General features: G+C 34.1%; 98 protein-coding genes and 6 tRNA genes. 34 read left to right on the top strand and 70 right to left on the bottom strand.

Annotated elements, in window-relative coordinates; genetic code table 11:
• Nucleotides 1-208: 208 nt before the first annotated feature.
• Nucleotides 209-298 (top strand) — tRNA-Ser (locus B11cv2_RS03150).
• A 269-nt stretch (nucleotides 299-567) separates the two neighbouring features.
• Here the strand turns inward: B11cv2_RS03150 and B11cv2_RS03145 are convergent.
• Nucleotides 568-828: a hypothetical protein gene (locus B11cv2_RS03145; protein WP_100693275.1), complete on the bottom strand. Its 261-nt coding sequence runs from the start codon at nucleotides 826-828 to the stop codon at nucleotides 568-570.
• A gap of 432 nt (nucleotides 829-1,260) precedes the next feature.
• Nucleotides 1,261-1,336, bottom strand: a tRNA-Lys gene (locus B11cv2_RS03140).
• 432 nt (nucleotides 1,337-1,768) lie between these two features.
• On the opposite strand from B11cv2_RS03140, the gene rimO reads away from it, so the two are divergent.
• A complete protein-coding gene (gene rimO / locus B11cv2_RS03135; protein WP_100693274.1) occupies nucleotides 1,769-3,082 on the top strand; it encodes a 30S ribosomal protein S12 methylthiotransferase RimO in 1,314 nt (437 codons plus the stop codon).
• 41 nt (nucleotides 3,083-3,123) lie between these two features.
• Here the strand turns inward: rimO and ttcA are convergent, their stop codons facing one another.
• The 4 genes from ttcA to B11cv2_RS03115 form a co-directional block, all read right to left on the bottom strand.
• Nucleotides 3,124-3,972 carry a tRNA 2-thiocytidine(32) synthetase TtcA gene (gene ttcA / locus B11cv2_RS03130; protein WP_100693273.1) on the bottom strand — a complete coding sequence of 283 codons (849 nt, stop codon included), beginning with the start codon at nucleotides 3,970-3,972 and terminating at the stop codon, nucleotides 3,124-3,126.
• A 300-nt stretch (nucleotides 3,973-4,272) separates the two neighbouring features.
• Nucleotides 4,273-4,890, bottom strand: a complete 618-nt coding sequence (gene rpsD, locus B11cv2_RS03125) for a 30S ribosomal protein S4 (RefSeq protein WP_100693272.1) — start codon at nucleotides 4,888-4,890, stop codon at nucleotides 4,273-4,275.
• Nucleotides 4,891-5,053: 163 nt separating this feature from the next.
• Nucleotides 5,054-5,866, bottom strand: a complete 813-nt coding sequence (murI, locus tag B11cv2_RS03120) for a glutamate racemase (protein WP_100693271.1) — start codon at nucleotides 5,864-5,866, stop codon at nucleotides 5,054-5,056.
• Nucleotides 5,867-5,873: 7 nt separating this feature from the next.
• Nucleotides 5,874-6,695 (bottom strand): RNA methyltransferase, encoded by an 822-nt coding sequence (locus B11cv2_RS03115; RefSeq protein WP_100693270.1) that lies wholly within the window; start codon nucleotides 6,693-6,695, stop codon nucleotides 5,874-5,876.
• Between the two features lie 287 nt (nucleotides 6,696-6,982).
• Between B11cv2_RS03115 and sfsA the strand changes: the two genes are divergently transcribed.
• The 3 genes from sfsA to radC are packed head-to-tail and all read left to right on the top strand — an operon-like array spanning nucleotide 6,983 to nucleotide 9,331.
• Entirely contained in the window at nucleotides 6,983-7,696 is a 714-nt protein-coding gene (gene sfsA, locus B11cv2_RS03110; protein WP_078673755.1) for a DNA/RNA nuclease SfsA, read from the top strand.
• Entirely contained in the window at nucleotides 7,689-8,519 is an 831-nt protein-coding gene (gene map / locus B11cv2_RS03105) for a type I methionyl aminopeptidase (protein WP_100693269.1), read from the top strand. The genes sfsA and map overlap by 8 nt, the downstream gene beginning before the upstream one ends.
• Nucleotides 8,520-8,536: 17 nt before the next feature.
• Entirely contained in the window at nucleotides 8,537-9,331 is a 795-nt protein-coding gene (radC, locus tag B11cv2_RS03100) for a DNA repair protein RadC (RefSeq protein WP_100693268.1), read from the top strand.
• A gap of 42 nt (nucleotides 9,332-9,373) precedes the next feature.
• Here the strand turns inward: radC and B11cv2_RS03095 are convergent, their stop codons facing one another.
• The gene (locus tag B11cv2_RS03095) at nucleotides 9,374-9,586 is read right to left on the bottom strand and encodes a DUF3126 family protein (RefSeq protein WP_100693267.1); all 213 of its coding nucleotides are present in this window, start codon (nucleotides 9,584-9,586) and stop codon (nucleotides 9,374-9,376) included.
• A 756-nt stretch (nucleotides 9,587-10,342) separates the two neighbouring features.
• Here B11cv2_RS03095 and tyrS point away from each other — a divergent pair.
• Nucleotides 10,343-11,596 carry a tyrosine--tRNA ligase gene (gene tyrS / locus B11cv2_RS03090; RefSeq protein WP_100693266.1) on the top strand — a complete coding sequence of 418 codons (1,254 nt, stop codon included), beginning with the start codon at nucleotides 10,343-10,345 and terminating at the stop codon, nucleotides 11,594-11,596.
• Nucleotides 11,597-11,820: 224 nt separating this feature from the next.
• Complete coding sequence (locus B11cv2_RS03085; RefSeq protein ID WP_100693265.1) at nucleotides 11,821-12,300, top strand: peroxiredoxin; 480 nt, start codon at nucleotides 11,821-11,823, stop codon at nucleotides 12,298-12,300.
• 14 nt (nucleotides 12,301-12,314) lie between these two features.
• Here the strand turns inward: B11cv2_RS03085 and prfB are convergent.
• From prfB to B11cv2_RS03070, 3 genes are all read right to left on the bottom strand, one after another.
• A protein-coding gene (gene prfB / locus B11cv2_RS03080; protein ID WP_100693264.1) for a peptide chain release factor 2 occupies nucleotides 12,315-13,443 on the bottom strand; the annotation gives its coding sequence in 2 pieces (ribosomal slippage) (nucleotides 12,315-13,373 and nucleotides 13,375-13,443; 1,128 coding nt in all).
• A gap of 151 nt (nucleotides 13,444-13,594) precedes the next feature.
• The gene (locus B11cv2_RS03075) at nucleotides 13,595-16,060 is read right to left on the bottom strand and encodes a penicillin-binding protein 1A (RefSeq protein WP_100693263.1); all 2,466 of its coding nucleotides are present in this window, start codon (nucleotides 16,058-16,060) and stop codon (nucleotides 13,595-13,597) included.
• Nucleotides 16,061-16,216: 156 nt separating this feature from the next.
• A complete protein-coding gene (locus B11cv2_RS03070; RefSeq protein ID WP_100693262.1) occupies nucleotides 16,217-17,446 on the bottom strand; it encodes an N-acetylmuramoyl-L-alanine amidase in 1,230 nt (409 codons plus the stop codon).
• A gap of 493 nt (nucleotides 17,447-17,939) precedes the next feature.
• Here B11cv2_RS03070 and B11cv2_RS03065 point away from each other — a divergent pair, with 493 nt between their 5' ends.
• Entirely contained in the window at nucleotides 17,940-20,522 is a 2,583-nt protein-coding gene (locus tag B11cv2_RS03065; protein ID WP_100693261.1) for a ribonuclease E/G, read from the top strand.
• Between the two features lie 87 nt (nucleotides 20,523-20,609).
• Here B11cv2_RS03065 and B11cv2_RS03060 read toward each other — a convergent pair whose 3' ends face one another.
• Nucleotides 20,610-21,227: an invasion associated locus B family protein gene (locus B11cv2_RS03060; RefSeq protein WP_100693260.1), complete on the bottom strand. Its 618-nt coding sequence runs from the start codon at nucleotides 21,225-21,227 to the stop codon at nucleotides 20,610-20,612.
• A gap of 408 nt (nucleotides 21,228-21,635) precedes the next feature.
• On the opposite strand from B11cv2_RS03060, the gene B11cv2_RS03055 reads away from it, so the two are divergent.
• A complete protein-coding gene (locus tag B11cv2_RS03055) occupies nucleotides 21,636-23,357 on the top strand; it encodes an extracellular solute-binding protein (protein WP_100693944.1) in 1,722 nt (573 codons plus the stop codon).
• Between the two features lie 855 nt (nucleotides 23,358-24,212).
• Here B11cv2_RS03055 and mfd read toward each other — a convergent pair.
• The 22 genes from mfd to B11cv2_RS02945 all read right to left on the bottom strand — a co-directional run bounded on the left by mfd (nucleotide 24,213) and on the right by B11cv2_RS02945 (nucleotide 49,219).
• A complete protein-coding gene (mfd, locus tag B11cv2_RS03050) occupies nucleotides 24,213-27,713 on the bottom strand; it encodes a transcription-repair coupling factor (protein ID WP_100693259.1) in 3,501 nt (1,166 codons plus the stop codon).
• 5 nt (nucleotides 27,714-27,718) lie between these two features.
• Nucleotides 27,719-28,009, bottom strand: coding sequence for a succinate dehydrogenase assembly factor 2 (locus B11cv2_RS03045; RefSeq protein ID WP_100693258.1), 291 nt, complete (start codon nucleotides 28,007-28,009; stop codon nucleotides 27,719-27,721).
• A gap of 73 nt (nucleotides 28,010-28,082) precedes the next feature.
• The gene (locus tag B11cv2_RS03040; protein ID WP_100693257.1) at nucleotides 28,083-28,763 is read right to left on the bottom strand and encodes an ABC transporter ATP-binding protein; all 681 of its coding nucleotides are present in this window, start codon (nucleotides 28,761-28,763) and stop codon (nucleotides 28,083-28,085) included.
• A complete protein-coding gene (locus B11cv2_RS03035) occupies nucleotides 28,763-30,031 on the bottom strand; it encodes a lipoprotein-releasing ABC transporter permease subunit (RefSeq protein ID WP_100693256.1) in 1,269 nt (422 codons plus the stop codon). The genes B11cv2_RS03040 and B11cv2_RS03035 overlap by 1 nt, the downstream gene beginning before the upstream one ends.
• Nucleotides 30,032-30,042: 11 nt before the next feature.
• Nucleotides 30,043-31,368 carry a proline--tRNA ligase gene (gene proS, locus B11cv2_RS03030; RefSeq protein ID WP_100693255.1) on the bottom strand — a complete coding sequence of 442 codons (1,326 nt, stop codon included), beginning with the start codon at nucleotides 31,366-31,368 and terminating at the stop codon, nucleotides 30,043-30,045.
• Between the two features lie 227 nt (nucleotides 31,369-31,595).
• Nucleotides 31,596-33,272 (bottom strand): ribonuclease J, encoded by a 1,677-nt coding sequence (locus tag B11cv2_RS03025; protein WP_100693254.1) that lies wholly within the window; start codon nucleotides 33,270-33,272, stop codon nucleotides 31,596-31,598.
• A 52-nt stretch (nucleotides 33,273-33,324) separates the two neighbouring features.
• Nucleotides 33,325-34,134, bottom strand: coding sequence for a biotin--[acetyl-CoA-carboxylase] ligase (locus B11cv2_RS03020; RefSeq protein ID WP_100693253.1), 810 nt, complete (start codon nucleotides 34,132-34,134; stop codon nucleotides 33,325-33,327).
• Nucleotides 34,134-35,588, bottom strand: a complete 1,455-nt coding sequence (gene nuoN, locus B11cv2_RS03015) for an NADH-quinone oxidoreductase subunit NuoN (RefSeq protein WP_100693252.1) — start codon at nucleotides 35,586-35,588, stop codon at nucleotides 34,134-34,136. Before nuoN ends, B11cv2_RS03020 begins: the two co-directional genes overlap by 1 nt.
• A 17-nt stretch (nucleotides 35,589-35,605) precedes the next feature.
• On the bottom strand, nucleotides 35,606-37,075 hold the full coding sequence (locus B11cv2_RS03010) for an NADH-quinone oxidoreductase subunit M (protein ID WP_100693251.1): 1,470 nt from the start codon (nucleotides 37,073-37,075) through the stop codon (nucleotides 35,606-35,608).
• Entirely contained in the window at nucleotides 37,075-39,039 is a 1,965-nt protein-coding gene (nuoL, locus tag B11cv2_RS03005; protein ID WP_100693250.1) for an NADH-quinone oxidoreductase subunit L, read from the bottom strand. Before nuoL ends, B11cv2_RS03010 begins: the two co-directional genes overlap by 1 nt.
• A gap of 6 nt (nucleotides 39,040-39,045) precedes the next feature.
• Complete coding sequence (gene nuoK / locus B11cv2_RS03000; RefSeq protein WP_100693249.1) at nucleotides 39,046-39,354, bottom strand: NADH-quinone oxidoreductase subunit NuoK; 309 nt, start codon at nucleotides 39,352-39,354, stop codon at nucleotides 39,046-39,048.
• A gap of 13 nt (nucleotides 39,355-39,367) precedes the next feature.
• A complete protein-coding gene (locus B11cv2_RS02995) occupies nucleotides 39,368-39,988 on the bottom strand; it encodes an NADH-quinone oxidoreductase subunit J (RefSeq protein ID WP_100693248.1) in 621 nt (206 codons plus the stop codon).
• 98 nt (nucleotides 39,989-40,086) lie between these two features.
• Nucleotides 40,087-40,578, bottom strand: a complete 492-nt coding sequence (gene nuoI, locus B11cv2_RS02990) for an NADH-quinone oxidoreductase subunit NuoI (RefSeq protein ID WP_078673740.1) — start codon at nucleotides 40,576-40,578, stop codon at nucleotides 40,087-40,089.
• Nucleotides 40,579-40,591: 13 nt separating this feature from the next.
• Nucleotides 40,592-41,638 carry an NADH-quinone oxidoreductase subunit NuoH gene (gene nuoH / locus B11cv2_RS02985; protein WP_100693247.1) on the bottom strand — a complete coding sequence of 349 codons (1,047 nt, stop codon included), beginning with the start codon at nucleotides 41,636-41,638 and terminating at the stop codon, nucleotides 40,592-40,594.
• Between the two features lie 24 nt (nucleotides 41,639-41,662).
• Nucleotides 41,663-43,732 (bottom strand): NADH-quinone oxidoreductase subunit NuoG, encoded by a 2,070-nt coding sequence (gene nuoG, locus B11cv2_RS02980; protein ID WP_100693246.1) that lies wholly within the window; start codon nucleotides 43,730-43,732, stop codon nucleotides 41,663-41,665.
• Between the two features lie 66 nt (nucleotides 43,733-43,798).
• A complete protein-coding gene (gene nuoF / locus B11cv2_RS02975) occupies nucleotides 43,799-45,106 on the bottom strand; it encodes an NADH-quinone oxidoreductase subunit NuoF (RefSeq protein ID WP_100693245.1) in 1,308 nt (435 codons plus the stop codon).
• A 119-nt stretch (nucleotides 45,107-45,225) separates the two neighbouring features.
• Nucleotides 45,226-45,897, bottom strand: coding sequence for an NADH-quinone oxidoreductase subunit NuoE (nuoE, locus tag B11cv2_RS02970; protein WP_100693244.1), 672 nt, complete (start codon nucleotides 45,895-45,897; stop codon nucleotides 45,226-45,228).
• Nucleotides 45,897-47,087 (bottom strand): NADH-quinone oxidoreductase subunit D, encoded by a 1,191-nt coding sequence (locus B11cv2_RS02965; RefSeq protein WP_100693243.1) that lies wholly within the window; start codon nucleotides 47,085-47,087, stop codon nucleotides 45,897-45,899. Before B11cv2_RS02965 ends, nuoE begins: the two co-directional genes overlap by 1 nt.
• A 202-nt stretch (nucleotides 47,088-47,289) precedes the next feature.
• A complete protein-coding gene (locus B11cv2_RS02960) occupies nucleotides 47,290-47,898 on the bottom strand; it encodes an NADH-quinone oxidoreductase subunit C (protein ID WP_100693242.1) in 609 nt (202 codons plus the stop codon).
• Between the two features lie 12 nt (nucleotides 47,899-47,910).
• The gene (locus tag B11cv2_RS02955) at nucleotides 47,911-48,492 is read right to left on the bottom strand and encodes an NADH-quinone oxidoreductase subunit B family protein (protein ID WP_100693241.1); all 582 of its coding nucleotides are present in this window, start codon (nucleotides 48,490-48,492) and stop codon (nucleotides 47,911-47,913) included.
• Nucleotides 48,483-48,848, bottom strand: a complete 366-nt coding sequence (locus tag B11cv2_RS02950) for an NADH-quinone oxidoreductase subunit A (protein WP_100693240.1) — start codon at nucleotides 48,846-48,848, stop codon at nucleotides 48,483-48,485. The genes B11cv2_RS02955 and B11cv2_RS02950 overlap by 10 nt, the downstream gene beginning before the upstream one ends.
• 294 nt (nucleotides 48,849-49,142) lie before the next feature.
• Nucleotides 49,143-49,219, bottom strand: a tRNA-Asp gene (locus B11cv2_RS02945).
• A 214-nt stretch (nucleotides 49,220-49,433) separates the two neighbouring features.
• Here B11cv2_RS02945 and B11cv2_RS02940 point away from each other — a divergent pair.
• Nucleotides 49,434-49,509, top strand: a tRNA-Val gene (locus B11cv2_RS02940).
• 947 nt (nucleotides 49,510-50,456) lie between these two features.
• On the opposite strand, the gene B11cv2_RS02935 is transcribed toward B11cv2_RS02940, so the two are convergent.
• From B11cv2_RS02935 to B11cv2_RS02910, 6 genes are all read right to left on the bottom strand, one after another.
• A complete protein-coding gene (locus B11cv2_RS02935; RefSeq protein WP_100693239.1) occupies nucleotides 50,457-50,858 on the bottom strand; it encodes an SUF system Fe-S cluster assembly protein in 402 nt (133 codons plus the stop codon).
• Nucleotides 50,851-52,095 (bottom strand): cysteine desulfurase, encoded by a 1,245-nt coding sequence (locus B11cv2_RS02930; RefSeq protein ID WP_100693238.1) that lies wholly within the window; start codon nucleotides 52,093-52,095, stop codon nucleotides 50,851-50,853. The genes B11cv2_RS02935 and B11cv2_RS02930 overlap by 8 nt, the downstream gene beginning before the upstream one ends.
• 9 nt (nucleotides 52,096-52,104) lie before the next feature.
• Nucleotides 52,105-53,373, bottom strand: a complete 1,269-nt coding sequence (gene sufD, locus B11cv2_RS02925) for a Fe-S cluster assembly protein SufD (protein WP_100693237.1) — start codon at nucleotides 53,371-53,373, stop codon at nucleotides 52,105-52,107.
• Nucleotides 53,374-53,384: 11 nt separating this feature from the next.
• Entirely contained in the window at nucleotides 53,385-54,140 is a 756-nt protein-coding gene (gene sufC / locus B11cv2_RS02920; RefSeq protein ID WP_035005870.1) for a Fe-S cluster assembly ATPase SufC, read from the bottom strand.
• 40 nt (nucleotides 54,141-54,180) lie between these two features.
• Nucleotides 54,181-55,692, bottom strand: a complete 1,512-nt coding sequence (sufB, locus tag B11cv2_RS02915; RefSeq protein ID WP_100693236.1) for a Fe-S cluster assembly protein SufB — start codon at nucleotides 55,690-55,692, stop codon at nucleotides 54,181-54,183.
• Between the two features lie 159 nt (nucleotides 55,693-55,851).
• Nucleotides 55,852-57,000, bottom strand: a complete 1,149-nt coding sequence (locus B11cv2_RS02910) for a cysteine desulfurase family protein (protein WP_100693235.1) — start codon at nucleotides 56,998-57,000, stop codon at nucleotides 55,852-55,854.
• A 181-nt stretch (nucleotides 57,001-57,181) separates the two neighbouring features.
• On the opposite strand from B11cv2_RS02910, the gene B11cv2_RS02905 reads away from it, so the two are divergent.
• Nucleotides 57,182-57,868, top strand: coding sequence for an alpha/beta hydrolase (locus B11cv2_RS02905; protein ID WP_100693234.1), 687 nt, complete (start codon nucleotides 57,182-57,184; stop codon nucleotides 57,866-57,868).
• Between the two features lie 42 nt (nucleotides 57,869-57,910).
• Here the strand turns inward: B11cv2_RS02905 and B11cv2_RS02900 are convergent, their stop codons facing one another.
• From B11cv2_RS02900 to B11cv2_RS02890, 3 genes are all read right to left on the bottom strand, one after another.
• The gene (locus tag B11cv2_RS02900) at nucleotides 57,911-58,684 is read right to left on the bottom strand and encodes an alpha/beta fold hydrolase (protein WP_100693233.1); all 774 of its coding nucleotides are present in this window, start codon (nucleotides 58,682-58,684) and stop codon (nucleotides 57,911-57,913) included.
• Entirely contained in the window at nucleotides 58,681-59,199 is a 519-nt protein-coding gene (locus tag B11cv2_RS02895) for a DUF192 domain-containing protein (protein ID WP_245406993.1), read from the bottom strand. The genes B11cv2_RS02900 and B11cv2_RS02895 overlap by 4 nt, the downstream gene beginning before the upstream one ends.
• Nucleotides 59,200-59,294: 95 nt before the next feature.
• The gene (locus tag B11cv2_RS02890; protein WP_100693232.1) at nucleotides 59,295-59,870 is read right to left on the bottom strand and encodes a cold-shock protein; all 576 of its coding nucleotides are present in this window, start codon (nucleotides 59,868-59,870) and stop codon (nucleotides 59,295-59,297) included.
• A 335-nt stretch (nucleotides 59,871-60,205) separates the two neighbouring features.
• Between B11cv2_RS02890 and B11cv2_RS02885 the strand changes: the two genes are divergently transcribed.
• The 5 genes from B11cv2_RS02885 to B11cv2_RS02865 all read left to right on the top strand — a co-directional run bounded on the left by B11cv2_RS02885 (nucleotide 60,206) and on the right by B11cv2_RS02865 (nucleotide 65,067).
• Entirely contained in the window at nucleotides 60,206-61,375 is a 1,170-nt protein-coding gene (locus B11cv2_RS02885; RefSeq protein ID WP_100693231.1) for an ABC transporter substrate-binding protein, read from the top strand.
• An 81-nt stretch (nucleotides 61,376-61,456) separates the two neighbouring features.
• Nucleotides 61,457-62,533, top strand: coding sequence for a branched-chain amino acid ABC transporter permease (locus B11cv2_RS02880; RefSeq protein ID WP_100693230.1), 1,077 nt, complete (start codon nucleotides 61,457-61,459; stop codon nucleotides 62,531-62,533).
• Complete coding sequence (locus tag B11cv2_RS02875) at nucleotides 62,533-63,615, top strand: branched-chain amino acid ABC transporter permease (protein ID WP_100693229.1); 1,083 nt, start codon at nucleotides 62,533-62,535, stop codon at nucleotides 63,613-63,615. The genes B11cv2_RS02880 and B11cv2_RS02875 overlap by 1 nt, the downstream gene beginning before the upstream one ends.
• Nucleotides 63,587-64,360, top strand: a complete 774-nt coding sequence (locus B11cv2_RS02870) for an ABC transporter ATP-binding protein (protein WP_100693228.1) — start codon at nucleotides 63,587-63,589, stop codon at nucleotides 64,358-64,360. Before B11cv2_RS02875 ends, B11cv2_RS02870 begins: the two co-directional genes overlap by 29 nt.
• Nucleotides 64,357-65,067: an ABC transporter ATP-binding protein gene (locus B11cv2_RS02865; protein ID WP_100693227.1), complete on the top strand. Its 711-nt coding sequence runs from the start codon at nucleotides 64,357-64,359 to the stop codon at nucleotides 65,065-65,067. Before B11cv2_RS02870 ends, B11cv2_RS02865 begins: the two co-directional genes overlap by 4 nt.
• A 170-nt stretch (nucleotides 65,068-65,237) precedes the next feature.
• Here B11cv2_RS02865 and gatA read toward each other — a convergent pair whose 3' ends face one another.
• Nucleotides 65,238-66,722 carry an Asp-tRNA(Asn)/Glu-tRNA(Gln) amidotransferase subunit GatA gene (gatA, locus tag B11cv2_RS02860; RefSeq protein WP_100693226.1) on the bottom strand — a complete coding sequence of 495 codons (1,485 nt, stop codon included), beginning with the start codon at nucleotides 66,720-66,722 and terminating at the stop codon, nucleotides 65,238-65,240.
• A 30-nt stretch (nucleotides 66,723-66,752) separates the two neighbouring features.
• A complete protein-coding gene (gene gatC, locus B11cv2_RS02855; protein ID WP_100693225.1) occupies nucleotides 66,753-67,040 on the bottom strand; it encodes an Asp-tRNA(Asn)/Glu-tRNA(Gln) amidotransferase subunit GatC in 288 nt (95 codons plus the stop codon).
• Between the two features lie 154 nt (nucleotides 67,041-67,194).
• Between gatC and ruvX the strand changes: the two genes are divergently transcribed.
• Nucleotides 67,195-67,686, top strand: a complete 492-nt coding sequence (gene ruvX, locus B11cv2_RS02850; RefSeq protein WP_100693224.1) for a Holliday junction resolvase RuvX — start codon at nucleotides 67,195-67,197, stop codon at nucleotides 67,684-67,686.
• Here the strand turns inward: ruvX and B11cv2_RS02845 are convergent.
• On the bottom strand, nucleotides 67,660-69,288 hold the full coding sequence (locus tag B11cv2_RS02845) for an acyl-CoA dehydrogenase family protein (RefSeq protein ID WP_100693223.1): 1,629 nt from the start codon (nucleotides 69,286-69,288) through the stop codon (nucleotides 67,660-67,662). The two genes, ruvX and B11cv2_RS02845, sit on opposite strands and share 27 nt — an antisense overlap.
• 126 nt (nucleotides 69,289-69,414) lie before the next feature.
• Here B11cv2_RS02845 and B11cv2_RS02840 point away from each other — a divergent pair, with 126 nt between their 5' ends.
• The 4 genes from B11cv2_RS02840 to dprA are packed head-to-tail and all read left to right on the top strand — an operon-like array spanning nucleotide 69,415 to nucleotide 73,475.
• On the top strand, nucleotides 69,415-70,380 hold the full coding sequence (locus tag B11cv2_RS02840; protein ID WP_100693222.1) for an aspartate carbamoyltransferase catalytic subunit: 966 nt from the start codon (nucleotides 69,415-69,417) through the stop codon (nucleotides 70,378-70,380).
• Nucleotides 70,377-71,681: a dihydroorotase gene (locus tag B11cv2_RS02835; protein WP_100693221.1), complete on the top strand. Its 1,305-nt coding sequence runs from the start codon at nucleotides 70,377-70,379 to the stop codon at nucleotides 71,679-71,681. The genes B11cv2_RS02840 and B11cv2_RS02835 overlap by 4 nt, the downstream gene beginning before the upstream one ends.
• A gap of 8 nt (nucleotides 71,682-71,689) precedes the next feature.
• Nucleotides 71,690-72,316, top strand: a complete 627-nt coding sequence (gene plsY, locus B11cv2_RS02830) for a glycerol-3-phosphate 1-O-acyltransferase PlsY (protein ID WP_100693220.1) — start codon at nucleotides 71,690-71,692, stop codon at nucleotides 72,314-72,316.
• A complete protein-coding gene (dprA, locus tag B11cv2_RS02825; protein WP_371410322.1) occupies nucleotides 72,294-73,475 on the top strand; it encodes a DNA-processing protein DprA in 1,182 nt (393 codons plus the stop codon). Before plsY ends, dprA begins: the two co-directional genes overlap by 23 nt.
• On the opposite strand, the gene B11cv2_RS02820 is transcribed toward dprA, so the two are convergent.
• The gene (locus tag B11cv2_RS02820; protein ID WP_035005898.1) at nucleotides 73,435-73,641 is read right to left on the bottom strand and encodes a hypothetical protein; all 207 of its coding nucleotides are present in this window, start codon (nucleotides 73,639-73,641) and stop codon (nucleotides 73,435-73,437) included. The two genes, dprA and B11cv2_RS02820, sit on opposite strands and share 41 nt — an antisense overlap.
• A gap of 246 nt (nucleotides 73,642-73,887) precedes the next feature.
• On the opposite strand from B11cv2_RS02820, the gene topA reads away from it, so the two are divergent.
• The 6 genes from topA to B11cv2_RS02790 all read left to right on the top strand — a co-directional run bounded on the left by topA (nucleotide 73,888) and on the right by B11cv2_RS02790 (nucleotide 82,974).
• Complete coding sequence (topA, locus tag B11cv2_RS02815) at nucleotides 73,888-76,479, top strand: type I DNA topoisomerase (protein WP_100693219.1); 2,592 nt, start codon at nucleotides 73,888-73,890, stop codon at nucleotides 76,477-76,479.
• Between the two features lie 3 nt (nucleotides 76,480-76,482).
• Entirely contained in the window at nucleotides 76,483-78,771 is a 2,289-nt protein-coding gene (gene rnr, locus B11cv2_RS02810; protein ID WP_100693218.1) for a ribonuclease R, read from the top strand.
• A 547-nt stretch (nucleotides 78,772-79,318) separates the two neighbouring features.
• On the top strand, nucleotides 79,319-80,491 hold the full coding sequence (locus B11cv2_RS02805; protein ID WP_100693217.1) for an MFS transporter: 1,173 nt from the start codon (nucleotides 79,319-79,321) through the stop codon (nucleotides 80,489-80,491).
• Between the two features lie 102 nt (nucleotides 80,492-80,593).
• Nucleotides 80,594-80,761, top strand: a complete 168-nt coding sequence (gene rpmG / locus B11cv2_RS02800; protein ID WP_035005904.1) for a 50S ribosomal protein L33 — start codon at nucleotides 80,594-80,596, stop codon at nucleotides 80,759-80,761.
• 962 nt (nucleotides 80,762-81,723) lie between these two features.
• Nucleotides 81,724-82,290, top strand: coding sequence for a thermonuclease family protein (locus tag B11cv2_RS02795; protein ID WP_100693941.1), 567 nt, complete (start codon nucleotides 81,724-81,726; stop codon nucleotides 82,288-82,290).
• 48 nt (nucleotides 82,291-82,338) lie between these two features.
• Complete coding sequence (locus B11cv2_RS02790) at nucleotides 82,339-82,974, top strand: uracil-DNA glycosylase family protein (protein ID WP_100693216.1); 636 nt, start codon at nucleotides 82,339-82,341, stop codon at nucleotides 82,972-82,974.
• Nucleotides 82,975-83,639: 665 nt separating this feature from the next.
• On the opposite strand, the gene cobT is transcribed toward B11cv2_RS02790, so the two are convergent.
• The 8 genes from cobT to B11cv2_RS02750 all read right to left on the bottom strand — a co-directional run bounded on the left by cobT (nucleotide 83,640) and on the right by B11cv2_RS02750 (nucleotide 92,286).
• Complete coding sequence (cobT, locus tag B11cv2_RS02785; RefSeq protein WP_100693215.1) at nucleotides 83,640-84,629, bottom strand: nicotinate-nucleotide--dimethylbenzimidazole phosphoribosyltransferase; 990 nt, start codon at nucleotides 84,627-84,629, stop codon at nucleotides 83,640-83,642.
• A 358-nt stretch (nucleotides 84,630-84,987) separates the two neighbouring features.
• Complete coding sequence (dusA, locus tag B11cv2_RS02780) at nucleotides 84,988-85,968, bottom strand: tRNA dihydrouridine(20/20a) synthase DusA (protein ID WP_100693940.1); 981 nt, start codon at nucleotides 85,966-85,968, stop codon at nucleotides 84,988-84,990.
• A gap of 755 nt (nucleotides 85,969-86,723) precedes the next feature.
• Nucleotides 86,724-87,074 carry a hypothetical protein gene (locus tag B11cv2_RS02775; RefSeq protein ID WP_100693214.1) on the bottom strand — a complete coding sequence of 117 codons (351 nt, stop codon included), beginning with the start codon at nucleotides 87,072-87,074 and terminating at the stop codon, nucleotides 86,724-86,726.
• Between the two features lie 81 nt (nucleotides 87,075-87,155).
• A complete protein-coding gene (locus B11cv2_RS02770) occupies nucleotides 87,156-87,875 on the bottom strand; it encodes an enterotoxin A family protein (RefSeq protein ID WP_100693213.1) in 720 nt (239 codons plus the stop codon).
• A gap of 1,243 nt (nucleotides 87,876-89,118) precedes the next feature.
• Nucleotides 89,119-89,191, bottom strand: a tRNA-Thr gene (locus tag B11cv2_RS02765).
• A 151-nt stretch (nucleotides 89,192-89,342) separates the two neighbouring features.
• A complete protein-coding gene (gene accC / locus B11cv2_RS02760; protein ID WP_100693212.1) occupies nucleotides 89,343-90,701 on the bottom strand; it encodes an acetyl-CoA carboxylase biotin carboxylase subunit in 1,359 nt (452 codons plus the stop codon).
• 14 nt (nucleotides 90,702-90,715) lie between these two features.
• Nucleotides 90,716-91,198: an acetyl-CoA carboxylase biotin carboxyl carrier protein gene (accB, locus tag B11cv2_RS02755; protein WP_100693211.1), complete on the bottom strand. Its 483-nt coding sequence runs from the start codon at nucleotides 91,196-91,198 to the stop codon at nucleotides 90,716-90,718.
• A gap of 218 nt (nucleotides 91,199-91,416) precedes the next feature.
• Nucleotides 91,417-92,286, bottom strand: coding sequence for a DsbA family protein (locus B11cv2_RS02750; protein WP_100693210.1), 870 nt, complete (start codon nucleotides 92,284-92,286; stop codon nucleotides 91,417-91,419).
• Nucleotides 92,287-92,548: 262 nt separating this feature from the next.
• Between B11cv2_RS02750 and glpD the strand changes: the two genes are divergently transcribed.
• Together glpD and B11cv2_RS02740 are read left to right on the top strand one after the other, a co-directional pair.
• Entirely contained in the window at nucleotides 92,549-94,072 is a 1,524-nt protein-coding gene (gene glpD, locus B11cv2_RS02745; protein ID WP_100693209.1) for a glycerol-3-phosphate dehydrogenase, read from the top strand.
• A gap of 972 nt (nucleotides 94,073-95,044) precedes the next feature.
• Nucleotides 95,045-95,827 (top strand): N-acetylmuramoyl-L-alanine amidase, encoded by a 783-nt coding sequence (locus B11cv2_RS02740; RefSeq protein WP_100693208.1) that lies wholly within the window; start codon nucleotides 95,045-95,047, stop codon nucleotides 95,825-95,827.
• 640 nt (nucleotides 95,828-96,467) lie between these two features.
• Here the strand turns inward: B11cv2_RS02740 and B11cv2_RS02735 are convergent.
• The 4 genes from B11cv2_RS02735 to folE form a co-directional block, all read right to left on the bottom strand.
• Entirely contained in the window at nucleotides 96,468-96,959 is a 492-nt protein-coding gene (locus B11cv2_RS02735; RefSeq protein ID WP_100693207.1) for a hypothetical protein, read from the bottom strand.
• Nucleotides 96,960-97,099: 140 nt separating this feature from the next.
• Complete coding sequence (locus B11cv2_RS02730) at nucleotides 97,100-98,281, bottom strand: alpha/beta hydrolase (RefSeq protein ID WP_100693206.1); 1,182 nt, start codon at nucleotides 98,279-98,281, stop codon at nucleotides 97,100-97,102.
• Between the two features lie 196 nt (nucleotides 98,282-98,477).
• Nucleotides 98,478-98,562: transfer RNA gene (locus B11cv2_RS02725), tRNA-Leu, on the bottom strand.
• A 143-nt stretch (nucleotides 98,563-98,705) separates the two neighbouring features.
• Complete coding sequence (folE, locus tag B11cv2_RS02720) at nucleotides 98,706-99,320, bottom strand: GTP cyclohydrolase I FolE (protein WP_100693205.1); 615 nt, start codon at nucleotides 99,318-99,320, stop codon at nucleotides 98,706-98,708.
• Between the two features lie 113 nt (nucleotides 99,321-99,433).
• Here folE and B11cv2_RS02715 point away from each other — a divergent pair, with 113 nt between their 5' ends.
• The 3 genes from B11cv2_RS02715 to thrS all read left to right on the top strand — a co-directional run bounded on the left by B11cv2_RS02715 (nucleotide 99,434) and on the right by thrS (nucleotide 102,306).
• Nucleotides 99,434-99,871 carry an iron-sulfur cluster assembly scaffold protein gene (locus tag B11cv2_RS02715; protein ID WP_100693204.1) on the top strand — a complete coding sequence of 146 codons (438 nt, stop codon included), beginning with the start codon at nucleotides 99,434-99,436 and terminating at the stop codon, nucleotides 99,869-99,871.
• Nucleotides 99,864-100,208 (top strand): membrane protein insertion efficiency factor YidD, encoded by a 345-nt coding sequence (gene yidD, locus B11cv2_RS02710; RefSeq protein ID WP_100693203.1) that lies wholly within the window; start codon nucleotides 99,864-99,866, stop codon nucleotides 100,206-100,208. Before B11cv2_RS02715 ends, yidD begins: the two co-directional genes overlap by 8 nt.
• A 133-nt stretch (nucleotides 100,209-100,341) precedes the next feature.
• Nucleotides 100,342-102,306: a threonine--tRNA ligase gene (thrS, locus tag B11cv2_RS02705; protein ID WP_100693202.1), complete on the top strand. Its 1,965-nt coding sequence runs from the start codon at nucleotides 100,342-100,344 to the stop codon at nucleotides 102,304-102,306.
• Nucleotides 102,307-102,353: 47 nt separating this feature from the next.
• Here the strand turns inward: thrS and B11cv2_RS02700 are convergent, their stop codons facing one another.
• From B11cv2_RS02700 to B11cv2_RS02680, 5 genes are all read right to left on the bottom strand, one after another.
• Nucleotides 102,354-102,857 carry a MerR family transcriptional regulator gene (locus B11cv2_RS02700; protein WP_100693201.1) on the bottom strand — a complete coding sequence of 168 codons (504 nt, stop codon included), beginning with the start codon at nucleotides 102,855-102,857 and terminating at the stop codon, nucleotides 102,354-102,356.
• Nucleotides 102,858-103,046: 189 nt separating this feature from the next.
• Nucleotides 103,047-103,358, bottom strand: a complete 312-nt coding sequence (locus tag B11cv2_RS02695) for an integration host factor subunit alpha (RefSeq protein ID WP_100693200.1) — start codon at nucleotides 103,356-103,358, stop codon at nucleotides 103,047-103,049.
• A 74-nt stretch (nucleotides 103,359-103,432) separates the two neighbouring features.
• A complete protein-coding gene (locus B11cv2_RS02690; RefSeq protein WP_100693199.1) occupies nucleotides 103,433-104,404 on the bottom strand; it encodes a beta-ketoacyl-ACP synthase III in 972 nt (323 codons plus the stop codon).
• 37 nt (nucleotides 104,405-104,441) lie between these two features.
• Complete coding sequence (gene plsX / locus B11cv2_RS02685; protein ID WP_100693198.1) at nucleotides 104,442-105,512, bottom strand: phosphate acyltransferase PlsX; 1,071 nt, start codon at nucleotides 105,510-105,512, stop codon at nucleotides 104,442-104,444.
• Between the two features lie 136 nt (nucleotides 105,513-105,648).
• Nucleotides 105,649-106,206 carry a DUF177 domain-containing protein gene (locus B11cv2_RS02680; protein ID WP_100693197.1) on the bottom strand — a complete coding sequence of 186 codons (558 nt, stop codon included), beginning with the start codon at nucleotides 106,204-106,206 and terminating at the stop codon, nucleotides 105,649-105,651.
• Between the two features lie 228 nt (nucleotides 106,207-106,434).
• Between B11cv2_RS02680 and B11cv2_RS02675 the strand changes: the two genes are divergently transcribed.
• Entirely contained in the window at nucleotides 106,435-106,950 is a 516-nt protein-coding gene (locus tag B11cv2_RS02675) for an outer membrane protein assembly factor BamE (protein WP_100693939.1), read from the top strand.
• Nucleotides 106,951-107,000: 50 nt separating this feature from the next.
• On the opposite strand, the gene nusB is transcribed toward B11cv2_RS02675, so the two are convergent.
• The 6 genes from nusB to glyA form a co-directional block, all read right to left on the bottom strand.
• Nucleotides 107,001-107,471: a transcription antitermination factor NusB gene (nusB, locus tag B11cv2_RS02670; RefSeq protein ID WP_100693196.1), complete on the bottom strand. Its 471-nt coding sequence runs from the start codon at nucleotides 107,469-107,471 to the stop codon at nucleotides 107,001-107,003.
• 2 nt (nucleotides 107,472-107,473) lie between these two features.
• A complete protein-coding gene (locus B11cv2_RS02665; RefSeq protein WP_100693195.1) occupies nucleotides 107,474-107,932 on the bottom strand; it encodes a 6,7-dimethyl-8-ribityllumazine synthase in 459 nt (152 codons plus the stop codon).
• A 72-nt stretch (nucleotides 107,933-108,004) separates the two neighbouring features.
• Complete coding sequence (locus B11cv2_RS02660) at nucleotides 108,005-108,622, bottom strand: riboflavin synthase (RefSeq protein ID WP_100693194.1); 618 nt, start codon at nucleotides 108,620-108,622, stop codon at nucleotides 108,005-108,007.
• Complete coding sequence (gene ribD / locus B11cv2_RS02655) at nucleotides 108,604-109,728, bottom strand: bifunctional diaminohydroxyphosphoribosylaminopyrimidine deaminase/5-amino-6-(5-phosphoribosylamino)uracil reductase RibD (RefSeq protein WP_100693193.1); 1,125 nt, start codon at nucleotides 109,726-109,728, stop codon at nucleotides 108,604-108,606. Before ribD ends, B11cv2_RS02660 begins: the two co-directional genes overlap by 19 nt.
• Nucleotides 109,721-110,203: a transcriptional regulator NrdR gene (gene nrdR / locus B11cv2_RS02650; RefSeq protein WP_100693192.1), complete on the bottom strand. Its 483-nt coding sequence runs from the start codon at nucleotides 110,201-110,203 to the stop codon at nucleotides 109,721-109,723. Before nrdR ends, ribD begins: the two co-directional genes overlap by 8 nt.
• Nucleotides 110,204-110,215: 12 nt before the next feature.
• Nucleotides 110,216-111,529: a serine hydroxymethyltransferase gene (gene glyA / locus B11cv2_RS02645; protein ID WP_100693191.1), complete on the bottom strand. Its 1,314-nt coding sequence runs from the start codon at nucleotides 111,527-111,529 to the stop codon at nucleotides 110,216-110,218.
• A 322-nt stretch (nucleotides 111,530-111,851) separates the two neighbouring features.
• Here glyA and argC point away from each other — a divergent pair, with 322 nt between their 5' ends.
• Nucleotides 111,852-112,784, top strand: a complete 933-nt coding sequence (gene argC, locus B11cv2_RS02640) for an N-acetyl-gamma-glutamyl-phosphate reductase (protein WP_100693190.1) — start codon at nucleotides 111,852-111,854, stop codon at nucleotides 112,782-112,784.
• A gap of 18 nt (nucleotides 112,785-112,802) precedes the next feature.
• On the opposite strand, the gene B11cv2_RS02635 is transcribed toward argC, so the two are convergent.
• Nucleotides 112,803-113,879: a COX15/CtaA family protein gene (locus tag B11cv2_RS02635; protein WP_100693189.1), complete on the bottom strand. Its 1,077-nt coding sequence runs from the start codon at nucleotides 113,877-113,879 to the stop codon at nucleotides 112,803-112,805.
• Nucleotides 113,880-115,343 lie beyond the last annotated feature (1,464 nt).

Here is a 115,343-nt window from a genome sequence, read left to right as displayed (position 1 = left end):
AACAACTCTCCCCCCCTTTCCTATTTTCTAATATCCAAATTTATAATCAAGATTCAAAAGTATTATTATATTGATGATGCTTATTCATTTTGATAAAAATATTTAAAACAATTTAATTAAAATGTTTAGAAATAAATTTAGGTCATTGACCTTTTAAAAGAACCTTGTAAAAAGTATATTACTCTTTGAACAAGGTTGTATTTACTTTGGAGGGGTGGTCGAGTGGTTTAAGGCACCGGTCTTGAAAACCGGCGTGCAGGGAACTGTACCGTGGGTTCGAATCCCACCCCCTCCGCCATAGCGCTTTTATCATGCTATAACTTATTGATTTTACATGTGTTTTTTAAAGTGCGGGATACCAAAATAAGGATTAGGAAATAGAATCTCATATTCTCTTCCAAAATCTATTACGAATCAATCCCGTTTTTTCAGTGTAACCTAAAGTTCCTTAAGTATACAAAACGTATAGGCGTGAAAATCAATACTGCCATCTTTTCTTATCATATGCTGTTGCCGCGGTTTATTGATTATTTCACGTGGTGCGTCATTATCTGTTTTTTTCTTTTTTTAATTAACTTTAATCCAGAAAAGTGCTTCAATTAATGTTTCAGCCGAGGCATTGCCTTCAAAATGTATTCTGGAAAGTAAATCAGGCAAAAAACGCCGTACCGTTTTGAATTTAAAATCAAGCTCATTAAAGTAAACATTATTAGCAGGTCGAACAAGTGATGTCACATAATTTACAGCATGTTTCAGTACATATTCGGGAATGATATTGAAGATATTATCACGAATATCAGTATCAGGGAACTTGTCGTCAAGGATCATCTGACATGCTTTTACCAATATTTCTTCTGTAAGATCCAGATCTTTAAGTATTCATTGGCGGTTCTGTTTATTTACCTGAATCGTTTCATTGAACAGATCTCAGAGTGTGTTTCAAGTAATTTAAGTATATCACTCTACGCCGTCACCTCCATACAGCAGAAGAATGCAACAAGCGTAGCCAGTTTTCTTTTTTCTGGTAAACGCTGAAGTGTTGTTGTTTTGGCCGTTGAGGCATAACGTGCCAAAGCAGCAATACGGGTATCGAGACATAACATCCCTTCCCTCTATACCAAAATAGTGGATAAAAAGCACCTAGCAATAGAATCAATAAAAAACTTCAAAAAGGTTCAGAATGGAACAGAAAAAACATAATAAAATCAATGGAACTAAAAATCCCTAACTTTTAGATAACCTGTTGATTTTATTTAAATATGGTGAGCGCGCAGGGATTCGAACCCTGGACCTACTGATTAAAAGTCAGTTGCTCTACCAGCTGAGCTACGCGCTCCCCAAACAAGTTAACCCTGTTTACGGAAATTGGACCGAACATACGATTGACTCTTCATTTGGTCAATACTTTATTAAAAAAATATTATTTTCTAATTTTATTTATTTCTTATAAGTTTTTTTCATTCTCTTTTTTAATTTAGAAGATAAATTATAATATTATATTAATTGCTAGGAAAATAGCTTAAATATGTATTAAGCATCATATCAAAAATATTCTAGAGATAAATTTCATTGTAATTAAACAATAAGGAAAACATTTATCACTAACGGGAAAAAGATTATAAATTTATATTATAAAATTATCATAAAAAAGTTTTAAATAACTTTATAAAAAATTCTAAAGTCTTTAAATATTTAATTTCTTTTTTGGCTAAAATACAGAAATAATGAATCAAATGAGATCTTCATTAGAGAATTTGCAGGAGTTATTATGGTAGCGCCTCGTATTAGTTTTGTTTCTCTCGGTTGTCCAAAAGCACTTGTAGATTCTGAGCGCATTATTACACGTCTTCGTTCTGAAGGTTACGAAATCTCAAATAAACATAAAGGAGCTGATTTAGTTATTGTTAATACCTGTGGTTTTATTGATTCTGCTCGAAAGGAATCATTAGCCAATATTGATGAAGCTATCAAAAATAATGGAAAAGTTATTGTAACGGGATGCCTTGGTGCTGAGCCTAATATTATTCTTCAAGCACATCCTAATGTATTAGCTATTACTGGACCACAAGATTATGAAAGTGTTATACGAGCGGTTCATACAGTAATACCTCCAGTTCATGATCCTTTTTTAGATTTAGTACCTCCGCAAGGTATTCGTTTAACACCTCGCCATTACGCTTATTTAAAAATTTCTGAAGGATGTTCTAATCGGTGTAGCTTTTGTATTATCCCTACTCTGCGTGGTAATCTCATCTCACGTCCTATAAGCGATGTTCTTCGCGAGGCAGAAAAACTTGTACTAGCAGGTGTAAAAGAGCTTTTGGTGATTTCTCAAGATACTGGCGCATACGGGATTGATCTTAAATACGCTGCAAGTGTTTGGCAAAATCGCGTTATAAAAACAAAATTTTTAGATCTTTGTCGAGAATTAGGGGAAATGGGGATTTGGGTGAGAATGCACTATGTATATCCTTATCCTCATATTGATGAAGCTATCGAGCTCATGGCTGCAGGAAAAATTCTTCCTTATCTAGATATTCCTTTTCAGCATGCATCACCAAATGTTTTACGTAATATGAAACGTCCTGCTCATGTCGAAAAAATAAGTCGTAGAATTGAAAGATGGCGAGAAATTTGTCCAGATTTAACGTTACGTTCAACATTTATTGTTGGCTTTCCAGGAGAAACTAATGAAGATTTTAATATGCTTCTTGAATGGTTAGAAGAAGCAAAAATTGAACGTGCTGGCTGTTTCAAATATGAAGCAGTAAAAGGTGCTGTAGCAAATAATCTTGGATTAGAAAATATTGCAGAAGAAGTGAAAGAAAAGCGTTGGCATCGTTTTATGACAAAACAACAAAAAATTTCCGCACATCTTTTAAAGAAAAAAATTGGAAAAAGACTTCAAGTTCTGATCGATGAAACACAAGGTAAAATCGCTAAAGGCCGTAGTAAATATGATTCTCCAGAAATAGATGGCATTGTGCATATATCATCTCGAAAACCACTGCGTATAGGTGAATTTGTTACTGTTAAAATCGAGCAATCAGATTCTTATGATCTTTATGGCAACGTAATTTAAAAATATTAACAATTTAAACTTATTTTATTAGTAGCTTATAATTATAATAAATTTTTAAAAGAAAAAAGTTTTTTATCAAGCAAATGACTAGGACGAACATTGGTCAAGGCGCGAATCATGGTGTCTTTACGCCCAGGCATTTTTCTTTCAATATCATTGAGCATTTTTTTCATCGCATTGCGCTGTAAACCATCTTGACTCCCGCAAAGACTACAAGGAATGATAGGGAATTGCATCGCTTGGGAAAATTTCTCCATATCTTCTTCAGCAGCATAGATAAGAGGACGTAAAACAAAAAGATCTCTCTCGTCATTTATAAGTTTTCCAGGCATAGCTGCTAATCGTCCGCCATGGAATAAATTCATAAGAAATGTCTCTAAAACATCATCACGATGATGCCCAAGCACCAAAGCAGAACATCCCTCTTCACGCGCAATACGATATAAATGTCCACGTCGTAACCGAGAACAAAGTGAACAATATGTTTGTGTTTGTGCTAATTTATCTGTAACAATTGAGTAAGTATCTTGATACTCAATGCGAAATGGAATCTGATAATAATTTAAAAAATCAGGAAGAATATGCTTTGGAAAATTTGGCTGACCTTGATCAAGATTACAAGCTAAAATGTCAACAGGTAGAAGACCTCGCCATTTTAGATCAAGTAAAAGTGCTAGTAAACCATAAGAATCTTTTCCACCTGATAATGCAATAAGCCATTTTTTTCCTGAAGAAAGCATAGCAAAATCATCTAACGCCTGCCGTATATGGCGCAAAAGCCGTTTACGTAATTTATTAAATTGTACAGTTGAAGGTGCAACTCGGAACATCGGATGACAATCATCAATTTTTTCTTCCGAAGAATCGCTTGTATCCATATTTTTTTTCATTACACAAAATTTGATTAAGGTTTAATTTATAATATCATAACTCTGTATGTATAATGGCCTAATCCTCCAATGATAAATCATAACGCAGTAGTGGACATAACATAGTCTAAGTCTATGTTAATCAATTTGTACGTTTGAATTATACAAATAAAAAACACTAAAGCGCGTTGCTATAGAAAATAAGAATAAATCACACTTAGCTTATAGTATTGAAAACATTGCTGCTGCTAATAAATAAAAAATAGCATAACAGTTTTTAATATATAGCGAAAATTAAAACAATGATCTCTGTATTAAAGCCTAACGAGAGTAAAACTCAACAACTAAATTGGGTTCCATATGAACAGCATACGGAACATCTGCAAAAGCAGGTATACGGGTAAAGGTTGCTTTCATCTTGTTATGATCTACATCAATATATTCAGGTACATCACGCTCAGCTAATTGTACAGATTCCAAAACTAAGACAAGTTGTTTTGATTTTTCACGGACCTCAATCACATCACCTGGTTTACAACGGTACGATTGAATATTTGTACGACGACCATTTACATTAACATGACCATGATTGATAAATTGACGAGACGCAAAAATGGTAGGCACAAACTTTGCACGATAAACAATAGCATCCAAACGTGACTCTAGAAGACCTATAAGATTTTCACCAGTGTCACCACGGCGACGAGCGGCCTCTTCATAAGTTTTACGAAATTGCTTTTCTGAAATATCACCGTAAAATCCTTTTAGTTTTTGCTTAGCGCGCAACTGAACTCCATAATCAGAAAGTTTTCCTTTACGGCGTTGACCATGTTGCCCAGGACCATATTCACGACGATTCACTGGAGATTTTGGACGCCCCCAGATATTTTCTCCCATACGGCGGTCAATTTTATGTTTTGTTGTTTCGCGCTTACTCATCGCATTTCCTTTAAATAAAAAATTAAATCTTAAGGAAACGCACCCTCCTCTGTTTTCAAAAAAGAAAACTGACAGAATAATTCATGCATTAATTGCAAAATCATCCACGGGACACGTCAACTAGTGATTGTTCTCAGAAAAAACACTTCGATTTCTACTTATCTTACAATTTAAAGTCAACTCCCTTCATTACTTTTAAGTGAAATTTTTGCAATAAATTCTCAGTTGCAGGACTTATATTTTGTGATGTAAACAAAGCGAAATCTGTATGTTTCTTCATATTCTTATTTTGGATATTGATTGGTAATAATGATCTTATATGTTTAGCTATAGCTTTAGCTGGATCGATCCAATCAACGGGCCATAAAGCTTGTTCACGAAATAAGTTAATCAGAAAAGGGTAATGCGTGCAGGCCAATACAACAGTATCAGTTAATTTACCATTTTTTTCAATAAAACATGGCAAAATTTCATGGTGTAATTCTTCATGATTGATAGGATAACCATGTAAATAACTTTCAGCAAATCCTGCCAGCTTTTCACTTCCGACAAGCTGTACATGGCATTGACCAGCAAAAGAATTGATTAATTCATGTGTATATGCACATCTAACTGTGCTAGGAGTTGCTAATACTGAAATAACACCAGATTTTGTTTGTTCAGCTGCTAATTTAATTGCAGGGACAGTTCCTACAAAACGAATATTTGGAAATGCTCGTCGTAAATCTTTTATCATTAATGTAGAAGCTGTATTACACGCAATCACACATAAAGCAGGATTATAAAGTTCTAAAAGATATGTAAAAATCTTTAAAATACGGCGTTTTAAAATCTCTTCTTCCCAAATTCCATAGGGAAATCCTTCATTATCAGCAATATAGATAAATTGGTATTCGGAGACAAAAAGGCGTACTTCTCTTAATATCGTCAGTCCACCAATACCACTATCAAAAAAAAGAAGAGATTGTTCACTCATTAGGTATTCACATTTGTTTTAATTTTTTGCGGTCACGCCCTTCGGGGGCTCCACTCCCTCGTGGAAATTTAGGAGAAAAATGATCCAGTGAAGATATAACACCTCGTAGGAGCTGAATTTCAGATTCACTAAAATTTGCGCGTGTAAAAACAGAGCGTATATTGGTAACCATTACTTCTTTACGTTCTTGAGGTCTAAAATATCCACGAACATCCAGAGCATCTTCCAACTGTGACAAAAAACCATGAAGTGTTGCTTTATCAGCTGGTTTGAGCTCTACTGCACGAAAAGCTGTATCATTCGAATCTTCCAAACCTGATTTCATCCATTCGTAAGCTATTAATAAAACAGCTTGAGCTATATTAAGTGATGCGAAAGCAGGATTAACTGGAAAAGTAATAATCTCGTCAGCAAGGCTAATTTCATTATTTTCCAATCCCCACCTTTCTCTTCCAAATAAAATACCTGTTTTATGACCAATATTCTCATAACAACGCAAAATATTTGCAGCTTCCACGGCGCTTTTAACAGTTTTAAAACCACATCTTTCACGTGCTGTTGTAGCGTAAACATAATTTAAATCTGCAATTGCATCGCATAATGTATCAAATATTAGTGTATCATTAATGATATGATCTGCTTTGCTGGCTGTCGCCCTAGCTTTTTCATTTGGAAATATTTCTCGTGGTTTAACAAGTCGAAGCTTCGATAAACCAAAATTAGCCATTGCTCTCGCTACCATACCAATATTTTCTGATAATTGTGGCTCAACTAAAACAATAATTGGGCCATTCATTACATTTTGACCTTTTCTATTTGTTCCGGCCATTCACTTCACCAGTCTTCATAAATTATGCCTTCATTATTTTTTAATAAATATTTCATGAAATAACCTTATTGAAGGCAACCATAATTAATTTATTTTTGCAAATGATGCTATTCTATTGATTGAATAATCAATAGAAATAATGAATTTTTAAAGAAAAATAACTAAAATATTTATAATAATAATACCTTATTACAAAGACGTTATTTAAACACTAAGATAACATTAGTATAATTCTTCAATTATTATCTGAGTTGAATTAAAAGATCATACACTTTAATAAAGGCTGTATGCTCTTTGTTTCTAAACTTCATCCTGCAAAACTCATTTGTCGTTATAAACGCTTCCTTGCTGATGTCAAAAAAAGTGATCAACACATCTTTACGGTTTCTGTTCCTAATACTGGTTCGATGCTTGGATTAACAACTTCTGATTCTAATGTTTGGCTTTCATATAGTGATACCCCAAAACGGAAATACCCATATCGATTAGAAATTGTGGAGGCAGATAATACCTTAGTTGGTATTAATGCAACTTTAGCAAATAAACTTGCTCTGGAAGCAATTCAAAATGGGTTATTGCCTGAATTTAGTGATTATAAAACAATTTTAAGCGAACAATGCTATGGGCAATCACGTATTGATTTTCTCTTACGTAATAATGATTTGTCTGAATGTTATTTAGAAGTAAAAAATGTCCATTTCATACGACAAAAAGGTTTAGCAGAATTTCCCGATACCATAACGAAACGTGGTGCACGTCATCTTGAAGAACTTATAAAAATTGTGCAACAAGGAAAACGAGCTGCTATGCTCTATGTAATTCAACGAGAAGATTGTTCAGCTTTTACAGTTTGTCATGACCTTGATCCCATTTATGGATGTAAATTTGATTTAGCACTAAAATCAGGGGTAGAATTTTATGCTATAAAATGTCACGTAAGTGTTGAGGGTATTTTTCCGATTCATCAAGTAAAGATAGAAAATAGAAAAAAAAATGGTTAGTTATGTTGAATATAATAAAGCTCCCTTAAGATTTAATGGACAAATCCGTATTTTTGATGATTACGCTTTTTCTCAAATGCGTAAAGTTGGTCGTATTGCCGCAGAATGTCTGGATGCTCTCACTGATATTATTAAGCCTGGTATTACAACACGAGAAATTGATAACTTTGTTTTTGTTTTTGGGGCTGAGCAAGGTGTTTTACCCGCTGATTTGAATTATCACGGATATGGGCATGCATGTTGTACATCCATTAATCATGTTGTTTGTCATGGCATACCAAATGAAAAACCCTTGCAAGAAGGTGATATTGTCAATGTTGACGTCACATTTATTCTTAATGGTTGGCACGGAGATTCGAGTCGTATGTATCCCGTTGGACAAATCAAGCGTGCTGCAGAACGCTTAATACAAGTAACGCATGAAAGCCTTATGAGAGGAATAGCTATAGTAAAACCTGGAGCAACTACAGGTGATATTGGTGCTACTATTCAACATTATGCAGAATCTGAACGATGCTCCGTTGTAAGAGATTTTTGTGGACATGGAATTGGCCAACTTTTTCATGATGCACCAAATATTTTACATTATGGAAAACTAGGTGAAGGCGTAGAGCTTAAACAAGGCATGATCTTTACTATTGAACCTATGATTAATCTTGGCAAACCAGAAATTAAAATTTTATCCGATGGTTGGACTGCGGTTACCCGCGACCGTTCTCTGACAGCACAATACGAACATACAATTGGCGTAACAAGTGAGGGATGTGAAATATTCACTGAGTCTCCTAAAAATATTTTTTATACTTTAAATTCAAATAATTAAATAAATATAGAAATATCATGGCAAAAAAGACCGATAAAAATGTAAGCGCCAAAAACAGTCTCTTTGAAATAACATCAAGTGTTCCATCTCATCCAGTATCACAAACGAATAATAAAAAAATTAAGAAAAATTCAAAGATAAATAAACATTATCAAGGACATCGTGAGCGTCTTCGTAAACGCTATTTAAAGACGAAGGGTAACGCAATTGAAGATTATGAATATCTTGAACTATTGCTTTCTCGCACTATCCTTCGAGCTGATATAAAACCAATAGCTAAAAATTTACTAGCGAGTTTTGGTTCATTAGCTGATGTATTAAAAGCTGATATTCATCGTCTTCAAGAAATTGAAGGATGTGGTCCGGCTACTGCTATTGATCTAAAAATTATTTCAGATGTAGCGGGACGCTTAGCTCGTGCACAATTATATAAACGTGATATTTTTTCTTCATGGGATAAAGTATTAGCTTATTGCAAAGCTGTGATGGCTCATGAAACGCGTGAACAATTCCGTGTGTTATTTCTTGATAAAAGGAACGGTTTGATTTCTGATGAAGTACAACAAACTGGAACTATTGATCATACTCCTGTTTATCCTCGTGAAGTAATTTCTCGAGCTTTGGAATTATCGGCATCAGGATTGATCTTAATTCATAACCATCCTTCAGGTAATGCTTCACCTTCTAAAGCAGATATATCAATGACATATAGATTAAAAGATGCTGCAAATGCATTAGAAATTACTATTCATGATCACATTATTATCGCCCGTAATAATTATACAAGTTTTAAAGAGTTGAAGCTTATATAAAAACTCACTTAGAAATTAATTTCATTTAATTACAATTATGTATTAATTATCTAAGTCGATACTTAATATAGCCATGGAAAAATTGTAAGATACTTCACCCTCTTCTTCATCGCGATAAATAACACCTAAAAATTCATCTCCAATATAAACTTCGCAAGAATCATTTTTTTTAAGCCGAGCTTTTATTTGTAAGGATGAATTTTGAAATTTGGTTTTAAAATAACTATCAAGTTTTTTGATTTCATCAACATTCACTGCACTCTCCTCTATTTTGAGATGATCAACTTAATGCATTATTGTATCAATAATGCTGCTCTTATTACTATTTGTAAAGATAGAAGATTTAGTCTAAATCCTCAATCAAGTAATCCATATATAAGAAAGATTACTTTTTATAAACTTCATTAAATGATCTTTACACAAAATTTGTAATGCTAAAACTTATTTGATAAGCACGTAGCAGAAAGGCTTTTCGCTCCTATATAAATAAATAAAAACCAAGCGCTTATTACATCTTTCAGAGCTATTATGACAGATTACATATTTTATAAACATATCACGTATTGTTATTCATTTTTTATAAAATCTTACGAAAAATTTTTGTTGAGATTTTTACTCATTTCAATATAAAAAAATATAATTTATTCAATAAATTAGTATTATTGATATCCTAAAGTTAAAATTATAAATTCATTTTAAGTCCAGTATCATAAATTTTAGTTATTATAACTATTTGTAAATCTCATAATTGTGATTATTGTAATTTTTTTATAAAAGCTCGTATATTGCCTTTTATTAAAAGCGAGCAATTACATTGTGCATTAAAATATAAGACTTTGATAAGGATTCAAAAGAATAAAAATATCATTTATATATTTTCTCCTTTTATCAGTCTGTTATTACACATTCGCTGAAATTTTCCATTTCTTGTGGATTGTGTATTATTTGATAATAAAAATTGTATTAAGTGCATAATATATAGGTAGTGTATAGTCATAGGAAATGAGATCCATGTATGCTTTTAAATCTGAATTTTTGCGTATTATAAGCGAACGGGGATTCATCCATCAAATTTCAGATGAAAAAGGCTTAGATGACCTTTTTTTAAAGGAAACTGTAACCGCTTATATTGGGTTTGATCCTACAGCTTCGAGCTTACATGCTGGAAGTCTTCTTCAAATCATGATGCTTCATTGGTTGCAAAAAACCGGTCATCGCCCTATTGTATTGATGGGTGGTGGAACAGGTCTAATTGGTGATCCTTCCTTTAAAGATGAGGCTCGGCGTCTTTTAACACACAATGATATTTCTGAAAATATCATGAGCATTAAAAAAATATTTACGAGCTACTTAACATTCGGTGATAAAAAAACTGATGCATGTATTGTGAATAATGCTGAATGGCTATGTAATTTGAGCTATCTAGAGTTTTTGCGTAGTGTAGGGAAATATTTTTCAGTTAATCGCATGTTATCATTTGATTCTGTGCGACTGAGGCTCGAACGGGAACACTCTTTATCATTTCTTGAGTTCAATTATATGATTTTGCAAGCTTATGATTTTGTAGAGCTTAATAAACGTTACGACTTACGGGTACAAATGGGTGGTTCTGATCAATGGGGTAATATTGTAAATGGTATTGAATTAGGACATCGCTTGGGAACACCGCAGTTATACGCACTAACTTCACCATTGCTTACAACTTCTTCTGGTGCGAAAATGGGTAAGTCACTCAATGGTGCTATATGGCTCAATGCAGATATGCTTTCTCCTTATCAATTTTGGCAATATTGGCGTAATACAGAAGATCTTGATGTTACACGATTTTTAAAGCTTTATACTACATTGCCGCTGACCGAAATTGCCAAACTTTCTGCATTAAAAAGTACTGAAATTAACGAAGCAAAAAAGATTCTTGCAACGGAAATTACAGCAATGCTACATGGTCGTACTCTCGCAAATGAAGCCTTAGAAACCGCACGTAAAACCTTTGAAGAAAAAACATTTGGAGAAAATCTTCCAAGTATTAAAATCAATGCTACAGAATTAAAAGTAGGAATTGGATTGCTTACTCTTTTAGTGCAAGCAGGACTTGCTAAATCAAATAGTGAAGCACGCCGATATGTTCAAGGCGGCGGTATACGTGTAAATGATCAAATTATTGAAAATGAAACACACCTTATTGTTGAAAAAGATGTCAATGTAGATGAAGTAATTAAGTTGTCTTTTGGTAAGAAAAAACATGTTTTAATTAAGCCAATATAATTATTTATAACTATTTTAGTTATATGAGATAATTTTCTAGATTGATAAATAAAAAAACTTATATTTTAAAATGAATATCTCTAATTCATTTTTGATTATATTAGTAAACCAATATTATGATAGAGAAAATTTTTTTGAGCGATTTATCCTATATTTAAATAATCATTTTTGCTATACATTCATATTGTATAAAATGATTTTATCTAACAAATAGGGATAATGTAATGACAAAATCAATGAAAGGCAATATTGCTCCTAATTTTAATTTGCCGCGTGATGGTGGAGGTCAATTATGCCTTTCCGATTTTAAAGGAAAATCAGTTGTTTTATATTTTTATCCAAAAGATGATACGAGTGGATGCACAAATGAAGCAATTGATTTTACACGATTGAAAGAGCAATTTGATGACATCGGAGTCACAATTATTGGTATATCTCCAGATAACATTGCTAGACATGATAAATTCAAAGCAAAGCATAAACTTGATATTATCCTTGTTTCAGATGAAGAAAAAACTACACTTGATGCTTATGGCGTTTGGGTTGAAAAAAGCATGTATGGACGTAAATACATGGGTGTTGAACGGAGTACTTTTCTCATTAATTCAGCTGGAAAAATCGCTGAAGAATGGCGTAAAGTTTGTGTATCTGGACATGCTGAAAATGTTTTAGCTGCTGCACGTGCTCTGCGTGCTGTACAATAATGCCACATAATTAATTAATTAATATCTTTCAGTTCTTGTTTTTTTCCATGAACACGTTGAGCAAGCGCTGCTTCTATGAATGTATCTAGATCACCATTGAGTACAGTTTGTGGATCAGTATTTTCAACTCCTGTACGTAAATCTTTAACAAGCTGATAGGGTTGAAGAACATAAGATCTAATTTGATGTCCCCAGCCAATTTCTGTTTTAGACGCCTCAACCGCGTTAGTTGCTTCCTCTCGTTTTTTTAATTCTTCTTCATAAAGGCGTGCACGTAACATCGACCATGCTGTTGCTTTATTTTTATGTTGAGAACGCTCCGTTTGACACTGAACAACAATATCAGTTTTTATATGCGTAATACGTACTGCAGAATCTGTTGTATTGACATGTTGCCCTCCAGCTCCTGATGCACGATACGTGTCAATACGAACATCTGCTTCTGATAAATCAATTTCAATATTTTCATCAACAACCGGATAAACCCAAATACTTGCAAAGGAAGTATGTCGTCTTGCATTTGAATCATATGGCGAAATACGAACTAAACGATGAACACCTGATTCAGTTTTTAGTAGACCATAAGCATTATGTCCTTTTACAAGAATAGTAGCTGATTTTATACCTGCTTCTTCACCATCATGAGTTTCTAATACTTCAACTTTCATTTTATGTTGTTCAGCCCAACGAGTGTACATACGCAAAAGCATAGAAGCCCAATCTTGGCTTTCTGTTCCCCCTGCTCCAGCATGAATTTCTAAATAAGTATCGTTTGAATCTGCTTCTCCTGAAAGAAGCGTTGCAATTTGTTTCTTGTCTATTTCGCTTTTAAGTTGACGTATTGTATTTTCAGCTTCAGTAATAATTTCCACGTCATTTTCTTCTTCACCCATTGCTATCAGCTCAATACATTCTTCAAGCGTTTGTGTAAATAACTGAGTGCTATTCATCGAATCTTCAAGATTTTGACGTTCACGCATCATATCTTGTGCTTTTCGTGCATCATTCCAAAGCAATGGATCTTCTGCTTTCTGATTGAGATACTCAAGGCGTTTTAATGACTGATCCCAGTTAAAGATGCCTCCTTAGCAAACTAATTGCCTGCTGAATTTCATTGACTAATGTTTCTATTTCTATGCGCATAATTTAATACCTTAGCCATTATTTTAAATAATAATTTTTTTAGAATTTTTATTCTAATAATTTTACAAAGTTATTTATTACATCTCAATTATAAATAACACGGCAAATATTATTTATATTTATTTGCCCTATCAAAAAAATTTCTTTTCAATCAATATAATCCACCGCTACCATCTTGAAGAGCTTTATTAACTTGTGGAGAAGTAGTGACTGCTGGAACTCCTTCTTGAAAAAAGTCTGTTCCACCAATCACTTGATATATATCAGCAGGACCAGTTCCCGGTTTAAATGCTTCTATAATAACATCATTATCCCCTGCTTGAGCAAACATGCCTGTTTTGCGATTAATTGGTATTAAAATCATATCTTCTGGTACTTTAAATGGTACATCTGGTTTACCTTGCAAAGCAGCTTGTATAAATTCACTAAAAATTGGTACTCCTAATGAACTTCCTGTTCCGTTATATCCCAATGAGGCCGGCTGATCATATCCCATGAAAACACCAACAACAAGGTCAGGTGTAAATCCTATGAACCATATATCTTTAGAATTATTGGTTGTACCGGTTTTACCAGCGATATGCCGATTAAGATAACGTAAACGTGCAGCTGTACCACGTTGCACAGCTCCCTCCATCATTGATGTAATTTGATAAGCCGTCATAGAGTCAAGAACTTGATCTCGTTCATCGATTAATGTTGGTTCGCTTTGATTATCCCACGATTGAACATTACAATTTTCACATAGACGATTATCATGACGGTAAATAGTTCTGCCGTAACGATCTTGAATTCGATCTATAAGAGAAGGTTTAATAGAACGTCCACCATTAGCAATAATTGAATAAGCTGTTACCATCCGTAAAAGTGTTGTTTCTCCAGCTCCTAAAGCCATGGGAAGATAAGGTTGCATTTTATCTGTAAGACCAAAACGTTCTGCATATTCAGCAACAAGAGACATGCCCATATCATTGGCAAGCCGGACAGTCATAAGATTACGAGAGTGCTCAATTCCATAACGTAGTGTAGAAGGTCCTGCAAATGTACCACCATAATTTTTAGGTCGCCAAATTTGTCCATTAGTTTGACGTATTTCAACGGGGCCGTCTAAAATAACTGATGCTGGTGTATATCCATTATCAAGTGCTGCAGAATAAACAAAGGGTTTAAAAGCAGAACCCGTTTGGCGATAAGCTTGCGTTGCACGATTAAATTGAGATTCAGAAAAGGAAAATCCTCCTACCATTGCAAGAACGCGTCCTGTATGAGGTTCCATAGCAACAATAGCTCCTTCAATTTTGGGAATTTGTTGTAAACGATAAGTATCATTCTTATTTGATACTCTTTCAACAAAAATAACATCTCCAACTTGCAAAATATTCGATAAATTCTGAACAGTTTTCCGATGACCATTTTTGTCAATAACATTCAAAGCCCATTTTGATTCAGATTCGGATAGTTTAGCAATTTCTTTTTTTTGTGATAGTAAACCTGAATGTTGACGCTGTGGTTGTAAACCAATCTTTATTGTATTCATCTCAGTAGAAAGAACAACTGCTAAACGCCATTCAGGTACATCACTTAATCTAGGAATATCTCTGAGCATAATATCCCAATCATCTTTGATATTGATATGTTTATAAGGTCCACGCCATCCTTGCGAATGATCAAATCTAATTAAACCATTTCTCAAAGAACGTTGCGCAATAAGCTGAAAATTTGGATCAAGTGTTGCACGAACTGAAAGCCCACCCTCATAAAGTGTTGTGGCTCCATAAAGATTCATTAAATGACGGCGTATCTCTTCAGTAAAATAATCAGCAGCAAAAACATAGCTATCACGACCACGCATTACTGCTTTTAAAGGCATTTCTTTAGCTTTCTTACCCCGCTCTGATGTTATATATCCATTTGCAACCATTCGATCTATAACCCAGTTTCTCCGATCAACTGCGCGTTGTATATGTTTGAATGGATCATAATTTGCTGGACCTTTAGGAAGAGCAGCCAAATAAGCACATTCTTCTAAAGTAAGCTCATTCACAGGTTTATTGAAATAGGTCAATGAAGCTGCGGCAACACCATAAGTACCCCGACCAAGATAAATTTCATTGAGATAAAGTTCAAGAATATGGTCTTTTGAATAAGTTTTCTCGATACGCATTGCTAAGATGGCTTCTTTTAATTTACGCTCAAGTGTTGCATCTGAACTTAAAAAGAAGTTTTTAGCAACCTGCTGCGTAATAGTTGAAGCTCCTTCTGGACGTTGGCCAGAACCAATATTCATAATGTTTTTGATTAAAGCTCTAGAGAGCCCTGCAGGATCTAAACCAAAATGATGATAAAAATTTTTATCTTCAGCTGAAATAAAAGCTTCTTTAAGAATTTTTGGTATTGATTTGATAGGTAAATAAAGGCGATGTTTGGTAGCAAATTCGGCCATAAGATGACCATTTGCAGCGTGAACACGACTCATCACAGGTGGCTCATATAATGAAAGAACTTCATAATCAGGAAGCCCTTTAGCTTGATTAGGAGCTATTATTACCCACATCATAACTCCACAAAGCCCAATAACTTTAGAAAAACTCAAAAAATATCTAAAAAAAATTATCATTGAAATGGGTATCACTCTCTTTAGAATTTATTAGACAGGATATATTTTATTTATCACTAATGAAATGTAATTTTCACTAATAGTGAGACAAATGTAAGACTATTATTTATTTTTCATATAAGATAATAATGTTGTTTACTCTATCTCTCCATATATTTAAAGAGACTGTATAGTTTTCTGTCGATCTGCCGCAAATTGGCGAATGGAATTTGCAATAGCAATGACCATTTTTTCTCTCCATTGAGAATCATTTAATAATTTTTCATCCTCTTTATTAGATAAGTAACCTATTTCTATTAAAATAGAAGGAATATCTGAAGCTTTTAAAACTAAAAAATCAGCATATCGATGAGGATTATTTATCAAATTGATTTTACTTTTTGATAAGTTTAAAATAACACGATCAGCAAAATCAATCGAGAACATTTGAGTTTCACGTCGAGTAAGATCAACTAAAATATCTGTAACTTCAGGTATTTCTTCTGCTATTAATCCATCAAGAAAATCTACTTTGTTTTCATGATCAGCTAAAGATTTTGCAATCGCGTCAGAAGCTTTATCAGAAAGAGTATATACTGTAGCACCACGAAGAGAACGAATATTAATACTATCTGCATGAATGGATATAAAAAGATCCGCATTAAAATCTTGTGTTTTTTTGACTCTTTCGCTTAATCTTAAAAATTCGTCAGAATCACGTGTTAAGATAACATGAATATTAGAGTCTTTTTCTAATTCATCTCGTAATGCACGAGCAAAAATAAGTGTTATATTTTTTTCTAAAACTCCAGTAATACCTTGTGCACCACTATCAACGCCACCATGACCAGGATCAAGAACAACGCGAAAATGATTTTCTGGATTTATTCGTGTTTTTATACCATGATGAATTTTTTGTTGATTTTTCAGTGCTTCGTTAAAATCTTTTTGTGAACTTTGAGTAATATCAATTAATATTTGCCATAAGCCATTATTTAATTTTTCCACCCTACTATTTTTTATAGAAAAAGTAGTTTTACTCGTAAGAATAATACGTGAAGTCTGCGTATCAGAAAAATCATAATGTACATCTAATAGCATGTCTGATAAAGTATTTTTTCTGCTTGGAGATTTATTTTGCATTGAAAAATCAACTATAGGTAAATTAATCACCAAACGTGTGGGCTTGTTTAAAATCTCTAAATGAAAATTTGGTTCAGCATTAAAAACTGCGATAATACGTGTAGATGAGTTAACATTAACGGTTTGCAAATTAATAAATTTTAATGCATTAGCAGCTTTAATATGAGGCTGAAACATTAAAAAAAATAGTAAATAGTATGCAAAATGCAAAAAAACATTTCCATAACCAATTTTCGGCTTTTTATTAAAAAATTGTCTAATCATAAGTGAAATGCTTTTTTGTATTCGCTATTAATTTTAAAGTATATATTTATATTTTCCAATTTAAGCGTTGAATCTTTTAGCCGCAAACGTCAAAAAAATCAAACTTAAGACAGTTATTATATTGTATTATATTATTTAGAATTTACATTATTACTTGCCAAAAGCATAATATCAACATAAAAGAATATATTAAGATTCTTAGGTAATGTAACCATCTAGTATTAGTAAAATTATTGATAATTCATATTAAGTTGTCTTTAAAAGGTTTATCACGTAATATGCGTTTGCGCTTTTTATAAGTAAAAAGTCTTTATTCCTCAATACAGTAGGATTACGTAATTTAGGATTCATTGGTTTGGTTATCCGAACTGTTCTCGAAATTGTTTTGCCGGAGACTTAAAAATATGAGTCATATAAAACAGACAAGAGTAATAACAGTATTATACTGTTTTTTTTAATAAAGTTACACATGTCGCCTTCAGGATTTTAACTTATGTCAAACAAAATGCTTATCGATGCCTCTCATCCAGAGGAAACACGTGTTGTTGTCGTTCATGGTAATAAAATTGAAGAACTTGACTTTGAGTCAGAACATAAAAAACAACTTAAAGGGAATATTTATTTAGCGCGTATTACGCGTATAGAACCATCACTTCAAGCTGCTTTTATTGAGTATGGTGGTAATCGCCATGGTTTTTTAACCTTCGCAGAAATTCATCCTGACTATTACCAAATTCCTATTGCTGATCGTCTTGCTCTTCTTGAAGAGGAGAAAGCCGCTATTAACGAAAATTATGAAGATGCTCCCATTGAGGAAACAACTTCAAATAAAAAATCCTTTAAAAAAAATAAAAGTAATGATGTTATAGCAACGAATATTGAAAATGATGTCATAGCTGATGATGTTGAAGAAATACTTGACTTTTCTAATAATGATATAGAAATGGTTGGAGCAGAAGATGTACTTGAAGAATTACCTGCCTATCCGCGAAAACAGGGGCGTAAATATAAAATTCAAGAAGTCATTAAACGTCGTCAAATTTTATTAGTTCAAGTAATCAAAGAGGAGCGTGGTAATAAAGGCGCAGCACTCACGACTTATTTGTCTCTAGCGGGTCGCTATTCTGTTTTAATGCCTAATACAGCTCGAGGTGGCGGTATTTCACGAAAGATTACCAATATACAAGATCGCAAACGTCTTAAAGATATTGTAAAAGAACTAGACGTTCCAAAAGGTATGGGAGTTATTTTACGAACAGCTGGAGCAAATAGAACAAAAGCTGAAATTAAGCGTGATTATGAATACCTCATGCGTCTATGGGATACTATTCGCACCTTAACACTTAAATCAACTGCCCCGTGTTTAATTCACGAAGAAAGTAACCTTATAAAGCGTTCTATTCGTGATCTTTATAATAAAAATATTAATGAAATTCTTGTTTCAGGAGATCAAGGATATCGTGAAGCTAAAGATTTTATGCGCATGCTTATACCAAGTCATGCGAAAGTTGTTCAACCTTATCGTAATCCTACTCCTATTTTTACGCATAATGATATCGAAATTCAGCTTGATAAAATGTTGCACCCGCAGGTTAGTTTAAAATCTGGAGGTTATTTGGTCATTAACCAAACAGAAGCACTTGTCGCTATTGATGTAAATTCTGGTCGTTCTACTAAAGAGCATTCTGTTGAAAAAACAGCATTACAAACTAATCTTGAAGCTGCAGAAGAGGTAGCGCGCCAATTGCGGTTGCGTGATCTTGCAGGTTTAATTGTAATTGATTTTATTGATATGCTAGAAAATCGTAATATTAAGCTTGTTGAAAAAAAGTTAAAAGATTGTTTAAAACACGATCGCGCTCGTATTCAGGTTGGCCATATCTCACATTTCGGTCTTATGGAAATGAGTCGTCAACGGATTCGTGTATCCGTTCTAGAAAGCACTACACAACCTTGCCCGCATTGTGCTGGAACTGGAAATATACGCTCTGAATCATCGATCGCTTTACATGTGATGCGTTCGATTGAAGAATATCTTCTCCACAATTCGCAATATAATATTATTGTACGCACCCCCGTAGCAATAGCACTCTATGTACTAAATCATAAACGCCATATTCTTGTTAATTTAGAAACACGTTTTGGGCTCAGTATTAACATTGAAGCCGATGATAGTGTTGGAACACAACATTTCACTATCTCTAAAGGCTCAATAGCAAAAGAGGCCTCCCTTTCTTCAACAGTTATTGAAGATAATGATACAAAAGAAACTGAAAATTCTATCTTAATAAAAAGCAAAACCGTTGACAATAACAAACGACGTCAGCGTAAAAACCAACAGATGGAATCTGATAATGGTAGTATTTTTCCTGCTGATCATAAAAATGATACTCCCAATGTTGAAGATACTCGTCGCCGTGGGCGTCGTCGGGGACGTCGCGGAGGTCGGTCTAATCAGAGTAATAACTCTCCGTTTCGTGTCTCTTATGCAGAGCCTGTTGGAGATTTTGCTAAGAATGCTTTAGCAGAAATTAAAGAAGAACAACGCCAGTATTATAATATTCCAGCTACTGAGACTGTTAGATTTAATAAAGATAGCCATTATAAAAAAGATGTAAGCAGCATACAGAAAAATGAAACTAGAGAAGACCGTACTGCTATTAAATCTAAAAAGCGTAATGTAAAATCTTCAGAGGTTTTACAAAACAAACAAGTTCTTACAAATGACAAAAACATAACAACACCAAAATCAGAACTTGTTGAGGAAAAATTAGTTACTAGGTCTAATCAAAAAACTAAAATAAAAGAAATAAATGAAATCGCCAATGAAGTGATCTCTACAAATACAAAAAAGTTAACACTGAAAATACGAAAAAAAATAGCAACTAAGAGATCTGTGCAAACAACTGAAATGACAGAACAAAAACCTGTAATTGAAAAAATTGTTGAACATATTTCTTCTTCAGTTGCGACAGCATCCACTGAACCTGTTGTGACATCATCAGAAGTTGAAACTAATAAAAAAACTGAGCGTGTAGGTTGGTGGAAACGTAAAGGTTTTTTCTCAAAAAAATAATTAATAAAAAACCGCTATAAAATATTTTATAGCGGTTTAAAGAAGTAAATATTAAAAGAATCCGAAAACCTTTTTGAAATTTCTTCTTTAGTTTGCTGTTTGTTTTGCTTTTTCTTGTTCAGCTCTCATACGATCTTCAATCTCTTTTTGCTTTGATTGAATAGCTTTCTGCAATTTTACTTGTTCTTCTTGGAAAGCTTTTTCATCCATACCAGGACCTTTATATGCTGCAGTAAACCCCTTAAGAGAAAATTCTACAGGATTAGCTGCTCCACGCACATTAACAGTAGTTATAACCATTTTTGAACCAGATTTCATAGCAGAAATAAGCTTATCATCTAAAGCATCGTTGGCAATACAGCTCGTTGAATTACAAACAATATAAGGAATTTTTTTAGAGAAATCATTTCCAATTTGAATATGAACACCTTCTGGTAACAAACGCCCCGTAGGTATTTGAAGGCCTATGCGTCGTTCATTTTGTTTGCCTTTTATTTCGACTAAATTAATAGCTGTCAAAGGTTGACCAGTATCTGCTACAACTGTGTTCATCGTATTACAAATATCAACATCATGCTGTTTATTGCAAACTTTATACCATCCCTGAGATAAGCTCTGTGCATTTGCTGGAGTATGGATGGTAAGAAAAAAAGCAACAGCTCCAGCTAATACTGAAACAGAAAAGTAAATATTTTTATGCGACATGATTAAGTTAATCCTTTCAATACGCTTTCAGAACAATTTCTAAATATAATAACTCCCAGATAGGACATTAAATATAATTTTCAATAAATTATAATTAAATTATAGAATGGTATTTCTTTATTTTTCTTACTTTAGCATGAAGAAAAAAGTAAAATATATAATAAGTAAATCTCATTGAATAACTAATTAACCTTTTATATACTATATATAGCATATTTTTTATTTTATTGGCTTTTTTTTCACAGTAATACACAAAATATCCTAATCTTTGAAATATATTAAAGAATCATCGCTAAATTATAATGAAAATAAAATTCTATGTCGTGCTATAGCGCTCATTATCTTAATTTTCTTCTTGTTTTTGTAATTTTCTTTTGTTGTCATAATGCTATAGCACACGGTATTGCTATGCATGGATCACCAAAATTATCCGGTAATTTTGGTTATTTTCCTTACGCTAATCCTAACGCAAATAAAAAAGGAAAAATTACCTATGGAGCTGTTGGAACGTTTAATGGATTAAATCCATTCGTCATCCGTAGTTTTCGTACAACTGCACAAGGTCTCGTGGCTAATGAACAATTTTCTGGTCTTGTCTATGAAACAATGATGGTACGTTCTCGTGATGAGGCCTTTACGCTATACAGTCTTCTTGCAGAAAAGGTTGAATTAAATGATGAACGTACTGAAATTACTTTCTTTCTTAATCCAAAAGCTCGTTTTTCAGATGGAAAATCTATAACAGTTGAAGATGTTTTATTCACAGTAAAACTGCTTAAAAATAAAGGAAGACCACCTTTTGATCGATATATGAAACGCATAGAATCTATAGAAAAAATTGGTTCTCATGGTATTAAAATGCGTTTTCCAAACTCTAAAGATCGTGAATTTCCACTTCTTTTGGCAAGTGTAATGCCAATATTGCCAAAACACGCTATTAACGTCGATGATTTTGAAAAAAACGGTTTAGTTAAAATTCTCGGAAGTGGTCCTTATATTATTGAGCATGTTGATCCAGGTGAACGAATTACTTACAAACGCAACCCCGACTATTGGGGCAATGATCTTCCTGTTAATAAAGGACTAAATAATTTTGATACCATTCAAATAGAGTATTTCCGCAATGATACTGCACACTTTGAAGCTTTTAAAAAAGGCCTCATTGATATTTTCATTGAAACCAATCCGAATCGATGGCGGCTTTCTTACAATTTTCCAGCTGTTCGCGAAGGGCGAGTTATAAAAGAAAATTTTTCGAAAGGTACACCTGCCGATCTTATTGGTTTTGTCTTTAATACACGCCGTTCTATTTTTAAAGATAGAAAAGTGCGACAAGCACTTTCAATGCTTTTTGATTTTGAATGGATTAATAATCACCTTTTTAATAATATCTATGCCAGAACAGAAGGTTATTGGGATGGGTCTGTTCTTTCGTCTATTGGAAAAACAGCAAGTGAAAAAGAAAAAGAACTTTTAGCACCTTACCCTGATGCTGTTCTTCCTAAAGTCATGAATGGACATTGGCATATTCCTAAAACAGATGGGTCAGGCATGGAGCGTCAATCTGCTCAAAAAGCTTGGACACTTCTACAAGAGGCAGGTTTTACTAGAAAAAACAATAAAGCTATCACTCCTGATGGTTTGCTTTTTAAATTTGAGATTATGACTCAAACATTTGAAGAAGAGAAAGTCGCTCTCGCATTTCAGAGTACTTTATCACGACTTGGTATTGATGTTGAGATAAAAACTGTTGACGATAGTCAATATCAAAATCGCTTAGGAACATTTGATTATGATATGATTATTGGTAAATTAAAAAATTCTCTGTCGCCAAGCAATGAACAAATAAATCGGTGGGCTTCTATTTCTCGAAATTTGAAAGGAAGTTTTAATTTTGCAGGAACTGCTGATCCTGCTATAGATGCTATGATAACAGCAATACTTGATGCGCGCTCAGATACTGAATTTATTGCAGCTGTGCGTGCTTTAGATAGAGTTTTGATTTCTGGCAGTTATTATATACCGCTTTATCATTTACCTGAACAATGGGTAGCAAAATGGTCATATCTTAAACATCCTTCTTATACATCGTTATATGGTTATCGCCTTCAAGCTTGGTGGCGTGAATGAAAAATACAAATGAACATGGCCTATAAAAATTATTATAAATCTTATTTATTGAAAAAAATTTTTAATATAAAAGCATATGTGATTCATAATGCTTTTTCTCTTATTTAAAAGCATTACATTGTATATCTCTTTGTAAACTTTATAATCTGAAGGAATTTCTTTAGATGTTCAAAATATCAAGCTTCATCACTTATAGTAAATTTTTTTATAATACTAAGTTTTTTCTTTAAAATCAGAGAAATGAGAAGCTTCATAGGTAAGGCTAAATGTATTTTTAATGCTGGACTTGTATCAATTGTATCTTTTGCCCAATCGTCTTTCCAAAAAAAATTACATATACAGATGCTACAACATTTTCTAAAATAACACCCTCTTGTGTTTTCATATTAAAGGCAACCTGATACATATACAAATAAGAAAAGGCCTCAAATATCTTTTCTGACTGAAGCTTGGTTACAATATTTTAGTGCTTTTTTAATCATCAAGAATATGTTCAAAGGGAATTTTTAGTTTTTTTCACGAATTACATTCGTAAAAACATCTTTTTCTTTTTAAAGGAAGTTTCTTTTCTTATGAATGATTTTTTATCGCTCTATGCTATAAGATATTTAAATTTCTCATCAAGGCTTAAATCAGAAAGAGGCTGTAAATAGCTTCAGAATAAGCAGAATTTTCTCCAACTTATTACATTGAGTAATAAAAAAGCTATATTTATAATTTTTGACTATAATCATATTATAGTTATTTTTTTTCAAACTATTTAAGGAAAAATTACAATATTATACCTATTTGAATAAATATATTATAGCATAACATGTAAATTAAAATAAATATAAAAAACTTTTTTAATTTAAACTAAGCAGCGCACTCCGTTGCCATTTCTGCAAGTTGTGTCATAATATTTGCTACACCAACAAGTCTTTCATTGACTTTAGTCCAATCACGAATCAAAATAATGCTTTGATCTGGTCGAATTTTTGCCATTGATCCTTGTTTCTCAACCCACTGAACAAGAGCAATACTATTTTCAAAGTAATTATTGCGAAATTGTATAACAATCCCCTTTGGTCCAGCATCTATTTTTTCTACATGTGCTTTTCGACATAATATTTTAATGTAAAAAACTTTAAGTAGGTGTTGAACCTCAAGTGGCAAAGGACCAAAGCGATCAATTAATTCAGCTCCAAACTCATCAATTTGTTCTATATTATCAAGTTCTGTTAAACGACGATAAAGCCCCATACGCAATGATAAATCAGGTACAAAACTTTCTGGTATGATCACTGCTGTACCAAGAGAAATTTGAGGTGACCACTGATTATCTCTATCATGTTGGCCATCTTTTAATTCAGCAACGGCTTCTTCAAGCATTTTTTGGTAGAGTTCAAACCCAACTTCTTTGATGTGTCCTGATTGTTCTTCACCTAATAAATTACCTGAACCTCGAATATCCATATCGTGACTAGCCAGTTGAAAACCTGCACCTAATGTATCAAGGGATTGCAAAACTTTAAGACGACGATCTGCTGCAGGAAGTAAAACTTTACCAGAAGGGAAAGTAAAAAGTGCATAAGCACGTTGTTTTGAACGCCCTACTCTACCACGCAACTGATAGAGTGCAGAAAGACCAAACATTTCAGCACGATGTACAATTAATGTATTGGCTGTTGGAATATCGAGACCTGATTCAATGATAGTGGTTGAAAGTAATACATCATATTGGCCATCATAAAACGCATTCATAATATCATCAAGTTGTCCAGCTGGCATTTGTCCATGTGCTATAACAAATTTAATTTCAGGCACATGCGTTTTGAGATATTCTTCTACATAAGAAAGATCAGAAATACGCGGGCACACATAAAAACTCTGTCCACCTCGATAATATTCACGTAATAATGTTTCGCGTATAACCATCAAATCAAAAGGTGAAATAAAAGTACGTACAGCCATTCTATCGATAGGTGGAGTTGTAATTAACGAAAGTTCACGTAGCCCCGATAAAGCAAGACTTAATGTTCTTGGTATAGGAGTTGCTGAAAGTGTAAGAACATGAATATCACTTTTTAATTCTTTTAGACGCTCTTTATGTTTTACTCCAAAGTGCTGTTCTTCATCAATGATAAGAAGTCCTAATCGTGAAAAACTCACTGAATCATTGAGTAATGCATGTGTTCCAATAACGATGTCGATCGTACCCTCTGAAATACCTTTTTTAATTTGCGCCAATTCTCTCGCTTTTACAAGCCTTGACAAATGAGCAATCTTAACCGGCAGCCCTTGAAAACGAGCAAGAAAAGTTTTGTAATGTTGTCGTGAAAGCAAAGTTGTGGGCACAACAACAGCAACTTGATAACCATTTAATGCTGCAACAAAAGCACTGCGAATAGCAACTTCTGTTTTACCAAAACCTACATCACCACAGATTAAACGATCCATTGGTTTTCCTGATGCTAAGTCATCTAAAACAGCATTAATTGCATCCATTTGATCATCCGTTTCCTCATAAGGAAAACATGCAACAAATTCATCAAAGAGTCCTACTGGTGGAGTTAAAGCAGGTGCTGAACGCATGGCACGTTCTGCAGCTATACAGATCAATTGACCAGCAATTTTTAATAAATGCTTTTTAAGGCGTGCTTTACGTGTTTGCCATCCAACACTTCCTAATTTATCCAACGTGACATTTGTACTTTCTGATCCATAACGAGATAAAAGTTCAATATTCTCAATGGGTAAGAATAGCCGATCGCCTCCAGCATAGTTGATTTCTAAACAATCACGTAAAATTCCTGTTGTCATGATAGTTTTGAGACCAATAAACTGTCCAATACCATGATCAACATGTACAACGATATCACCAGAATTTAAGGAAGCAATTTCAGAAATAAAATGCGCATTACTTTTACGCTTTTTTGGTGATCTTACTAATCGATCACCAAGGATATCTTGTTCCGCTATAACAACAAAATCTTCAATTTCAAAGCCATGCTCTATCATTAAAACAGCAGCTAAAATCCGATCACGCGGTGTTGCTTTTACGGTCTGCAATGATTTTGCAATTTCTACTTTTTGTAAACCGTGTTCATCAAGAACTTGCAGTAAACGATCCATAGATCCTTCACTCCAAAAAGCCAAAAGTACTTTCTTACCAGAAGATCGCAATGAAGCAATATGATCAACTACACTTGAAAAAACATTTTTATCTGGAGCATTACGTTCTTTTATAAAATCATAGCCCTGTGTAGCATTTGTATGAATAACTGTCTGTTTCAGTGTTCGTGAAATATTAAAAGGTGTAAAATCAATACGCAAACCACACTGCTCTACACATGTTAAAACTTGTTCGGGTGTCCAATAAAGAAGATTAGGCTCTATTGGATGATAAGAAACATCATTCTCTTGATTATTTTCGCGTTCTTTGCGCGAATTATAATAATCTACAATAAGGCGATATCGTTCAATGAGAGCTTCTTCTATGAGATGCTCAAAAACAACAGGTAGATTACCACAGTGATCAAAAAAACTATTGAGATTTTCATAAAACAATGGGAGCCAATGCTCCATACCTGAAAAACGCCTCCCTTGAGAAATAGCCTCATAAAGCATGTCACTTTTTTTTGGTACCCCAAAAGAACGAATATAATTGCTTTTAAATCGGCTGATAAACTCAGGAGTGAGAGTAATTTCACTCATCGGCTGTAAAAATAATTCTGTTTTATTCGCTATTGTTCGTTGCGTCTCTGGATCAAATACGCGAATGGTTTCTAAAGTTTGGCCAAAAAAATCAAGACGAAAAGGTTCCGTATAACTAGGAGAAAAAATATCAATAATTCCTCCCCTTACAGCAAATTCACCAATATCACGTACAGTTGCAACGCGTTCAAAACCATTCTGTTCTAAATAATGAATTAAATATGTCATATCCATACATTGACCAATACGCACATGGATAATTTGATCATCAATCATTGCACAAGGTGGTAGTTTTTGAATAACTGTATTAGCTGTTGTTAATATGATTGAAAACCGTGGATTTTTACGCAGATCTGACATATGCGCCAAAGCTGAAAGACGACGTGCAGTAATAGCTATCCCAGGTGATACGCGATCATAAGGTAAACAATCCCATGCCGGAAACTGAAAAACAGATAAATTAGGTTCAATGAAATTTAAAGCTTGCTGTAAATAAGCTATTTTTGTTCCATCACGAACAACATAAACAAGTGGTTTATCTTGAGCAATTTCTGCACTTAATTTAGCAAGTGCAAAAGCTTCAAATCCATCAACAACACCATCAAAAATCATACCACTAGGCGTATTTGGAGGAATAACAATTTTTTTTAATATAGCCATTTTGATTAATTAAAATTTATACGAGAGCAATAATTTATAATATCGCGAAAAAGTGCACTATCTACCTCAGCTGGTATAGAAACTTCTCTTGTAATCCACCCTAATAAATCACGATCTTCAAAAGACATAATATATTCAAGTTCAGAAACTGTTTGATCACTCATCTTGGCAATATGTGCATCAACATATTGGCCCAAAATCAAGTCTATTTCACGAATACCTCGGTGCCATGCACGAAAAATCAATCGGCGACGACGTGAATCCAATCGATTTTCATCAATGGCCAAATTTGTCATAAAAATCTCCTAACAGACAAAAATAAACATACACTACACTGTTATTTTTTTAGAATAAATTTGTATCTCAATATTAAGGAAGTTCAATAATTTTTTTTTCTTTAATTGTAATTCGACGATGCATCTGTTTGGCTAAACCATAATTGTGTGTGGCAACAAGGGCAGCAAGACCAGATTGGCGCACAAGTACTGATAAAGCTTGAAATACATATGCTGAAGTTGTAGGATCAAGGTTTCCTGTAGGCTCATCAGCTAAAAGTACAGAAGGTGCATTTGCTACAGCACGCGCAATTGCAACACGTTGTTGCTCTCCCCCTGATAATTCTGATGGACGGTGTTTAGCGCGGTGAGCAACACGAAGATAGCTTAATAATTTAAAGGCACGATCTTCTGCAATAGATTTTTTCAATCCTGCAATCATTTGAGGAATCATAACATTTTCTAAAGCCGTAAATTCTGGTAGTAAATGATGAAATTGATAGACAAAACCAATATCATTTCGTCTGATTGCTGTGCGTTCATCATCAGAACGTTTTGCACAAGAAATACCTCGTAACAAAATATCGCCAGCTGTTGGTCTTTCTAATAATCCTGCGATATGAAGAAATGTTGATTTTCCAGAACCAGATGGTGCTACAAGTGCTACAATTTCTCCACGTTTTAAAACAAAATTGGCTTTATTCAAAATAACTAAAGGTTTGTTATTATCAACAAAATGTTTCTCAATCTCAACAAGTTCTAAAACAGTAGACATCATTCATACCTTAACGCTTGTATAGGATCTAATTTAGCAGCATGCCATGCTGGAATAAGAGTCGCAAGAAAAGATAAAAACAAAGACATCATAACTACCATAGCAATCTGTCCCCACTCAATTCGAGCGGGCAACTTTGCTAAAAAATAAAGCTGAGGATTAAAAACATCGACATTAAACAGCCAAGATATAAAGTCCTGAATATGATTAATATTTATAGTAACTATAATTCCTAAAATTAAACCCAATATCGTTCCAATAAGTCCAATTACCATGCCAGTGGTAATAAATATATGCATAATCGCACTTTGATCTGCTCCCATTGTACGCAGAATTGCAATATCATGACTTTTATCTTTTACAAGCATTATTAAGCCTGAAATAATATTCAAAGCCGCAACAAGAATAATAAGAGAGAGAATAAAAAACATAACATTTCGTTCAACTTGTAATGCTGAAAAAAAAGACTGATTTTGCGTACGCCAATCAATTAAATGAATTTGTTGATTAACTGTTTTTTCTATCACCGGTTTTATTTGATCAATAGCATCAGGATCATTAAGAAATAACTCTAAAGATTGAATTTTTTCCTCTAAGTTAAAGAAAATTTGTGCTTCATGAAGAGGCATAAAAACAAATATTGAATCATATTCTGACATGCCAACTTCAAAGATAGCAACGACTTTATAAGCTTTGACACGTGGCGTAACTCCGAAGGGCGTATCATCACCATCTGGTGTAATGATGCGCAGATGACTTCCAACTGTAAGACCCAATTTTTCTGCCAAACCACTTCCAATTGCAATGCCTTCTTCTTTATCAAATTGAGCGAGTGTACCTGAGCTAATATTTTGAGCAACTGTTTTCAGTTTCATCAAATCTTTTTGACGTACACCACGAACTAAAGCACCAGTTCCTCTTTCGAGATTACCCTGGACAAGAGCTTGTCCTTCAATAATCGGGAGAACTAATTTTATATCCTTGATAGATTCCAGAGAAGAAATAAGAGTATTATAATCAGTAAAATTAGAATCAATGGTTTGTACAATAAGATGCCCATTCATTCCTAAAATACGATTGAGGAGTTCTGTCCGAAAACCATTCATAACTGCCATAACAACAACTAAAGCAAAAACTCCTAACATAATTCCAATTAAAGAAATAATTGAAATAATAGATGTAAACATATGTTTTTTATTAGGAATCATATAACGGAAAGCAATCATCCATTCATAAGATGAAAATCCTTTATTCCTCAAAACAGTCATGATATTGCCCATCAAATTACCGAAAATCGGTTTAGCACAGCTTCAACCGTTAAAACTTCTCTAAGACCTGTTTTTCGATCTTTAATTTCAACTTCATTTTGTGTAGCATTTTTAGGACCAATAATCATTTGTACCGGCAAACCAATCAAATCCATTGTTGCAAATTTCGATCCAGGACGCTCACCCGTATCATCTAACAGTGGATCAAAACCACGACGTATAAGCTCCTGATAAAGAGTTTCACATATATAACTACATTTTTCATCATCTGGTTTCATATTGATGATACCAAAATCAAATGGTGCGATTGATTTTGGCCAAATAATACCATGTTCATCATGAGAAGACTCAATGACTGCTGCTACAAGACGCGAAGGTCCAATCCCATAAGATCCCATAGAAACAAAGTGCTCTTTTCCATCTTGTCCCATAACTTTTGCCCCCATTGGAGCAGAGTATTTTGTACCAAAATGAAAAATATGTCCTACTTCAATACCACGCGCTGAGAGCTTATTACTATCAGGGACTTTACTCCACTCTTCTTCATTATGCATTTCTTCTGTTGCAGCATATAAAGATGTCCATTGTCTAACGATATCAGCTAAAACATCCTTATCAGTAAAATCAATTGAAACAGATGGAACTGTAAATTCAAGAAATCTTTTGTCACAAAATATAGAACTTTCACCTGTTTTGGCTAAAATAATAAATTCATGACTAAGCTCACCGCCAATTGGACCTGTATCAGCACGCATAGGAATTGCTTTTAAGCCAATACGAGAAAAAGTGCGTAAATAAGCAACAAACATACGATTATAGGATATTTTTGCACTCGCATAATCAAGGTCAAAAGAATAAGCATCTTTCATCAAGAATTCGCGTGCGCGCATCACACCAAAACGTGGACGAATTTCATCACGAAATTTCCATTGAATATGATAGAGATTTAGTGGAAGATCTTTATAAGAACGAACGTATGAACGGAAAATATCTGTTACCATCTCTTCATTGGTCGGACCATAGAGTAAATCACGATCTTGACGATCTCTAATGCGTAACATTTCAAGACCATAATCATTATAACGCTCACTTTCACGCCAAAGATCAGCAGATTGAATCGTTGGCATCAATATTTCTAAAGCTCCAGCTCGTTCTTGTTCTTCACGAATAATCTTACAAATCTTGTCAAGAACTTTTTTACCTAATGGTAACCAAGAATAAATTCCTGACGTTTGTTGACGTACCATACCAGCTCGCAACATAAATCGATGTGAAATAACTTCTGCTTCCTTAGGACTCTCTTTTAAAATAGGCAGAAAATATTGAGAAAGACGCATTAAAATTATTACTCCTAATTAGACTTATCAAATTACAGCAATTTACAAGTGGTATTTATAGCTATATTCTGAAGGCTTGCAAATATGATAATAATATTGAAATATTATCTTCTATCCTTTCTTTAACTGCACTTACATAAAAAGTGTGAAGTCCGTATTTGTACAATGAGCTAATTGAAATAATTTTATCTTCTTTTTATAAAAAATAATCGAATATTAAAATACTTTTATTTTGAACGATGTAAAAAAACTACACAAATAGGCTTTTTCCCCCAAATCTTATTAACAGCTGCTCTTACTGCACGCCTCGCAGCTTCTCGGATAAGTTCATTATCTTTTCTTTTTGCACGCGGAATATTATTAACGGCATTTTCAATAACATTGAAAAGAATATCTTCTAATAATGCCCCTGCTCTATCGCTTTTAGGAAGACCAAATATTATAAGACCAATATCATCAATTAAATCATGCTTACTATTCATGTGAAGAGAAACAGAAACATGACCAGCATAACTTAATTTGCAACGCTCACGAATTCCTAATTCATCTTCATTACCAAGCAGAAAACCATCTTTATAGATACGACCAACAGGAACTTGATCAATAATTTCTACTGGTTCTGGTGCAAGACGAAATATATCACCATTTCTAATTCTAGCAACAGTTTTTATGCCAACTTGTTGTGCTAAAGTTTCTTGAGCTGTAAGATGTACTGCTTCACCATGTACAGGAATAAGGATCTGTGGTTTTGTCCAATCATACATTTGTAAAAGTTCTGAACGACGGGGATGACCTGAAACATGCACAAGAGCATCTCGATTGGTAATAATGTTAATACCCTGATCAATAAAACGATTTTGTATATCAATAATAGCTTTTTCATTACCTGGAATATTACGTGATGAATAAATAATTGTATCACCAGGAGAGAGAACGATATTTTTCATTTCATTTCGCGAGATTTTTGCTAATGCAGCACGTGATTCACCTTGACTGCCAGTTACCACCAAAACAATATTTTGAGGTGGAATATGGCTATAATCTTCTTCTGTTATAAATGGTGCTATATCATCCATATAACCAAGCTCTTGTGCGACCATAACACTACGCTTTAAAGAACGTCCTACCAAAAGAACTTGACGTCCAACAGATTCAGCAGCAAGAGCAATTGAGCGTATACGGCCAATATTAGAGGCAAAAGTTGTAATAGCAATTCGACCTCTAGCTTTCAAAATAATTTCAGAAATACTTTTCTGAACTTGTTGTTCTGATGGTGATATACCATCTTGAAGTGCATTAGTGGAATCACACAATAAAGCTAATACACCTTTATTCCCCAAAGCCCGAAACCGTTCTTCATCTGTTATAGGCCCAAGTGAAGGCGTATGATCAATTTTCCAATCTCCAGTATGAATCACATTTCCTAAAGATGTTGTAATAGCTAAAGAAACTGCTTCTGGAATTGAATGATTAACAGAAATAGCTTCGATTGAAAATGGTCCAATCTGAAAGCAATCGCCAGATTGAAAAATATTAACTGGAATTTCATGAAATTCAAAATCTAACTGTCTTTTACTCTCTAATAATCCAGCAGTAAAACAAGTGCAATAAATTGGAATTTTAAGCTTTGGCCATAAATCAAGAACAGCACCATAATGATCTTCATGAGCATGTGTTAAAATAAGACCACAGACATTATGTTTTTCATTTTCTAAAAAACGAATATCCGGCAAAATAAGATCTACTCCAGGTAATTCAGGACCTGCAAAACTAACTCCCATATCAACAAGTAACCATTCACGACAATCTTTAGGACCAAACCCATAGGCAGCTAGATTCATTCCTATTTCTCCAACTCCTCCTAAAGGTAAAAAAACCAATTCATTTTTATTGGCAACAGTCATAAATGTCTCCTAAATTATTAAGATAACTCATGCTGAAATAAAACTTTATAAGTCAATTACAATCTACATCAGCAGAAGTAGCTAAACCAAAATGAACATCTCCAGATGTTATGATTGCTCGCTGACCATTTTTTTGTTGTACAATACAGTTAAAATCACAATCAAGACCATCAAAAATACCTTCAATGATCCTTTCATCGCTGTTTACTGTAATGTGTTGTCCAAGATGAGAACAATATAAAAGCCATTTTTTACGAATTATATCACATCCACAGGGTTGTTTCCAAAGAAGATAATTTTCAGCAAAATATTGCGTCAGAGCAGTAAACAATTGTTCTTTATCAATATTTAAACCAATATTCCTTATACTTGAGGTTGGATACGGCGCATCTTCATAATGGTATTCTACATTCATACCAATACCAATAACTAATGCATATTTTAGCGGAGTTAGTTTGAAAAGTTCAAGTAAAATCCCACAGCTTTTAGCTCCTTTAAGTAAAATATCATTCGGCCATTTTAAACTAATAATGTCGTTAGGTTGCTTTTCATTCTTTATAAATTGTTTGACAGCCTCTAACATACTTACTCCAGCAACAAAACTAAGTTGAGCAGCAGTCTGATGAATAATATCATCAATTAATAAAAGGCTAGAATACAGATTTCCTTTTGGACTACTCCATATTCTTCCTCTTCTAGCTCTTCCTTGTGTTTGTTCATTCGCAACAATCCAAAGATACCCGTGATGTCCAGAATGCGCCTTTTGCTGTGCAACAAGATTTGTTGAGTCAACACTTTCATATGATTCAATATCATACCCTTGTTTTTGTGCAAAGTCTGACAACACATAAACCATATTCACTAAAACAAGGCTGCAGCTGCTTGTTCTGCCAATTCAGAAAATACAATTCCAAAAAACACATAAAATAAAATGAACAATGCAGAAAGACTAAGACAAAACTTAAGTTCACTTGATAAAGAAATAAAGTCAGCTTTTGCATCATCAAACCACATAATTTTGATGACACGCAAATAATAAAAAGCACTAATCACAGAAGCCAATACACCAACCACAGCAAGCGGAATAAGACCTGCATGAACAGCTGCAGAAAATGTATACCATTTTCCAAAAAAACCTGCCATAGGTGGTATACTTGCTAAAGAAAAAAGATGTATTGTCATAATAATAGCCATAAATGGGTTTGTTTTTGCCAATCCTGCAAGATCATAAATATTTTCAACATTTCCATCATGTGAACGCATACCAAGAATGAAAGAAAATGAGCCAAGTGTCATAACAAGATAAATGGTCATATAAATAATAACACCTTTTACTCCAAGCATATTTCCTGCAGCTAACCCAACAAGGGCATATCCCATATGACTAATCGATGAATAAGCCATTAGACGCTTAATATTACTTTGACCAATTGCAGCAAATGCACCTAATATCATTGATGCAATCGCTATAAATACTATAATTTGCTGCCATGCAGGCATAAGGTTATCAGTATTATCAATTGGAATAAAAGCAACAACAATTATACGAATAATTAATGCCATTGCTGCAACTTTAGGGGCACCAGCAAAAAACATTGTAATAGGTGTTGGCGCGCCTTCGTAAACATCAGGAGTCCACATATGAAATGGAACTGCAGAAATTTTGAAAGCCAAACCAGCTAAAATAAACACAATTCCAAAAATAACACCTAACTGCACAACCTCATCTTTTAAAGCCAATGCAATTTCATGGAAGCTAATTTGGCCAGTAAAACCATAGAGCAATGAAATACCATAAAGAAGTAATCCTGAAGACAATGCACCTAAAACAAAATATTTTAATCCTGCTTCAGAGGATTTAACATTATTACGATTAATAGCAGCTAAAACATATAAAGATAAGGATTGTAGCTCTAACCCCATATAAAGAGACAGCATATTACCTGCTGAAATCATAAACATCATACCAAGGGTTGCAAACAGAACCAATACTGGAAATTCAAATATATCAAATTTTTGAGCACAGGTAAAAGAAACAGATATAATGAGAGCAAATAATGCACCAATAAGCGTTAAAATTTTCATATAGCGGCTAAAAGAATCAATGATGAGCGCATCTGTGCAAAAAAAACCACTTTTTGGAAAGATCATCATGATAATAATAGTTGCAATAAGAAGAGCAATCGCTAAACCTGTAACAGTTAAATATGAATGCGACCCAGAATAAACGCCGATTAAGAGCAGTGCTATTCCTCCCAAGGCAATTAAAATCTCAGGAAGAATTAACATTAATTGAGTTATTATTTCAGTTTGCATGAGCATTCATCTTTTATTTAGTGTAGCTGGTTGATCAAAGACTCTACCGCAGACATTGTTGTTTTTAAAATTGGTGTTGGATAAACACCAAAAAATATTATGATAATAACCATTGGATAAAGGGTGAATTTTTCTATTGGTGATAGATCAAGAAGAACTTTCAAGTTTTCTTTTTCTAAAGAGCCAAAAACAATACGCCGATAAAGATAAAGTGCATAAGCTGCTGATAAAATAACGCCAGTTGTAGCAAAAACAGCAACCAATTTATTAACTTGGAAAACACCTATTAGAGTTAAAAACTCGCCGATAAATCCTGAACTTCCAGGTAACCCAATATTTGCCATAGTAAAAATCAAGAAAACAACAGCATATTTAGGCATGTTATTTACTAAACCGCCAAATGCTGAAATTTCACGTGTATGTAAGCGGTTATAGATGACTCCAACACAAAGAAATAAAGCTGCAGAAACAATTCCATGCGATAGCATCTGATAAATAGCACCTTGAATGCCTTGTTCATTAGCAGAAAAAATACCCATCGTTACATATCCCATATGCGCCACCGATGAATAAGCAATTAGTTTCTTTATATCACTTTGAACAAGTGCAACTAAAGATGTGTAAATAATCGCAATTAGCGATAATGTGAAAACTAAAGAAGCAAAATCCGCTGAAGCAATAGGAAACATTGGTAACGAAAAACGAATAAAACCATAACCGCCCAATTTAAGTAATACGCCAGCTAAAATAACAGAGCCTGCTGTTGGTGCTTCCACATGAGCATCAGGCAACCATGTGTGAACTGGCCACATTGGCATTTTAACAGCAAAAGAAGCAAAAAATGCAAGCCACAACCACGTCTGCATATGTGTATTAAACTGATAGGTTAACAAAGTTGGTATATCAAGTGTTCCTGCTTCCCAATACATAACCATGATAGCAACCAGCATGAGCACTGAGCCAAGCAAAGTATATAAGAAAAATTTCATACTTGCATAAACACGACGCGCCCCACCCCAAACACCAATAATAATAAACATTGGAATAAGGCTACCTTCAAAAAAAATATAGAATAAGATTGCATCAAGAGCACAAAAAACTCCAATAATTGCAATTTCGAGAAGAAGAAAAGCAATCATGTAATCTTTTAATCTATCTTGAATAGCATCCCAACTTGCTAAAATACAGAAAGGTAAAAGAAAAGCTGAAAGAACAACAAAAAGTACAGAAATACCATCAATACCTACATGGTAACTAATACCACTACCTAACCAGTGGAATTTCTCAACCATCTGAAAATCAGAGTTTGTAGTATCAAATCCTGCCCAAATAACTAAAGAAATAATAAAAACAAACACAGTCGTAAAAAATGCTACATTACGTATATTGCGTTTTGCTACTTCACTATCATCCTTGATTAATAAAATCAGGAACACACCAACAAGCGGCAAAAAAATAACAGTAGAAAGAATAGGCCAGTCGGTCATCAATTTAAGCTCCTAATCATCATCCATGTGATGAGTGTTGCTACACCAATCAGCATTGCAAATGCATAATGATAAAGATATCCTGTTTGCATGCGAATAACTTTATTTGTGATATTACTAATACGCGCTGCAATGCCATTTGGGCCTAAACCATCAATAACCTTATTGTCGCCTATTTTCCAAAAAAAGTTACCAATTCCGAAGGCAGAACGAACAAATAAAATATTATAAACTTCATCAAAATACCATTTATTATAAAGAAATCGGTGTAATATAGGTAAAAATTCAGCAATTCTTTTAGGAATTGAAGGAACTAGAATATAAAATAAATACGCTAATGTAAAACCAAGAATCATCGCCGTAAATGGCGACCATTTTACCCAGTCAGGTACATTGTGTGCTTCATGAAGAATATGATTATGACTTCCCGTAAATAATGCACCTTTCCAAAAAGCATCATAAAAGTCACCAAAAAAATAAGGCTGGAAAATTACACCAGCAAACAATGCTCCGATAGATAAAATAAATAATGGAACCAACATCACTGGAGCTGATTCATGCACATGATGCATAACATCAACGGTTGCACGTGTCTTGCCATGAAATGTCATAAATATAAGCCGCCAAGAATAAAAACTCGTTAATAAAGCAGATAAAATAAGAAGCCAAAAAGCATATTCTGACGCAATATTATGCGATGCAAAGGCAGATTCTATAAGAACATCTTTTGAAAAAAATCCTGCAGTGCCAAAAAAAGTTCCAGGAATCCCAAAGCCTGTTAAGGCAATAGTTCCTATAAACATCATCCAATAAGTTGTTTTTATATGTTTATATAATCCACCCATTTTTCGCATATCTTGTTCATCAGAAACAGCATGAATTACAGACCCTGCTCCGAGAAATAATAAGGCTTTAAAAAAAGCGTGCGTAAAAAGATGGAAAATGGCTGCTCCATATGCTCCAACCCCTAACCCAACAAACATATAACCAAGCTGTGAACAAGTAGAATAAGCAATAACGCGCTTGATATCATTTTGTACGACTCCCACAGTTGCAGCAAAAAATGCTGTCGTTGCCCCAATAATAATAATTACTGTTAAAGCATTCGGAGAAAGTTCAAAAATCGGTGACATACGCGCAATCATAAAAACACCAGCTGTTACCATTGTAGCTGCATGAATGAGCGCAGATACTGGAGTTGGTCCTTCCATCGCATCAGGAAGCCACGTATGTAAAAGAAATTGTGCTGATTTACCCATAGCGCCAACAAATAAAAGAAGACATGTAATAGTAATTACTGTTTGTCCCCCAAAATGACCACCTAAAAACGTCATACCCTTTATAAAATTATTATCTGCAGCTTTTGTAAAAATATCTACAAAATTAACTGACTGAAATAAAACAAAAATGTTGAATATTCCTAATAGAAAACCAAAATCCCCAACACGATTAACTACAAAAGCTTTCATTGCTGCCTTATTAGCAGAATCCCGCTGAAACCAAAAACCAATCAACAAATAAGATACAAGGCCAACACCTTCCCATCCAAAAAACATTTGAACTAGATTATTAGCTGTCACCAACATCAACATCATAAACGTAAATAAAGAAAGATAAGCAAAAAAACGAGACCTTGAAGGATCATGATGCATATAACCAATCGAATAAATATGAACTAATGCTGAAACACTATTCACTACAACAAGCATAACAGCTGTCAATGTATCAACATGCAAAGACCAATTAAACACTAATTTATCAATAACTACCCATTGCAATAGCGGTATATCAACTGTTGAAGCATTATTAAAAGCCATACTTAAAAAAGATATCCATGACAACCCAGCAACAATCATCATAAAGCTAGATGTTACAAGCTCACTGGCACGAGGAGCTATAGTCTTTCCACCTATTACAGCAATTAAAAAACCTAAAAGCGGAAGAAAAACGATCATATAATACATCACGTATCAGCCCTTCATCACATTAACATCTTCAACCGCAATAGAACCACGATTACGAAAAAATACAACAAGAATTGCTAGACCAATTGCTGCTTCAGCAGCTGCTACTGTCAAGATAAATAAAGAAAATACTTGCCCAACTAAATCATGAAGAAAAGCTGAAAACGCAACAAAATTAAGATTAACCGAGAGCAATATAAGCTCAATTGACATAAGAATAACAATTACATTCTTTCTATTTAAAAAAATACCAAGAATACCAATTGTAAATATCAATACAGAAACAGTGAGATAATGAATAATATCAATGTACATAATAATCTTTCCGCTAAATACCTTTACCTGATTCAACTTTTTTAATTTCAATTGCACTTTCTGGTGTTCTCGCAACTTGAACTGCAATCGACTGCCGTTTAACTCCTGATCTGTGACGGAGTGTCAGAACAATAGCGCCAATCATTGCAACTAATAAAATTAATCCTGAGATTTGAAAGTAGAAAACATAATCTGTATAGAGAATATCTCCTAGCGCTTGAGTATTTGTTCGCTGTGTTAAATCTGGCGTTGGTTGTGTAGTATGAACTCCTGAAACTGGAGAAAAGCTGTCGCTAATAAAAACAAAAATAAGCTCTATAGCAATAATAATACCAATAAAAGCAGCAATAGGAGCGTATCTAAGTGTACCACTTTTCAATTCAGCAAAATCAACATCAAGCATCATAACTACAAATAAAAATAAAACCGCTATAGCTCCAACATAGACAACCAATAAGATAAGTCCTAAAAATTCTGCTCCTGCAAGCAAAAATAAAGCTGCGGCATTAAAAAATGCCAATATTAAAAATAAGACTGAATGAACAGGATTACGTGCGGCAACAACAATGACCGCACTTATAAGCATAATGAAAGCAAAAATATAGAAAAATGCCGCTGCTAGACCTGTTAGCATAGACTTCCCCTCAATCAATCAATCAATCGGTATGAAAATCCATACCAGACTACCCTTATCGGATACATTACCGAACGACTCTCCATTTAACAATACACCTAACGATAAGGTGAATCTATTAATATATTGCGAGCAATTTCTCGCTCCCAACGATCTCCATTATTTAAAAGCTTTTCTTTATCATAATAGAGTTCTTCACGCATTTCTGTTGCAAATTCAAAATTCGGACCTTCTACAATAGCATCAACTGGACAAGCCTCTTGACAAAAACCACAATAGATACACTTAACCATATCAATATCATAACGAATAGTTCTACGTGTGCCATCATTACGTCGAGGCCCTGCTTCAATTGTAATAGCCTGTGCGGGACAAATTGCTTCACACAATTTACATGCGATACACCGTTCTTCCCCATTTGGATAGCGACGCAAAGCATGTTCACCGCGAAAACGTGGAGAAACACAACCTTTTTCATAGGGATAATTAATTGTAGGTTTTGGAGAAAAAAACTGACGCATTGCTAAAAAAAAGGCACTTATGAATTCTAATAAAAGAAGTGATTTTGCTGCTTGAATAAGACTTGACATATAAGCTTTCCTCTTAAGCTAAACCAGTATATTGCAGAACAGCAGCGGTCATTACAACCATTGCCAATGAAATAGGAAGAAATATCTTCCAACCAAGGCGCATTAACTGATCATAGCGATATCGGGGTACAAATGCTTTAACCATAGCAAATCCAAAAAATACAAAACAAACTTTCAGAACAAACCAAATGACACTAGGAATCCAATTAAGCCACCATACATCAAGAGGAGGTAACCAACCACCTAAAAACAAAATAGTTGTTAATGCACACATTAAAACAATTGCAACATATTCACCAAGAAAAAAAAGCATATAAGGAGTTGAAGAATATTCAACCATATGTCCAGCAACAAGCTCAGACTCTGCCTCTACCAAATCAAAAGGAGGACGATTTGTCTCTGCAAGCGCAGAAATAAAAAATATAATAAACATTGGAAAAAGAACTAACCAATTCCAATCAAGAAAACTACTGAATGGCAAACCAATATTCTTTCCAAAACCACTATTCTGTTTAAGAACAATTACTGTAAGATCTAGTGAACCACTTACTAAAACAACTGTAACAAGAACAAGACCAATTGAAACTTCATAAGAAACCATTTGTGCCGCTGAACGAAGAGCTCCTAAAAAAGGATATTTCGAATTTGATGCCCATCCTCCCATGATAACACCATAAACTTCAAGAGATGAAATAGCCAGTATATATAATAAACCAACATTAATACTTGCAATTTCCCAGCCTTCATTAACTGGAACAACTGCCCATGCCGATAATGCAAGTGCCGCTGAAACAAAAGGAGCAAGAAGGAAAACACCTTTATTAGCTCCAGCAGGAATAATCGGTTCTTTAACAGCAAATTTTATCAAGTCTGCAAAAGACTGCAATAATCCCCATGGACCAACAACATTCGGTCCACGTCGTAATTGGACAGCTGCCCAAATTTTCCTGTCTGCATAAAGCAAATAGGCAATTAAAACCAAAAGAACAACTAAAAGGATAAGCGTTTTACCCACTATAATTAATAATGGCAATAGCCAAGCCATAAAGAAATCATACATAACTGTTCCTTTTCCCTTTTGTTCTTACTTCATAGCTTCTGCAGCATGACTTTTTGCAAGAGACGAGCATTCTGCCATAACTGCAGAAGCACGTGCTATTGGATTTGTTAAATAAAAGTCTTTAATCATAGAAGTAAATTTGTGTGGACTCAGAACAATTACTTGTGAACTCAGAGCTTTAATATCATTAATACATGAAGGCGCTATATTATCAATGGCACAAAGATGTGGAAAATCATTAAATAAAATTTGTCTCAATTGAGATAATGAATCAAAAGGGAGCTTTTTATTTAAAACATCGGATAAAGCACGTAAAATAGCCCAGTCTTCTTTTGCTTCACCTGGAGCAAAACCAGCTCGATTTGTCATCTGAACACGACCTTCTGTATTAACATAAAGCCCTGATTTTTCAGTATAAGTAGACGCTGGTAGAATCACATCAGCAGCATGTGCACCATTATCACCGTGGCTTCCAATATAAATTACAAAGGCTTTGTTATTAGTTAATTCTACTTCATCAGCGCTAAGCAAAAATAGAACCTCACAGGTTTTAACAATATTTTCAACTCCCAATTTATAGGTAAAGCCAATATCTAATCCTCCAACAGTTGATGCAGCAGTATGAAGGATGCCAAATCCATTCCATTCTTCATTAAGAGCTCCAACAAGGTCTGCCAATTTTGCAAGACTCTTTAAAACAGATAAACCTTCCTTACCTGAAATAGCACCCTCTCCAATAAGAATAAGGGGCCTCTCGGCTTTTTTTAGTATATCAAAAAATGCATCCTCTCCACTAATAAGTTTACCTAATGCATCAGTACCAGCCCCAAGATAAGAATACGGATAACGCAAATCGACCTGTTCTCCGATTAACGCAATTGGAACTCTTCCTACTCGTTGATGTTTTAAAATACGTGCATTTAAAACAGCAGCCTCAACACGCGGATTAGATCCTACAATTAATATTGCATCAGCACGTTCGATACCTGCAATAGTAGGATTAAAAATATAACTCGAACGGCCTAATTCAGGAGATAAAATCATACCCCTTTGACGACAATCAAAGGCCTTTGAGCCTAATGAAAGCAACAATAATTTAAGAGCATACATTTCCTCAATAGACACAAGATCTCCAGCAATTGCTCCAATTTTTTTTGCTGAAGTTTCAGATATAACCGTTTTAATTTTTTCAAAAGCCTCCGACCAACTTACAGGCTGAAGTTTTCCATCTTTTCGAACATACGGTTTATCAAGCCTTTGAGTGCGCAATCCATCCCAAATAAAACGTGTCTTATCTGAAATCCATTCCTCATTTATATCTTTATTAACGCGTGGTACAATTCGCATAACTTCGCGCCCTCGGCTGTCAATGCGAATAGCACTACCAAGAGCATCCATCACATCAATCGACTCTGTTTTAATTAATTCCCATGGACGTGCACAAAACGCATAAGGTCTTGAAGTTAAAGCACCTACTGGACAAAGATCAATAACATTGCCTTGCAATTCAGATGTCATTGCTCTTTCAAGATATGTTGTGATTTCAGCATCTTCACCACGGCCAATTAAACCAAGATCTGAAACACCTGCAATCTCTGTTGTAAAACGAACACAACGTGTACAATGAATACACCGTGTCATCACAGTTTTTACAAGAGGCCCAATATACTTATCTTCAACAGCACGTTTATCTTCTGTATAACGAGAACAATCACGACCATAAAAAATTGCTTGATCTTGAAGATCACATTCACCACCTTGATCACATACAGGACAATCTAATGGATGGTTAATGAGAAGAAACTCCATAACGCCTTCACGGGCTTTTTTGACCATTTCCGTATTAACAAATATTTCAGGCATTTCACCATTTGGCCCTGATCGTAAATCACGAACGCCCATAGCACAAGAAGCTTGTGGTTTTGGAGGCCCACCTTTGACCTCTACCAAGCACATACGACAATTCCCAGCAATTGATAAAGCTTCATGAAAACAAAAACGTGGAACCTCTGCACCCGCAGCCTCAGCAGCTTGAAGCAGTGTGTAATAGTCAGGAACTTCAATTTCTTTACCATCAACTTTAATACTTATCATCACCAATCCAGCTCGCGAATAACCTACTTCTCATTTGTATTTCATTATTTTTAAAAACAAAACTCTTTATTTTATTGTTTCCAAAGCAACATTTTTACTTTGAACTGCACTTCGCGTATAATCATCAATTCTTCGTTCAATCTCTGAACGAAAATTACGGATTAATCCTTGTATAGGCCATGCCGCAGCATCTCCAAGTGCACAAATAGTATGCCCTTCAATTTGCTTAGAAACTTCAAACAAAAGATCAATTTCGCGTTTTTGCGCCCTTCCTTCAACCATACGCCCCAAAAGACGCATCATCCATCCAGTCCCTTCACGACAAGGAGTACATTGACCACAACTTTCATGTTTAAAAAAAGCTGCTATACGCCAAATTGCCTTAATGATATCAGTTGATTTATCCATAACAATCATACCACCCGTTCCAAAAGAAGAGCCAACATCTCGCATCCCATCGAAATCCATAATGGCATTTATCATATCTTCTCCACGAACAATTGGACAAGAAGCTCCCCCTGGAATAACCGCTAAAAGATTACTCCATCCACCGCGAATACCACCTGTATGTTTTTCAATTAATTCACGAAAAGAAACACCTAGAGCGTCTTCAAACGTACAAGGCGCATTAACATGTCCAGAAACCATAAACAATTTTGTCCCAACATTGTTTGCCCGACCAATCGACGAAAACCACGAGGCACCTCGACGTAAAATCGTAGGAACAACTGCAATAGATTCTACATTATTAACGGTTGTTGGACAACCATAAACACCCATATTTGCAGGGAACGGAGGTTTTAATCGAGGTTGACCTTTTTTCCCCTCAAGACTCTCAAGAAGGGCTGTCTCTTCACCGCAAATGTAAGCTCCAGCACCATGGTGAACAATAATATCACAAGCATGACCATATTTAGTCTTTTTGCCAAGTAATCCGGCTTCATAGCACTCATCAATTGCAGCTTGAAGCGCTTCACGCTCACGAATATATTCACCACGAACATAAATAAAAGCAATATTTGCTCCCATTGCAAAAGTGGCAATAACACATCCTTCAATTAAAGTATGAGGATCATGTCTTAAAATATCACGGTCTTTGCATGTTCCTGGCTCCGACTCATCTGCATTTACAACCAAATAATGAGGCCGACCATCGCTTTGTTTTGGCATAAAGGACCATTTCATACCAGTAGGAAAGCCAGCACCTCCACGGCCACGTAAGCCTGATGCTTTCATTTCATCAATAATCCAATCACGGCCTTTTTCAATAATTGCTTTGGTACCATCCCAATGTCCACGCAATACTGCAGCTTTCAATGATTTATCTTTAAAACCATAAATATTGGTGAAAATGCGATCCTTATCAGCCAGCATACCCCACCTTTTTTTCTATAACTGAATGCATTTTTAGCATTTTCCTAATTCAATTTTTCAATATTTTTCCCAAAACTTCTCTTTTATATTAAGATGTTTTATTCAACTCAAAAAAATATTCATCCAACTTCCATACCTTCATTTCTCTTTTTCTTTGAAGATTTAAATGATTTCATTTTATTTTCATCAACTAAAGACGTTAATCCACTAATAGGTTCTGATGATTTACGATTATTTTGTGGTCCCACAGCTATATTAGAACCTTTACCTGCTTCAAATGCATCAATAATTTCTTCAAGACGTTCAGCTGTAAGATCTTCATAAGTATCTTTGAAAATCATAACCATCGGAGCATTAACACAAGCACCGAGACACTCAACTTCTTCCCATGATAATGTACCACTTTGATTAGTAACAAAAGGCTTATCATGAATCTTTTTTTGACAAACTTTGATCAATTCTCCAGAACCACGTAGCATACAAGGAGTGGTACCACAAACCTGAATATGCGCCTTTGTTCCAACTGGTTTCAATTGAAATTGAGTATAAAAAGTTGCAACCTCTAAAACTCGAATATAAGCCATAGAAAGTATTTCAGCGATATGTTCAATTGCAGCACGCGTTACCCAACCTTCCTGCTCTTGAGCACGCATTAATAAAGGAATGACAGCAGATTGTTCACGCCCTACAGGATATTTCTTTATGGTATTTTGCACCCATACTTGATTCTCTTTTGTGAAAGAAAATTCTGCTGGTTGATGGATAGCATCGGCAAGACGGCGTACAGACATTAACGATCAATCTCCCCAAAAACAATATCAATTGAACCCAAAATAGCTGTTGCATCTGCTAGCATATGACCTCGAGTCAGAAAGTCCATAGCTTGAAGATGAGCAAAACCAGGAGCACGTAATTTAATACGATAAGGCTTATTGGTTCCATCAGAGACTAGATAAACACCAAACTCACCTTTTGGCGCTTCTACAGCGACATAAACTTCACCAGGAGGAGTATGAAAACCTTCTGTATAAAGTTTAAAATGATGAATCAGCGCTTCCATCGAACTTTTCATTTCACTGCGTTTTGGTGGCACAACCTTACGATCCAAACTCGAAACTGGTCCATTTTTTTCAGAAGAAAGCAAACGGTCCACACATTGCCGCATAATTTTCGTTGATTGCCTCATTTCTTCCATACGAATGAGATAACGATCATAACAATCGCTATTTTTACCTACAGGAATATCAAATTCCATTTCATCATAACATTCATAAGGTTGGCTTTTACGCAAATCCCACGGCACACCAGCTCCGCGAATCATTACTCCAGAAAAAGCACGGGCCCAAGCTTCGTTAATATTCACCACACCAATATCTACATTCCGCTGTTTAAAAATTCGATTAGGTGTTATAAGTGCATCAAGTTTATCAAGAGCAATAAGAAATGGGTCAATAAAATTACCAATATCTTCAATCAAAGATTCTGGTAAATCCTGATGCACACCACCAGGACGGAAATAATTTGCATGAAGACGTGCGCCACATGCACGTTCATAAAAAATCATCAATTTTTCACGCTGTTCAAACCCCCAGAGCGGCGGTGTTAAAGCACCAACATCCATTGCTTGTGTGGTTACATTAAGCAAATGATTAAGAATACGCCCAATTTCAGAAAATAGAACGCGAATTAATTGACCTCTTTTAGGAACTTCAACACCCAACAATTTTTCAATAGCAAGCACAAAAGCATGCTCTTGATTCATAGGAGCGACATAATCTAAACGATCAAGATAAGGTCCTGCCTGAAGGTAAGTTTTTGTTTCCATTAACTTTTCTGTGCCGCGGTGCAGTAATCCAATATGTGGATCCACACGTTCAACAACTTCACCATCCAATTCTAAAACCATACGCAGAACACCATGCGCAGCAGGATGCTGTGGACCAAAATTAATATTAAAATTTCGGACATTGACCTCAGCCACTATTAACCCCTTACTTTTCTCAATGCATCCTAAAAACTGAACACAAAGAATACGATGCTATTTAATGCACGATATAAAATAACTATTCACTGTGAATCAAATAACTCATATACAATTACAGCTTTCTATACACCATCCTTACTGAAAAGGATCAATTATTTTTAAATAACTTACAATCTTTATCACATTTTCAATTATAGTATTATTTTTCAACATGTGACTTTTTACCACATAACGAAATATGTTCATGACCTTCCCAAGGCGAAAGAAAATCAAAATTACGCATTTCTTGTCGCAAAACAACAGGCTCATAAATAACTCGTTTGGCTTCATTATCATAGCGACATTCAACAAACCCTGTTACAGGAAAATCTTTGCGCAAAGGATGCCCTTCAAATCCATAATCTGTTAAAATACGTCGTAAATCTGGGTGCCCTGAAAATAAAATGCCATACATATCGTAGGCTTCACGCTCATACCATTCTGCTCCAGGATAAATCGAACAAGCAGAAGCGACAGCAATATTCTCATCAGTACGCACTTTAATACGTAAACGTAAATTATGTCGCGGAGATAATAACTGATAAGATACATCAAAACGTTTTTCACGAGAAGGATAATCTACACCACTAATATCTGTAATACTAATAAATTGACAACGAGAATCATCGCGAACAAACATTAAAACATCAGTAATTGCATCAAGACGTGATACAATTGTCAATTCGCCAAATGCAAGAATACTTTCTTCTATCTTATCCCCCAATTTATCTTTCAAATAGCTAGAAAGCTCGCTTAATGTTTCACTCATTATTTAAAATCCCTATCGCTCTATAGACCCAGTACGACGGATTTTTTTCTGCAATAGTAAGATACCATATAGCAACGCCTCTGCTGTAGGAGGACATCCTGGAATATAAATATCTACTGGGACGATACGATCACATCCACGCACAACGGAATAAGAATAATGATAATACCCTCCACCATTTGCACAGGAACCCATAGAAATCACATAACGTGGTTCAGGCATCTGATCGTAAACTTTGCGTAAAGCGGGTGCCATTTTATTTGTTAAAGTACCAGCAACCACCATGACATCTGATTGACGGGGCGAAGCGCGCGGCGCATATCCAAAACGTTCATTATCATAATGAGGCATCGAGCATTGTATCATCTCAACCGCACAACAAGCCAAACCAAAGCTCATCCACATCAATGAACCGGTGCGTGCCCAAGTGATTAAAGAATCTACTGAAGTTACTAAAAAGCCCTTGTCTCCTAATTCAGCATTAATATCATTAAAAAACTTATCATTAGAACCTACCAGCTTACCTGTATTTGGATCAATGATTCCTTTCGCTTTTGGAGCAACAACCGTTGAATTATTAAACCCTAATTCCATTCAAGAGCCCCCTTTTTCCATTCATATATAAATCCAACTGTCAAGATCGCTAAGAATACAATCATCGACCAAAAACCAAATATACCTATTGAAGAAAACGAAACAGCCCAAGGAAAAAGAAAAGCAACTTCAAGATCGAAAATAATGAATAAAATTGAAACGAGATAAAATCGAATATCAAACTTCATTCGAGCATCATCAAATGAATTAAATCCACATTCATAAGCCGATAGTTTTTCAGGATCAGGAGCACGATAAGCCACAATATAAGGTATAATTAAAAGAACTCCAGCAATAATTACTGAAATAATAATGAAAATCAATACCGGTAAATAAGAGTTCAATAAATGGATCATAATCCTTTTCCGCCTTAATGAGGTTCTGAATTAGCGTAAACATCTAATGTTGTCTAGATAAAATTACAACAATCATCACGCTAATTCCGCTCGTACAGCTTAAAGGGCATGCCGCGCAGTATTTATTTTAATAGGTACTGCAGAGAAAAGGAAGACGCAAGCCCTTATTCTCATAAAACTATATAAAAAAGTAAAAATTAAACATCAGCTAAAAATTCTATAGAATGCGCTAAATAATTATTATAACCTACAAAAAAGCACATATTAAGAAAATTAGGAAATAAAAAACTGAAATGGCGCGAGTGACGGGGCTCGAACCCGCGACCTCCGGCGTGACAGGCCAGCACTCTAACCAACTGAGCTACACCCGCGCACTTCTTGGAACCAATTAATATGGTATCAATGGTCGTGTAAGATGTTCATTCGTTTCTGTCAAGAAAAATGAAACGTTTTTTAAAAAAAATTAAATAAACAATAAAACTCGTCTAATTCTCTAAAAAACATTAATAAATAACATTTTTTATTCTTGCCTTTAATTTTTTTTTTCCTTAATAGAATGTTCATCCAATTGTGAATTATTAAATTGGGCGATTAGCTCAGCTGGTAGAGCGCCTCGTTTACACCGAGGATGTCGGGAGTTCGAGTCTCTCATCGCCCACCATGTGTCTTATAGGTAAATGTAACATACTGATTTTATTTATCTTTTTTTAAGGTGCGGGATACAAAAATAAAGGTTAGGGAATAGCACTTTATATTTTCCTTTATACGCATTAAAAATCAAAACTTGCTTTCAAGGTGATTTTTAGTTTGTGTTAAGTATCAAAAGCATTGAGTTTTTTCTTTGTGATCGATTTTTATTCATCGTTACCCATATACATAAGCACCTTATTTGTTATGCTTTAAAGATTTTCCTTACTAAATTTGGAATAATGACAATGAAATTGCTTTTCTCCAAATATATTCAATATTAACTAATACGACCAGCTATATTATTACTCTCTTATAATGATAGTCGCTGTTTATTTTTGCCGTTCAGTCTTCTTACCAAAACGAAAAGCCCTCACTCAGGCTACAAAAAAGCTTCTAAAACCACCATCATCACCACAAAATATTTCTTTCCTCGACAAGATTACAAACATTGCTCTTGCAAGCGTTTAGCAATACGCACTAACTGCATAAGGACTAAGGGCGTAAACACCTTTTCTAATACTGACCATACTCTTTCCAAAAAACTTTTTCTTTGTTATTAAGCGTGCACAACAACCACAAAAATCACTTTTACAGCAAACTCTACCTTCATGATTATCAATCCCAGTCTTGCCATTGTCTAAAGCCCCATCTCAAGTTCTGTCTTATCAATGGTAGCTTCCATTACCATTACTGTTGCTAGTACCAAAAATTAACTGATGATTTAAGAAAAGTAGCCGCAACAAAAACTGCAATTTTAGATGCAATAGTATCTCAACTCAAAGAAATTTTTAGCTGATAACATAGTAGTTTTTTATACAAAGAGCGCTAATCGCAAAAAGCTAGTCTATCGAAACAATAAAAAGCTCAAAAAAGTGATAAATAAGATAATAAAATATTGATTTTATTATTATTTTATTTTTAATACCATCCAACAGCAACTTGTGCTTCTTCTGACATACACTCAGGTGTCCACGGAGGATCAAATGTCATAATTACTTCAACACTTAAAACACCTTCAACTGCACTTACAGCATTTTCTACCCAACTTGGCATCTCACCTGCAACAGGACATCCAGGAGCTGTAAGTGTCATTTCAATTTTTACCGAACGATCATCTTCAATATCAATCCGATAAATCAATCCTAACTCATAAATATCAGCAGGTATTTCCGGATCGTAGACTGTTTTAAGAGCAGCAATAATATCGTTTGTCAGACGATCAATCTCAGATTCTGGAATTGCTGATAAACAAGACTCTTGCTTATCATTTTCTAAACCAATAGGCTCAGCTGAAGAGCATTTTTTAATTAATCTAACCATTAAAAAATATCCTTGCTTTTTCTAACGCTTCAACCAACTGATCGATATCTTCTCGGTTACTATACATTGCTAATGACGCACGACAGATAGACGTTAAACCAAAATGTTGTAATAAAGGCTGTGCACAATGCGTTCCCGCACGTATAGCAACTCCCTTTCGATCAGCAAACATAGCAACATCATGTGCGTGAATACCTTCAAGCTCAAAGGATATAATAGCACCTTTGTTCAAAGCACGTCCATAAATATGTAATGACTGAACTGTTTGGAGTCTTTCATGGGCGTAATTTAAAAGCGCCATTTCATGTGTATAAATCGCATTTCTATCTTTTTCTTGTATATAATCAATAGCTGCCGCTAATCCAATAGCTTCAACTATAGGAGGTGTACCAGCTTCAAAACGATATGGAGGAGAATTATAAGAAACCTTATCAAGTGTCACCTCTTCAAGCATTTGTCCTCCGCCCTGAAAAGGACGCATTTCTTCCAGCCGATACTTTTTACCATAAAGAACACCAATACCTGTAGGACCATAAACTTTATGACCAGTAAAAACATACCAATCACAATCAAGATCTTGCATATCCACCGTTAAATGTGCCGCTCCTTGAGAACCATCAACCAAAACAGGAACAGCATTTTGATGTGCTAACTTAATAATTTCTTTGATAGGAGATATGCTTCCCAATATATTGGACATATGTGTAATAGCAACAAGACGGGTTCTATCACTTAAAGCGTTTTGAAAAGATTCAATATGTAAAACACCATCTTTATCAACTGGTAGAAAAATAAGTTTAGCACCTTTTTGTTCACGAATAAAATGCCAAGGAATAATATTTGAATGATGCTCCATAATAGTAAGAATAATTTCATCATCTTTTTTTAATTTAGGCATTCCCCAACCATAAGCTACAGTGTTAATAGCTTCTGTTGCACTTTTCGTAAAAACAATTTCTTCAACTACTTGAGCATTTAAAAAAGCTCGAACTGTTTCACGAGCATCTTCATAAAATTGTGTTGCTGTATTTGATAAAAAATGCATGCCTCGATGTACATTAGCATAATGATGTCGATAAAAATCATTCATGACATTAAGAACAGATAGTGGCTTTTGAGCGGATGCTCCACTATCAAGATAAGCTAATCGTTTACCATAAATATTATTTTGCAAAATAGGAAAATCACGGCGAATTTCTTCTACATTATAATTTAATGTTTTTACCTTACTTTCCATTTTTCTGCCTTAGACGTTCGTTACTAACCATTTACTAATAATAGTACTTAAAAGAGTGTGCATGTTATCTTGCTTAATGTCATCAATAAGTTCTGAAATAAACCCTTTTACCAAAAGTTCACAGGCAGTTTTAAAAGATATACCACGTGCCATTAGATAAAAAAGATGATCATGATTAATTTTAGCAACTGTTGCTCCATGAGCGCAAGCAACATCGTCTGCAAAAATTTCTAGTTCAGGCTTTACATAAAATTCTGCATCATCTGAAAGAATAAGACTATTGCAAGCCATATGGGCATCTGTTTTTTGCGCTTTCTGTGCAACGCGTATTACTCCTTGAAAAGCACCACGTGCTTTATCTGTGACAACATTACGTATAATTTCTTTCGAAATTGATTTTTCTTCAACGTGACGTACAGTCATCGTAAGATCACTGTGCATTTTTCCAGACAATAAATTTATTGCTCGTAATTGAAAATTAGACTCTTTTCCTAACAACTCAATATCAATTTCTTGACGATTAAGTTGACTACCTATATTAATCACATAAAGTGTTAATTCAGCGTTCTTAGCAAGCACAGCACGAAATTGGCTAAATTGTGTAGCACTTTCCCCCCTATCACGGATAAGAATCCACGTTATACTACTGTTAGCAGCGAGATTTAATGAAATAACTGAACTAACAAAAGTATCTTTGTCATTGCCTATCTGACGTTCAATAATTACAGCCTGACTGTTCTTTCCGACTTTGATACTTGAAAAAGTATGTGATTGCCCTCCCATTTGAATATTTTGTAATTCAATTGGCACATCCAATTTAATATTATCAGAAATCTTGAGAAGCCAACCATCTGTAACGAAGGCTGTATTTAATTGTCCAATAAAATTTTCATCAGAAATAGTTGAATTTAGTTTAGCACTATTTTTATCTAATGCCGTTACAAGATTCTCTACTTCAACACCTTCTATTTTATTTGAGGTAAGCGCTTTACCATTTTCAATAGAAAAAACAATATTTTCTGGAAGTAATTTATCAATCGTTTGTTTATCATTAAATTCTAAAAAATCACTAACAGACTTTAATAAAACGCGTAAATCAGTATAATGCCAATATTCTACTTTGCGCGAAGGAAGACGCGTTTTTTGAAATAATTCAATCGCCTTCTTACGGATAACTTGCACTGTTTCATCGCCGGGTAAAAGATCAATCCGTTGATTAAAATTATTGATAATATCTTCTTCAACTGCAATCAATTTTGGTTGTGAGTTTATGCGCATATTCAATAACCTCAAGCAGTTTTACTGATAATATCAGCATATCCATTTTGCTCTAAATACAATGCTAAAGATTTATCGCCACTTTTAATAATACGACCTTTATAAAGAACATGCACTGTATCAGGCGTAATATAATCAAGCAGACGTTGATAATGAGTAATAACCAAAAATGAACGTTCTTGATTACGCAATTTGTTAACACCATCTGCAACAATTTTTAAAGCATCAATATCTAAACCAGAATCCGTTTCATCTAAAATACAAAGTTTTGGTTCAAGCAGAGCCATTTGAAGAATTTCAGTACGCTTTTTTTCTCCACCTGAAAAACCAACATTCAGTGAACGTTTAAGCATAGCCATATCTATTTCAAGTTCAGAAGCGGTTTTCTTAACATATTGAATAAATTCAGAAATTTTAAGTTCTTTGTCACCTCGAGCTTTACGTTGAGAATTTATTGCAACTTTTAAAAATTCCATTGTTGCAACACCAGGTATTTCCATTGGATATTGAAATGCTAAAAAAATACCGCTTACTGCACGCTCTGTTGGACTCATTCCTAAAATTGATTGTCCATTATAAAGAATATCACCTTCTGTTACTTCATAGTCATCACGACCAGAAAGCAAATAAGACAAAGTAGATTTTCCTGCTCCATTTTGCCCCATAATAGCAGCGACTTCACCATCTTGAATCGTCAAATTTAAACCACAAATGATTTCCGTATTAGTTTCAGAAATACGGGCGTGCAAATTTTTTATTTCTAACATAACTTAATCCTGTTGTTGCTGTATTTTATGCAATGAGCAATTAGCCTACGCTGCCTTCTAAACTAATGCCAATTAGTTTCTGCGCTTCAACAGCAAATTCCATTGGTAATTTTTGAATAACTTCTTTTACAAATCCATTAACGATTAATGCTATTGCTTCTTCCTCAGGAATTCCCCGTTGCATAACATAAAAAAGTTGATCATCAGAAATCTTTGATGTCGTTGCCTCATGTTCAAACTGAGCTGTTGCATTTTTTGCTTCAATATAAGGTATTGTGTGAGCACCGCAATCATTACCAATTAACAAACTATCGCATTGAGTAAAATTACGTGCATTCTTAGCTTTTTTATGTGCAGTAACTTGTCCACGATAAGTATTATTCGAAAAACCAGCAGAAATACCCTTTGAGATAATACGACTTGATGTATTTTCTCCTAAATGGATCATTTTTGTACCGGAATCAATTTGTTGATGACCATTTGCAACAGCAATAGAATAAAACTCTCCGCGTGAGTTATTACCCCGTAATAAACAAGATGGATATTTCCAAGTAATTGCAGAACCTGTTTCAATTTGTGTCCACGAAATTTTGGAATTATCTCCTCTACAATCCCCTCGTTTAGTTACAAAATTATAAATCCCCCCCTTTCCTTCCTTATCACCAGGATACCAATTTTGTACTGTTGAATATTTAATTTCCGCATTTTTTAAAGCAATAAGCTCGACAACAGCTGCATGCAACTGATTTTCATCACGCTGAGGCGCAGTACACCCTTCCAAATAAGAGACATACGAATCTTCATCTGCAATAATCAATGTTCGCTCAAATTGCCCTGTATTACGTTCATTAATCCTAAAATAGGTTGAGAGTTCCATAGGACAATGCACTCCTTTTGGAATATAAACAAATGAGCCATCTGTGAAGACAGCTGCATTTAAGGCAGCGTAATAATTATCACCAGCTGGTACAACTGCTCCTAAATATTCCTGAATAAAAGCAGGATGCTCAATGATAGCCTCTGAAATAGAACAAAAAATAACACCGGCACGTGCTAATTCTTCCTTAAATGTTGTTACAACCGAAACAGAATCAAAGACAGCATCAACAGCTACTTGCCCTGATGCGTAGATATTATCATCAGATGTAGAAAGATCCGTCTGTTTTTTTACTCCAGCTAAAATTTCCTGCTCTTTTAAGGGAATACCAAGCTTTTCATAAGTCGCTAATAATTCAGGATCAACCTCATCTAAAGATTTTGGTCCTGTATGATTTTTAGGAGCAGCGTAATAGTAAAGTTCTTGAAAATTAATTTTTGGATATTTAATGCGTGCCCAACGAGGTATTTCCATTTTAGACCACCGGCGAAAAGCTTTCAAACGCCATGTTAACATCCATTCAGGTTCACATTTTTTAGCGGAAATAAATCGAATAATATCTTCATTTAGCCCTTTTGGAGCCTTATCCACTTCAATATTCGTTTCAAAACCATATTTATATTGATCAACGTCTATTTCACTTACCTGGCGTATTGTTTCCTGCACTGCCGGCATCGGTTTTCTCCATTTTTTTCGGTGTCAAAAACCGGTGATAAAAGATAAATATCTTATTTGCTTCACAAAATAAAAATAGGTGACTTTAATATGCAAAATAGGAAAATTCCAATCAAGCTTACTCCATTTTTAAAGAATAATGCTTAATTTCTTAATTGATTAATGCTGCCTTTTGTTACCTATAATTTGAGCAAAAATCAATAAAAAATCATCAATATCTTTAGAAGTTGTACAACGTCCTGTTGAAACACGGATCGCACCATTTGATATATGATATCCCATTGCTTCCAAAACTTTGCTCTGTTTTACTTTTCCTGAAGAACAAGCAGAGCCTGCTGATACAGAAAATCCTGCTAAATCAAAACCAATTTGCATTGTTTCAGCTTTTATACCCCTTACAGTGAAATAAGTAGTATTTGGCAAACGTTGAACGTTCCTACCAAAAATTATAACATCATGACTAATTTTTAGTAGACCATCTTCCAATTTGTTACGTAAATAGATTAATTTTTTTATTTCTTCTTGAGTAAAACAATTTTCCATTGCTGCTCCAAAAGAAGCAATAAGCGGTAAGGCCTCTGTCCCTCCACGGTGTCCTTTTTCTTGTCCACCAGCAGTAATAAGAGGAGAAGGCATAAGAAGATCTCCACATGAAACAAATGCACCAACCCCTTTAGGTCCTCCAATTTTATGGGCTGATAATATAAAAAAATCACCTCCAAAATGATTAATATCAATGGGATGTTTATCTATATATTGAACTAAATCAACAATAAGAGTACCTCCAGCATCCCGAACAATAGTCGCTATTTCTTGAATATTTTGGATAACACCAGTTTCGCTATTGGCAGCTTGAATAGCGATAAGCGGTAAACCTTTCACTTTATCATGCCCTATTAATAAAGATTTTAACTTATCCTGCTGGATCAAACCATTCTGATCAACATCAATTATACTAATCAATTCTTTAGAAAAACGTCCTCCCTCTGCAATGGACGGGTGCTCACTCGCACCAATGTACAGATGCGAAAACTGCACTTCAGACCTTCCAATATGATAAAAAGGTGTCAACAGAGTCATCGCTGCTTCACTAGCACCAGATGTAAATACAACATTATCTGGATTTGCCTTAAGTCTATCAGCAATTTGTCTACGGGATTTCTGTAAAAGTGCTTTAGCAGCACGCCCTTCCGTATGAACAGATGATGGATTACCAAATATCTCTAAAGATTCTAATAATGCCATTCGTGCCATTTTTGTGAGCGGTGTCGTTGCATTATGATCAAGATACCGGCGTTTTACAGCCATTTTAAATCCTAATTATCTATCCCAAAAATTGATTTAAAAAAAATAATGCAATTTTCTTGAAAAACGCCTTCAAAAAAGGATATCTAGTAATTAATTAAAAAAAATACCTAAACAAGGTGGATTTTATTGTAAAATTCGACCAAGGTCAATGAAAACATTCATAGCTTTTAAGGAGCATTTAATGCCAGAAATCATTTTTAATGGTCCCACAGGTCGTCTTGAAGGACGTTATCAACCTTCTCAACAAAAAAATGCACCAATTGCGATTGTTCTACATCCTCATCCTCAATTCGGTGGAACAATGAATAATAAAATTGTTTATGATTTATTTTATATGTTTCAACAACGTGGTTTTACTACACTGCGTTTCAATTTTCGTGGCATTGGTCGAAGTCAAGGAGAATTTGATTATGGTATAGGCGAACTTTCAGATGCTGCCGCTGCTCTTGATTGGGTGCAAACACAGCATCCTAATTCTAAAAACTGTTGGGTAGCTGGTTATTCGTTTGGTGCTTGGATTGGAATGCAACTTCTCATGCGCAGACCTGAAATTGAGAGCTTCATATCAGTTGCTCCACAACCAAATATTTATGATTTTTCATTTCTTGCTCCTTGTCCTTCATCCGGCTTAATCATTCACGGTGATATCGACAAAGTCGCGCCTTCGAAAGATGTTCAAAATCTCGTCGATAAACTAAAAATGCAAAAAGGAATTACTATTACACAAGAAATCCTAAAAGGAGCTAACCACTTTTTTAGTGGATATAATGAAGAACTTATTGAACGATGTGGACAATATTTAGATAGGCATATTGCAAATAACTTATCAACTCTTTCTCCACGTAAAATACCTGCACTTTTAAAATAATAGATTATTTCTTTAATATCTCGAATATCTTTTAAACAATAATTAAACAATAGGATGACGAGCAAGAAAATCGATAACACCTTTTTTATAAACTTTATCTCCAACAGCAAGCATATGATCACGCCCAGGAATTTGTAGTGCCTCACCATGTGGCAATAAAGCCACTAATGGCTCAGCTTCACCACTAATTTCATCTAATGAACCAACTGCAACGAGTGCAGGCTGCTTAATTTTATAAATTTCATGCTCTGTTAATTCTTGTCTTGATGTCATGATACAAGCAGCAAGAGCACGTCTATCGCTCTTAGTTTGTTCTGCAAATTTACGGAACATCAAACCACGAGGATCAGTAATTGCTGAAACATCTTTTTCTAAAAGAGCTTGAGCAACAGGCTCCCAATCACCTACCCCCGTTACCATACCAATTCCTAAACCACCAAAAATAACACTATGCACATATGTCGGATACAAAAGAGCCATAAATGCGCTAATTCGAGCTCCCATAGAATATCCCATAACATGGGCCTTGGATAACTCTAAATGTTGAAGCAATTTAACCGCATCACTAGCCATAGCTTGAGGTGTATAAAATAAAGGATCATAGATCTTATCCGAATCACCATGGCCACGATTATCAAAAGCAATAACACGATAGCCTGCCGCAATAAGAGTACGAAACCAACCTGTTGCATACCAATTTATACGCGCAGAAGATCCAAAACCATGAATCAATAAAATAGGAGCACCCTGTCCTTCTTCACAGTAAGCAAAACGCAAACCATCATGTTCAAAAAATCGAATCTCTTCTGCTGTCATAGTTTATTACTTTCACATTTCTCATAAATAACAGGATGCATCACACATTGACCCCGCTGTATCTTTTTATCAGCAACCTCACCGGCATTAAGTTCTATAGCAAAAGCTGCAGGTACTTTTGACGAAATTATATTTTTTGAAAATGGAAGAGTATTTTCAACAACTGAAACAATAACTCCCTTTGAATTTAAAAAAATTATATCTAAAGGTAAAGATGTATGAGACATCCACATAAACATTTCTTGTTTATCTTCTGGCATACTACCAAGAAAATTCTTGAATAACATAGCACGATTACGAGGAAAATCAGTACGATACATCAAACCAGCGCTCGCTTGAGTTTGTGAAAATGCAATCTCTACCTCATAAAAAATCGCATTCCGTTCTGTATTAATTATTAAAAAAGTTCGATCAATAGGAATCTCTATAGGCTTTCCTGCTATAACCGCACTTGAAATATTAGTAGCTAAAAATAGAATAAATTGAATAATTTGTTTTTTCTTTAAAAATTTCAAAACTCTTATCCTGCATCATTACTATTTTCCTTTAAGATAAATTACACAACTTAAAAAAAACAGAGATGATACTTCCCCTTAATAATATTAGAAATTTAATTTGTAACAAATGGAAGCGCTATATCAGGATAAATTTCTGCTGTCATCAAGCCCTTTTCTCCCTTACCAAAACGCACAAGAACAACCTGACCAGAACGGAGTTCCGCTAAACCAAAACGACGTAATGTCTCCATATGAATGAAAATATCCTCTGTTCCTTGCCCCCGACTAAGAAAACCAAATCCTTTTTCGCGATTAAACCACTTAACAATTGCACGCTCTAAACCACTTTCAGGAGTTACTACAACATGTGTACGCACTGGAATTTCTAAAGGATGAGTAGCCGATGAGCAATCAATAGACTTAACTTGGATACATTTTAGCCCTCTCTCTGTTTGTTTTACAACACAAATAACTTTAGCTCCTTCTAAAGCTGTTTGAAAACCATCTCGCCGCATCACTGTCACATGCAATAATATATCAGGAAGACTCGGAAGATCAGGAATAATAAACCCGTATCCTTTGCTGCCATCAAACCATTTAATGACACCACTAATTTCAATAATTTCACCACAAATATCGAGACCATCTTCAGATGGAGAATAATCTTTTAATGTATCCTTACTTGTCATAACCAAACGTGATCCTGTAGGTTTGAATTCTACAAATTGATTCTTCTGCGTAAGTAGACATTGTAGTTACATCAACAAGCAAGACCTAAGATAAGATTTCCCCATATTGTCGCATCTACTTCGTAATGTCAGCTCATAAATCATAAAATTTCATCCAAGAAGGTTTATACACATCACACATAAATAAATATAACGGTAATCTCGAAGACTTTTTGCACACACTCCGTACACACTGATCAATTTTATAAGATGTATAACTTGCATGATAATAAAGTTCAAGATAATGTATACAATTTATAATAAAAATTATAACTGACAATAAGGAAAAGTGCGTAATGCAATTGAGAAAGATCCTTACCGTAGCTTTTATAATAAGTGCATTTCTGACAAATGCCTCTGCAGAAAATCCTATTAAAATTGGTGTTTATCTTCCATTAACTGGACAAAATGCGTTTGGAGGAAAACTTGAACTTGATGGTATACAATTAGCACATAAAAAAACTCCAGAAATACTAGGACGCAAAGTTGAGTTGATTGTTATTGATAATAAATCTGATAAAGTAGAATCAGTCAATGCTGTCGCGCGTTTAACCGCTAATGACAAAGTTAATGGAATCATTGGAACCTATGGTTCTTCACTGTCATTAGCAGGCGGAGAAGTATCTGAAAAAGCAAAAACACCTACTATCGCAACTTCATCAACAAATGCACTGGTTACACAAGGCAAAAAGTATTATTTTCGTGCATGCTTCACTGACTCTTATCAAGCTATAGGTGCTGCAACTTATGCAACCCAAATTTTACATGCCAAAAAGGCAGCTATCTTAAAAGATATATCTAACGATTATGCAATTGGTCTTGCACGTTACTTTACCAGTTCATTCAAAAAGTTAGGCGGTGAAATTATCTCAAATTTAAATTATAACTCTGGAGACCAAGATTTCTCAGCCGCTCTTATACAAATCATAGCACAAAAGCCTGATATCTTATTCATCCCATCTTATTTTGCTGAAGGTGCCATAATTATAAAGCAAGCACGTGAATTGGGGGCAAAATTTCGCATTATGGGAGGAGATGCTATGGATAATCCAGAAACTATTGCCATTGCAGGACCAGCTGCAGAAGGATTTTTGCATACAACACTTCCTTACAGTGAAGCTATACCAAACATGTCAAAAGCCGCACAAGAATTTACAAATCAATGGAAAACTGCTTATCCCAATAAACAACCAAATATCAATTCAGTTTTGGGGTACACAGCATATATGATGTTTATGCAAGCCATTGAAAATGCTGGCAGTGCTGATCGTGAGCAAATTACAGCTGAATTGAGTAAGTTAAAAGATTTTCAAACCCCTTTTGGAACTATATCCATAGATGAAAATCATAATCCTCAAGCTTCTATTGGTGTAATTGAAATAAAAAATGGAAAACGTATTTATTTACACGAAATACAGTCTACTGACTTACAAAAAACAATTCAAACTAATAAGTTGCTCAATTAAAATTATAAGCTTAGTTAATGTATTCCAAGATTAAATTATTTAGAGCTATCATATTTCATATTAATACATAAGGAATAAGAGATGAGCACTGAAATGTTCATTCAATATCTCTTTAATGCGCTGACATTAGGATCACTTTATGGGCTTATTGCAATCGGTTATACCATGGTTTATGGTGTTCTGAGGTTGATTAATTTTGCTCATGGTGATCTCATAATGTTGGGAGCATATTTTTTTTCCTTTTCTACAATTAGCTTTATGCCTACATGGGTTGCTATTTTACTTATATTGTTCTCACTTTTTATTTATTATTCAATCTTTATTGGATTTCAGAAACAACAAAAAGTTTATTGGATTTCTATCTTTTTTATTCTTGTTTCAGGACTTATTTATTACTCACAAGTTTCTCTGCAAGATTTTAAACCCGTTTGGATTTTAGCTATTTGTTTTTCCATTTTTATTACCGGTGCAGTGGGAATTTTTGTTGATCAGTTAGCTTATAAACCTTTGCGTAACGCTCCACGTATTTCAGTGCTTATCAGCGCGATTGGCATTTCTTTTCTTATTGAAAGTCTTGCAATCATGTTTTTTAGCAGCATTCCAAAAGCTGTAAAACAACCAGATTTTCTTGTAACACCAATCTTATGGTCTTTCGGACAGGATGGAAAGAGTATCATTCGAATTGCTCCCATGTCTCTCATCGTTCCTATTGTTTCATTCATTCTTGTTATTATTTTATTATGGATAATCAACAAAACAAAGCCTGGTCTTGCTATGCGTGCAATATCATATGATATTGAAACAACTCGTTTAATGGGTGTTTCTGTTAATAAGATTATTGCATTTACATTTTGTATAGGTTCTGCATTAGGTGCCATAGCGGGTATTATGTGGTCTTTACGTTATCCTCAAATTCATCCTTATATGGGTTTGCTTCCTGGATTAAAAGCTTTTATTGCAGCTGTTATTGGAGGTATAGGATCAATTCCAGGAGCAATGCTTGGAGGCTTACTATTAGGATTTATTGAAATTATGGTTGTTGCCTTCTCTCCAACTTTATCTGGATATAGAGATGCCTTTGCTTTTATCCTCTTGATTCTTATCTTATTAATAATGCCAACTGGTTTAATGGGTAAGAAAAACCAGGAGAAAATTTAATGACAAAATCATTAAACATTTTTCTATCATTTGTTAGCATTATAATTTTTATTAGCTTTTTATTTTATGCTGATAACTATTTTAATGACTATACACTGCGTATTATTAATCTTATCGCTATCAATGCAATATTAGCAATTTCACTCAATTTGACTTATGGATTTACAGGGATGTTTTCCCTAGGACATGCTGGTTTTATGGCTATTGGTGCTTATGTATGCGCAATTTTTCTTCTCTCTCCTGAACAAAAAGAAATGATGTGGATTTTAGAACCGATAGCTGAACCCTTAAAAAATTTGCAACTATCGTTTTTTGTTTCTGTGATTATAAGCGGATTATCTGCTGCAATTATAGGTTTGCTAATCGCTTTCCCTATTTTACGCCTTGGTGGTGATTATCTTGGAATTGCAACACTAGGCTTTGCAGAAATTATTCGTGTTGTCATTATCAATGCTACACCTTTAACAAATGGTTCATTAGGAATCAAAGGAATACCTCAATATGCTACGTTATGGTGGAATTTTGGGTGGTTAGCATTTACAATAATTTTCATTACTCTTTTATTACAAAGCAATACAGGTAATGTTTTACGTGCTATTCGCGATGATGAAATCGCTGCGAAAATAATGGGAGTAAATACTTTTTTCTATCGCTGTTTTTCCTTTACGGTTGGTGCATTTTTTGCAGGTATTGGTGGTGCATTAACCGCCGCTCTTATTTCAACTATCGATCCCAAAATGTTCAATTTTATCCTAACCTTTAATATTTTAATGATTGTTGTGGCTGGTGGTCTTGGTTCTATTACAGGAAGCGTTATAAGCAGCATTATTATTACAATAATGCTTGAGTGGCTTCGTATCATTGAAAATCCATTAAATCTAGGCTTTATAAATATTCCGGGATTACCAGGCCTACGAATGGTTATTTTTTCACTTATATTGCTGGCAATTATCTTATACTGGCAAAAAGGGTTATTAGGCCAACGTGAATTTTCATGGAATTGGATTTCCAATCTTTTAATAAGAAGAAATCTTTTCAAAATGAGCAAAAATCATGAACAGTACGATTCTCTCACTCAATAATCTTACAATGCATTTCAGTGGATTAATTGCTGTAAACAATGTTAATATGGCTATTAAACGAGGAACAATTACTGGATTAATTGGTCCAAATGGTGCCGGAAAAACAACTATTTTTAATATGATTTCTGGTTTTTATGCGCCAACAAATGGAGAAATTCTTTTAGATAATAAAAAAATCTGTGGCCTCCCACCTTATACTATCTGCAAGCTCCATATTGCACGAACGTTTCAAAACATACGCCTTTTTTCAGGATTAACAGTCTTACAAAATATTATGGTAGGTGCTCATATTCGACAGAAACAACCATGGTTTAATGCAGCTTTATTATTACCAAGTGCGCTTAAAGAGAAAAGACAAATTCATAACAATGTAATGGAACTTCTTAAAAAGCTTCAGCTTGATCATCTCGCTCATCAAAAAGCAACCACCCTCTCCTATGGAGCACAACGACGCTTAGAAATTGCTCGAGCTTTAGCAACAAAACCAAAACTGCTTCTTCTTGATGAACCCGCAGCCGGTATGAATCCACAAGAAAGCGATGAATTAAGGCAATTTATAGAAAAAATCAAAAAAGAATTTGATCTTACAATCCTTTTGATTGAACATGATATGAAAGTTGTTATGAATCTTTGTCAATATATTTGTGTATTAGAATATGGTCGTTGTATTGCTAATGGCACACCCAATGAAATACGCAATAATCCTAGAGTTATTAAAGCTTATCTCGGTGAAGATATATCATGAATATTCTTGAAATAAAAAATCTTCATGTTCATTATGGTGCAATTAAAGCTGTTCAAGACCTTTCTATGTCTATAAAAAAAGGCAGCATAGTTACTCTAATTGGAGCGAATGGAGCCGGTAAAAGCAGCACTGTACATTCTATTGTAGGCCTCAATCGATCGATTCACGGAGAAATTATATATAAAGGCAAATCTATCATAAAAAAACAACCGGAAGAAATTTTACGATTAGGTATTGCATTAACGCCTGAAGGAAGGCGTATTATACCTCACTTTACTGTTTTAGAGAATCTTCAGCTAGGAGCTTATATCTGTAATGATAAAACTGTTGTTACTCGCAATATCGAATGGATATTTGATTTATTTCCACGCTTGCGTGAAAGATCCCAGCAACTGAGCGGTACAATGTCAGGTGGTGAACAACAAATGTTAGCCGTAGGCCGCACCCTTATGAGTAATCCCGATATAGTTATATTAGATGAGCCATCTCTCGGTTTAGCGCCCCTTCTCGTACGTGAAATCTTTTCGATTATAAAGAAAATTAATGATATGGGGAAAACTGTTCTTCTTATTGAACAAAATGCATCTGCAGCACTTTCCATTGCTAATTATGCTTATATTTTAGAAGTAGGAAAAATATTATTTCACGATGAAGCTAAAGCTGTGCTTTCCGATTCACGTGTCAAAGATGCATATCTTGGCAATTAAAAATTACAGTGCCTATATCCTTATTATTTAACTCTAATGATTATGAAATTAATTAAAAGCTTCTTTTTGTTCATAACTCATTAGAAATAGCTTTAAAACGAATAAGTTTCATATATTTAATTGTTATTTATAATTAGTTTTATTAGCATTAAAATTATAAACTATATCTTTTATGTCCACCATTTTTCAGCATTTAATGTTCCTGCTGCTTGTTCTATAATATATGCTATTTTAAAAATCACTTCCTCAGAAAAAGATCTACCTATTAATTGTAATCCTAGAGGCAAACCATCTAATGATAAACCTGCAGGAACAGAAATCCCTGGTAAGCCAGCCATATTAACTGGCACAGTAAAAATATCATTAAGATACATGGCTATTGTATCATTCTTTATTTTTTCATCTGCAATACTAAAAGCGGATGTTGGCGTTGCAGGAGTTAGGATAGCATCAATACCAAGCCCAAAACAATGATCAAAATCACGTTTAATTAAAGTTCGTACTTTCTGAGCTTTAAGATAATAAGCATCATAATACCCCGCAGAAAGAACATAAGTTCCAATCAAAATACGCCGTCTGACTTCATCACCAAAGCCAGCTGAACGGGTATTTTCATACATTTCAATAACATCTTTTCCTGGTATACGAAGCCCAAAACGAACACCATCATAACGTGCCAAATTAGAAGATGCTTCAGCAGGAGCTAAAATATAATAAGTAGGTAAAGCATACTTTGTATGAGGTAACGAAATATCAACAATCTCTGCTCCTGCATCTTTTAGCCAATTTATTCCTTTTTGCCAAAGATTAATAATTTCTTCAGACATCCCTTCAATATAATATTCTTTGGGGATACCAATTTTCATTCCTTTGATCGATTGACCAAGATAGCTTTCATAATCAGGTACTGGTAAATCAACTGAAGTTGAATCCTTACTATCAAAGGAAGCCATTGATTTTAACATAATTGCACAATCACGCACATCTCGTCCAATAGGTCCTGCTTGATCCAGTGATGAGGCATAAGCTATCATCCCCCAACGCGAACACCGCCCATAAGTTGGTTTTACCCCTACAGTACCAGTAAAGGCTGCTGGCTGACGTATTGATCCACCAGTATCGGTTGCTGTTGCTCCTGCACAAAGATGAGCTGCCACAGCAGCAGCAGAACCTCCTGAGGAGCCGCCAGGAACAAGCTTTTCATCTGATTCTTTTTTTCGCCATGGATTAATAGTTGGGCCATAACATGATGTTTTATTAGATGATCCCATAGCAAACTCATCCATATTCAGCTTACCTAACATAACTGCTCCATCTTTCCATAAATTAGCAGTTACAGTTGATTCATATTTCGGTTTAAAACCATCTAAAATATATGAACAAGCCTGAGTATGTATATCTTGTGTTGCAAAGAGATCCTTAATTCCCAGTGGAATACCTTCTAAAATGCCAGCCTTTCCTTTCACCAAACGGATATCGGATTCAACTGCCATTTTTGTTGCTTGTTCTGCAGTTATTGCTACATAAGCATTCAGAATTGGATTAGCCAATTCAATTGCTTTCAAATAAGCTTCTGTTAGTTCAATTGCTTTCAAGTCTCCCTTTTTTAAAGCATCACGAGCTTGTGCAATTGTTAAGGTTATTAAATCGGTCATGTCGATTCTCGAGTTTTAAAATATAAAAAATTATTCGACTACTTTTGGAACAAGAAAAAAATTTTCTTCTGCTAAAGGTGCATTTGCTATAATATCTGCAGCCTTATTACCATCCGTAACCTCATCTTCACGTTTTCGTAAAGTCATTGGAATTACTGATGTTAGTGGCTCAACTCCATCAACATCAACTTCGTCAAGTTGTTTTATAAAATCTAAAACGGTATTAAACTCCTCTGTTATACGTTCAACTTCATCATTATGGATAGCAATACGTGCTAATTTTGCCACCCGCTTGACTGTTTTACTATCAACAGACATATTATACTTTCCTACTTGATTTACTCTAATATTATTAACCTATTCATTTTTTGGCTATACAAGTCTACATCTATAAGCGCAAGAATATTGATATTTACACCCCAATTTTTTATAGCAACTAACGAAAATATTATAATACTCTAAGCATATAAAGATGACCATTATCAGCATAAATGAAGTTAAAACACATCTTTCACTTGGGCAGACAATAGCAAGCTTAGATTTGGGTACCAAAACAATTGGAATTGCTATTTCTGATATTAGTTTAACATTTTCAAATCCGCGACCTGTTATTTATCGAAAAAAATTCACATTAGATGCTCTCACGCTTATACAGATTTTTAACAATGAAAACGTAGGAGCTATTATCATTGGCTTACCTCTTAATATGAATGGAAGCAATGGCCCACGTGTTCAAGCAACTAAAACTTTTGTTAGTAATATGGCAACATATACAGAAATTCCTTTTGTTTTTTGGGATGAACGATTATCAACAATCGCTGCAGAACGTCTTCTTTTAGAAATGGATATGTCACGCTCTAAGAGAAAATCACGTATTGATTCAGCTGCTGCTGCTTTCATTTTACAGGGTGCTCTCGATAGAATTAAGACTTTGCAATCAAACAGTAGGATAGAGAATATCTAATAATTGTGTTGGATTATATCGTGCAATCAACATACCATAAGATGATCTCCATTGTCCTCCAAGACGGCTTTCCATGTAAGCATTTACAATATATTCTACTTCTGTATAACGTAACGCAGCACTAGCAGATGCATATGCCATCTGCTCAACAAAAAACCTACCAGCTCCTTCATTCGTCGAAGCCATATTCACAGCGGATTTAATAATCTCAATCGCTCGTGGACCAGCTTGTCCAATATCAGCTGCAATTTTTTCTAATAATTGCTGAAATAATCCAGGTGCTTTATCTCCTATAAGAATTGCATCCCTTACCAATTGATTCATACCACTATTTTTAACTATTCGTGCAGGACTATCACGCAATATTTGCAACAAGGGATTACTATCCGTAAAACTCTCTATACCAACTTGCGCAATAATTTCACCAACAATTGGAATCACTAATTGACTGACATGACAAGCAATAATAGGTGTCATAATTCTTGCAAAAGCTGCCTCAGAACGATTATCTACAGCGTTATCAAATGCTCGGGCTAAACGCATAACCAATGCTTGCGAAGCAGCTATATCAAGTGCAATATCAGCAAAAATACGCTCTGTTAATGGTGGAAAGGGTTGATTTGGCATTTTCTTCCGAAGAAAATCTATACTCAATTGAAGTGCAGACCGCAAAACACCTGCAGATATTATAGCTTGATCGAAACGCATCATCGTTTCGATATCCTTAATCACCTTAGCTCCTTCTCCTACGTTACCCAAAAGCCAACCACAACAACCTCGGAATTCAATAACTCCTTCTGGAGCTGAACATTCTCCAGACCGCTGAATTAAATAACGAATTAATATAGTACCATTTAATAAGCCATTTTCTTGCAACCGTGGAATTAAAAAGCAGCTTAAAAGGCCATCTATCTCTGCGCTTACAATATATCCGTCAGCCATCGGATTAACAACATTGGTTTTTATAATGTTTAAACGGTATAGATCACGCCCCATTTTCTCATCAAAAGAAATCCTTTGAACAGCTGGAAAATTGAAAGTATATTTCTCACTTTCCTCAATATTATCAAAAGCACACGTCAGTGAGGCGCCTATTTTATTATCAATAGGCTTAGAAGATAAATCATACTGGCGTGATAAAAGTGCATCTTGCCATTTTTTAAATAGTTCAATATCACCAATTAAAACTGCAATAGCAGCACTTGCTACAGTGATCTCATTCAAATGTCCTGTTTCCAAACCGGCCAATAAAGCCAAGCGAATAGCACGCGCCTGATAACGTACTCCATTCTCTGAAGTCGCACTTTCCCAAAGCGAAGAAACTAAACCTGCTTGTCTAGAATACCTCTGAAGAGTATGATAAGAAGGATGAATATCTAATTCTTCTTTTGACTGTTTCCATCGATTATTATAGTGCAACTGGGGTCGGTGGCTGTTAGCTAAACGTGCAAGATCCCACGCCTCATCACTAGCCACGAAAGCTCCTATTTCCTCAAAGCTTGCCAATAAGGAAGTAGGTAAAGTAGATGCAATACGAAACATAAGCGTATCACTAAGAAATGCATTTTTTCGCTGTAAATTCTGCGTGAATACAACATTCATATAGTATATTCCTATTATTAGAATCACTCACATCATAGACTATTTGCCTTTTTACAGCTAAAAACATTTATTATATTTTAAAAAATGATGATTTACATTCTTTAGAGATCTATAGAAAAGAATACTATGACTCATAATACTACTTTTCCAATTTTTCCTCACCGACATCTTTTAGGGATTAAACACCTCACTGTACAAGACCTTAATATATTGCTTGATCGCGCAGATGAGAATGTACTTCTTTCCAAGAAAATTAATAAAAAACAATCTATATTACATGGGTATACACAAATTAATCTCTTCTTTGAAGCCTCCACAAGAACTCAATCTTCGTTTGAATTAGCTGGCAAACGATTAGGGGCAAACGTGATGAACATGGCTATTAGTAATTCGTCTGTAAAAAAAGGAGAAACATTAATTGATACAGCCACAACTCTTAATGCCATGAAACCTGATATACTCGTTATTCGCCATAGCTGCGCTGGAACTGCAGCGCTTTTAGCACAAAAAGTTGATTGTTGCGTAGTTAATGCAGGTGATGGTGCACATGAACACCCAACACAAGCTTTATTAGATGCTCTAACCATTAGAAGAATAAAAGGTCATATTGCAGGATTAACTGTCGCAATTTGTGGTGATATTTTACATTCACGCGTCGCCCGTTCTAATATTATCAGTCTCAATGCTTTAGGAGCTCGTATTCGTGCTGTTGCCCCATCAACACTTCTCCCTCCTAGAATCTCAAATATGAGTGTTGAAGTATTTAATACAATGAAAGAAGGTCTAAAAGGTGCTGATGTTATTATGATGCTACGCTTACAACGGGAGCGTATGACAAGTGCTTTCATCCCTTCTATTCGTGAATATTTCCATTATTTTGGTTTGCATAAAGAAAACTTAGCGTATGCTAAAAATGATTGCATTATCATGCATCCTGGCCCAATAAACCGTGGTGTAGAAATTGCTTCTGATATAGCAGATAGTACACAAAGTATGATTCACACACAAGTAGAAATGGGTATTGCTGTGCGCATGGCGGTCATGGAGGCTTTATTAGATTTGCGCCATAACTGGAGTAAAGAAAAGAAATGACAAAACCAATAGTTTTTCAAAACGCCCGCATTGTTGATCCTTCACGCGCAATTGATGAAATTGGTACAGTTATCATTGAAAATGGACTGATTGTAGCCGCTGGAAAAGAAGCTTTGAATCAAGGAATACCAGAAGGAGCAGAAATCATTGATGCACAAGATAAAGCAATTCTTCCTGGACTTGTTGATGCTCAAGTCTTTATCGGAGAACCAGGAGCTGAATACCCTGAAACTATTGCTTCAGCAAGCGAATCTGCAGCAGCCGGTGGTATTACCTCATTTCTTATGATGCCTGATACACAGACGATAATTGATAATGTAGCTCTTATTAAATTTATTACATGCAGAGCGCATGAAACGTCATTAGTTAATATTTATCCAGTTGCCGCTATCACACAAGGTCTGCAAGGACAAAAAATCACTGAATTTGGTTTATTGAAGGACGCAGGAGCAGTTGCCTTTAGTGAAGGAAAAAAGACACTCCAAAATTCAGCTGTGATGCGGCGCGCAATGATTTACGCACGTGATTTCGATATTGCATTGATTCATGAAACACAAGACCACGATCTTTCTGATCAAGGCGTTATGAATGAAGGTTTATTAGCGAGTTGGCTTGGTTTTTCTGGAATTCCGCGTGAGGCAGAAGTCATTCCACTCGAAAGAGACTTACGGCTAGCTATTCTAACACAAACACGCTACCACGCAGCACAGATATCGACAGCTATGTCTGCTGACGCTATTCGTTTAGCAAAACAAAATAGTGAAAAAATTTCAGCTGGTGTATCTATTAATCACTTATCTTTAAATGAAAATGATATTGGTGAATATCGTACTTTTTTCCGCTTAATGCCCCCATTACGTGCAGAAGAAGATCGTATAGCAATGATTCAAGCAATAAAAGATAGGACAATAGATATTATTTCTTCTTCTCACAATCCTCAAAGCATTGATAGAAAACGTTTGCCATTTCAAGAGGCTGCGCCAGGTGCTATTGGCATGGAAACTTTGTTAAGTGCAGCTTTACGCCTTTATCACAATGAAACTGTACCTCTTGTACGATTAGTTGAACTTTTATCAACAGCACCTGCAAAACTCTTTGGTCTCAATGCTGGAACGCTTATGAAAGGTGCTTATGCAGATCTTATTTTGGTTGATTTAGATGAGCCATGGGTCTTATCTGTAGATATGCTACATTCACGTTCAAAAAATACTCCCTTCGAAAAGGCTCGTTTTCAGGGACGTGTTCTTCAAACTTTTGTAAAGGGACAATCAGTATTTAAAATTAATCAACAAAGCAAATGAGATTCTTAATGAATGAAGTAGAAACACTTTTGCAATTCAATACATGTCTTATTTTCCTGATATCTTATCTCATTGGTTCTGTATCATTTGGATTACTTTTTACAAAATTTTATAAACTTGGCGATATAAGAACAATTGGTTCTGGAAATATCGGAGCGACAAATGTTTTACGAACAGGAAATAAAAAAATCGCAACTTTTACTCTTCTATGCGATATATTAAAAGGCACTTTTGTTATTTGGGTGACAAAATTTCTGTTTCCTACTGTAGAAATTGCTCTTCTGGCTGGATTTTTAGCTTTCTTAGGGCATATTTATCCCATATGGCTTAAATTCAAAGGAGGTAAAGGGGTTGCAACTTATTTAGGTGTCTGCTTAGGTTTTGATTGGTTAGCAGCTCTTATTTTTATTATTGTCTGGATAGGAGCGTTTATATTAACGCGCTATTCTTCATTTTCTTCACTTGCAGCTGTAATTATTACTCCAATTTTTATTTACTATCATTCCCCTTCTTTCTATGTTGCTTGCATAGTAATAATAATGAGCATACTCGTTATTATAAAACATCATACTAATATTCGCAGATTATTAGCAGGGGAAGAAAATAAAATTGATACCACAAATAGGAATAAATAAAGGAATTTTGCTTACTGATCAGCAACGATTAAATTGGTTGCGATTATTACGCAGCGAAAATATTGGAGCAGTTACTTTTCGTAATTTGATTGACCATTATAAAACAGCAGAAAATGCTCTTGCTATGCTTCCTGAGCTTAGTAAAAATGGAGGGCTTCGTAAACCTATTCGAATCGCGACATTAGATGATGCCGAAAAAGAAATGCAACAAGCTGAAAAACAAGGTATTAGGTTTATCGGTATAGGAGAACCAGATTATCCACCATTTCTCAAAGTAGTAGAAGCATCACCTCCACTTATTGCTATAAAAGGTGATTGCACGATTTTTCAAAAACCTTCTGTTGGGATTGTTGGTTCTCGAAATGCCTCTGCAGTCGGCAAAAAATTAACTAATCAGTTTGCTCATTTTATTGGTAATGCTGGTTTTACAATTATTTCTGGACTTGCACGTGGAATTGATAGCACCGCTCATCAAGCAAGTTTGCTAACAGGCACAGTTGCAGTTATGGCTGGTGGTATTGATTACATTTATCCTCCCGAAAATCAAAAACTCTATGATGATATTCTTGCTAATGGTGGAGCAATTATTAGTGAAATGCCCATTGGTTGGAAAGCACGTGCTATCGACTTCTCAAGAAGAAATCGTATTATTGCAGCTCTATCGCTTGGTCTTTTAGTAGTAGAAGCGGCCATGCGATCAGGCTCTTTAATTACAGCACGCCAAGCTGTTGAAATGGGACGATTGATTTTCGCTATTCCAGGATCTCCACTTGATCCAAGAGCAATTGGTACAAATAATCTTATTAAAGAAGGTGCTTTGCTGGTTACACATCCCTCTGATATTATAGAAACACTCACACCATTAACATCGAATACAAATGATCCTCAACTTAGCTTTTTTGAAGAAACATATTCAATTCAATTTCCACGAGAAAATACTAGTCCCCCCAAGCAAATAACGAATGAAACTTCTTTAATTGGAGATGATATAGAACGTGAAGCTGTCCTTGCAGCTCTATCAAGCACTCCAATTGATTTAGATACACTCAGCATTTATTCAGGTGTTTCGTTACAAAAACTCTACCTCTTGTTAATTGAACTGGATCTTGCTGGAAAGCTTATTCGGCACTCTGGCGGTTACGTATCATTGTCGACTTAGGATCTTCTCCAAGAGCCTCAGAACTATTAATAATGCTTTGCCCCTCTTCAGCTGCCATATCCAAAAGCAATGCTAAAAGTGGACTATGAGCTTGACGTGCCATCTGGCTCATTTGTTTTGACATATCTGTAATATAGTGGATAATCTTTAAGTGATTTATAAACATAATCTTTTATCCTTGAGCATTCTCCCCACCTCTCAATAGATGTTATCTTAGTATTTTGCCGTATGCTTTTTATATTGGCTGTGGAAAATAAGTTATACGATTTCTTTTATAAGGTGTATTTTTAATAATAACAATCAAAAGTTGTATAATGTAGTTTTTTTTTATGTGCTCTTGACCAATTGTCATTAGCTATTCATTTGAAAGAAGTTTATAAAGAGAATTTTGTTTCAACATTCGGATAAAATTATGGATATTGTTATCGTTGAATCCCCAGCAAAAGCAAAAACAATCAATAAGTACCTTGGATCTCAATATAAAGTCATAGCATCATTTGGACATGTACGTGATTTATCTGCAAAAGATGGCTCTGTTCTTCCCGATAAAGATTTTGCTATGAAGTGGGATATTGATACTGCTTCAGCAAAACGTTTGAATGAAATAGCAAAAGCAGTCAAAGAAGCCGATAGCCTTATCTTAGCAACAGACCCTGATCGTGAAGGAGAAGCTATTTCATGGCACATCCTTGATGTTCTAAAACAAAAAAAAGTTTTAAATGATCAACGTGTTAAACGAGTTGTTTTTAATGCAATCACGAAAAAATCCGTTCTTGATGCCATGAAAAATCCACGCGATATTGATATATCGCTTGTAGATGCCTATCTTGCACGTCGAGCCCTCGACTACCTAGTTGGTTTTAATCTCTCACCTGTTTTATGGCGCAAATTACCTGGCGCCCGTTCTGCTGGTCGTGTTCAATCAGTTGCCCTACGTATCATTTGCAATCGCGAATCAGAGATCGAGAAATTCATTAAAGAAGACTACTGGTCGATTACAACATACTTGAAAACACTCCAAAATAACATTTTTCATGCACGGTTAATAGAATTTAACCATAACAAACTTGGTAAGCTTGATATTCAATCCCAAAAACAAGCTGATCAAATTCTCTTTATGTTGGAAAAAGCAAATTATCGCACGTTAAGTATTGAAGCCAAGCCTATAAAAAGGAATCCTTCTCCACCCTTTACAACATCTACATTACAACAAGCTGCTTCTTCAAAATTAGGTTTTTCAGCTTCTCGCACAATGCAAGTTGCTCAAAAGCTTTATGAAGGTGTTGAAATCAATGGTGAAACAGCAGGACTTATTACTTATATGCGTACTGATGGAGTGCAAATGGCTTCAGAAGCTATTGATGCAGCACGAAAAGCGATTATTGATTCTTTTGGAAGAAATTATCTTCCTGAAAAACCACGTTTTTATTCAACAAAAGCTAAGAATGCACAAGAAGCACATGAAGCTATTCGTCCTACAGATTTTATACGTCATCCTAATCAAGTGTGCAACTTTCTCGATAGTGATCAAGCAAAACTCTATGAATTAATATGGAAACGCGCAATTGCCAGCCAAATGTGTTCTGCTGAAATTGAACGTACAACTGTCGAAATTGAAGCATCTCAAGAAGAAAATCACGCTCATTTACGCGCAACAGGCTCTGTTATTCGTTTTGATGGCTTCATTTCTGCTTATACGGATCCAAAAGAAGAAGAAAATAGTGATGAGGATGCATCAACACGTCTTCCACAGATTAATGTTGGGGAATCACTTACAAAAGAAAAAGTTGAATCGGTCAAACATACAACAGAACCACCTCCTCGTTATTCTGAATCTGCATTAATTAAAAAACTTGAAGAATTGGGAATTGGTAGGCCTTCAACTTATGCATCTACATTAAGCACACTTTGTGATCGTGGATATATCATAACTGATAAACGCAAACTTATTCCTGATGTTAAAGGACGTATCGTTACAGCCTTTCTTGAAAATTTTTTTAATCGCTATGTAGAATATGGTTTTACAGCAGCTCTTGAAGAAAAATTAGATCTTATATCGGATGGAAAACTTTCTTGGAAAGATGTTTTACGCGATTTTTGGGATGAATTTAATGCATCTATTACGAGCATCCAAGAACTACGCATAATGAATGTTCTTGATGTTTTAAACGTAACGTTAGCTCCTCTTGCTTTTCCAACACGTGAAGACGGAAGTGATTGCCGCTCTTGTCCCCTTTGTAAAAACGGCCAATTATCATTAAAATTAGGGCGCTATGGTGCATTCGTTGGTTGCTCTAATTATCCAGAATGTAAATATACATGCCAATTAGGTTCAGATACAGAAGAACAAAGCAAAACGGTGCACAATGATGAACCTGTTATGCTCGGTATTGATCCCGAAACAGGAAAAGATATCTCCCTTCGTCATGGCCGCTTTGGTCCATATATTCAACTTGGCGAAGGTAAAGAAATTAAGCGTGCAAGTTTGCCTAAAGAGTGGCATATAGAAAATATTGATTTTGATAAAGCTTTAGCTTTGCTGTCTTTACCTCGTAAAGTTGGCATTCATCCTGAAACAGGAAAAATAATTACAGCCGCAATTGGACGATATGGTCCTTATCTTGCTCATGACGGACAATACACAAATCTTTTTAGTACAGATGAAGTCTTTGATATCGGCATTAATCGCGCTGTTACAATACTTGCTGAAAAAAAAGAGAGTACAACAAACCGACGTAAAATAACATCTGCTATGCTGGCAACACTAGGAGATCACCCAGAAGGTGGGATAATTACCATACGTAATGGTCTTTACGGTCCATATGTTAACTGGAATAAAATTAATGCTACCTTACCAAAGGATAAAGATCCAGCTACAGTCACACTTGCAGAAGCCTTAGAACTTATATTAGCTAAGGCATCGATTAAAAAAACAAAACAAAAAACTACTTCAAAAAAGAATGCAACACCAAAAAAATCCTCACCCCGCAAAAAGAAAGCATAAATTTTGGCTAAAAGCGAGAAAAAAACAAAATATTTTCAAATCTCTAATACTAAGAAGCTACCTAGTAAATCAGAAATTTTATCCTTTATCACTCATAATCCAAACCAATCGAGTAAACGAAAAGTTGCTAAAGCTTTTAACTTGAATAGTGCTTCTCATATATGGTTAAAAGATATATTGCGTAACTTAAAAGATAACTATGCAATACCAAAAAAACGTAAAAATTTAAGCATCAAAAAGGGATTACCATCGATTACTTTAGTCAAAGTTAGCGCTCTTGATAAAGACGGTGACTTTATTGCAGAACCTCTTGAATGGCCCAATGATCCAAAGCCCAATATTCAAATTTCTTCTTCTCATCGCATAAGAGGAGCAAGCATTAGTATTGGAGATCACGTCCTAGTAAAAATTTTTCGAAATAAAGTTTTGCAAAATTTTCCTTATAGAGGACGAATCATCCGCAAGATTGATAAGAAAAAAAGAAATATGCTTGGTATAGTGAGAGAATTAGAAAATGGCGAATGGCAAATAGATCCCATAGAACGTAAAAACAACGAGCTTATTATTGATATGTCTACGAGCATAGATATCAAAGCTGGTGATCTTGTCGAAATTGAAATTAACAACAGTACTAACTACAGCTTCAAAAAAGCAAAAGTAAGAAATATTTTAGGGCACATTAATAATGAAAATAATGAAACAGATTTTTCAATGATTGCCCTTATATCAAAAGAAATTCCTCATATTTTTCCCTCAGATGTCCTTGAACAAGCTGAAAATGTAAAACCTGATAACTCTATTAACCGCGAAGATTGGCGACAATTACCGTTTATTACAATTGACCCCCCAGATGCAAAAGACCATGATGATGCAGTTTATGCAATAAAGGACAAAAGCCCTACCAATAACGGAGGTTGGATTATCATTGTCGCAATTGCGGATGTTTCTTGCTATATACAAGCAGGAAGTATTCTAGATCAAGAGGCATTAAAACGAGGAAACTCTGTTTATTTTCCTGATCGTGTCGTACCAATGCTTCCAGAATGTATTTCTAATGATCGCTGTTCATTGCATGAAGGAAAAGATAGACCTGCACTAGCTGTTCGTATGATTTTTGATGCGAATGGAAACAAACGTAAACATAGTTTCCATCGTATTGTAATGCGTACAGTAGCCAAATTATCCTACCAAGAGGTACAATGTGCAATTGAAGGAAAGACAAATCAAAAAACAGCTCCCTTACTTGAAAACATTTTACAACCATTATGGGGTGCTTATTCCTGCCTTAAAATTGCGCGCAATCGCCGACAACCATTAGAATTAGAAGTACCAGACAAAAAGATTATTCTTAATCAAAATGGACACATTCAAGATGTTGTGATTTTATCTCACCTAGAAGCACATCGATTAATTGAAGAGTTCATGATACAAGCAAATGTTGCAGCTGCTGAAACATTAAAAGGACATCATCAACCTCTCATTTATCGTATTCATAGTAAGCCATCTCTTGCAAAACAAGAAATGCTCCAGAACTTTCTTCAAAGTCTAGGAATTTCACTCGCACGAGGAGCTGAACTTACATCAGCACAGCTTAATAATATTCTTACAAAAGCTATAAATACGGAACAAGAGGAGTTAGTAAATCAGATTATTTTGCGCTCACAATCTCAAGCCGAATATAGTCCTGAAAATATAGGCCACTTTGGTTTAAATCTGCCTAACTATACACATTTTACCTCACCAATTCGCCGTTATGCTGATTTAATTATTCATCGAGCGCTTATAAAAGCTCTGAAATTGGGTAATGATGGACTCACAGATGAACAAGAGAAAAATTTTGCAAAAATTGCTACTCAAATTTCTTTATACGAACGCCGCGCAATGACGGCAGAACGAGAAACTATTGATCGACTTGTTGCACATTACTTAGTTAATAAAATTGGACACTCATTTACAGCCCATATTTCAGGAGTTACAAAAGCAGGTCTTTTTATTGCACTTGATAAATTGAATGCAGATGGTTTTGTACCTATTTCTACACTTAAAAGTGATTATTACTATTTTGACGAAGTACAGCATACCCTTATAGGAAAACGCAGCCATAAATGTTATCAACTCGGTGATGTAGTCGAAGTAAAAATTTTAGAAGTCCAACCTTTTTCTGGTGCGTTATGTTTTGAAATGTTAACAAAACCTCGTCTCATAACTTCTTTACCTATCTCCTACCACAAAAATAAATCTATAGTGAAAAAACGCAATTATGTTTCTAATAAAAAAGATAACCTTGAATAAAAGATCGCAAAATTAGAATTATATCTCTGCACACAAAGATTAAAAGCTATGATAAATCCATAACAATATTTAATTTTAAAAACTAATTGATTGTTGATAACATTAGTATCAAATATTTTAAGCTTATTATACAAAAAGTTATTTAAAAAAATCTTTATTTTTAATATCTTTTTAAAAAGATGTCTTAATTTAAGAAGAACTATATAGCCAACATTTTTAAAGTAATGGATTATTTAAAAATCTCTTGTCATTTTATTATTATTTGATGCATACTGTTTCTTTTTTTAGCTCTATATAATAAATTTCTGTGATTCTCTTTTGATTAAGAAAAGATCAAAAAATTTTTATTGAATATATCATAAAATATGCAACATATAGACTTATCTGCCTTTTATCATCTAAAAATCCACATAATTACCCTACAAACTATGTGCTACACTGTAAATACTATTTTTTAAATCGCAATTTTCTTTTTCTATTTTCAACAAAATTTATTACTAATCATATGATCTAAATATAACACTATAATTTTAATTAAACTCCCCTCATGATGAACAAAACCTTCAACTTCTCAAATAGTTCTTTGCGTGCAATTATTGCCTCGATTACGACCATTGGTACTGTCGGTATAGCATTAGGAATGGGAACACAACTTATTTCGTTGCTAATGACTGAAAAAGGATTTTCAAATAGTATCATCGGTTATAGTGGAGGAGTCGGAGGAATTGCAACAATTATTGCAGCTGCTCTAACTGCTCGAATCGCCTTATATTTCGGTGTTGTCGAATCAATATTGATTATGATGATTATTGGTTCCCTAAGTTTTTTAGGATTCTATTTTTTTGAATCAATATGGATTTGGTTTATTTTGCGATTTACACTGCATTTCGCGATGACAATTATATTTATTCTATCAGAGTTTTGGATCAATAATGCATCTCCACCTCACAGACGCAGTCTAGTAATTTCTATCTATGCCATTACTTTAGGTCTTGGATTTATTTTAGGCCCAATGCTGCTAGAAAAAATAGGAACACAAAATTTTATACCTTTTGGTGCCGGCTGCCTTCTTATTATAATTGCTATCATACCTCTTCTCTTTGCTTGGAAATTAAGCCCAAAATTTCAGAGTAAGGAAAATACAGCGTTTTTTTCACATATTTTACGTGTTCCCACCTCAACAATAGCAGCACTTATTTATGGTGCTATACAAATGGGAACGCTAACACTTATAACACCTTTTAGCTTATCAATTGGATATAATAAAAATGAAACCATACATTTTATGGAAATTCTTGCTCTTGGCAATATTCTCCTTTTAATTCCTATCAGCCTCATAAGTGATTATTTAAAAGATAAACGCTATTCTCTTATAGGATGCGCTATTTTAGGATTGATTGGAACTCTCATTATACCACAGATAGCAGAACATAAACTAATTTTGATGATTGATCTTTTCTTCCTTGGTGGAATACCTGCAGGTCTTTATACAATTGGGCTTGCACAACTTGGTGAATACCTTAAAGGACAAGAGCTTGCTGCAGCTAATTCTGCTTTTATTTTTTGCTACGGAATTGGTACGTTAATTGGACCAGCAATTATTGGTCAAACGATGGATATTTTAAAACCATTTGGTTTTTCTTTGTCAATTGCCTGTTTTTTTAGCTTATATATTATTTTAGTGCTTACTCAATTAATAAGAAAATCAAACAACTCTTGACTTTTTGTATAACATCCGTAGTGTCGTATGTAAAATGTAATTGCATCAACAATAAATTTTGATAGCAAAGTAGTATTATTTTACTATAATAGGACTCTTATTATGGCTAAGGCAGCAACCATTAAGATTAAGCTTTTGTCAACAGCAGATACTGGTTTTTTCTACGTAACAAAGAAAAATAGCCGCACAATGACAGATAAAATGAGTAAACGTAAATATGACCCAATTGTCAAAAAGCATGTTGATTTTAAAGAAACAAAAATTAAATAATTAACTTTTCGTTTGAATTATTAAAATTAAGCATGCTTTATAAATAAAAACGCAGAATATATTGCAGTGTTCTTGATAATTTGGCTTTTTTACAAAAGCTCTTTTATTATTACCCTCCTAATAAAAAAGGGAAACGTGGTTGTATTCTTTTAAGATAAATGTTTAGCTTTTCTAGCTAAAGTCTCAACCTTTATTTTACAAAATAATTCATTACTCACAGCAGTCTCAAAGAGTGATATGTTACTAAGTGCATTAGTTATATAAACTATCTTGATCAATACAAACCTAAGTACTCATAATTAATTATTATTGAAAAATAATTATTTAATCTTCTCACTGACGCTGCATTTTCCTATATCAATCATCTTCCACGTGCCAGTTATATAAAATAATTAGCAAGTATTCTTTCAGATCCTCAAGGCTACCTATAATGATAAATTTGTTACTTATTAAAAAGGCAAATATATCCTCAAAAAATTCTTTCCATGTGTCAATATATCAGAATAGCAATCATCATAGGTAAAAAAGGACATTGTATATGGGCTAATGGAAATGATATTGGATCTTTTATAAGAAGGAATTTTAAGCGCCTATATACGTAAAATTTGCGCTACTCGCAAATTGTTTCTCTTTGTTCAATGAACAAAAATACATAAATAATCTACCTGATCAGATTGATATTTATGTCCAAGAGAAGACTTATATAAGTTTTTATTTATGCTTAAAGGAGTTGGATCTACAAATAAAACTTTATCAAATACTCTACCTTTACTATCACATAATCATTTAATTAATTTTCTATAGGATAAAATTCATAGATGAGAAACAGCAGCCTGTCTTCCCTACCATCTTGCTATTGTATATATTTATTTATAGATAAAGCATAATGAATATTTTTCAAAATGAAACAGTTATTACAAATTACCAGTATTTTATCTCAACTCATCCCATATTTTTATCTCATGAAAATAAATAATTCTCCTTCTAACCCGAATATTTTTAGCAAAAAACTTATTATTTTCAGTATTGTTACAATAAATATTGTTCTTATTCATGGAACAATTTATTCGAGATGTACTGCAGCACAAATCACTAACATAATTTCTGTTCCCCAAAAATCTATAAAAGGTAAGGCATTGGTCATTGATGGTGATTCAATTAAAATTTCTGATAACATAATTCGACTTGCAGGAATTGATGCTCCTGAACTCAATCAATTTTGCGGTATAAAAAAAGAACGCTACGCATGCGGCTTGCAAGCAAAAAAAAAATTAGAAAAACTTATAGCTCATCAATCTGTTACATGTTACTGGTCCAAAAAAGACAACTATCATCGTATTCTTGCTATATGTAGAACAAAAAAAGTTAATAACATTAACGCAGCAATGGTACGCAATGGTTGGGCTATCAGTTTTTATAACTATCCTAAAGAAGAACAAAAAGCTAAAAGACGAAAAAAAGGAATATGGCAGTCAAGTTTTCAAAACCCGCAAGAATGGCGTAAAACTCATCCCCGCATAAAAAAATAAAGCAATCTCTTTACTCCATAAAAATATCTTTTTAATTTCTTATTTATTATGAACAAAAAACAATGTGAGCATATTATAAAATTAGAAAAAGATATTCATTCTTGTCGTGTTTGTATCAAACATCCACATTATCTTCCTCCCCTTCCCCATGAACCAAGGCCTGTTGTCTATTTATCTAATACTGCTTCTATTGCAATTGCAGGTCAAGCACCAGGATTGCGTGTGCATGAAAGTTTGATCCCTTTTAATGATCATTCTGGCATAAGATTACGTAATTGGCTCGGTGTAACCAGTGATGAATTTTACAATAGATCTCTATTTGCTATTGTTCCTATGGGTTTTTGTTTTCCTGGCTATGATCCAAATAAATCTGATTTGCCTCCAAGAAATGAATGTCGAGAAATATGGCATGAAAAAGTATTTCAAGCTATGCCACAAATAAAACTTGTTCTTGCTATTGGAAGTTACGCGCACAAATGGCATATCACAAACCTAAAATACAAAACTGTCTCGGAAACCGTCAATGATTGGAAAAACATACTATCCATACGTCAACCCAGAGGATATAATGTTATGCCTTTACCCCATCCGTCATGGCGAAATACTTTTTGGTTAAAAAAACACCCATGGTTTAATGAGGAGCTTATTGTATATCTCCGCTGTTTAGTCCGTAAATTCTTATGAATTTGATAGTATATTAATTTTTTATCAAACTAGTTAACTTTAATAAAGTTCATAGCCCTTATAAGCAATGTAAGGAATTATCAATATAAAATATAATAAATTAATCATGATAGCTTTATAATATAGAGCTGAGTTCACCATGCATAAAGCAGCATTCTTTATCTAATATTGTAACATCTAATATCCGAAATTGTTAATAAGAAGCTCTACTTAACTAAATGCTATTATTTAATTTAAATAGCATCTAATTTTAAATATGAATTCACTAAAAGAAGGTTTGAAATTTATAACCTATAAGATTATTATCTAGTCGTGTTAATAGCCACTAGTAAAGCTAATATACCCAAAACCATATTGAAATAATTAATAATCACTAAAACTCCAATTTATACGTTCTAAGTTCAGATATCATAAAATCTGCAATTCAGTCTTGATATCTTTTTTAAAAACTGAAAAATATCAAATCAGCTAACTCAAATGAAAAAGTAGTAATTTGAGGTATCTATTTTTAAAAATTATACCATCAAAATATTATGTGAAAAAATGAATGATTTTAGAAAACTTGAATTTTATATTTTAATAAAGTTTTTATTTTCTAGAAAATTATATTTTTAAAGTTGTTTAATATTTATGATCACATTCTTACTTTTTAATACTCAGTTTTTCTACTCAGACGGTCCCATTTGCGTATGAACTAAGACAGCCGCTTTAACAATACCAGCTGCTATAGCTGCACCGGTTCCTTCACCAAGACACATATCTAAATCCAAAAGTGGTTCTTTTCCAATTTTTTCTAAAAGTTTACGATGAGCTGTTTCAGAAGAAACATGCCCAACAAGTGTATGATCAAGGGAACTTGGATTTATTTTATACAGCACTGCTGCTGCTGCTGTCGCTATAAACCCATCTAAAATAACTGGAATTTTTTCCATTCTTGCAGCTAAAATAGCCCCTACCATAGCAGCAATCTCACGCCCTCCTAAGCGGCGCATAATTTCAAGAGGATCATTTAAATAGTTCTTGTGTAAAGAGATCGCTGTCTTTACAGCCATAACCTTGCGTTGATAAAATTCTCCTACGGCTCCCATACCAGATCCTACCCATTCCTCAGCTTCTCCACCAAACAAAGCAAGACATAAAGCTGAAGCTATAGTCGTATTGCCTATTCCCATCTCTCCAATACACAAGAGATCTGTTCCTCCAGCAATTGATTCCATTCCAAATGCCATTGTTGCAGCTGCACTACGCTCATCCATTGCTGCATCTTTTGTAATATTCATTGTTGGATATTCTAGTGCCAAATCATATATTTTCAATCCAAGATCATAAGCTACACAAATCTGATTGATAGCAGCGCAACCTGTTGTAAAATTTTGTACCATCTGTTGTGTCATAGATTGTGGAAATGGCGTAACACCCTCATCAGTAACCCCATGATTGCCAGAAAAAACAGCAACTAGAGGCTTCATTATAATTGGTTTTTCTTCTCCTCTCCATCCCGCATACCAAACTGCAATATCTTCCAATTTTCCTAGTGCACCCTTTGTTTTTACTAATTGTGCCTGCCGTTTTTTTGCTAAAGTTATTGTAAATTCATCAGCAATAGGTAAATTTATTAATAAAGCACGAAAATCATCAAATGGCCTAGCAATCATGAAAATACCTTTTCGAATCTACAATATATAACTAGCATTTTCTTTTACAGGTAGGATATAAATAATTTATTGTTTTTTCTCATATTACAAACGTAAGATGAACTATTTAATAAGCATCTAGGATGATAAGAGAGCGAATGTTGAAAATCTCTTTAAGGACAAAATATGAAACTGATATCTCGCTATATACAATTATTGCAGTAAACTTTCACATTTTTTTAACTTTTAACAAAGCTTAGCTCTAATAGATTAAGATATTTATTTTATCTCTTTCTTGAAAAACTGCAATTTTTTAATAATTATTCATAAATTATAATTTAAATTTATTATATAATATTAAAGTTTTTATCAAATTATTTTAACTGATAGAAGCAAAAGCTTCTTTTAAAGTATGCACATTAGCATCCGTCTTTGTTGCATCATGTGATAATATTTGTCGCCATCGTCGTGCGCCATCACGCCCTTGAAACAAACCAATCATATGGCGTGTAATGTGAGAAAGACGTCCTCCTGAAGCTATATGCTTAGCGGTGTAATCACACATAGCATTAATAAGATCATAATCACTAAGATTATTTTGCGGTTCACCATATATTTCAGAATCAATCAGGCGCAACCAAATAGGATTATGATAAACTTGTCGTCCAACCATAACAGCATCACATGATCTTAAGTGTTCTTTAATTTCACTAATTGATTTTATTCCACCATTTAATCCAATAAAATTATTTTCATATTTACGCTTTAAATTATAAACTCTTTTATAATTAAGTGGTGGAATATCGCGGTTTTCTTTTGGACTTAATCCTTTTAACCACGCTTTGCGTGCATGTACCCACAGCGCATCACAACCAACATTCCATATACGATCAGCTAAAAAATCTAAAGCCAATTCTTCATCCTGATCATCTACACCAATACGACATTTAACAGTTACAGCTATAGTAACAGTTCGTTTCATCGCTTCTACGGCCCGTGCTACAATATCAGGATGCAACATTAAATAAGCACCAAATATACCTGCTTGAACACGATCTGATGGACAACCAACATTTAAGTTAATTTCATCATAACCAAAGTCTTCGGCAATACGTGCAGCTTCTGCCAATTTTTTGGGATCTGATCCTCCTAATTGTATTGCAATTGGATGTTCTTCATCACTGAAAGCTAATAACTTTTTACGGATGCCATAAATCACAGTATCAGCTACGAACATTTCAGTATAAAGTAGCGCCCTTTTCGTCAAAAGACGATAAAAAAATCTGCAATGCCGATCTGTCCAACCCAACATTGGTGCCACAGCAAATTTTACTAATGCTGGAGAATGATAAAATGTCATAGGAATATTATTCATATATTTTTATTATTATCCTATTAAGCAAACAAATACTCCCTTTTCCTATCTTCCTCATATGGATATTTTATTCTCTTACTTTTAAGAAAATGAAAATACATTCTACACTTACTTTATGCAGCTTTTAGTAGTCTAAAATTTTTTCAATAATTAATAGAAAAAAGCACATATAATATGCTGAGATACAAGTCTCAGTTCGACTGTTATCTTCTTTTAAGATAATTTTTAAATTCATGCAAATTGACATTTCTGTTTGCCTAATTAATTAGGAAATAATATCTTAAATAGTAAAATCTAATCTTGTGTTTCAATACATCCCATGAAATGAATAATATAAAAAACATGTTTTAATTGATAAATAAAAAATACTATTTAAATAAAATTTCTCTAACTTTTTAAAAAACATGTATTAAGTCAGTACTTTTAATAAGGTAATAATACAATAAAAATTATATTTATTGTATACAGATACTTATAATTCAGTACAATTAAGAGCTAAAAGAAAAATCCTATTAAAAATTAAAGGTCGATAAAAAAGAAAACTGTGATAACAGAGTTTCGCATTTCATTTGATTGCTTACATATGTTATAATATTTTATGTCATAATTTTCTTCTTATAATTTGTTTTTAAAAAGCACAGATCTTTTGAATAATTCTACAAATAAACTCATTTAAATAATTAATTTCAATATATTTTATGACATGTATTATGAAATAATATTTACTTAAACGCATAAACTCAACGCAGACTGATACCGTAGAATTGAAGATTTTTTGCTACACACAAATCAACAGAATGTTGTAGTACTTGCGCTACTCTTGCTGTATTGATCATTTCTCTATCTAAAAACTCACTATTAAAGTAACTTTTATTTACCATAAAATTGTCATTTACTCCTATTGATATATAAAATTTCTTATCACGTGGAGTATTTATAACGGCAATTGATTTTATTTTAACGTCTGAGTATAGTTCACCAGCGTTACTATCACAAATCTTCTTAAAACTATCTGCAAAAGATTGTTGAGAAAACAACAGTAGAAAAAAGGCAATAGACATGAAGTAAACAATTTTTAAATTTTTTTTCATCAAATTTTCCTTTATATATTAGAGATATACGAATAATTTTCTTTATAATACAATGCAATATCACAAAGAAGTTTAGATATTTTAATCTCCTACATGTAAAGCCTGCAACATTACTTTCGCGACGGCTTTATGAGATTTTAAAAACCACTCCTCTCCAAATTTTTGCGCAGAGTTTTTAGGAGTACAAGTTGACTTAAGCTCACAATTAGCATAAGAACTCCACGGTTCCTGACCCCAAGCTTGATGATTATCAGGAAAACCAGCTAGTTGTGGTTGAGTACCTCCTGATGAAAAGCCAGAATATATTCGTTCTCTATAATCCGGATTTCGAACAAACCGACCAACAGTCCCCCCACTCACTCTTTCCCACCCAATAATTTGAGTCCAATGAATAACACCTAATGCAGCCATCTCTTGCTCAGGACTATGTGGAGAATAACGACCTAAAGTTCCATTAACATCAATAAAATTAGGTGTTGTATGAATATGATAAACATAACCATTATGATTAAGGTAACTACTAACCCAACGAATCGCAAGATTCCGATTAACTGTTGTAGATACATAACCAGAATCATGGCGTGCCATTCCCGTTCCAGTTCCATTCACATGATTCCATAAACTTATATCTGGTGGAGGTTGGTTAGGCCGTGTTCTATCCATACCTCGAGGAAAAAAACCTCCAGCAGCTTTTAGATCTTTAGGAGTATCCATAGCTGCTCGATAAACTATTCTATCATCATCAGCAAAAACAAAATGTGAAAATATGACAATTATTAAAGTAATAAATAATCTAAACATTTTTCTATAATCCTATCACTAAGTAACAATTAGTTTCTCTAATTCTTCATGTTCTATTGAAGACAAGATATTGTATTGTATTGTATTGTATAGATAGGCTCTTGTTCCCCTCAGCTAGCATTTAGTGCTATTCCCCTTAGACATTAAATCAAATAACAGAAATTGATTAATATGCTCTATTTAATATCGAATAAGATTTTTAAAAAGAAATTAATATTTTACTAACAATTATATGTTAAATTTATATACGATTCGTATAATTTTAACAATATACTAGACAAAAATATTTCCTCACAAAATAAGATTTGTATACTCCATATTCTAAGGTTTTTACTTCTGTAACAATAAAGCGCTTTCTTTAAGTGCTCAAATAACAATATGATCTTAGGTTGAGGTATAATCCTCTAATATTATTGATACAAACATCAAGCTTTTTGAGATTATTTATCTAAAACATTTTTCACATCTTTTCTGAATAGCTCATGCATAGTATCTTGTCTTCTTCTATCATTTCTCTAAACATCATTTTAGAGTGCTTACAAATATAGAGAGGATAGCTGTATACTTTAGAAGTCATCCATGAAATCCCAAAGTCTGTAAATCATTTTCTTTTCTTGACGATAAAAAAAATCAAACCAGAATATTTAGTGCAAATGCAATTTCAAATGGCTTATACAGAGCATCCAATGGTATGATTTTTTAGCTATGATCCATTCTTTATAAGATAATCAGCTCAATTACATCCCAAGATTCAGCATATTCTCCCTAATGATGAACAAATCCCCCACATCAATAAAGCGGTTCAAGAATTTTTAGAAGAAATCGAACAAAAAATAAATAGATTGTAGCTTAAGTTGCTTAAAACTATGAGAATACTCCACTGCCTCCTAGTATTGCAGCCATTTTATATAATACAAAAAGAATATTAATAAAATGATATCTAATGATGGCGATAGATTATAATAACATGTGAGTGTAAACAAACGGCTTTTTAGTGTATTCAAAACAACAACTTGCAATTTAGTACTTTAACAGGACACTTCTCAAACTATATAAGCTAGATAGAACAGTGAGATGAAGAAATTCAAATAAACATCAACATTCATTCTAAAGAAAAATAAGAAGCAAAATAAGAATAAATCAGATAAAACCCTATAAATTGCAAAGGGTAGTCTGAAAGATAGTCTTAAAAAGAAAAATTCAAATAAAAATATTACATTTCAATATGTTAAATAAAAAACGGTGCCCCCAGAGAGACTCGAACTCCCGACCCCCTGATTACAAATCAGGTGCTCTACCAACTGAGCTATAAGGGCACGCTACATTGGAGATAGCATAAACTTACAAAAAGGCAAATAAAAAATTATGAATGTAGTTACATATTGAAAGATATATCTAAATCAAATTAATCTGATGTTTATTAATATGCTTATCTTGATAAACAAGTATAATATATAAACTTATTCTTTATAAATCGGAAGAAACTAATTTATCAGAAAGATATTTTTCCAACCAATGGATATCATAATCACCATTAGCAATATCTTGATTATCAATAAGATCACAAAATAAAGGTAATGTAGTTTTGATACCATCAACCACAAACTCACTTAAAGCGCGCCGTAAACGCATCATACATTCCAAACGCGTACGACCATGAACAATCAGTTTTCCGATTAAGCTATCGTAGTAGGAAGGAATACGATAACCTGAATAAGCCCCTGAATCAACACGAACTCCTAGCCCTCCAGGTGTATGAAAATGGGTAATAAGTCCTGGAGATGGTGTAAAATTAATTGGGTCTTCAGCATTAATACGGCATTCAATAGCATGGCCAGAAAAATGGATGTCTTTTTGGGCAACTGAAAGCCCTAAACCAGATGCAATATGAATTTGTTCATGAACTAAATCTATACCTGTAATTGCTTCAGTTACAGGATGTTCAACTTGTAAACGGGTATTCATCTCGATAAAATAAAATTCACCATTTTCGTAAAGAAACTCAACAGTACCTGCCCCACGGTATCCGAGTTTTGCACAAGCATTTGCAACAATATTACCAATTTTTTTCCGCTCAGCTTCATTAAGTATAGGCGAATACGCTTCTTCCCATACTTTTTGGTGGCGCCGTTGAAGTGAACAATCACGTTCTCCTAAGTGTATAGCATTACCAGCTCCATCACCTATGATCTGAATTTCAATATGGCGTGGCTTTTCTAGATATTTTTCAATATAAACTGAATCATCATTAAAAGCAGCACTAGCTTCTGAACGTGCTGTTTTGAAAGCTGCTAAAAGTTTTTGCTCAGAATGAGCAACTTTCATACCGCGTCCACCACCACCTGCAGAAGCCTTAATAATAACTGGATAGCCAATTTCATTAGCAATGCGTAGAGCTTCTTTTTCTTCAACTATAGCATTATCAGAACCTGGTACAACAGGAATGCCAAGGCTTTTAGCAGTTTTTTTAGCTTCTATTTTATCACCCATAATACGAATATGTGCTGCTGTTGGACCAATAAATGTAATATTATGCGCTTCCAATACATCTGCAAACTTTGCATTTTCAGAGAGAAATCCATAACCTGGATGAACAGCATCAGCTCCTGTAATTTCACAAGCCGAAATAATTTGATAAATATTTAAATAAGAATCGCGAGAATGTGGAGGACCAATACATACACTTTCATCAGCAAGCCGGACATGCATAGCATCAGCATCGGCAGTTGAATGAATAGCTACAGTCTTAATTCCAAGTTCTTTACACGCTCGCAGAATGCGAAGAGCAATTTCTCCTCGATTAGCAATGAGGATTTTTTGTATCATGACTGCCCCTCGCTTTATTCAACTATAATAAGTGGTTCATCAAATTCAACTGGTTGACCATCTGTAACTAAAATAGCAGTCACAGTACCTGAATGAGGTGATGAAATTTGATTCATCGTTTTCATTGCTTCAATAATTAGTAAAGTTTGACCTTTAGAAACATTTTGTCCTACTTTTACAAAAGGTTGTGCACCTGGCGCAGGAGCAAGATATGCTGTGCCAACCATTGGAGATACTATTTCATTTTTTGGTTTTTCTTTTTTTGTAGAATCTTCAGTTGTTGAAAGTAAAGAAGAAACTACTGTAGAGCCAGACGTAGGTGTATAAATTGTTTGTGCAGAAGAAGAAGTGTTTTGGCGCGCTATACAAATGCGAACCCCACCTTGTTCAATTTCAATATTGGTCAAATTTGCATTGTTTAAAATTTCAGCAAGGTCGCGGATAATTGCCGTATTAATCCCAGTACATTGCTGAGCATCTGTTTTTTTTATTGCCATTTTATTCCTAACTCCTTGACCGATAAAATTTCTAACACTTACTATCTTTATGACTAAATATCTTTTAAATTTTAATAAAACTTTCCCTAATTATTATGTCCACATTGTAATTAAATTAAACCGCAATACAAATTCACATTTATAAATTTGTTAACAAAAAAATCAAAGCATCAATATATCGATTTATTTCTCAACAATCTAATTAAGAAAAAAGGAGTTCATTGTGCATCTTCTATTGCTGCCTGCAAAATACTTTTTTCTACAGCTCCACTAAATATTTTATCTCCGATGATATAAGCGGGAGCACCAAGGATATTCAAGGCAGAAGCAATTTTAATATTCTCTTGAAAGAATTTCCGTAAGTTTGAGTTTTGCATTGCATTTCGTAGTTCTTTTTCATTAGCTCCTAAAGAAATTGCTACTTTTATAGCCTTAGCTTCATTTGCACGGCCTTGACTCATTAAGAGTTTTTTATGAAACTGAAAATACTTCTCTGGAAAGAGTTTTCTAAAAACATAAGCAATAATATGTGTTTCTACGGAATCAGGCCCTAAAATCGGTAAATCTTTGATGATTATTCGTAGATCTGGGTATTCCTGTGTTAGACTTATTAAATCTGAATAGGAACGTTTACAATACCTACAATTATAGTCAAAAAATTCAACAAGCACTATTTTTCCATTTGGATTTCCTAAAATAGCATCATAAGGAGATTGAAAAATTTCCTTTTCTAATAATTTAATGATTTCAGATTGTTTTTGAGCTTCTTGTTGACGACGCCGTTCAAATTTTTCCTGAAGAATAAGCTGCATTTCAATCATAATCTCTGGATTATTAAGGAGATAGTCTCTTATAATTTGTCGAATATAATCATCATTGATGTTTTTTGTACTTTTCTCGCTAAGTTTCGACAAAAAAGCAGAATCTTCTAAAAGTTGTATTTTAAGATTTTCTATATTTAGATGATTTGATGTTTGTTCTTTTGTTTGTGCATCTGACAAAAATGAATACATAAAAACACTCAATATGATCGCTATTAAAAAAAATTTTATAAATGATAATTTTAAATATTGAGCTTGATCAATCATATTTATCTGTCTTTGTATTTGGCTTAAGTATTTATAAATTTATATGGTAAAGTAGCATATTTATACAACAAACCAATTAAATTATAATATATAATTTAGCAAATTATAGAGATAACCTGTTCTCTATTATCTGATAAACAGAATATTTTCATGCATATTTTCATATTTTTTTGTTAAAAGAAATATGAAAGCATTCGATATAAAGCATTCATCTTAATTACTCAAATATCGCCATCATTAACTCCTGTAGAGCCAACTTAATATGAAAAAAGAAAAAACAATGAAAGCCACAATGCATTATGATCTATTTATTATTGGCGGAGGAATAAATGGGTGCGGAGTAGCCAGAGATGCAGCTGGTCGTGGATTTAGTGTTGGATTAGCTGAAATGAATGATCTTGCATCAGGTACATCAAGTGCATCAACAAAACTTATTCATGGTGGTCTTCGTTATCTTGAACACTATGAATTTAGATTAGTTCGTAAAGCATTAAAAGAACGTGAGATTATTTGGCGTATGGCTCCACATATTGTACATCCTATGCGCTTTATCCTACCTTATCATAAAAAATTACGGTCTTCTTGGATATTACGTTTAGGACTTTTTATTTATGATTATCTTGGCGGTTGGAATCAAATATTTCAGCGTACCAAAATGGTTAATTTTTCAAAAAATTTTTGTACTCCTCTTAAAAAAAATTATTATAAGGGTTTTGAATATTCTGATGCGATAGTAGATGATTCTCGCTTGGTCATTGCTAATGCGCGAGATGCAGAAAAATGGGGAGCTGATATAAAAGTACGAACAGAAGTCCTATCCTTAACAATAAAAGAGAATAAATGGCTTATTACTCTTCATGATAAATTGAGTGATAAAAAATATTGTGTTACAGCTTCCTATATTGCAAATATGGTTGGTCCTTGGATTAATCATGTTTTAGAGAACGTTTTAAATTCTACAGAATTTCCCTCGATGCGGCTTGTTAAGGGATCTCATATTTTGGTTCCAAAACTTGATATGCATAATCGCGCTTATATTTTACAAAATAACGATAATCGTATTATTTTCGCTATTCCATATCAGGAAGAATTTACATTAATAGGAACAACAGATTGTGATTACCAAGGTAATCCTACTGATGTATCTATTAGTGATGAAGAAATTGATTATATTTGCACAGTAGCAAATGAATATTTTACACAACCGATACTGCGTGAAAGCATTATATGGACTTATTCAGGTGTTCGCCCTCTTTATGATGATGGTGCTTTAATAGCTCAAGAAATAACACGTGATTATGTCCTAAAAGAAATAGGAATAGAGAACACACCGAAAATTCTTAATCTGTATGGTGGGAAAATAACGACTTATCGTATATTGGCCGAAGATGTGATGAAATTTGTTGAAAAAGCGCTTGGTTCTAAAAAAGGACCATGGACACTAAATTCTGTTCTTCCTGGAGGTGATTTTCCATATAATAGATTAGATATGATTGAAAACAGAATTTCTGTTTTACTTCCAGATTTAGATGCTTTTACTTGCCGTAGGCTTGCTCATTCCTATGGTTCAGAAACATTTATAATATTTGTGAATGGGAATGTGGATAAAGGAAAATATTTTGGACATGGTCTTTATGAAATAGAAGTGAAATGGTTAATGGAAAAAGAATGGGCAAAAACATGTGAAGATATATTATGGCGCCGTTCAAAACTTGGCCTTTTTTTTACTGAACAAGAAACTGATGCTCTTGCTAAGTATATAGAAAGTAAAAAAGAAAATGAATAAAAAATATCTTTCTTTTTAGATTATATAAAATTTTATACCCAAATTTTGATAAGCTTATAAAAAATTTTTATAATTAAATATTTCTATAGTAACTTGTATCATTCAATTTATTCTAATTTCAAATCTCATTAATCACATCGATAGCTTTTCTCATTATGATACTTATAACGGCTAGTGTATAAATATAACTGCTGATAAATTAGAATATCATATACATCTTGTAATTTTATGATAAGAGTATTTATAAATCTTTTAGCAAAAGAAGTGATTATTGTATCAGTTAAATTTATATTCTATTGAAATGATCTAAAATCTTGTTTTATTAAGTGATAGCAAGAGTAATATGCAGTAATAATTTATAATAAAAAATACTTAATAATTACTAATTTTATATAACTTAAATATTACAATGCAATTTACCAAAAATATTTAAGCTAAATAAATTAGCTTATGATTATATGTTAACAACTATAAAGCCTCACGTTAGCTAACAAACAGGTCTAAGCGTTTAAGGCTATTTCTTCTATTACATCAAATATCACTAATCAGCAAACATCTTGAAATGAAAAACCTGTTGACTTCTATAGACAACTCTTAAATCAAATACAAACCACATCAATACCATAATTATCCTTATTTTCGATCTCCTCCTAATTAAAAACACGCATTCCTGAAGAGAATAACTGAACTTTCTAGATCTCAACATGAATATAAACTACCTAATCATATGAATTTTTAATGTATGTAATAGCAATAAAGAAGTAAAAAAGATTTATTTTTATAAATTATGCAGGATAATTATAAATATATTTTAAAACATAATTATTGAATTAATTTTATCATGTTCTTCTTTTTTCTATTAATTATATCATATTTCTTAGTTATTATTTTTTATAATAAATAAAATTAATTATTGTAATAATATATAATATCGTTATGCTATAATTAAAGATTAAATAAAGGGGGTTTATTATGCATAAAATTGATTATAATAGCTATCGTACTGTAAAGGGTTTTAATCGTCGGGTTCGCTTTCTAGTAATGCATTACACTGCAGCCAACTTTAAATCATCTGTTATAACTCTCACAGGACCTTCAGTCAGCGCTCATTATCTTGTTCCTGATCCTTCAGAACAGACATACATTGATGCAGGTTTTAAAGATATGCGCATTTTTAATCTGGTTGATGAAAATGAGCGAGCATGGCATGCTGGCATTAGTTCATGGGCTGGACGTAATAATTTAAATGATACAGCTATTGGAATTGAAACAGTTAATCTAGCAACCGATAATAACGGGAAATTTACATTTCCACCTTTTCATCCAGAGCAGATTGATGCAATTAAAGAACTTGCATTTAATATTCTTCAACGTTATCCAGATATTTCACCAACTAATGTTGTTGGCCATAGTGATATTGCTCCTGGAAGAAAAATAGATCCAGGCGCAGCTTTTCCATGGAAAAAACTTTATGATTCAGGTATAGGGGCATGGTATGATGCTGAACAAAAAGATTCTTATCAAGAAGAGTTCACTAAAGATCCTTCACTTTTCGCAAAAGCAAAGGAAGAAGTCATAGCTAAACTGAAAAAGTATGGATACGATATTTCAGGTGCAAATACTGAAAGTGGGTATAAAAATTTAATTATGGCGTTTCAACTCCATTTTCGTCAAGAAAATTATAATGGGCTTTTGGATATTGAGACCGCAGCAATTATTTACGCATTGGTAGAAAAATATTTCCCATCAAAATAATTTAGCTTAGTTTAAATTAAAATATACATGATTGTTACAAAAGATTTTTTTCCTTCATAGAATTATTAGCTTTAACAATTAAAGGTGACATACTTTAATATTTTTATGAGTATCACAACTTATTTATAGTGCTAATTTAGAATAAATAAAAGGAATAGAAAAGCTTTTTTCTAATCCTTTTATCCTTTATAAGCATAAAGAATTTCATTTAGCCTTAAAACGAATTTTAAAGAAAAAGAAAAAATGATACACTTTTGGTTTTTAATCTATAAAATAGTCAATATATAAATTTTAGTTGGATTTCACAATCAAGCTAAATCAGAAGTTCAGCCATATTAATGATTTCATCTAGAATCTAGTAAATTTTTCCTCGAACTATTATAATTAAAGAATCAAATTAAATACCTTTAAAATATAATAGAAGGTAATGATACTTTTTATAGAATAATTTTTTTGATAATATCAACCTCCTAATACTTATTTTTGTTAAATGAAATTTCTTTTTTATTAAATTATTTAAAAATAAATACAGAAAATCTATGTATCTTTCTTTAGCGATGTTATCTAATTTAATCCACTTATCAAAATTTATAGATTACCAAATTCCCATACATTTTAGCTTGTATTTTGAACTGCACGATTATTTTTCAAAAAGATGTGGATTCTCAAAAGCAAGATTCTGCCGTGCTTTTTGTAATCGTTGAATAATATCATCAATTTTGGATGAAGAATAAGATGTTTCCTGATTATCAGTTAATAAATTTTGTTTCTCTTCACCTTCATAAAAATACTGAATTTGTGATTGAATTGTTCGTATTTCTTGGAATAAAAGGCGACTAGTTTCTTTAAAACCATTATTAAGTGAAAAAATTTGATCGGAAATTGACATTAAAATTTGTTTTAAAAAATGCTCGTTTTCTTGACGTTTGCGATATTCTAAAACAAGAGCATAACTTATTTCATCTAACTGCTGTTTAGTAGAATCAATTTTATGCAATAAATCCGGTGCTCCATTTATATTAGCTTTTTTTATTTTCAAAAGCATAGCATAAATATTTAATAGTCTAACAGCAGAATAAGATAAATAATCAACTAATGTAAGTGTCTTAGTATAGTATTTTTGTTGAACCATTATAACTCTACCTAATGATCAGTTGTATACATTTATTCCACTATTCATTTTAAATCCTATAGAGTTATTCTAAAAAAAGTGCTAAAAAAACCTCTTTTCTAATTTATTGGTATTAAATTATTATATTTGATTTTTTATATTTAATAATTAGTTAATGGAGATAAGAGACGTATAGGCGTATAAAGAATAAAACTCGCTGTTCTCTTTAAAATATTGTTACCATCAGCAAGAATCGCCTCACTAGGTGATAATTCTGTCTCTTGCATAATTGTTGAAGCTAAAGATCCTTCTCGAGATAGAGCCATTAATGTTGGTGAAGATGCAAATACATTATGCGTCCCACCATCAACATTAGATAAATCAAGAATAGCTATCCCATTCTTCCGCAATATTTCAATATTTGAACCATCCCCTACACGAGGATGTCCACCTGTAAGGCGACTTGAAACAGCAAGAGCTTTATCCTTACGAGATACCAAAATGGCTGTTGGCTGAGGTAATATTTTAATATCATTAAGTTGACGCTCAAATACATCAAGGTCAATATCAGGAGCTGCCATTAAAAAACTCGTATTACGTTGAATTAGCTTATATTTTCCTTGCAATGCTAGAGTTCTAAATGCTTCCATCGTAACGAAATTACCCATAGAGTGGGCAATAATTGAAATTCTATCAGCATCTGTTTCACTAATAGCAATCAAAAGTTCTATCAATCCATCACGCGCAAAATTAGCGCTATCACGATCATAAATATAAAGAGGTATTGCACCAGCTGAAGGCCATGAATAGTGTACATTAACAACATTCAAGCAATAATCGTAAGCAAATTGAGCTGTACGAAATGTACCATCCGCAAAATTGTTATTGTAACCATGGATAAAAAGGAAAATTTCTTTTTTTCCTTTTGCTTTTTTTGCTAACGCAATATTTAATTGCTGTTTAAACTGTTCTTTATTATCATATTTTTGCAAAGCGACTGCTGCAAAATATTTATCATGACTAGGTTTATAGGCATTTGTCTCAACCATACCTTTCACATGTTGTTGAGGAATTCCTACATCAACGCGATTGTAATGTACTTTATTTGATCGTTCTGCTCCATAAGGTTGAGAATAATTATCCTGCATCATACGACTTGTAGCAACGTACACTGGGATAATAGCTTTCGGAAGAATTTTCCCTTCAACCTTTCGCTGTGTAGCAACCATAGACGGTGTTGCATGTATTCCATGCCAAAGGACAGCACGCGAGCTACCGCATGCCACCAACAAAGTAGCACAAATAAAAAGAACTAAATGCCTCAGCAGTAATACACTTCTCACTGCAATACTACCTAATCTTATCAGATAAACAAGAACTCATATTTCGTACCTATAATGATAACATAAGATACAGATTCTAATAACCTGCAAAAAAGCGATCATTATATAAAACATTTTTAAAATGTGCAAATGAGCATTGAGTGCCCACTATTATAGCTTTTATCGTACTTTAAATACCAATCATAAAAGATATAAATGGTGCGGTCGAGAAGACTCGAACTTCCACGAGTTGCCCCACAGCGACCTCAACGCTGCGCGTCTACCAATTCCGCCACGACCGCACACGACAGAGTAAAATACATCACTCTTCGCATTTAACAAATCATACAATAGGGTACAAGTTTATTTTTATATCACCATAATTTATTTTACACTACTTCAATTTAACAATGCAAATCCTTAAAATGCATATTTTCTATATTACCTAGCGTATCAATGACATAAAACTATCTTGTGCCATTTGATTAGTTTGATAATACCCATGAAAACTTGTTGTAATAGTCGTAGCACCTTGCTTTCGTATTCCTCTCATACCCATGCACATATGCTCAGCCTCAATCACTACAGCAATACCACGAGGTTTTAGATGTGTCTTTAAAGCATCTACTATTTGAGCTGTCATGATTTCTTGTGTTTGTAAACGACGAGAAAAAACATCTACAATACGTGCAATTTTTGAAAGTCCAACAACTTTTTTATCAGGAAGATAGGCAACATGAGCTCTACCAATAATTGGAAGCATATGGTGTTCACAATGTGAATAAAAAGAGATATTCTTCAATATAACCGGTTCACTATATCCTGAGACTTCTTCAAAAACTGTAGCCAAAATTTCTTTAACTGATTCGTTATAACCACTAAAAAGTTCATGATATGCTTTAGCAACACGACTTGGAGTATCTAATAGCCCTTCTCGATTTGGATCTTCTCCTATCCATAACAGTAATGTGTGAATTGCCATTTCCACTTCTTCAACACTAGGCTTTTTTTTCTCAGAGAAAAATGAATTAGTTGCTCCTCCTTTTATGATATCACACATTAAAAACTCCAACTTATTACGTAGTAAGACATATATATGTATTTTATATAATCTTTATATAAATGAATTAAAAGTTTAAATAGCAATAACTCTTGAAAGTCAGATAATAGCCTATGATTGACAACATATATAGTCATAAAATACTTGAACATGCTGCACATATAAGCAGAATTGGTCGCCTTAACAATCCAGATGCAACATCAAAAAAATATGCACGCTTTTGTGGATCCACTGTTACCGTAGACCTAAAAGTAAAAAATAGCACCATCATAGATTTTTCTCATGAGATATGCGCATGTGTACTTGGACAAGCTTCATCTTCTATTCTTGCAAATCATATCATTGGTCAAAAAACCCAAGATCTTAAAATATTATATGAAATTATTCAGCATATGTTAATAAAGGATGGCCCTCCCCCTTCACCTCCATTTGAGGAATTTGCCTGTTTAAAACCCATTAAAGACTATCAAACACGTCATGCATCGGTAATGCTTACTTTTGATGCAGTCATAGATTGTATTAAACAAATTGAAGAAGAAATGAATGACTAAACAACACGTCAAAACAAATAAAAAATACACAAGAAACTATACAGGACCTTGGCAGAAGACACCTGGACGATTACTTGGTATTGGACTCATACGTTTTTATCAAATAACTCTATCTAGCTTTATAGGTATTCATTGTCGTCACAGACCAACCTGTTCAGAATATACCTACGAAGCAATTGCGCGCCATGGTTTATGGGCAGGCGCATGGATGGGACTTTTTCGTCTTATACGTTGTTGTCCTTTTGGGACAACTGGCTTTGATCCAGTACCAACCTCTATTGAAAATTCCTACAAGCCTTGGTACTATTGGAAAATTTCTATTAAACGTAATAAATAATTCTTTCTTTTTTAATGTATTATGCATAAAAAAGAATTGATAAAATATCAGCTTATTAGCTTTAATTAATTATTGCTAAATGTTCACGAAACCATCTGCAATCGTTAGCAGAATTGGATTAAAAAGGTTCTTTATGTCTCGCTCTATTTCTCTTTCTTTTCCTGATGGCTCAAAGCGCGATTACCAGACAGAAACAACTGGTTTAGAATTAGCTGAATCTATTTCTAAGTCTCTTACAAAAAAAGCAGTTGCTTATAGTCTTAATGGAGTTATTAGAGATCTTTCAGACCCATTAGAACAATCTGGACAAGTAGAAATCATCACCCGCGATGATCCACGTGCACTTGAATTGATACGCCACGATTGCGCGCATGTTTTAGCTGAGGCAGTACAAGAGCTTTTTCCTGAAACACAAGTGACAATCGGCCCTGTTATTGAAAATGGTTTTTATTATGATTTTGCGCGTAAGCAACCTTTTACATTAGATGATCTGACTACTATTGAAAAAAAAATGCGTGAAATTATTCAACGCAATCAACCTTTTAGAAAAGAAATTTGGTCTCGTGAAAAAGCTAAAAAGATTTTTTCTGAAAAAAATGAGCTCTATAAAGTCGAGCTTATTGATTCTATCCCTGATGATCAAGATTTAAAAGTCTATTATCAAGGCGACTGGTTTGATCTTTGCCGTGGCCCCCATATGCAATCTACGGGCCAAATTGGTAATGCATTTAAATTGATGAAAGTTGCAGGTGCTTATTGGCGTGGTGATGCCAATAATCCTATGTTAACGAGAATTTATGGTACAGCATTTACTAATGAAAATGACTTAAAAGCCTATCTTCATATGCTAGAAGAAGCTGAAAAACGGGATCATCGCCGTTTAGGACGAGAAATGGATTTATTCCACTTTCAGGAAGAAAGCCCAGGAATGATTTTTTGGCATCCAAAAGGTTGGAAAATGTTCCAAAATTTGATCAGTTACATGCGTCGTCGTCTCGACAATCATAAATATGCTGAGGTTCAGGCGCCACAAGTTCTTGATAAGTCACTCTGGGAAATATCAGGTCACTGGGGATGGTATAAAGAAAATATGTTTAAAACAATTCCAGCTGCCGATGACTGGAATGATGAATGTACTTACGCTCTAAAACCAATGAATTGTCCCGGCCATGTACAGATCTTTAAACACGGTTTAAAATCCTATCGTGATTTACCCGTTAGACTAGCTGAATTTGGCCTTGTTCATCGTTACGAGCCTTCAGGTTCTTTACATGGACTTATGCGAGTACGTAGCTTTACACAAGATGATGCACATATTTTTTGTACTGAAGAACAATTAGCTGATGAATGCCTTAGTATCAATGATTTAATTTTATCAACCTACGCAGATTTTGGTTTTAAAGAAATCAGCCTTAAGCTCTCAACACGACCAGAAAAACGTGTTGGCTCAGATGAATTATGGGACCATGCTGAAAATATCATGACATCTGTTCTTAAAACTATTGAAGAAAAATCTTCAGGATGTGTTAAAATAAGCATTCTTCCTGGTGAAGGTGCATTTTATGGACCAAAATTTGAATATATACTGACAGATGCTATTGGCCGCGAGTGGCAATGTGGAACGACACAAGTAGATTTTAATCTACCTGAACGCTTTGGAGCATTTTACATTGATAAGGATTCAGAAAAACGCCAACCTGTTATGATCCACCGAGCTATTTTTGGTTCAATGGAGCGTTTTCTAGGTATATTAATTGAGAACTTTGCTGGTCACATACCATTCTGGCTTGCACCTCAACAGATTGTTGTGGCGACGATTACATCCGATGCGAATGAGTATGCCAAAAAAATAACAGAAAAACTCAAAGCTCTTGGTCTTTCAGCAAAACTAGATTCCCGCAACGAGAAAATTAACTACAAAATACGCGAACACTCTTTACAAAAAATTCCTGTAATTTTGGTATGTGGCAAACAGGAAGCTCAAACAAATAGTGTTAATGTGCGCCGTTTAGGAAGTGTAGAGCAAACCTTTTTACCTATAGAAAAGGTATTTGCGCAATTGCTGGATGAAGCAACACCACCAGATTTACGTCATTAATCAATGCTTGATATCATAAAATAAAAAATACTATAAATAGGTTGTGATTATCGAGCTTTGTCAAGGATACGTTTGCACTCAATTAACTCAAAAAGCACTTCCTGTAATAAGGCTTTATCAGTTTTATCTCGATAATTATTTATAGTCCCCAAAGGGGCTTCTCCTTCATTCTTCATAAAACCCAAAAGCCCAAACGCTATTTTTTTTGACTTAGCTGGCACAAATTCAGATTCTTGTTCTGCACATTTTTTTTCTATTAAAATATTCATGGCATCAAGATCACCTTTGCCAAGGTCAACAACAAAAGCCCCCCCCTTCTCTTTTAAAATACGTTGCACACCTTTTATAGTATAACCTTGTCCGTAAAGTAATTGTTTTATACCATTGAGCAAATCGATATCATTAGGGCGATAATAACGACGTCCCCCCCCACGCTTCAATGGTTTAATCTGAGGAAACCGTGTTTCCCAGAATCTTAATACATGCTGCGGAATCCCCAATAAATCAGCTACTTCACTAATTGTGCGAAAAGCATCGGGGCTTTTATCCATTTTATAATACCTCACCTAAAATTATATCAATATTTTACAGTTACTGATCAATTTCATATTGAGACTAATCACAATATAAAATCTCTCCAATAAGAAACTATTCACTTAAAATATAAGAGAAAAGAATCTAATAAATGTAAAACTCTTTAACAAAGAACAAACATCTTAATATTGTCTATTAATATAAAATTATTTTTTCTTTGCGCGATGCGTATCCAAAATCCTTTTCTTGAGCACATTTGCAGCCTTGAATGTTATCACACGCCGTGGTGGAATCGATGCTTCAACGCCTGTTTTTGGATTGCGTCCAACTCGTTCACTTTTATCACGAACTTGAAAAGTTGCAAAAGAAGATAATTTAACCATTTCACCTCTGACGAGTGAATTGCATATTTCATCTAAGACTAACTCAACTAAATCGGCTGATTCAGTGTGTGACAAGCCCACTTTTCTGCAAACCGCGCCAGCCAAATCTGCACGTGTTACTGTCTTACTTGTCATTATTCACCTATTAAATATTAAAAATTACAAAGAAATTTATATGTTTTATTTAAATATGGTCAAGCTGCTATAATTTACCAGCGGATGAGAATTGCTCCCCATGTAAAACCTCCACCCATAGCCTCTAGCATAATAAGATCTCCTTTTTTAATCCTTCCATCTTGAACAGCAGTCGCTAAAGCTAACGGTACCGATCCTGCAGATGTATTACCATGCTGATCAATAGTAATAACAATCTGGTCTTTGATGATTCCTAGCTTTTTAGCTGATGCTTCAATAATACGTCTATTAGCTTGATGAGGTACAAACCAATCTAATTGAGAAGGGTTCATCCCAACTGCTGCAAAACAATCATCAACTACATCAGTTATCATACTAACTGCATGTTTAAAAACTTCCCGCCCATCCATGCGTAAATAACCTGTTGTTTGTGTTGTTGAAGGGCCACCATCAACATACAACTTATCTACATATTCACCATCAGAACGCAATTTAGCCGATAATATACCAGAATCAGAAGAAGTGCCTTCAAATTCTTGAGCTTCTAAAATAGCTGCACCTGAACCATCGCCAAATAAAACACATGTTGTACGATCTTGCCAATCTAAAATTCGAGAAAATGTGTCAGATCCAATCACCAAAATCCTTTTTGCTACTCCACAGCGTAAATAAGCATCTCCCGTTACCAATGCAAAAATAAAACCAGAACAAACCGCTTGAATATCAAAAGCAAAACCATGTTTCATTCCCAAAGCATGCTGAATTTCAACAGCAGAAGCAGGAAAAGTACGGTTAGGTGTTGAAGTTGCTAAAATAATACAATCAATATCCTTCACCGTCATACCAGCATTCTTCAAAGCTTCTTGTGCAGCTTGTACTCCTAAAGAAACAGTAGTTTCATTACTATCAGCAATATAACGTTGACGAATTCCTGTGCGTTGAACAATCCACGAATCAGATGTTTCAACCAACTTTGTAATCTCATCATTCGATACGTTTTTTTTTGGTAAGGCACTTCCCACACTACACACAACTGATCGAATCATGTCGCCTTAACCTTCTCCTCTATACTGCAAATATCTATCATACTACCTCCATATTTGTCCCAGCTTCACCTTCATTACCTAAAAATAATTCTTTGCTTTCATGAAAGAAGCGTAAATCCGTAGCTATTTCTTTTAAGAGCCCATTACTTACCATTTCATACCCAACACGAATAGCAGAAGCGAAACCGTTAGCATTAGCACCGCCATGGCTTTTGATAACAACACCATTTAAACCTAAAAGGACACCACCATTAACCCTATCTGGATCCATTTTATGTTTCAATTTACGAAAAGCATTTCGTGATAAAAAATACCCAATATATGAAAAAATAGAACTACGCATAGCAATATTTAAGGTTTCAGCCATCTGCCGAGCAGTTCCTTCTGCAGCTTTTAAAGCAATATTACCGGAAAATCCCTCAGTGACAACAACATCAACGATTCCTTTTCCAATATCATCTCCTTCAACAAATCCCTTATATTCTAAACCATCTAATTGTACTTTACGTAACATCATCCCCGCTTTTTTTATTTCATCCAAGCCTTTGACTTCTTCAACCCCCACATTTAATAATCCAACGCTTGGCTTTTCAATATGATATAAAGCACGGAACATTCCAGCACCCATAACTGCTAAATCAACCAATTGACTAGCAGATGCTCCAATTGTTGCGCCAATATCCAAAACAATACTTTCACTACGAATCGTTGGCCAAATACCAGCAATACCAGGACGTTCAGCTTCCGCCATCATTTTTAAACAAAAATAAGACATTGCCATGAGAGCACCAGTATTACCAGCCGAAACGCAAGCATCTGCTTTGCCATTTTTTACGGACTCAATCGCATGCCACATTGATGATTTCCCACGCCCATTACGAAGTGCTTGGCTAGGTTTTTCATCCATACGCGTATAACCTTCTGTAGGATAAAAACAGGACGCTGCAACCAAATGAGGGTATTTTTTTAAAATCGGTTCAACAACTTTATCTATCCCATAAAACAAAAAATGAATATTTGGCAAATATTTCTGAGCAATTGCAGCTCCCGCAAGAGTAATTTCTGGACCATAATCACCACCCATTACATCCACAGCAATTTTAATCACGCTTGCTTATCCTATATCTTTACATTTAAATCGCGACGGTTTGCTATTAAACAATTATAAAAATTATCGCTACAATTTCTTTCCAGAAGATACTGTTTTTATACAAGTATACAACAGATAATTTATATGTTTACAATCACTTCCACTCTTTTAAAACAAAAAATGGTGACGAATTTTGTTTAATTTTTTCTAAATTTTTAACTGTATCTAAATTAACGCCTTCTTTACGTGGATATTGATTAATTGATAATTCTAAAAACTCTTCCATGACTGCACCAATATCAATTTTATCTCCAAAAAACACTTCTGGTATATCTGATCCTTCCACATCTAAAAATAATTCACCCGTACCCTCTGATATTTTAGGCTTAACTAAATTTGAGTCTTCAGGAACAAAAACAATGTTAATATTTTCACGAATAATATCTTCTAATGGCTCTAATGTAATAACGCACGATTGTATTATGTGTGCTTTTAATAAACCTTTTACACGTACTCCACGTTTTTTCCATGGTAAAATACAAAATTCTCCCTCAAAAAATTTTACATCAACTAAACCGTGATTCTTAGCTAAAGATCCACATTCCTGATGATTTGCACAAATATGCACTTTTATTCCTTTTGTAGGTAATGAGCGCACTGATACTGGATAAGTTAAAGCAAATTCCATTTGAGAAATACTTGAAATAGTCATTAGCGACTCCAAAATGTAAAAAAGAATATATTACACTGCACCTTCTGTTTGACCAGATTATATTTTATGAATTTTTTTCTTTTCTAAAGAAACTCTATATGGCATTATAATAAGGAAAGTCGTCGTAAGATATGGTGAATAATCATTAAATCAAAAATTTCAGAAAGACTTGAGATCAGCTTTTCATCATATATTGCTAAGTGTAAAATGGAGATATCATTGTTTCAAATACCCCACATAGTAAACACTAAACGAAAATTACTGATGAGCCTCTCAATAATAAGTATAATGGGAATTGCGGGTTGCAATCCACTCAGTTATTTAAACTCAAGTCAAATATATAATTCCCTTAATTCAAGCCAAATATATAAAGAAGGTTATATTCTTGATCAAAATGCTCTTGATTCTATTTCTATTGGCTCAAGTCAAGAGCAAGTTCTTTTATCTTTAGGATCTCCTTCTCTGAAAACGCAATATAATAATGAAGTTTTCTATTATATTTCACAAACTCGATACCGAAAAATGCAATTTATGAAAACCAAAATTACTGATCGCAAAGTTTTAGCAATCTACTTTAATAAAGATCGTCAAGTTACAAAAATAGCTAACTACGGTTTACAAGATGGGAAAATTTTTGATTTCATCGCACAAACAACACCAACTGGTGGTAATGATCAACCATTTTTAATTCAACTTATCAAGGGTGCCCCAGATCCTACAGATGATCCAGTTATTAACCGCTAGTTTTTAATGTTCAATTAAAATCCCGATAATATTGGGATTTTTTGACAAGTCTATTGACACATTTCCTTTGCTATACTGTCAAGAACTGCATTTACAAGCCTTGGTTCATCATTGTCAAAGAAAGCCTTGGCTATATCAATATACTCATTCAGAATGACAGCAATTGGCACATCTTTGCGGTTGATTAATTCCCATAAACCCGCACGCAAAATTGCTCGTAATGTAGAATCAAGACGTGAAAGCGCCCATTCTTCAGAAAGTTGTTTATGAAGCATAGGATCAAGCTGCTTTTGATCTCTTACGACTCCAACAATAATAGAGCAAAACCATTGAAAATCAGCATCAAGATATTGGCTACCGTCAATATCTTTTCCTAAACGATAAGCCTTATATTCAGCTATTACTTCCATAGCACCAATGCCAACCATATCCATTTGATAAAGCGCTTGTACCGCAGCGAGTCTTGCTGCCCCTCGTTTATTAGCTAAGCGTAGAAAATCTTTGCCTTTTACATCATCCATATTTAATGATTATCTCCAAATTTTTTCTTTAGAGCAATCATACATAAAGCGGCTTTAGCAGCAAAACCACCTTTATTTTTTTCATTGTTTCTTACACGTTCCCATGCTTGTAATTCATTTTCAACAGTCAAAATTCCATTGCCAATAGCTAATTGTTGATAAATGGTCAAATCCATCAATGCACGACAAGAATTATCAGCCACGATTTCAAAATGATATGTTTCTCCCCGAATAACGCAACCAAGTGCTATATAACCATCGTAGTATGTTTCATTACTTTTTTCAGCTAGAGCTATTGCACAAGGAATTTCTAATGCTCCTGGAACCGTTGTGATATCATAACTCACTTCAGCTTTTTGCAAAACACTAACTGCACCTGCAAGAAGAGAATCGGAAATTTCATCATAAAAACGCGCTTCAACAATTAAAACACGCAACTTTTTATGCCTATTTTTTGCCATATGGCTCCTATCAGAAAAACAAAGGAACTTGAAATTATTGTAATCCCAAGTTTAAGAAAAAACAAAACAATTTTACGACTTATTCATTTTAAAATTTGAAAGTCTAGCTACATAACGAGCCAATTGATCAACTTCCAAGTTCACCTGATCTCCAACATCAGCATGCCCCCAGGTTGTCATTTCAAGTGTATGACGAATAATAAGAACATCAAAAATATTATTTTCAACATAATTAACAGTCAATGATGTTCCGTTAAGTGCAATAGAACCTTTTTCTGCAATAAATGGAGCTAATTGCATTGGAACCTGCAAACGAAAACGAGTTGCACCACCTTCATTTTTTTTCTCAATAATCTCAGCTAGACCATCGATATGGCCAAAAACTAAATGTCCTCCCATTTCGTCACCAAGTCGTAGTGAGCGCTCTAAATTAATCAAAGTTCCTTTTGTCCATTGCGCAAGATTAGTTAAACGCAGTGCTTCTTCCCATGCCTCAACAATAAACCAATGAGAATCTATAGGTTTTAATGCGCGTTCAACAATCGTCAAACAAATACCTGAACATGCAATTGATGCACCTATTTCTAAACTCTCCACATCATAATGAGTAGAAATATTTAAACGCATTCCCTGTTTTAAAGGTTGAATATCTTCAATGCAACCAATATCCGTTACGATCCCTGTGAACATAATATCTTACGTCTCCATTTATACAAACGATCATTCCCCAGCATTCTCATTTCAACTTCATTAAATTCTGAAAGATAAGATTGAAAATGAGGAGCCTTAATTCGATCTTTCCCTAAAAGAATCGGCGCATAAAAACATATCAAACAATCTACACAACCAGCATCTAAAAATATTTTTCCTGTCTTTGCTCCTCCCTCAAGTAAAACACTATTGATTTTACGCTGATAAAGTAGCTGTAAAATAGCAAAAGGTGATAACAAATTATTGTTAGTATTCACTGAACATATGGTTACACCACATTGTTCTAAAGCTATTTTTTTTCTTTTTTTCGAAGAAGCTGTACTACAAATAACCCATGTAGGAATATTCGCTGCTGTTTGAACGACTTTCGCACAAAGAGGAATGCGTAAATCTTTATCCAAAATAACACGTATAGGTGAACGGATTTCAAGTCCTGGCAAACGACAATCTAATTGTGGATCATCTGCTAATATAGTGCCAATACCAACCATAATAACATTATTTTGGGCACGCAAAATATGAGTTTGTGTACGAGAAATTTCTCCACTAATCCTTACACTCCCTTTCCCTTTTTTGCCTATGCCATTATCTGCAGAAATAGCCATTTTCAAAGTAACTTCACAACGCTGCAACTTCTTTACACATAAATAAGCACTTAATGTTTCAAAAGCCTCGTCAGCTAAAACCCCTTCAACAACTTCAATACCTGCTGCACGTAAGAGAGCAATACCACAACCATAAACTCGCTGATCCGGATCAGAAAGAGCAATAACAACTCGAGTAATACCTGAATTAATAAGTGCATTAACACATGGTGAAGTTTCTCCATAATGTGAACATGGCTCTAAAGTAACGTAGGCAGTCGCACCATAGGCCAAAGGGCCTGCCATAAGTAAAGCTTGCACTTCAGCATGAGGTCTTCCCTGAAGAGCGGTTACACCATAACCAACAATAGACGCACCCGCCCCTTTATTTTGTACAATTAACGCACCGACAGAAGGATTTTCACCCGTAAGACCGATATGCCGTTCTGCCAAACGAATAGCAGCAGCCATAAATCGCTTATCTTGTTCTGCTTTATCCATCAAAACCAGATTCTATATCTATTGCATTTTTTGATAACTCATCTATCACATTATGAAAATCACTTGCGTTACGGAAATCACGATATACAGAAGCAAAACGAATATAAGCGATATCATCAATACCTTTTAAAGATTCCAGTACAAGATGACCAATTTTTTCTGAGGAAATCTCAGGTTCTCCTAAACTCTCAAGCTGTCGCACGATACCGGAAATTGCCTGTTCAATATGCTCAGAATCAATATCACGTTTACGTATTGCTAGATTAACCGACCGCATTAATTTATCACGATCGAACAACTCACACCGACCACTTTTTTTGAGAACAAAAAGCTCACGTAGCTGGACACGTTCAAAAGTCGTAAAACGACCACCACAAACGGAACACACACGCCGACGACGGATGACTGTTGCCTCTTCCGTAGGACGTGAATCCTTAACCTGTGTATTTTCACATTGGCAATAAGGGCACCGCATCTTTTTTATACCTCAACAAGAACTCAAACAAGAATAAAGAGGAAATTCACTTGTCATATCACGGACCTTCTTTTTGACAGCTCTTTCAACTGAAGTATTCTCTCCATCATTTCGTGCCAAACTAAGATTATCAAGAACCTCTGCAATAAAATTTCCAATCTGAGTAAACTCACTTTCTGAAAAACCACGTGTTGTTGCAGCAGGTGTACCCAAACGAATCCCTGAAGTTATTGATGGTTTCTCGGGATCAAAGGGAATACTATTTTTGTTGCAAATAATATTAGCACGGCCCAAAGCTTGTTCTGCACCCTTTCCTGTTATATTTTTAGAACGCAAATCGACTAAAAATAAATGATTATCTGTACCACCAGAAACAATATTAAAACCATTATTTTTTAAGCTTTCTGCTAAAGTTTTAGCATTAATAACTACATTAGCAATATAGTCTTTAAAAGCAGGTTGCAAAGCCTCTCCCAATGCAACAGCCTTAGCTGCAATAACATGCATTAAAGGGCCACCTTGAAGACCTGGAAAAACTGCCATGTTAATTTTTTTTGCTAAGGCTTCATCATTTGTCAATATCATACCACCACGGGGACCACGCAACGATTTATGCGTTGTTGTAGTGACAACATGAGCATATGGTACAGGTGAAGGATGAGCATTTCCAGCAACTAAACCTGCAATATGAGCCATATCAACCATCAAATACGCTCCAATTTCATCTGCAATTTCACGGAACAATTTCCAATTCCATAAGCGTGAATAGGCTGTGCCACCTGCTAAAATAAGCTTTGGTTTATGCTTTTTTGCTAAACGCTCTATTTCCTGCATATCCAGAAGCTGATCTTCTTGACGAACACCATAAGAAACAACATTAAACCATTTGCCTGACATATTAACAGATGAACCATGGGTGAGATGGCCACCAGAATTCAAATCCAGCCCCATAAATGTATCACCAGGCTGGAGCAGAGCTAAAAATACAGCCTGATTCATTTGGCTACCAGAATTAGGCTGCACATTTACAAAAGCTGCACCAAAAAGCTTTTTTGCTCGCTCAATTGCTAATTCTTCAACTAAATCAACAAAATGACAACCACCATAATAACGCTTTCCTGGATAACCTTCTGCATACTTATTGGTTAAAATTGATCCCTGAGCTTCAAGAACTGCCCTTGAAACAATATTTTCTGAGGCGATCAATTCAATCTCATGACGCTGACGTCCAAGCTCACCACTGATTGCATCAAAAACCACAGAATCAGTAACTTGTAAACTATCATTAAAAAAACACTTCCGCAGATCATTTGCTTGCTTGGTCATAAACATGTCCTAAATATTAGAAATTAAAGTAATAGAAGGTAACACAGCAAATCTTATAGACAAAATCTTTTAAATTTAATTTCAAAAACTGTAAATACAGCAAAAGTTCAGTCTATATCTTTATTTTTGTAATAATAAAATCCTATCTTCAAAAAAATAAATGACAAACAAATTACATTCTAAAACTTATATTACGTAATGTTATTATACTCTTTTCAAACAAGAAAATAATAAGCTTGCAGTTCTAAAATATCCAATTATTTAATTGAATAGAATATTAAAAATGGGATCTAACAGTAAAAATTAAATTTAAGGATAATAGATGGCAACAAAAATTTTTATTGATGGTGAACATGGAACAACCGGACTGCAAATACAAAAGCGATTGGCGAAACGTTCTGATTTAGAATTGCTATCTATCCCTCACAAAAATCGCCATAAGCTTGATTCTCGAAAAGACTACCTTAATCAAGCTGACATTGTTATTTTATGTCTTCCGGATGAAGCCGCACAGGAAACTGTTAACCTCCTTAAAAATAATAAAAAAATTAGAATTATTGATAGCTCAACAGCGCATCGTACTGCTGCAGACTGGGTTTATGGCTTTCCTGAAATGACAACAGGACAAAAAAAACGTATCCAAGAAGCGCACTATGTTGCAAATCCTGGATGTTATCCAACCGGCGCAATTAGTTTGATTCGACCATTACGTGAAGCAGGTTTAATAGACTCTGATTACCCAATATCAATTAATGCTATATCTGGCTACACAGGCGGTGGCAAACAATTAATTGCTCAAATGGAAGATCAATCTAAAAAAGATTCTCTAAAAGAAAACTATTTTATTTATGGTCTAAATCTTAATCATAAACACATTCCCGAAATCAAAATTTATGGGCAAATTAGCCAAACACCTATTTTTGTGCCAAGTGTTGGCCGTTTTCCTCAAGGAATGATTGTTAATATTCCCCTACATCGCAGCTTATTTACAAAATCAGTTAACTGTTCTGATCTTCGTGAAATTTTTCATGTTCATTACAATAAACAAAATACAATATCTATTGCATCACAAGAAGAAACCGAAATACTAACCAAACTAAACCCAGAATCCTTAGCACATAAAGATAGTATGAAACTTTTTGTTTTTGGCAATGACAATGACGGTATTTTCAATCTTTGCTCTATATTTGATAATCTCGGAAAAGGAGCATCCGGATCCGCTATTCAAAATCTTGATTTAATGCTTTCAGGCTGAAATATTTTTAAAAAGTTCTTATTTAAGAACAAGATATGACCCCTTTGTAGCCCGCCAATGAACAACTGAAAAACACAATACTGCTAAAGCAATACTTTGATGAATAAGGCCCCAACTAATTGGCACTTCATTTAACAATGTAATAATACCCAAAAATGCCTGAACAACTATGATAACAAATAACAAAAATGCACGACGAGCATGCGTTGAGTGGGGATTTTTTTTGCTTACATACAAAACGTGGATAATAGCCATAATAAATAAAAAATAAGCAAAAAAACGATGTACAAATTGCACTGTTAAAGGATTTTCAAATAAACTGAGCCAAACGGGATTATAGTTCAGCAATCCATCAGGTATAATTTGTCCATCCATTAATGGCCATGTATTATAAACTTTGCCTGCATGAAGACCTGCAACTAAAGCACCAAAATAAATCTCAACTAAAATGCAAAAAACAAGCCAACCTGCAAAACGTTGTACAGTTTGACCTGCCGGTTGTTCTGAATATTCTGTAAGACCTCGAGATAAATAAGTAACAAAAATAATCACAAAGCATGCTGTTATTAGATGAATCGCTAAACGATATTGACTAACGCTTGTTAAATTACTTGATCCCAAACCAGAAGCTACCATCCACCAGCCAATAACCCCTTGAACAGCAATAAGAACTGGTACGGATACAAGCTGAAGAAGAATATTTTTTTCGATACGCTTAGTTGCCCAAAACCAAATTAAACCGCACAAAGCTAAAAGACCAACCAAACGACCAAGAAAACGATGACCCCATTCCCACCAAAAAATCACTTTAAATGCATTTAAAGTCATATCACGATTGAGTACTTTATACTGTGCTATCTGTTGATATTTTAAGAACTCTTCCTGCCATTGTTCTACACTAATCGGTGGAATTACACCATAAATCGGCTTCCATTCAGTTATTGATAATCCAGATCCTGTCAAACGGGTAGCTCCGCCTATTAAAACAATCGCTAAACAAAGCAATAAAATAGCATAAAGCCATATCTGTATTTGCTTTCGATTTTGTTTTTGTAGTGGCGTCAAAGCTATATCATTCAACCTTTTTATTGTCATTTCTGATTATCTCCAGTTTATCTACAACTACAAAAATGCCCTATTAAACACCAAAGCCCTGCTATAAGATATAATTAGCGCTGTTTTTGCACATTACAACTATGAATTGATACAATAAATATTCTTGAGAATTTATATATCGTCTGCGCTATATCCAATTATGTTTACAAAGTAGAACACCACAAACATAATAATCTGTCAATTCTGCAATTTCTTCAAATCCATATTGAGGCTCGACAGTCATCTCTAAAATAATAAAATCATAATCTTTTTTAAATTCTTGTAATATATATAATTAAGGATAACATTTGAATTTTTTTTGCGCGCTCAGCAATTCATTATCCCCCACGGAGAAATATCAACTCCTGTATCATAATCATGATAAATAACATCATGCAATTGCTGTCATCCTTTTAAAACATCACTCCTGAACATGAGTTAATCGCTTTTTCTATTTGTTGCCAAGAAATATCTACCAACAAGATTATTTTATATTCCTTGATAAGAAGAGATAATTTTTCTGCTATTCTTGCGATTTCTTGTCCGATGATTGAAAAAACTGTTGAAACACGCAATTTTAAGCAAACTGATAATTTCTCTATTGTACTCAAAATTTAAGAGCTTCTTTTTGCCTTGAAACAGGAGGTACTACCATTGCTTTTAAAACTTTCTTTCTCTAAGTGTTTTTTGCTACAGAATATTTTTGCAGTAATAGCCCTCCTCCACAAGTGATAAGGATTGAGATTGATCCTTCACAAAAGTACTAATTTTCTCTCTTAACTGTGTTTTAAAGCTTTCTGCAATGATCACATCCCAATGAATTTGATCAACAATCTAGGAAATCTAGGAAATTTTACTTTCTAACTGAGCAAAAAGTTCCTCTATTTCTACCAATCATTACCTTGATTTGACGAAGTCATTAAGCCTAATTGTAAAGCTATATGAGCTTTTTATGTATTCAAAAATCAAGTTTAGTCTTTAGAGCCATAAAAACAGAATTATTCATTATAAATTAAAGATAATAGAGATTGTTCTTTTTGATGCATCATTTTAATAGAAGCAATAGATGAATGAAATATCTTTAAGATATGAAAAGTGTATTTTTATGGTATTTGATCTTGCCTCATGATTTTCTCAGAAAAGCTAGAAAATCAAGTTTCTAAGCCTTGTCAGGTATCCTTCAATATTTTGCTTCAAAAGAAAGATCAATAAAATCACCTTCGCGTAATAATTGGATATTTTTATAAAATCTTTCACGTCTATATCATAGAAAATTATTCTATCAGAACTTGAATAATTTAGAAAAACCGGTTGAGAGAATAGTAATGGGATAATATTATTTTGTTTATCAGTCGATAATCGATAATGGTATTCTATCAGAAGCGCATAATATAAATGTTAATGTTGCTTGGTAAGGTTTTGGATAAACAAAATTCACAATACACAATGTATCGTTATAAAAAA

Origin of the sequence: Bartonella sp. 1-1C, assembly GCF_002810325.1 — a bacterium.
GTDB classification, from domain to species: domain Bacteria; phylum Pseudomonadota; class Alphaproteobacteria; order Rhizobiales; family Rhizobiaceae; genus Bartonella; species Bartonella rochalimae.
The sequence above is the reverse complement of the archived record's forward strand: the minus strand, read 5'-3'. Positions and strand labels throughout refer to the sequence as shown.

Bases quoted from the DNA above. Each gene is read 5' to 3' on its own strand.
- map (WP_100693269.1), top strand. From the start codon at position 7,689: ATGGTTAGTTATGTTGAATATAATAAAGCTCCCTTAAGATTTAATGGA.
- B11cv2_RS03145 (WP_100693275.1), bottom strand. From the start codon at position 828: ATGATCCTTGACGACAAGTTCCCTGATACTGATATTCGTGATAATATC.
- B11cv2_RS02880 (WP_100693230.1), top strand. From the start codon at position 61,457: ATGAGCACTGAAATGTTCATTCAATATCTCTTTAATGCGCTGACATTA.
- rpmG (WP_035005904.1), top strand. From the start codon at position 80,594: ATGGCTAAGGCAGCAACCATTAAGATTAAGCTTTTGTCAACAGCAGAT.
- B11cv2_RS03025 (WP_100693254.1), bottom strand. From the start codon at position 33,272: ATGACTGTTGCCAATAAAAATGAATTGGTTTTTTTACCTTTAGGAGGA.
- murI (WP_100693271.1), bottom strand. From the start codon at position 5,866: ATGAGTGAACAATCTCTTCTTTTTTTTGATAGTGGTATTGGTGGACTG.
- nuoG (WP_100693246.1), bottom strand. From the start codon at position 43,732: ATGATAAGTATTAAAGTTGATGGTAAAGAAATTGAAGTTCCTGACTAT.
- B11cv2_RS02835 (WP_100693221.1), top strand. From the start codon at position 70,377: ATGACAAAACCAATAGTTTTTCAAAACGCCCGCATTGTTGATCCTTCA.
- rimO (WP_100693274.1), top strand. From the start codon at position 1,769: ATGGTAGCGCCTCGTATTAGTTTTGTTTCTCTCGGTTGTCCAAAAGCA.
- plsY (WP_100693220.1), top strand. From the start codon at position 71,690: ATGAATGAAGTAGAAACACTTTTGCAATTCAATACATGTCTTATTTTC.
- B11cv2_RS03040 (WP_100693257.1), bottom strand. From the start codon at position 28,763: ATGTCTACTGTTTTAGAACTTGTTGAGATTGAGAAACATTTTGTTGAT.
- B11cv2_RS02955 (WP_100693241.1), bottom strand. From the start codon at position 48,492: ATGGAATTAGGGTTTAATAATTCAACGGTTGTTGCTCCAAAAGCGAAA.
- B11cv2_RS02840 (WP_100693222.1), top strand. From the start codon at position 69,415: ATGACTCATAATACTACTTTTCCAATTTTTCCTCACCGACATCTTTTA.
- topA (WP_100693219.1), top strand. From the start codon at position 73,888: ATGGATATTGTTATCGTTGAATCCCCAGCAAAAGCAAAAACAATCAAT.
- tyrS (WP_100693266.1), top strand. From the start codon at position 10,343: ATGTATGCTTTTAAATCTGAATTTTTGCGTATTATAAGCGAACGGGGA.
- B11cv2_RS02865 (WP_100693227.1), top strand. From the start codon at position 64,357: ATGAATATTCTTGAAATAAAAAATCTTCATGTTCATTATGGTGCAATT.
- B11cv2_RS02885 (WP_100693231.1), top strand. From the start codon at position 60,206: ATGCAATTGAGAAAGATCCTTACCGTAGCTTTTATAATAAGTGCATTT.
- B11cv2_RS02750 (WP_100693210.1), bottom strand. From the start codon at position 92,286: ATGATTGATCAAGCTCAATATTTAAAATTATCATTTATAAAATTTTTT.
- nuoN (WP_100693252.1), bottom strand. From the start codon at position 35,588: ATGCAAACTGAAATAATAACTCAATTAATGTTAATTCTTCCTGAGATT.
- accC (WP_100693212.1), bottom strand. From the start codon at position 90,701: ATGATACAAAAAATCCTCATTGCTAATCGAGGAGAAATTGCTCTTCGC.
- nuoK (WP_100693249.1), bottom strand. From the start codon at position 39,354: ATGTACATTGATATTATTCATTATCTCACTGTTTCTGTATTGATATTT.
- B11cv2_RS02680 (WP_100693197.1), bottom strand. From the start codon at position 106,206: ATGACTATTTCAAGTATTTCTCAAATGGAATTTGCTTTAACTTATCCA.
- glyA (WP_100693191.1), bottom strand. From the start codon at position 111,529: ATGACCAAGCAAGCAAATGATCTGCGGAAGTGTTTTTTTAATGATAGT.
- B11cv2_RS02795 (WP_100693941.1), top strand. From the start codon at position 81,724: ATGAAAATAAATAATTCTCCTTCTAACCCGAATATTTTTAGCAAAAAA.
- B11cv2_RS02775 (WP_100693214.1), bottom strand. From the start codon at position 87,074: ATGAAAAAAAATTTAAAAATTGTTTACTTCATGTCTATTGCCTTTTTT.
- rpsD (WP_100693272.1), bottom strand. From the start codon at position 4,890: ATGAGTAAGCGCGAAACAACAAAACATAAAATTGACCGCCGTATGGGA.
- radC (WP_100693268.1), top strand. From the start codon at position 8,537: ATGGCAAAAAAGACCGATAAAAATGTAAGCGCCAAAAACAGTCTCTTT.
- B11cv2_RS02900 (WP_100693233.1), bottom strand. From the start codon at position 58,684: ATGACAGCAGAAGAGATTCGATTTTTTGAACATGATGGTTTGCGTTTT.
- B11cv2_RS02700 (WP_100693201.1), bottom strand. From the start codon at position 102,857: ATGGATAAAAGCCCCGATGCTTTTCGCACAATTAGTGAAGTAGCTGAT.
- sufD (WP_100693237.1), bottom strand. From the start codon at position 53,373: ATGCGCATAAACTCACAACCAAAATTGATTGCAGTTGAAGAAGATATT.
- nuoI (WP_078673740.1), bottom strand. From the start codon at position 40,578: ATGTCAAGTCTTATTCAAGCAGCAAAATCACTTCTTTTATTAGAATTC.
- B11cv2_RS03075 (WP_100693263.1), bottom strand. From the start codon at position 16,060: ATGATAATTTTTTTTAGATATTTTTTGAGTTTTTCTAAAGTTATTGGG.
- nuoE (WP_100693244.1), bottom strand. From the start codon at position 45,897: ATGTCTGTACGCCGTCTTGCCGATGCTATCCATCAACCAGCAGAATTT.
- B11cv2_RS02695 (WP_100693200.1), bottom strand. From the start codon at position 103,358: ATGACAAGTAAGACAGTAACACGTGCAGATTTGGCTGGCGCGGTTTGC.
- B11cv2_RS02665 (WP_100693195.1), bottom strand. From the start codon at position 107,932: ATGGCAAAAAATAGGCATAAAAAGTTGCGTGTTTTAATTGTTGAAGCG.
- argC (WP_100693190.1), top strand. From the start codon at position 111,852: ATGGCAACAAAAATTTTTATTGATGGTGAACATGGAACAACCGGACTG.
- B11cv2_RS02930 (WP_100693238.1), bottom strand. From the start codon at position 52,095: ATGGAAAGTAAGGTAAAAACATTAAATTATAATGTAGAAGAAATTCGC.
- B11cv2_RS02735 (WP_100693207.1), bottom strand. From the start codon at position 96,959: ATGGTTCAACAAAAATACTATACTAAGACACTTACATTAGTTGATTAT.
- accB (WP_100693211.1), bottom strand. From the start codon at position 91,198: ATGGCAATAAAAAAAACAGATGCTCAGCAATGTACTGGGATTAATACG.
- sufC (WP_035005870.1), bottom strand. From the start codon at position 54,140: ATGTTAGAAATAAAAAATTTGCACGCCCGTATTTCTGAAACTAATACG.
- B11cv2_RS03055 (WP_100693944.1), top strand. From the start codon at position 21,636: ATGCATGGATCACCAAAATTATCCGGTAATTTTGGTTATTTTCCTTAC.
- sfsA (WP_078673755.1), top strand. From the start codon at position 6,983: ATGCTCTTTGTTTCTAAACTTCATCCTGCAAAACTCATTTGTCGTTAT.
- B11cv2_RS02660 (WP_100693194.1), bottom strand. From the start codon at position 108,622: ATGTTCACAGGGATCGTAACGGATATTGGTTGCATTGAAGATATTCAA.
- B11cv2_RS02890 (WP_100693232.1), bottom strand. From the start codon at position 59,870: ATGACAAGTAAGGATACATTAAAAGATTATTCTCCATCTGAAGATGGT.
- B11cv2_RS03060 (WP_100693260.1), bottom strand. From the start codon at position 21,227: ATGTCGCATAAAAATATTTACTTTTCTGTTTCAGTATTAGCTGGAGCT.
- gatC (WP_100693225.1), bottom strand. From the start codon at position 67,040: ATGTCTGTTGATAGTAAAACAGTCAAGCGGGTGGCAAAATTAGCACGT.
- mfd (WP_100693259.1), bottom strand. From the start codon at position 27,713: ATGGCTATATTAAAAAAAATTGTTATTCCTCCAAATACGCCTAGTGGT.
- B11cv2_RS02690 (WP_100693199.1), bottom strand. From the start codon at position 104,404: ATGATTCGATCAGTTGTGTGTAGTGTGGGAAGTGCCTTACCAAAAAAA.
- dusA (WP_100693940.1), bottom strand. From the start codon at position 85,968: ATGACATTTTATCATTCTCCAGCATTAGTAAAATTTGCTGTGGCACCA.
- glpD (WP_100693209.1), top strand. From the start codon at position 92,549: ATGAAAAAAGAAAAAACAATGAAAGCCACAATGCATTATGATCTATTT.
- B11cv2_RS02995 (WP_100693248.1), bottom strand. From the start codon at position 39,988: ATGCTAACAGGTCTAGCAGCGGCATTTTTCTATATTTTTGCTTTCATT.
- B11cv2_RS03065 (WP_100693261.1), top strand. From the start codon at position 17,940: ATGTCAAACAAAATGCTTATCGATGCCTCTCATCCAGAGGAAACACGT.
- gatA (WP_100693226.1), bottom strand. From the start codon at position 66,722: ATGACCGATTTAATAACCTTAACAATTGCACAAGCTCGTGATGCTTTA.
- nrdR (WP_100693192.1), bottom strand. From the start codon at position 110,203: ATGCGGTGCCCTTATTGCCAATGTGAAAATACACAGGTTAAGGATTCA.
- B11cv2_RS02960 (WP_100693242.1), bottom strand. From the start codon at position 47,898: ATGAGTGAAACATTAAGCGAGCTTTCTAGCTATTTGAAAGATAAATTG.
- ttcA (WP_100693273.1), bottom strand. From the start codon at position 3,972: ATGAAAAAAAATATGGATACAAGCGATTCTTCGGAAGAAAAAATTGAT.
- B11cv2_RS03010 (WP_100693251.1), bottom strand. From the start codon at position 37,075: ATGACCGACTGGCCTATTCTTTCTACTGTTATTTTTTTGCCGCTTGTT.
- B11cv2_RS03035 (WP_100693256.1), bottom strand. From the start codon at position 30,031: ATGACTGTTTTGAGGAATAAAGGATTTTCATCTTATGAATGGATGATT.
- B11cv2_RS03115 (WP_100693270.1), bottom strand. From the start codon at position 6,695: ATGGCCGGAACAAATAGAAAAGGTCAAAATGTAATGAATGGCCCAATT.
- B11cv2_RS03085 (WP_100693265.1), top strand. From the start codon at position 11,821: ATGACAAAATCAATGAAAGGCAATATTGCTCCTAATTTTAATTTGCCG.
- B11cv2_RS02910 (WP_100693235.1), bottom strand. From the start codon at position 57,000: ATGGCTGTAAAACGCCGGTATCTTGATCATAATGCAACGACACCGCTC.
- B11cv2_RS02790 (WP_100693216.1), top strand. From the start codon at position 82,339: ATGAACAAAAAACAATGTGAGCATATTATAAAATTAGAAAAAGATATT.
- proS (WP_100693255.1), bottom strand. From the start codon at position 31,368: ATGCGTCTTTCTCAATATTTTCTGCCTATTTTAAAAGAGAGTCCTAAG.
- cobT (WP_100693215.1), bottom strand. From the start codon at position 84,629: ATGATTGCTAGGCCATTTGATGATTTTCGTGCTTTATTAATAAATTTA.
- B11cv2_RS02950 (WP_100693240.1), bottom strand. From the start codon at position 48,848: ATGATCCATTTATTGAACTCTTATTTACCGGTATTGATTTTCATTATT.
- B11cv2_RS02715 (WP_100693204.1), top strand. From the start codon at position 99,434: ATGATTGACAACATATATAGTCATAAAATACTTGAACATGCTGCACAT.
- nuoF (WP_100693245.1), bottom strand. From the start codon at position 45,106: ATGCTGGCTGATAAGGATCGCATTTTCACCAATATTTATGGTTTTAAA.
- nusB (WP_100693196.1), bottom strand. From the start codon at position 107,471: ATGGATGATGTAAAAGGCAAAGATTTTCTACGCTTAGCTAATAAACGA.
- ribD (WP_100693193.1), bottom strand. From the start codon at position 109,728: ATGGATAAAGCAGAACAAGATAAGCGATTTATGGCTGCTGCTATTCGT.
- sufB (WP_100693236.1), bottom strand. From the start codon at position 55,692: ATGCCGGCAGTGCAGGAAACAATACGCCAGGTAAGTGAAATAGACGTT.
- B11cv2_RS02905 (WP_100693234.1), top strand. From the start codon at position 57,182: ATGCCAGAAATCATTTTTAATGGTCCCACAGGTCGTCTTGAAGGACGT.
- B11cv2_RS02805 (WP_100693217.1), top strand. From the start codon at position 79,319: ATGATGAACAAAACCTTCAACTTCTCAAATAGTTCTTTGCGTGCAATT.
- ruvX (WP_100693224.1), top strand. From the start codon at position 67,195: ATGACCATTATCAGCATAAATGAAGTTAAAACACATCTTTCACTTGGG.
- nuoL (WP_100693250.1), bottom strand. From the start codon at position 39,039: ATGTATTATATGATCGTTTTTCTTCCGCTTTTAGGTTTTTTAATTGCT.
- B11cv2_RS02635 (WP_100693189.1), bottom strand. From the start codon at position 113,879: ATGACAATAAAAAGGTTGAATGATATAGCTTTGACGCCACTACAAAAA.
- nuoH (WP_100693247.1), bottom strand. From the start codon at position 41,638: ATGTATGATTTCTTTATGGCTTGGCTATTGCCATTATTAATTATAGTG.
- B11cv2_RS02845 (WP_100693223.1), bottom strand. From the start codon at position 69,288: ATGAATGTTGTATTCACGCAGAATTTACAGCGAAAAAATGCATTTCTT.
- B11cv2_RS03045 (WP_100693258.1), bottom strand. From the start codon at position 28,009: ATGACAAATTTGGCCATTGATGAAAATCGATTGGATTCACGTCGTCGC.
- B11cv2_RS02770 (WP_100693213.1), bottom strand. From the start codon at position 87,875: ATGTTTAGATTATTTATTACTTTAATAATTGTCATATTTTCACATTTT.
- thrS (WP_100693202.1), top strand. From the start codon at position 100,342: ATGTCTCGCTCTATTTCTCTTTCTTTTCCTGATGGCTCAAAGCGCGAT.
- B11cv2_RS02870 (WP_100693228.1), top strand. From the start codon at position 63,587: ATGAACAGTACGATTCTCTCACTCAATAATCTTACAATGCATTTCAGT.
- B11cv2_RS03070 (WP_100693262.1), bottom strand. From the start codon at position 17,446: ATGATTAGACAATTTTTTAATAAAAAGCCGAAAATTGGTTATGGAAAT.
- B11cv2_RS02740 (WP_100693208.1), top strand. From the start codon at position 95,045: ATGCATAAAATTGATTATAATAGCTATCGTACTGTAAAGGGTTTTAAT.
- yidD (WP_100693203.1), top strand. From the start codon at position 99,864: ATGACTAAACAACACGTCAAAACAAATAAAAAATACACAAGAAACTAT.
- B11cv2_RS02935 (WP_100693239.1), bottom strand. From the start codon at position 50,858: ATGGTTAGATTAATTAAAAAATGCTCTTCAGCTGAGCCTATTGGTTTA.
- folE (WP_100693205.1), bottom strand. From the start codon at position 99,320: ATGTGTGATATCATAAAAGGAGGAGCAACTAATTCATTTTTCTCTGAG.
- B11cv2_RS02820 (WP_035005898.1), bottom strand. From the start codon at position 73,641: ATGTTTATAAATCACTTAAAGATTATCCACTATATTACAGATATGTCA.
- B11cv2_RS02875 (WP_100693229.1), top strand. From the start codon at position 62,533: ATGACAAAATCATTAAACATTTTTCTATCATTTGTTAGCATTATAATT.